Origin of the sequence: Streptomyces sp. GESEQ-35, from assembly GCF_017948485.1 — a bacterium.
GTDB lineage: Bacteria > Actinomycetota > Actinomycetes > Streptomycetales > Streptomycetaceae > Streptomyces.
On record NZ_JAFFSX010000011.1, the window covers coordinates 57,672 to 173,014 of the forward strand.

Below are 115,343 nucleotides of genomic sequence, written 5' to 3' on the forward strand. Positions count from 1 at the left end.
CGCCGGAGAGGTTGCGGGCCTGGGCGTCGATGGCGGAGTCGAGGGCGTCGGGCAGGGCCTGCACGATGTCGTCGGCCACGGCGGCGTGCACTGCACGGGCGATGTCCTCGTCGTCGGGGGTGCCGCGGCCGCTGACCGACTCGCGCAGGGTTCCGGCGAACAGGTCTGCCTCGTGCTCGGCGACCAGGATGCGCTCCCGGATCTGCGGCAGCGGGATATCGGTCAGCGGGATCCCGCCCCAGGTCGCCGTCGACGGCACATAGCGGCCGAGCCGGTCGATCACGTCCGTGGCGTCGGCGGGGCGGGCGGCGGCCAGCGCGGTCAGCCGGCCCGGCCGTACCCGTACCCCCGACTCGGGATCGTGCAGTACGGCGGGCTCCGAGGGCGCCGGACGCGTCCCGTTGTCCGGCACCGGCTCCAGCCGCAGGAACCGTACGACTCGCCGCGCCGCCACCACGCCCCGGCTGATCTGATAGCCGCACTCGACGAGGAACCCGACCGGCGCCACCAGGACCGCGACATAGCCGTACACCGACACCAACTCGCCGACGGTGATGTCCCCTTGGGCGGCGAGCCGGGCCGCGAGCCAGGTCACCACGCCGAGGAACAGCGTCGGCAGCCCGGTGCCGAACGCCTGGATCCAGCTGCTCACCGCCCCGACCCGGTACCCCTGCGCCAGCAGCCGCCGCGAGCCCCGGTGGAAGGCGTCGGCGAACAGCCCTTTCCCGCCGAGGCCGTTGAGGACGCGCAGTCCGCCGGCGAGGTCGCCGATCCGCGCGGTCAGTACCCCCTGCCGCTCGCGGTACTCGGTCTCCGTGCCCTGGAGCCGGGCCAGCAGCGGTACGACGAGGGCGGCGACCAGCGGCATCCCGAGCAGCACCACCACCGCGATGGGCACCGACACCGACAGCAGCAGCGCGGCGACCACGAGATACGCGACGACGGACCCGAGGCCGGGCCCGATGATCGTCAGGGCCTGGCTGATCGTCAGCACGTCGCCGACGCCGATCGTCACGACCTCCCCGGCGCCGGCCCGCCGCGGCAGCGCCGCCCCCAGCCGGATCGCCTGTCCGACGACGACCTTGACCGTGCGGAAGTTGGCGTCCATCCGCACCCGGGTCATCGTGCGGTGCCGCATGATGCTCAGCCAGGCGTTGAAGGCCCCCACGGCGAACAGGGCGCCCGTCCAGCCGGCCAGTGCGGCGAAGTCGCCCGGTTCGAGCCCCTCGTCGATCGCCCGGGACAGCAGATGCGGCGCCGCCGCCAGCAGCACCATCCACGTACTGCCGAGCAGCGCCCCGGCGAGCGACCGTCCCGGCTGCCTGGTCACCAGCCACCACAGGTACCGGCCGCCGCCGCGACAGTCGGGCTTCCCGGGATCCTCATACGCGTCGATCATGCGTCCCTCGAAGAAAGATCTCGTCCAAGACATTGTCAACAATTTGGTTGGCCATTACCTTGGCCGAGGTCTTCCCGCTGGTCTCGTATTCGCTGCTCCCGTCTCCGCTGCTCCCGTTTCCGTCGCTCCGAACAGGATCGCCATGATCATCGACTGTCATGGTCACTACACCACTGCCCCGCCCGCGCTGGAAGCGTGGCGCAACCGGCAGATCGCCTCGCTCACAGACCCCTCGGTCGCCCCCGCCCGCGCCGACCTGCGCATCAGTGACGACGAGCTGCGCCACAGCATCGAGCCGAACCAGCTGCGGCTGATGGACGAGCGAGGCATCGACGTGACGGTATTCTCGCCGCGCGCGTCCTTCATGGCCCACCACGTGGGGGACTTCAGGACGTCCGCCGAATGGGCCGCCCTCTGCAACGAGCTCTGTTTCCGCGTCAGCACCCTGTACCCGGAGCGCTTCGTGCCCGCCGCGATGCTCCCGCAGTCGCCCGGCACCGACCCCGCCACCTGCATCCCCGAACTCACCCGTTGCGTCGAGGAGTACGGAGCCGTCGCCCTCAACCTCAACCCCGACCCCTCGGGCGGCCACTGGACCGCACCACCGCTCACCGACCGGTCCTGGTACCCGGTCTACGAGAAGATGACCGAGTACGACATCCCGGCCATGGTGCATGTCAGCACGAGCGTCAACCCCGCTTTCCACACCACCGGGGCGCACTACCTCAACGCCGACACCACGGCCTTCATGCAGCTCGTTCAGGGCGATCTGTTCCGGGACTTCCCCACCCTGCGCCTGATCATCCCGCACGGCGGCGGCGCCGTCCCCTACCACTGGGGCCGGTTCCGGGGCCTCGCGATGGCACTGGGCAAGCCTGAGCTGGAGGAACACGTCCTGGGCAACGTCTACTTCGACACCTGCGTGTACCACCAGCCAGGACTGGACCTGCTCTGTGACGTCATCCCGGTCCGGAACATCCTCTTCGCCTCGGAGATGATCGGCGCCGTCCGCTCCGTCGACCCGTGCACCGGCCACCACTTCGACGACACACGCCGCTACGTCGAAGCGGCCGTCGGCCTCTCCACGGACGACCTCCCCGCGATCCAGGAGCACAACGCCCGCGCCGTGTACCCCCGCCTGGACGCGCTGCTCAAACGCCAGGGCCGCTGACACTGCGCCTGCTGGGCGTTGCCGACGGCGCCCAACAGCACTACGACAGCGGCGCGTTCAAGGCCATCTGCCACTTCCTGATCGACTGGTCGGCCCAGAACGGCGTGCGCCGGCTCGACTTCCAGGCACCGAACCCTTCCTCAGCAAGGGGACGTACCAGTGGAAGCGACGGTTCGGCACCCGGGTGATCCAGCCGCCCAACCACTTCGGTGCCAAACGGCTCTGGTGCCACGTACGGCGGGACACACCCGCGGTGCCGGACTTCCTGGCCGCCAACCCGCTGCTCGCCGAGACCCCGCACAGGACCGTCTGTACCGGCCCGGTCGCCGCCGGCTATGATTCCCTCGGTTTCCGGAATCCCCCTCTCCCACGGTCGGCTCCTCGTCGGCCGCTTCCAGGGACAGGGTCAGCGGTCATCGGACCGGCAGGTTCCGTCTCGAGAAACCGGCTTCCCGCTTCACTCCACACCTTCGCGTATCGCTCAACACCCTTCGTGTGTCGTGCGGTACGCACATTTGGCATGCCCCCATGTGAAAGGACGCGCCCAACCCCATGACCTCCCTCCCCCAGAAGGGCGTCGACGACCCGACACCCGAGGCGCCGCAGATCCCGCTGCGCCGTGTCCCCGGTTTTCGCCGGTTCTGGCTGTCGCGCGCGATCTCCGGGCTGGGATCCGCGATCACCGCGGTGGCCCTGCCGGTGCTGACCTTCCAGGAGACCGGCTCACCGCTGATGGTCTCCCTGGTGGCGGCCGCCGCGACCCTGCCCTATGTGGTCTTCGGGCTGATCGCCGGCACCGTCGCGGACCGGATGGACCGGCGCCGCCTGATGATCGTCACCGACTGGCTCAACGCCGTCTGCATCGCCACCGTCCCCCTCGCCTCCGCGCTGGGCGTCCTGACCGGCGGGCAGGTCCTCTTCGTGGCCCTCGCCTCGGCCAGCCTCACCCTCTTCTTCGAGGCGGGCGTGTACGGCTTCGTCCCCGACATCGTCGGCAAGGACAAGCTGACCGAGGCCAACAGCTCCATCTACGGCGCGCAGACGGTCGTACGCATCGCCGGGAACGCCGTGGCGGGCGGCCTGATCGTCGTCTTCCGCCCCGCCGGCACACTGGCGCTCGACGCCCTGTCCTTCGCCGTGTCCGCCCTGCTCCTCAGGGCCGTCGCACGCACCGTCACCTGGCCCGAGAGGCCGAAGGCGGCGAAGCGGCCGGGGTTCAAGGAGTCCATCCGGGAGGGTCTGCACTTCCTCTGCCACCACCCGACGCTGCGCCTCATGACCGTGGTCGGCACCCTCCAGTCGTTCTCCGGCGGCGCCATCATCGGGCAGCTCGTCGTCTTCGCCGACCGGGTGCTGGGCATCCATGGATCCGACGGACGGATAGGTCTGCTGTACATGGCGTGGAGCGCCGGAGGCATCGGCGGGTCGTTGCTGCTGCCCCGGCTGCGGCGCCGCTTCGAGGCCGTCCCCCTGCTTCTGGGGGTGCTCCCGCTCGGAGCGCTGCTGGGCCTGGTGGTCGTCCTCACCTCCGACTGGCGGATCACGCTGGTCGCGCTGACCGTGTGGGGATCGGCCTACCTCGTCGTCCTGGTGAACACGATGACGTACTCCCAGGAGGTGACGCCGTCCGAGCTACAGGGGCGGGTCAACACGACGCGTCGGATGCTCTCCTCGGGCCTGGGTGTCCCGCTCGGCGCTCTGGTGGCCAGCGCGCTCACGGTGCGGGTCGGCATCCAGGCCGGGATGTCCACGGCCGTGGTCTCGATCGCCCTGGCGGCCGTGCTGGTCTGGGGTGTTCAGGCGCGCCGGTGGCTGCGGCCGGCGGAAGGGGCGTAGCGGCTGTGGCAGCTCCGGGGCGCCGACGGTCAGGAGGGCGGGGTGGGCTGTGGGGCGGCCCCGACGAGGCCGGCCGGAGCGCCGCCGAGGCCGGGATATGGGAGGCCCAGGCCGATGCTTGGACGAACTTCCTGGCGATCCAGCCGAAGAAGGCGTCCGCGACCGCGGTCCGCTGGGGTTCGGGCAGCAGGGTCCGCTACGTGGCGTTGACCCGCTCGACCCAGCACCTCACCGTCCAGCGCGAGCGCGAGCGCGGCTCACGCCAGGCTGTCCCGCCAGGCCCGGTGCAGATCCGCGAACCGGCCGGTGCCCGCGATGAGTTCGTCCGGCGTCCCGTCCTCGACGATCCGCCCGTGCTCCATCACCAGCACCCGGTCGGCGATCTCGACCGTGGACAGCCGGTGCGCGATCACCACGGCCGTACGGCCGCGCAGCACCGTCGACATGGCCCGCTGCACGGCCCGTTCGCCCGGCACGTCCAGTGAGCTGGTCGCCTCGTCGAGGATCAGCACGGCCGGGTCGGCGAGCAACGCGCGGGCGAAGGCGACCAGTTGGCGCTGTCCGGCGGAGATACGGCCGCCCCGTTTCCGTACGTCGGTGTCGTAGCCGTCGGGCAGCGCGGCGATGAACTCGTGCGCGCCGATCGCCTTCGCGGCACCCTCGATGTCCTCCCGGGTGGCGTCCGGGCGGCCGATCGCGATGTTCTCGGCGACCGTGCCGGAGAACAGGAACGACTCCTGCGTCACCATCACCACCCCGCGCCGCAGTTCGGGCACGTCGAGGTCGCGCAGATCGACGCCGTCCAGCAGGACCCGCCCGGCGGAGGGGTCGTAGAACCGGGCGAGCAGCTTGGCCAGTGTCGACTTGCCCGCGCCGGTCGAGCCGACCACGGCGATCGTCTGCCCGGCGGGGACGGTGAGGTCGAAGCGGGGGAGGACCTCACCGCCGGTGCGGTAACCGAAGCTGACGGCGTCGAAGACGACCTGGCGGCCGGGGTGCTCCGTCTCAAGTGCGGGAAGCTGCTTGGGAGTCGACGGCTCGGGCACGGACGGCGTCTGGGCGAGCAGCCCGGCGATCTTCTCCAGCGAGGCGGCCGCCGACTGGTACGAGTTGAGGAACATGCCGAGCCGGTCGATGGGGTCGTACAGCCGCCGCAGATAGAGCACGGCGGCGGCGAGAACACCGAGCGCCAGGGAGCCGCCCGCCACCCGGTAGGCACCCCACAGCACGATGCCCGCGACGGCGGTGTTGGCGACCAGCCGCGATCCGATGACATAGCGGGCCATCTCCAGCAGCGCGTCCCCGTTGATGCGCTCGTGCCGCGTGTTGAGGACGCGGAAGTCGGCGTCGTTGGCGGTCTCACGGCGGAAGGCGCGCACCGGGCGGATGCCGTTCATCGTCTCGACGAACTTCACGATGACGGCGGCGATGGCGGTGGACCGGATCCGGTACACGCGTACCGCGCGCCGCTGGTAGACCCGTACCAGGAGATAGAGCGGCACGAACGACGCCACCGCCACGGCCCCCAGCTCCAGATCAAGCCAGAGCAGCATCGCCGAGATGTAGGCGAAGGACAGGACCACGGTCACCAGCTCCTGAAGCCCCTCGTTGAGGAGCTCGCGCAGCGACTCGACGTCCGTCGTGGAGCGGGAGATGAGCCGGCCCGAGGTGTACCGCTCGTGGAAGTCGATGCTCAGCGCCTGCGCGTGCCGGAAGATACGGCCGCGCAGGTCGAGCAGCACGTCCTGATTGACGCGGGCCGCGGCGATGACGAACCAGTACTGGAGCCCGCCGGACGTCAGCGCGCACAGCAGATAGCCGACGGCCACCGCGATCAGCGGCCCGTTGTCGTGCGCACGGAACGCCGGTACGGCGCTGTCGATGGCGTACGCCACCAGCAGCGGGCCCGCCTGCACGGCCGCCTGCTGGAGCAGCAGCAGGAAGGTCGTGAGGGCGACCCGGGACTTCATCGGGGCGAGCAGCGAGCGCAGAAGAGCAGCCGTCGCGCCCGGGGGAGTGGGCAGGACGTCGCGGTCGAAGGGGTCGTTCGCGCCGGGCGGGCGCGGGGCGTCCTGTTCGTCGCCTGCGGCGGGGGCGGAGGTCGTGGGCGCGGTCATCGGTCGTCCTCCTCGTCCCCGGACATCAGATGGGCGTACTCGGCGTTCGTGCGCAGCAGTTCGGGGTGGGTGCCCACGGCGGTGATACGGCCGCCGGAGAGCAGGGCGACCCGGTCGGCGAGCAGCACGGTGGACGGGCGGTGGGCGACGATCAGGGCGGTGGTGTCCGCGAGCACCCGCCGCAGGGCGGCCTCCACCGCGGCCTCCGTATGCACGTCGAGGGCGGACAGCGGATCGTCCAGCACCAGGAACCGCGGCCGGCCCACGACCGCCCGCGCGAGCGCGAGGCGCTGCCGCTGGCCGCCGGAGAGACTGAGGCCCTGCTCGCCGACCTGGGTGTCCGTGCCCTGGGGGAGCGCGTACGCGAAGTCGGCCTGGGCGACGGCGAGTGCACGGCGCAGCTCCTCGGCGCCGGCCTCGTCGTCGGCGCCCATCAGGACGTTGTCCCCGACGCCGGCGGAGAACAGGGTGGGCTCCTCGAAGGCGACCGCGACGAGCTCGCGCAGCGTTTCTCTGGGGAGGTCGGCTATGTCCTGTCCGTCGAGGGTGATCCGGCCCGAAGTCACCTCATGGAGCCGGGGGATGAGCGCGGTGAGGGTCGTCTTGCCGCTTCCGGTTGCGCCGACGAGGGCCATGGACTCGCCGGGGCGTATGTGGAGGTCTATGCGGTCGAGGGTGGGAGGGGAGTCTTCGGTGGCGTCGGGATAGCGGAATCGGACGTTGTGGAAGCGGATGCCTTCGTTGTCGGGTGCGGGTGCGTGGGGGCTTGTCGCGCCCACGCGGCGGAGCCGCATATGTGACAGCCCCGCGCCCCTATGGGGCGCTGCTGCCTCCGGGATTTCATCCATTACCTCGAAGTATCGTTCCGTCGCTGTTGCCGCCTCCTGGCTCATCGCCAGCAGAAAGCCGATCGAATCCACCGGCCACCGAAGAGCCAGCGCCGTCGACAAAAACGCCACCAACGTCCCCGCCGACAAAGCCCCGTCAGCCACCTGCACCGTCCCCAGCACCAGCGCCGCCCCGATCGCCACCTCCGGCAGCGTCACGATGACGCCCCAGATCGTGGCCAGCAGACGAGCCTTCCGCAGCTCCGTCCCCCGCAGGGTCCTGGACAGCTCGCGGAAGGCATGTGCCTGACTGCGATGGCGTCCGAAGCCCTTGATGATCCGGATGCCGAGCACGCTCTCCTCGACGACGGTCGTCAGATCCCCGACCTGGTCCTGCGCCCGCCGCGCGACCTCGGCATAGCGCCGCTCGAAGATGACGCAGGTGATCAGCACGGGTATGGCAGGACCGAGGATGACCAGTCCCAGCGTCCAGTCCTGGACCAGCATGATGACCACGCCGATGAGGATCGTCACTCCGTTGACCAGCAGGAACGTCAGCGGAAAGGCCAGGAACATACGCAGCAGCATCAGGTCGGTCGTGCCCCGGGACAGCAACTGCCCCGACGCCCACCGGTCGTGGAACGCCACCGGCAACCGCTGGAGATGCCGGTACAGATCCGCCCGCATCTCCGCCTCGACATGCGACAGCGGCCGCGCCACCAGCCACCGGCGCAGCCCGAACAGCAACGCCTCCGCGACCCCGAGCAGCAGCAGATACAGCGCCCCGAGCCACACCCCCGCCGGATCCCGCTCGGCGACCGGCCCGTCCACCATCCACTTCAGGACGAGCGGAATCACCAGCCCCGCACACGAGGCGAGCACCGCGACGAACGCGGCGGTGAACAGCCGCACCCGCACCGGCCGCACGTACGGCCACAGACGCAGGAGGGTTCTGACGGCGGAGCGTTCCTCGGTGGTTGCACGTGGCGTGGACATCATCAGCGAGCCTACGGATCGGCACTGACAACGCCCACCGAGTTTTGGCCGGACCCCAATCGGCCGCTGGTCCTACGACCTGCGTGTTCGAGGAGTCGTACGGACGTCATCGGTGGGGTCGTACGCCGCCATCAACCGATCGGTTGATGCGCCTTCGAGCGCGACGGCCGATGTGGCGGACCCCGCCCCGCCGGGACCCTCGGAGCATGCCATCCACACCCGTCATCGAAGTCAGCGGACTGCGCAAGTCCTACGGCGGCCGGGCCGTCGTCGACGGTGTCTCCTTCACCGTCGAGGAGGGCGAGATCTTCGGGATCCTCGGCCCGAACGGCGCCGGCAAGACCACCACCGTCGAGTGCGTCGAGGGCCTGCGCGTCCCCGACGCCGGCCGGGTCCGGGTCGCCGGGCTGGATCCGGTCGCCGACCACGACCGGGTCACCCGCGTCCTCGGCGCCCAGCTCCAGGAGAGCGAACTCCAGGCCAAGCTCACCGTGCGCGAGGCGCTGGAGCTGTACGCCGCGTTCTACGACGAGCCCGCCGACTGGCGGCCCCTCGCCGAGCGTCTCGGGCTTACCGCCAAGCTCACCTCACGGTTCGGCAAGCTCTCCGGCGGCCAGAAACAGCGCCTGTTCATCGCGCTCGCGCTGATCGGCAACCCCCGCATCGTCGTCCTCGACGAGCTGACCACCGGCCTCGACCCGCGCGCCCGCCGGGACACCTGGCAGCTCATCGAGGAGGTGCGGGACAGCGGGGTCACCGTCCTGCTCGTCACCCACTTCATGGAGGAGGCGCAGCGGCTCTGCGACCGGATCGCCGTGATCGACCAGGGGCAGGTCGCCGCCCTGGACACCCCGGCCGGGCTGATCCGCCGCTCCGCCGGCGCCACGGTGATCACCTTCACGCCGTCCGCGCCACTGGACGAACGGGAGCTGGGCGCCCTGCCCGCACTGGCCTCCGTCGAGCACAAGGACGACCGGATCACCCTCGCCGGCAGCGACGAGACGGTCAACGCCGTGATCACGCTGCTCGCCCGCCACCACATCACCGCCCACCAACTGCGCGTCAGCGACGCCACGCTGGACGACGCGTTCCTGGACCTCACGAAGACCACGACGGAGACCACGCCATGAACACCGCCGTACTGCGCACCGAGGCCCGTCTGCTCGCCCGCGAGCCCGGCAGCCTCTTCTGGATCGTGTTCTTCCCGCCCATGCTGGTGGCCATCCTGGGCGCCGTCCCGGCGTTCCGCGAGACCCAGGACGAGCTCGGCGGCCTGCGCGTCGTCGACATGTACGTTCCCGTGGCCGTGCTGGCCGGCATGATCGTCGCCGGGGTCCAGTCGATGCCGAACGGCCTCACCGGTTACCGGGAGCACGGCATCCTGCGCCGGATGTCCACCACGCCGGTCAAACCGTCGGCGCTGCTGTCGGCGCAGATGCTGGTGCACGCCCTGGCCGCCGTGCTCTCGGCGCTGCTCGCGCTCGCTGTCGGCCGGTTCGCCTATGACGTACGACTGCCCGAGCAGCCGTCCGGCTACCTGCTCGCGCTGGTCCTCGCCGTCCTCGTCTCGCTCGCCCTGGGGTCGGTGATCTCGGCGGTGTCCCGGACGGTGAAGATCGCGGGCGCCGTCGGGACGGTGGTGTTCTTCCCGATGCTGTTCTGCGCGGGCGTGTGGCTGCCGGTGCAGGCCATGCCCGACGTCATGGCCGACATCGTCGGGTTCACGCCGTTCGGCGCCGCCGCGCAGGCCCTGGGCGAGGCCATGGTGGGCGACTGGCCCAGCTGGTCCCACCTGGGTGTGATGGCGGCCTGGACGGTGGTTCTGTCGGTGTCGGCGGCGCGCTGGTTCCGGTGGGAGTAGGCGGCCCGCCGTGCAGACTGGAGGGATGACCGCGGTGGACACGGACATCGAGCGACGCTGGGAGCTGATCCGCAGCAAGGGTCCGTACGGGCTGCTCGCGGTCGCCACGCTGCTGTCGTTCGCCACCGCCGAGCTGATGCCGAGCACCGCGGAACGCAACGCGGTCGCGGTGCTGGTCGCCGCGGGTTTCGGGCTCCAGCTGTGGTGGGGCCGGGCGAGCCGCAGCCGTCCGGGCCCGTCCACCGCCGGCACGGTCTACTACACCGTGCGCTGGGCGATCGGCTTCGCGCTCACCTGGCTGAATCCGTTCTTCGCGTTCTACGCGGTCACCGGCTACTTCGACTCCGACGAGCTGATCCCGGGGCGGCGGCTTCGGTGGCTCGGCCCGTTCGCCTGCTCGATCGGTGTGTCGGGCGCGCAGGCCGGGGGGCTGCCGTTCGAGGAGCCCGTGCAGTGGGTCGTGTTCGCCGGGCTCCTGGTGGTCAACAACGTGATCCTGACGGTGGTCGGCCACCTCACGTCGCAGCAGGAGGAACGCTCCCGTGCCCGGGCCGAGACCATCGCCGAACTCGAACGCACCAACACCGCGTTGCAGCAGGCCCTCGACGAGAACGCCGCCCTTCACGCCCAACTCCTCGTCCAGGCACGGGAGGCCGGGGTCGCCGACGAGCGGCGCCGGCTCGCCGCCGAGATCCACGACACCCTCGCCCAGGGCCTGACAGGCATCATCGCCCAGCTCCAGGTCGTCGCGAACGCCCAGGACCTGGGGACCGCCCGCACCCACCTCGAACGCGCCTCGGACCTGGCCCGCCACAGCCTCGGCGAGGCCCGCCGCTCCGTGCACAACCTCGCCCCCATGGCGCTGGAGCACGACGGCCTGCCGCAAGCCCTGAAGAGCACGGTCGCCGAATGGGGTGAGCGGACCGGAATCCGCGCCGAGTTCACCGTCACCGGCACCGTGGAACAACTCCACGACGAGGTCTCGGCGACGCTGCTGAGGATCGCCCAGGAGGCCCTGTCCAACGCGTCCCGCCACGCACACGCCACCCGCCTCGGCGTCACCCTGAGCTTCATGGGCGACGAGGTGGTCCTCGACATCCGCGACGACGGCCGGGGCTTCGACCCGCTCGCGCTCCGGACACGCACCCACACCGGCGGCTTCGGCCTCGACGGCATGCGCGCGCGGGCGGAACGCATCGCCGGCGCGTTCACGGTCGAGTCCGAACCGGGCCACGGCACCGCTCTGTCGGCTCGCGTACCTTTGGTACGCCATGAGCGATGACGCGACCGTCTCCGTCCTGATCGTCGACGACCATCCCGTCGTACGGGACGGTCTGCGCGGCATGTTCGAGTCCGCACCCGGATTCACCGTCCTCGGCGAGGCGTCGGGCGGTGTCGAGGCGGTCGAGAAGGCCGCCGCCCTCGACCCCGACGTGATCCTGATGGACCTGCGGATGCCGGGCGGCGCGGGAGTCGACGCCATCCGCGAGCTGACGCGCCGGTCCGCCCGCGCCAAGGTGCTCGTCCTCACCACGTACGACACCGACTCCGACACCCTCCCCGCGATCGAGGCGGGCGCGACCGGCTACCTGCTGAAGGACGCCCCACGCGACGAACTCTTCACCGCGGTCCGCGCGGCGGCCGAGGGCCGCACGGTCCTCTCCCCGGCCGTCGCCTCCCGCCTGGTCTCCGCCGTCCGGGCCCCCGGCAACGAGCCCCTCTCCGCCCGCGAGCGCGAGGTCCTGACGCTGGTCGCCAAGGGCACGTCCAACCGCGAGATCGCCCGCGTCCTCTTCATCAGCGAGGCCACGGTCAAGACCCACCTCACCCACCTGTACGCCAAGTTGAGCGTCAAGGACCGGGCGGCGGCGGTGGCGGTGGCGTACGAACGGGGGATCCTCGGCTGATCAGGAGGCGGGCGGGTACGGCAGCAGACCGTCCGCGATCTTCTCCCAGGCAGCCTTCAGCTCGGCCAGCAACTCCGGTTCGTCCGGGGCGAGATCGGCCTGTTCGCGGGCGTCGGCGGCCAGGTTGTAGAAGTGGTCGGCCTTGGTGTCGTCCTGGTAGTACTTCCAGTCCCCGCGCCTGAGCGCCCGGTGCAGCGGCTGAACCGGGTTGGCGAGCCGGTTGCGGAGGTTCCTGGTGGGCGAGTTGGTTTTCTCGCCCCCGCCGCCCTTACCCTTCCCATCCCTGGGGGCTGCGCCCCCAGCCCCCCGCTATCGGCCTGAACGGCCTCGTCCTCAAACGCCGGACGGGCTGGAAAATCAGCCCCTCCGGCGTTTGAGGAGCGGGGGTCCAGGGGGCGGAGCCCCCTGAAGGACGGGACGGGTAGGGGCGGCGGGGGCGCAAGACTCCTCAGCCGACCACCCTCAGCAACAGCACAGCCCGCGCCGGCACCGTGATCGCCGCCCCCGCCCGGTGCTCCACGCCCGGCGCCTCGTCCTGGTCCTCACGCGAGGTGTCGACGACCACCTCGTACCGCTCCGCCCACGGCGGGCCCGGCAGGACGAAGCTCACCGGCCGGTCCCCGGCGTGGAGCACGGCCAGGAAACTGTCGTCGAGGATCGGCGCCCCCCGCTCGTCCCGGCCCGGGATGTCCCGCCCGGAGAGGTACATGCCCAGCGTGGCGGCGGGCGCGTACCAGTCGCGTTCCGTCATCTCCGTGCCCCGCGCGGTGAACCAGGCAAGGTCCCGCAGCCCGTCCGCCGAGTGCGCCCGCCCGGAGAAGAACGCCCGGCGGCGGAGCACCGGATGCCGGTGCCGCAGCTCGATCAGACGGGCGGTGAGGTCGAACAGCGCCCGCCACCCCGGCTCCTGAAGCAGCCCCCAGTCCAGCCAGCTGATCTCGTTGTCCTGGCAGTACGCGTTGTTGTTGCCCCGCTGCGTCCGCCCCAGCTCGTCGCCCGCGACCAGCATCGGCACCCCCGTGGACAGCAGCAGCGTCGTCAGCAGGTTCCGCAACTGACGCCGTCTGAGCGCCCGTACCCGTTCCTCGTCCGTCTCTCCCTCGGCCCCGCAGTTCCACGCGCGGTTGTCGTTCGTGCCGTCCCTGTTGCCCTCGCCGTTCGCCTCGTTGTGCTTGCGCTCGTACGACACCAGGTCGCGCAGCGTGAAACCGTCGTGCGCGGTGATGAAGTTGACCGAGGCGTACGGGCGCCGCCCGCCCCACGCGTACAGGTCGCTCGACCCCGACAGCCGGTACCCCAGATCCCGTACGTCCGGCAGCGCGCCCCGCCAGAAGTCCCGTACGGCGTTGCGGTACCGGTCGTTCCACTCCGTCCACAGCGGCGGAAAGGACCCCACCTGATAGCCGCCCGAACCGACGTCCCACGGCTCGGCGATCAGCTTCACCCGGCGCAATACCGGGTCCTGGGCGATGACGGCCAGGAACGGGGAGAGCATGTCGACGTCGTGCATGGAGCGGGCCAGCGCGGCCGCCAGGTCGAAGCGGAAGCCGTCCACGCCCATCTCGGTCACCCAGTAGCGCAGGGAGTCCGTGATCAGGCGCAGTACGTGCGGCTGGACGACGTGCAGGGTGTTGCCGCAGCCGGTGTAGTCCGCGTACCGGCGTGCGTCGCTCTGAAGGCGGTAGTAGCCGCGGTTGTCGATGCCTTTCAACGACAGCATCGGGCCCAGCTCGCCCGCCTCCGCCGTGTGGTTGTAGACCACGTCGAGGATGACCTCGATCCCGGCCGAGTGCAGCGCCCGCACCATGCGCTTGAACTCGCCGACCTGCTGGCCCGCCGTGCCCGTCGCCGCGTAGGCCGCGTGCGGGGCGAAGTAGCCGATGGAGTTGTAGCCCCAGTAGTTCTTCAGACCGCGGCGCAGCAGATGGTCCTCGTGCGCGTACTGGTGCACGGGCAGCAGCTCGACCGCCGTGACGCCGAGCCGCACCAGGTGCTCGATGGCCGCCGGGTGCGCCAGACCGGCGTAGGTGCCCCGCAGCTCCTCGGGGATCCCCGGGTGCAGCTTGGTGAATCCCCGTACGTGCAGTTCGTAGATGACCGAGTCCGCCCAGGGCGTCTTCGGCCGCCGGTCGTCCGCCCAGTCGTCGTCGTCCTGGACGACCACGCCCTTCGGGACGAACGGCGCCGAGTCCCGGTCGTCGCGCACGGTGTCCGCGACCTGCTGCTGGGGCCAGTCGCGGACATGGCCGTACACCTCGGGCGGCAGGCTGAAGTCGCCGTCCACCGCGCGGGCGTACGGGTCGAGGAGCAGCTTGGCGGGGTTCCAGCGGCCGCCGGTCCATGGGTCCCAGCGGCCCTGCACGCGATAGCCGTACCGCTGGCCGGGCATCACGCCGGGCACGAAGCCGTGCCAGATCTCGTGCGTCAGCTCGGCCAGCCGGACCCGCGTCTCCTTGCCCTCCGGTCCGAACAGGCACAGCTCGACCGCCTCGGCCCCGCCCGCCCACAGCGCGAAGTTGGTGCCCGCCACCCCGTCAGGGCCGACCCGGAAGCGGGCCCCCAGCGGCATCGGCGCCCCCGGCCACACCGGTGCACCCGGCGGCACCGCACGCCGCGCACCGTTCACGACGGCGCGCTCCTCGGTCACGGCTTCCTGTTCGGCAGCGCGCCCCTCGGCCACCGCCTCCTGCTCGGCTGCGCTGGACACGTGACAGCCTCCCACGGCTCGCGGAACGACCCGCAAGAAGAGCAAGCAGCGTCCCGGCCGCGGCTCCCCGTCTCGTCGTCCTCCCCACTCTTCTGCCCAGAGCTTGGGTCGCACTCACGTTTCCCAGGAGCAGGCCCGGTCGTTGGGGTCGTTGTGAGGCACGTACATGGGCGCGCACGGCGCGCGAGGGCCGCACTGGCCGCCGTACTGACATGGGCAGGACTGCTGGCCGGAGCCGCCGGATGCACTTCGGGCGGCTCGGACGGATCCGGTGTCGACGAGGTGTTCGGCAAGGCCCGGGCACCCGAGGACACCATCCGCGTCTGGCCCGACGACGGCAGCAAGGGCGTGGCACCCGACACGAGGCTCCGGGTACGGCTGCCCAGCGGGCGCCTGGAATCGGTCAGGGTCGTCAAGTCCCAGGACGCCCAGGAGACCCCGGTCTCCGGGCACATCTCCGAGGACGGCCTGCGCTGGGAGCCCGACGACGAGAGGCTCGCGCTGGCCGCCAAGTACACCATCGACGCGGTGGCCCTGGACGCCCGGGGACGACGTTCGGCGCGGCACACGACCTTCACCACGTACGTCCCCGAGGAGCGGTTCATCGGGTACGTCGCCCCGGAGAACCGCTCCGTCGTCGGCACCGGAATGATCGTCTCCCTGGAGTTCAACCGGGAGATCGTCAACCGCGCCGCCGTCGAACGCGCCGTCCACATCACCTCGAAGCCGGCCGTCGAGGTCCGCCCGCACTGGTTCGGCAGGGGCCGCCTCGACTTCCGCCCCGAGCAGTACTGGAAACCCGGCACCCAGGTCACCGTGTCCCTGCGCTGGCGCGACGTCGAAGCAGCGCCCGGCGTCTACGGACTCCAGTACAAGACGCTGTCCTTCACCGTCGGCCGCAGCCAGGTCTCCCTGGTCGACGCCCGCGCGCACACCATGGAGGTACGCCGCGACGGCGAACTGCTCACCACCGTGCCGATCACGGCCGGCGACCCCAAGAACACGACGTACAACGGCAAGATGGTCGTCACCGAGATGCTCGAACTGACCCGGATGAACGGCGCCACGGTCGGCTTCAAGAAGGCCAACGGCAAGAGCGAGTACGACATCAAGGACGTCCCGCACGCCATGCGCCTCACCGACTCCGGCACCTTCCTGCACGGCAACTACTGGGCGCCGGACACCGTCTTCGGCCGGACCAATGTCAGCCACGGCTGTGTGGGCCTGCGCGACTCGAAGGGCGGCAGCTCGGACACCCCGGCGGGCTGGTTCTTCGACCGCAGCCTGATCGGGGATGTCGTCGAGGTCGTCCGCAGCAATGACAAAAAGGTCTCTCCCGACAACGGCCTCGGAGGATGGAATATGGGTTGGAAGGAGTGGAAGGCGGGCAGTGCGGTGAAGTAACAGGAGTGGGGGGCGGGTTGACCGACATTCTGTTGATGTTCGGTACGGAACAGTGACAATCATGAAGCGTCGACGCCCCTGGCCTTGTGGTTAATATGCGCCGAGCGCGCGGGACGCGCCGGGGAACGGGCCCGACCAGGCCCGGCAAGGGTCCGCAGGACGGGCCCGGCGAGGGGAGCAGACTTGAACGTGCGGCCGATATCGGGGGCGTCGGTTGACGCGCGGGGGCGACGCAGGAAAGTGGCCGCGGTGATGTGCGGGCTGCTGCTGGCGGTCACCGCGTGCGGCGGAGGCGGTTCGGACTCGGGGTCCGGACCCGGCAAGGGCGAGGACTCCACCCAGGCCGAGAGCAAACAGTCGCAGGCGGTCGTGACGATAGCCCCGAAGGACGGCGCCAAGTCCGTCGACACCAACGGCGCCCTCAAGGTCAGCGCCGCGAAGGGCAAGCTGACCGAGGTCCAGGTCAAGGACGCCAAGGGCGACGAGATAGCCGGGGAGATCACCGGCAGTGGGACCGGCTGGACGCCGTCCACCCACCTCGCCGCGTCCACCAAGTACACGGTCCACGCGGTCGCCGAGGACTCCGAGGGACGCAAGGCCGCCGAGGACTCCAGCTTCACCACCCTGACGCCGCAGAACACGTTCATCGGTGAGTTCACCCCCGAGGACGGCTCCAAGGTCGGCGTGGGAATGCCGTTCTCGATCCGCTTCACCCGGGGCATCACCGCCCCGGCGGACGTCGAGAAGGCCATCAAGATCAAGACCGAGCCCTCCGTCGACGTCGAGGGCCACTGGTTCGGCAACGACCGGATCGACTTCCGCCCCGAGAAGTACTGGAAGACCGGCACCAAGGTCACCGTTGAACTCGACCTCGACGGTGTCGAGGGCCGCGACGGCGTCTACGGCAAGCAGGCCAAGACCGTCTCCTTCACCATCGGCCGCAGCCAGATCTCGGTCGTCGACGCCAAGAAGCACACCATGCAGGTGAAGCGGGACGGCAAGGTCGTCAAGACGATCCCCGTCACCACCGGCAAGCCCGGCTACGACACCTGGAACGGCCAGATGGTCATCACCGAGCAGCTCACGGTGACCCGTATGAACGGCGAGACGGTCGGCTACGGCGGCGAGTACGACATCAAGGACGTCCCGCACGCCCAGCGCCTCACCACCTCCGGCACCTTCATCCACGGCAACTACTGGGGCGGCGGCGCCTTCGGCAACTACAACGCCAGCCACGGCTGCATCGGCCTGCAAGACGTCCGCGGCGGCTACGACAGCGGCGTCCCGGCCGCCTGGTTCTTCAACAACTCGATGGTCGGCGACGTGGTGGTGGTGAAGAACTCCAACGACAGGGTGGTGGACCCGGACAACGGGTTGAACGGCTGGAACATGTCGTGGGAGAAGTGGATCTCTTGAGGGACGTGAGGTGAAGCGCCCCGAAAGGGGCGCGGGGAACTGCGCGACCAGCCACGACGAACCCGCACTATGACGACGGCATTAACCACCGTTAACCTGCGGAGCATGACCGTGAATCTCGAAGTCGCCGAAGGCATTGGCACCCTCCGCCTCGACCGTCCTCCGATGAACGCGCTGGACGTCGCCACCCAGGACCGCCTCAAGGAACTCGCCGAGGAGGCCACGCGCCGCGAGGACGTTCGCGCCGTGGTGATCTATGGCGGCGAGAAGGTCTTCGCGGCCGGCGCGGACATCAAGGAAATGCAGGCCATGGACCACACCGCGATGATCCTGCGCGCCCGCGCCCTGCAGGACTCCTTCACCGCCGTGGCCCGTATCCCCAAGCCGGTCGTCGCCGCCGTCACCGGCTACGCACTGGGCGGCGGCTGCGAGTTGGCGCTCTGCGCGGACTACCGCATCGCCGGTGAGAACGCCAAGCTCGGCCAGCCGGAGATCCTGCTCGGTCTGATCCCGGGCGCGGGCGGCACCCAGCGGCTGGCCCGTCTGGTCGGCCCGTCCAAGGCGAAGGACCTGATCTTCACGGGCCGCCAGGTCAAGGCCGACGAGGCGCTGGCGCTGGGCCTGGTGGACCGGGTGGTCCCGGCCGCCGAGGTGTACGAGGCGGCGCACACGTGGGCGGCGAAGCTGGCGCAGGGTCCCGCGATCGCCCTGCGCGCGGCGAAGGAGTCCATCGACACGGGACTGGAGACGGACATCGAGACCGGCCTCGCCGTGGAACGGAACTGGTTCGCGGGCCTGTTCGCCACGGAGGACCGCGAGCGCGGCATGCGCAGCTTCGTCGAGGAGGGGCCGGGGAAGGCGAAGTTCCTCTGAGATCTCCCTCTCAAACTCCGCTGAGAGCCTTGCAATTGACGCGATGTCTGATCCGGGTCCCTCGATGGGGCGGTTTATGGGAGCCTTAAGGCAACCTTAAGCCTGTCTTGTCGAGGGAGTCTGTCGATTGCCTCCAATCGAGCCTTCGCCGCAGGTCGGCGGGGCTGTAGTCGGCCCCGAACTGCCTATGGCATATGCCGATCAGTCTGTATGGAATGAAGGATTCCGGGGGGCGTATTCCGCGGAGACGGCCCCGGAGGGCGCTGAGGGCGGCCATGATGGGGGCATGGCGGGGCTGGAGGGTATCGAACAGCCGCGGGGACACGGCCGTGCGACCGCGGCGCGGTGGTCGCCTGCGGTAGAGGACGAACACGCTCTCAAGGCGCTGGAGTTGTTCGGCAACCCGACGGAGGCGGAGGTTCCGCTGCCGTCCCGCCCGGAGTCCGCGGCCACGGCACGCCGGCTCACCCAGGTCGTCGTACTGCGTCAGTGGGGGCTCACCCCGAAGATGACGGAGGACGCGGTCTTACTCGTGTCGGAACTCGTCGGCAACGCCGTACGGCACACCGGCGCCCGCGTCTTCGGACTGCGGCTGCGCCGTCGCCGGGGCTGGATCCGGGTCGAGGTCCGCGACCCCTCGCGGGGGCTGCCCTGTCTCATGCCGGTCCAGGAGATGGATGTGAGCGGGCGGGGGCTGTTCCTCGTCGACAAGCTGTCCGACCGGTGGGGCGTGGATCTGCTGCCGCGAGGGAAGACGACGTGGTTCGAGATGCGGGTCAGCGACAGGTAAAGGCGCCGTGACTACACCGCCAATCGGGGCAATCGCGAGTTTTCGGACATAACACCCCTTAAATGGTGCGGTGACCACCACCGACCGACGGGCGGCGCTACGTGCCGGAGCCGGCCTCGTTGCCGCGGGCGCGCTCGCCGCAGGGTGCACCGCAACCGGCGCAGTAACCCACCACACCCGCCCTCCCCGCCCGTCTGCCCAACCCCCCGCCCCCGGCCCCCGCCGCTTCCCCCGGCACCCCGCCCAGATCACCCACGGCCCCCGCGGCCACCCCCGCGTCGCCCTCACCTTCCACGGCGCCGGCGACCCCGCGACCGCCCGCTCCCTGCTGGACACGGCCGAACGGCACGGCGCCCATGTCACCGTGCTCGCCGTCGGCAGCTGGCTCGACGAACACCCGGAACTCGCCCGCCGCGTCCTCGACGGCGGCCACGACCTCGGCAACCACACCCAACGGCACCTGGACGTCAACGCGATGTCCGAGGCCGAGGCCTACGCCGAGATCACCGCCTGTGCCGAGCGGCTGAAGCGGCTCACCGGATCGATCGGCACCTGGTTCCGCCCCTCCCGCGCCGCGCGCGCCTCCCCGCTCGTCGAACGGCTGGCCCGCACCGCGGGCTACCCCCACGTCCTCTCCTACGACGTGGACTCCCTCGACTTCACCTCGCCCGGCCCCGACGCCGTCACCGGCAACGTCATGGGCGGAATCCGGGGCGGATCGGTCGTGAGCCTGCACTTCGGCTACACGGACACGGTCGCCGCGCTCCCCGCCGTACTGGAAGCACTCGACCGCCGCGGACTGCGCGCGGTCACCACCACGGAGCTGCTGAGCTGATGCACCGGAACCTCGTCAAACGCACCCTCATCGCGGGCGTCGCCCTCGCCGCGCTCGCCGCCTGCGGCACCCAGTCCAAGGACCCGGCGCCCCAGGCCCTGAACACCAATGCGGCCGTGCCCGCGCCGCCGAAGAAGACCGTCCAGGGCCTGCCCGGCATGCCGCCGGTCCTCGACCCGAAGGACGTCTACGCGGCGGACAGACCCAATCAACTCTCGCCCGTGGTCAAGGACTTCCCGTCCCGGGTCTACGTCCCCAACACCGAGTCCGACACCGTCTCGGTCATCGACCCGAAGACGTTCGAGATCATCGAGACGATCCCCGTCGGCCGCCAGCCCCAGCACGTCGTCCCGTCCTGGGACATGAAGACCCTCTGGGTCAACAACAACCGCGGCCACACCCTCACCCCCATCGACCCGAGGACCGGCAAGGCGGGCAAGGAGGTCGAGGTTCACGACCCGTACAACCTCTACTTCACGCCCAACGGCAAGTACGCCGTCGTCATGGCCTCCCTCGACCGCGAACTCGTCTTCCGCGACCCGCACACCATGGAGACGGTCAAGACCGAACCGGTCACCTGCTACGGCGTCAACCACGCCGACTTCTCCGCCGACGGCAAGTACTTCATCGTCTCCTGCGAGTTCAGCGGTGAGCTGCTGAAGGTCGACACGGAGAAGATGGAGGTCGTCGCACAGCAGAAGCTCCCCTTCGAGGGCGCCATGCCGCAGGACGTGAAGATCTCCCCGGACGGCAAGAAGTTCTACATCGCCGACATGATGGCCGACGGCATGTGGGTGCTGGACGGCGACAGCTTCACCGAGCCCACCCTCCTGCCCACCGGCAAGGGCTGCCACGGTCTGTACGTCAGCCGGGACTCCCGCGAGATGTACGTCTCCAACCGCGGCGAGGGCTCCGTCTCCGTCTTCGACTTCACGCAGAACAGGCTCACCAAGAAGTGGCACCTGCCCGACGGCGGCAGCCCCGACATGGGCGGCGTCTCGGCCGACGGCAAGGTCCTGTGGCTGTCCGGGCGGTACGACGCCGAGGTGTACGCCATCGACACCCGCACCGGCACCCAGCTCGCCCGCATCCCGGTCGGCGCCGGCCCGCACGGCCTCGCGGTCTATCCGCAGCCGGGGCGCTACTCGCTGGGGCACACGGGCATCTTCCGGTGATGCAGAGGCCCGTACGTAAAGGCACGTGAACGGACACGCCGCCGTACGAGTGAAGATCCACAGCCCGCCGCCGCAGACACGGAATCGTGCCCCGCATGATCACAACTCGTCTGCGGCGGCGTGCCGTTGCCGCCGTCCTGTCCCTCGCGGCCGTCCTCTCCACGGCGGCCGCCACGGTCCCGTCCACGACGCCCGCCGCGAAGGCCGCCGCCCCCGCCTGTCCCCAGGTCTACGACCCGATCCGGGCCGCCGCCGACCGCCGCGTCGACATCTCCCGCATCACACCCGACCCGGTCTGGCGCAAGACCTGCGGCACGCTGTACCGCGCCGACGGACGCGGCCCGTCGATCGTCTTCGAGGAGGGCTTCCTGCCGAAGGACGTCGTGGGCGGCCAGTACGACATCGAGCAGTACGTCCTCGTCAACCAGCCCTCGCCGTTCGTCTCCACCTCGTACGACCACGACCTCTACAAGACGTGGTGGAAGTCGGGCTACAACTACTACATCGACGCCCCCGGCGGCATCGACGTCAACAAGACCATCGGCGACACCCACAAGTGGGCCGACCAGGTCGAGGTCGCCTTCCCCGGCGGTATCGCCCGGAAGTACATCATCGGCGTCTGCCCGGTGAACAAGACGACCAAGGTCGAGATCATGAGCGGCTGCGAGAGCAATCCGCACTACGAGGCCTGGCACTGAGCAGGGGCGCCACTTGAGTCTCCACCCACTGGAAGGCCCAGACTCGCGGACATGAGCGAAGACGGCACCGCACTGTTCACCATCGGCGAGCTGGCCAGGGTCACCGGGCTGACGGTGCGCACCATCCGCTACTGGTCGGACGAGGGCGCCCTGCCTCCGGTGACCCGGTCGACGGGCGGCTACCGCCTGTACGACGCCGAGTCCGTCGCCCGCCTGGAGCTGATCCGCACGTTGCGAGAACTGGGCCTCGGTCTGGGCGACGTACGCAAGGTCGTCAGCGGAGAGCAGGATGTCGCGTCCGTCGCGGCCACACATGTGGCTGCTCTGGACGCACAGATCCGGGCGCTGAAGGTGACCCGTGCGGTGCTGTCGACCGTGGCGCGACGCGGCTCGACCGCGGAGGAGATGACCCTGATGAACGAACTGGCAAGGCTGTCGGCAGCCGAGCGGAGGCGGATCATGGAGGAGTTCGTGGAGGAGGTGTTCCACGGACTCGACACGGTCGACCCGGACATCAAACGCCGGATGAGGCACATCACCGTCGACCTGCCGGACGAGCCGACCCCGCAGCAGGTCGACGCCTGGGTGGAGCTGGCGGAAATGGTCCAGGACCCGGGCTTCCGGGCCCGGATGCGCGAGATGGTGGAATTCAACGCCGTGGGCCGCAGCCCCGACACCCCTGACGGCGCCTCGATGTGGTTCTTCAAGCGGCTGGTGGAGCTGGCGGAGCGGGCCCGCGAGCAGGGCATCGCGCCGGACGCGCCGGAGGCCGAGCCGGTTCTGGACGAACTGATCGGTCCCGACACCGACAAGGCCGCCGTCCTGGAGCGACTGGAGGCCGCGTTCCACGCCCAGGCCAACCGCTACCGCGAGCTGATCGCGCTGGTGAACGGCCGCGACCCCAAGCCGCGGCATGCCGAGGAGTTCGCCTGGGTGGTCGCCGCGCTGCGTCATTCGGTCGCCCGATAATCTGACCCCCGCACATACGGAGCATGCATGACGAAGGGGCGGATCGGTGGCGGACATCGACGAAGCACGCAAGCATTTTGAGCGGATCGATACGGACGGTGACGGCTTCATCACCGCTGCCGAGTTCAAGACCGCCCTGGCCCAGCAGGGCGACTGGAACGTCACCGAGGCGGTCGCCGAGGCGATCATCGGCAGCCGCGACCTCAACGGCGACAAGGTCCTGTCGTTCGACGAGTTCTGGTCCTACCTGAGCAAGTGAACCAGGCATGAGCGGGCGCCCTTCCGGCAGCGGAGGGGCGCCCCTTCGTCATGCGGTGTGTGCGGTACGGACCCACACCCCTCGATTCACCGCCGACAGCACCGCCTGGACCGACGCCGCGACGGGCGACGGGGCCTGGCCCGCGCCCCAGTGCGTCCTGCCGTCGACGCGGCACTCGGCGTACGCCGTCGTCTCGCCGTCGGTGGTGTGGTCGGCGAAGTCGAGGACCTCGACGGTGAGGCCCACTCCGGCCAGGGCGTCGACGAAGGCGGAGACAGGGCCGGTGCCGGTGCCCTCATGGTCGCCGGTGCGGTCGCCGGACTCCAGGGTGCAGACGAAACGGTGCACGCCGGGGACTTGTTGGTGCGTGGACCAGGCGTGGAGCCGCACCTCGCCGTCCGCCAGGTAGGTCGCCCGGAACAGATCGTGCAGCTCCTTCGGTGTGGCCTCCCGCCCGCTGTCGTCCGCCGCCCTCTGGACCACCCGGGAGAAGTCCGGCCGCATGCGCTCCGGCAGGTCAAGTCCCGCGTGCGTGCGCAGAACGTACGCCACCCCGCCCTTCCCGGACTGCGAGTTGACCCGGATCACCGCCTCGTAGGAGCGCCCCAGGTCGGCCGGATCGATCGGCAGATACGGCACCGACCACGGCGCCTGCCCCTCGGGCACCCCCAACTCGGCGGCCCGGCGCGCATGGTGGGCCAAGCCCTTGCTGATCGCGTCCTGATGCGTGCCGGAGAAGGCCGTGTGGACCAGCTCGCCGGCATACGGATGACGGGGGTGCACGGGCAGCCGGTTGCAGTGCTCGACCGTCTCCTTCACCGCGTCGATGTCGCTGAAGTCGACCATCGGATCGACCCCTTGGGCATGCAGGTTGAGCGCGAGGGTCACCAGGTCGACATTGCCGGTGCGCTCTCCATTGCCGAACAGACAGCCCTCTACCCGCTGGGCGCCGGCCAGTACGGCGAGTTCGGCGCAGGCGACGCCCGTGCCGCGGTCGTTGTGCGGGTGGACGGAGAGGATCACGGAGTCCCGGCGTGCGAGGTGCCGGTGGAAGTACTCGATCTGGTCGGCGTAGACGTTCGGCGTGGCGATCTCGACCGTGGCCGGGAGATTGTGCGTGACCGGGCGGTCGGGGCTCGCGTCCCACAACTCCGTCAGCCCGTCGCAGAGTTCGAGGACGAAGTCCGGCTCGGTCAGGTTGAAGGTCTCGGGGGAGAACTGGAAGCGGACGTACGATGCCCCGTCGGCCCGCCGCGCCATGTGCTCGGCCGCCTCCCGCACCGTCCGCCACACCTCCCCCCGGTCCCGCCCCAGCACCACCTCGCGCCACACCGGCGACGTCGCGATGTACAGGTGCACCACCGCCCGCGGCAGCCCCTCGATCGCCTCGAAGGTCCGGTCGATCAACTCCCGCCTCGCCGGGGTGAACACGACCGGCGTGACGTCGTCCGGCACGGCACCGGTGTCCGCCAGGTGCCGCACGAAGTCGAAGTCCGTCCGGCTCGCGGACGGATAGCCCACCTCGATCTCCTTGTAGCCCATCGACACCAGCAGGTCGAAGAAGCGGCGCTTGCGCGGGGTGTCCATCGGCTCGGCGAGCGCCTGGTTGCCGTCGCGCAGGTCGACGGGCACCCAGAGTGGAGCGCGCTCGATGCGGGCGGAGGGCCAACTCCGGTCGGCGACGGGGACATTCACGCGGTCATCGAAGGGGCGGTAGCGGTGGTGCGGCATAGGGCTCGGCTGTTGCGGATTCCACAGCTCGTACGAGGTGATGGTCATCGTCTGCTGCTGCCTTCGGCTCGGCTCGGTTCGGTCGGCTTCGGTCGGGAAGTGACCGGCAGCACGGCATCCCGCGGCGGGGTGCCGGTCGCGTCAGGCCCCGCCGCGGCAGCCGAGGAGAAGGAGACCGCAGAGCGTCATGCCGGTAGGCTAGTCACTGCTCAGGTCCTCGGACAAGTCGAATTCTCTAACTCCTCAGACAAGTAGGTCGCCTCATGCCGCTCGGTGCCGTACGGCCCAGCCCGCTGGTCGAACAGGCCGCGGAGCGGCTGCGTGAGCAGATCGCCGGGGGCCACTGGCCGGTCGGCACCAAGCTGCCCGGCGAGACCACGCTCGCGAAGGAGCTGGGTGTGGGCCGCTCGACCGTGCGGGAAGCGCTCCGCGCGCTCGCCGGGTCCGGGCTGGTCCAGCCCCGACAGGGTGCCGGAGTCTTCGTCATCGCCACCGAGCCCGTCGAGGACTGGCCCACCCGGTTGCGCCGGGCCGCGGTGACCGACGTGTACGAGGTCCGCATGGCGGTCGAGGTCCAGGCCGCCCGCCTCGCCGCGCGTCGCCGCACCCCCGAGGACCTCACCGTGATCGAGGCCGCGCTGGAACACCGCCGCGCGGCCGCCGAGGCTGACGACGTCGCCTTCGTCGACGCCGACATCGCCTTCCATGCGGCCGTGGTCGCGGCCGCCCACAACCCCGTACTCACCGACCTGTTCACCGAGTTCACCCCCGTCCTGCGCACCGGCCTCGTCGAGCTGCTGACCCTGACCGGCCTGCGTACCCACGATCCGAACACCGCCGACGCCGCCCATGAGGAGATCGCCCGAGCGGTCGCGGAAGGGGACGAGGAAGCGATCGTGGAGGTGGTGCGGCGGGAGCTGGAGGACCCGTTCGGGCCGCAGGCCCAGTAGCGCGGACCTCGTACGCCCCCGGGCACCCCGCGTGCCGTAGCTGCGGAATAGCCCACCCGCCCCCGGGGTTGTTGATCCCTGCCACACGCACTGTCAGGACCACCAACCCCAGAGGGGCCTGTCATGAAGATCGGGATCATCGGCGCGGGCAACATCGGCGGCAATCTCACCCGGCGGCTCACCGCCCTCGGTCACGACGTCTCCGTCGCCAACTCCCGCGGACCGCACACGCTCACCGAACTGGCGGAGGAGACGGGAGCCACGCCCGTCACGGTGCAGGAGGCGGCCCGGGGCGCGGAGCTCGTCGTGATCACGGTCCCCACGCGAGCGGTCGCCGACCTGCCGGCGGGGCTGCTGGACGGGGCGGCGGACGGGTTGGTCGTCCTCGACACCAACAACTACTACCCCCAGCGGGACGGCAGGATCGCGGCGATCGAGGACGAGGGCCTCACCGAGAGCCGCTGGACGGAACGGAACATCGGCCACCCCGTGATCAAGGCCTTCAACGGCACCTACGCCCAGGACATCCTTCAGCGCCCACGCCCCGCCGGCGACCCCGACCGCCTGGCCCTCCCCGTCGCGGGCGACGACGAGGCGGCCAAGCGGAAGGTACGCGCCCTGATCGACGACCTCGGCTTCGACACGGTCGACGCCGGCGGCATCGACGACTCCTGGCGACAGCAGCCCGACTCCCCGGTGTACGGCCTGCGCGCGGGCGTGGACGGGGTGACGAAGGCACTGGCGGAGGCGTCACCTGACCGCCCGGCAGCCTTCCGCGCCTGACACCTCGACGTTCAGGCGTCCAGCGCCCATTCGCGCATTGCCGCTTTGCTTGCGAAGTCGCCGACGTTCTTGTCGATCGGGTCGGAGGTGTACTGGTGGAAGCGCCACTTCGCCTGGATGCGGGGCTTGCCGGCGGTGACGTAGTCGGCGATCCAGAGGCCGTCGCCCGCGTACGACGTCGTGTCGATGTTGAGCCAGAAGTTCCGGTTGCAGTAGAGGATGACCCGGTGGCTCGGCCGAAGCTCCTTCACCTTGCGGATGAAGCGGTCCTTCTCCGCGTTGCTCGCGTGCGCGCCGTCGCCGGTGGTCTCCCAGTCGACGGCGAGGATGTCGCTGCCCTTCTCCGGGGCGTGGCTCACGAAGTACTCCGCCTGGGCGGTGAGGTTGCCGGGCCAGAGGAAGTGGTAGAAGCCGAGGACCAGGCCGGCGTCGCGGCCGGTCTTGGTCTGGGCGGCGAGCTTCGGGTTGACGTATGAGCGGCCTTCCGTCGCCTTGATGAAGACGAAGGAGAGGCCGTCCGTGTCGTAGGCGGAGGACTGGTAGGCGCTCACGTCGATGCCGCGCAGCATGGGGACTCCCGGAAGTGCTGGTGGGGGGACCGGAGTTGTTGTGGGTATGCCCCACGATGGCATGGGTGATCCATGGGTGCTGGCCCTCGGCGGAATTTCACCCTTGGCTGTCGTGCAGAAGCTGTCGGCGCCACCACGCACTGGTCGTCCCGTCGGCGCCTACGGTGGCGAGGAGCTGGGTGTCGGAGCTGAAGGCCAGCGTGATGACGCGCTCGCCGCTGTCGGTGAGTGGCGTCCCGAGGTAGCGGGGTTTCCAGGCATCGGTCACGTCCCACAACCGGACGGTACGGTCGTCCCCCACCGCGGCGAGCAGTCGGCCGTCCGGGCTGAAGGCGAGCGCCGTGGCCCCGCCGCTGGGCATCTTGAACGGCTCCCCCTTGCTCCGGGGGTGTTCGGGGTCGGACAGGTCCCACAGATGCGCGCGTCCCTCGGTGTCGGCAACGGCCAGAGTGCGTCCGTCCGGGGTGAACTGCGCGGAACGGGCGCCGACGGCGCGGCTGATCCCGCCCTGGACGGTGGTCAGACCGTCAGTCAGGCGGACGTCCCTCACCTGCGTGCTGCCGTCTGTGGCGACCGTCAGCCTGACACTGCGCTCAAGTGCCAGCACGGCCTTGACGTCGCCGCCGAGGTCCCTCACGGTCCAACGGGACTTTCCGGTAGTCAGGCTCTGTCGGCGCAGTCCGCTCGGACCGGCCGTCACCAGGGTCTCGCCGTCGGGGGTGATGCCGACCGCCGAGACGCCGTCCAGGCCTTCCGGGAAGGGGAGACCGACCCTCTCGGGGTGCTCGGGGTCGGTGAGGTCCCATTCATCCACCGTATGACCCGAGACGGTCACCAGCGTCCGACCGTCGGACGGCGAGAACAACACCACGTCCGCCCGCCCTTGGTCGGCCAGTCGCCCATTGCTGACGAGGCGCCATTCCTCAGGCTGCGGCGAGTCCCGGTGCTGTGGCGTGACGTGCTGCCACGGCGGGGGCAGGGCGCCTTGCACCGTGAGCGCCGCCAGGGAGGTCACCATGACGACGCAGGCCGCACCAAGTCCAGGAAGCCAGCCGGCTCTTCTCGGCCGCGGGCGCCCGGAGTTGCCGTTGAGGTGCGGTGTACGGCGTGCTGCTGGATGAGGTGCGAGGTCTTTCCGGGGGAGTGGCCGGGCGGCCAGCGCGGTCACGAGCCGCGCTCCGAAGCGCTCGTGCGGCTGGGCGGGCGCGTGCGGTGGCAGTGCGGCGAGTGCGGTGACGAGACGACCGAGGCGACTTTCAGCGCGCAGCATCGGCACCCCCGCCACCGCCGGTCTCCGACATGCTTGCCTCCAGGCCCTCGGCCGGGCCCCGAGCGGCGGGCAGGGATGTCTCCGAGTGCTGCCGGGGCCCGGGTTCGCCGACCGGGATCGACTGGAAGAATCTGGCCACGATGAACGGCGTCGCCACTCCGGTGCCAAGTGCCATCGTTTCGTTGTCCAGTTGGCCCGAGGCGCCCAGCGCCGCAGTGAGGGCGAACCCGGCGAACAGTCGCAGCGAGATGGCGACGAGCACCACAGGGCGGTCGGCGCGGTTGCTCCACGGCCAGCGCCATCGGCGGCGCCGCCAGTCACCGCACAGAGAGTAGCGGAGTGTGGGGAGTTGAGTGCGTTCAGTAGTCAACTCGGCTTTTGTCGGGCCTTCCTTGGGGCGGCGTCAGCCCTGGTTAGACGGCACGCCATCCAGTTGCTTCGCGACTACGTGCCCGCTCGTCGGCCATGGCACCCGGCCCATCAGTGTGTTGGAGGGGGTGAGCTGCATCTCGTCCCAGAGGAGCTGTGTGTACTGGTCGACTTGTCTGCGGGCCTCCACGACGTTGCCTTCGGTCAGATGGACTTCGACCAAGGCGGCGCGGGCGGATTCCAGCAGTGGCTCCGCAGCGATTGCCGTGTAGGCGGCATCGAGGGCTGGTACGAACCGATCGAGCCGACGCAGCCGGTGGGACAGAGCGACGAGGGCGTGGATCCGCACTTGACGGATGCGCTCCCGTTCCACGATCAGCCACTCCTCCTCCCAGCTCGGCAGAAGGTCTGCGATCAGGCCTGTGGTCGTGGTGTCGCCCGGGTCGAGATCGCCGTCCTCGTTGAGCAGCCGTCCGGCCTGGCTCAGACTGTGCTCGACGTCGACTTCGACGAGTGCGCTGAGGGACACGTGCGTGCGGTCGGCGTGCACGAGCCGGTCGTCGGCCTGTCGGATCCGCCAGATCGCCGTGCGCAGGCTCGCGTGGGCGCGTGGACGCGGACCGTCGCACCAGAGCTGCTCGGCCATCGCCGTGCGGTGCTGCGTCATGCCGGACGGGCGTGACAGTGCCAGGAACGCCACCACCCGCTGGGCATGGGCCGGTAACACGACTTCGTGCTGCCCGATGTCGAGACGGAAGCCGTTGAGGAGGTGCACCAGCATGGGAGCGGAGCACATCGCGGAATCGGGCCAAGGAGGGTGCGCCATGTGCACCTCCTCCGCGTAAGTTCGCGGACTCTATCTTCGCACCGTGTGCGGGGGCGTCAATCCATCGTCACGTCCTACACGTTGATGGAAGAGAGACGGGCCGTCCGGATACTCGCGGCCATGGAATCCCAGCCGTGGCGTGTCGTCGTCGTACGGGCTTGGCTGCATGACGGCCAGGTGGTCGCCGTACTGCTGGTGGGGGCCGAGCCGGGTTCGCCTGTGCCCGTGCGGCGCATCGCGGCAGGCTCGGCGGAGGAGGCCTGTGGCGTCCTCGCCACCGTTCTCGGGGAATTGACGGAGGGTCCTACGGATCCGGAGACGACCGATTGACGCGACGCGCTACGGACATCCCGCACCCTGTTGCCCACCCCCGCATCGGAGGGCAAGGAGGCAGGGCGATGGACGTGTTGGCCACGAGCCCGACCGCACCCGAGCTGCAGTCCCCGTTCGCGGGCTTCGCCGGTTTGTCGGCGGACCCTGTCGATGCGGGCGAACGTCCACAGCCGACGACCGGGGTGGTGCTCGACTCGCCGTTCGGCTCGGGACTGCACGCCGAGGAGCCTGAAGCGGGCGAAGACGCGCTCACCGAACTCCTCGGCGAGCTTGCCGACGACGAGTTCGAAGACGCCGTGGCTCAGCTCGTGGATGACGCCGCCGCAGCGCACTTGCAGGGTGAGACCGCGTGGTCGGCCAAGGAGGGCTCCCAGGCCGGATTGCAGAGCTGGGCCGAGTCGCTGGCCGAGCAGTCCGATCGGCTGCTCGACGGCATCACCGCCCGCCTGGAGCACGAGGACCTCACCGCCATGCCGGCGCGCGACCTCGACGCCCTGCTGGAGTCGCTGGCCCCGGCTCTGGAACCGGTCGGGGCGCGCGAGGTCGTGTTCGAGCAGTTCCTGGGAGGTCTGCTGAAGAAGGCGGGCAGCCTGGTGAAGGGCGTCGTCAAGATTGCGAAGAAAGGGATCAGCGCAGTCTCGAAGATCCTTCCGATCGGGATATTGCTCAAGAAGCTCGGTGGTCTTGTCCGGCCGCTGCTCGCGCGTGTGATCAAGTCGGCGATGAACCGTCTGCCCGCAGCCGTGCGGCCCATCGCGGAACAGATCGCCAAGAAGCTGGGCGTCGCCGGTGCTGCGGCTACGGCCAACGCCCCCGCCGGTGCGACCGGTACCAGTGATGCGGAGCCGTCGGCTGCCTCCCAACTCGCCGGCGAGTTCGACCGCAATGTGGTCGGTCTGCTGCTGGCCCCCGACGAGATCGCGGCGGACGGCGTGCTCGCGGAAGCGGCAGCCGACGCCGAGGCCGACACGCCCGACCCGATCGGTGAACTCGACGCGGCCCGCCGCGAACTGGGCCGACGGCTCACCGAACTCCCCGCGGGCTCCTACCCGAAGCCGGAGATCCAGCAGTTCCTCCCCGTCGTGGCGGCGGCACTGCCGTTGATCAAGCTCGGCGTCAAGATCATTGGTAGGCAGCGGGTGGTCGACTTCATCGCCGAGCGCATCGCCGACCTGCTGCGCACCATGGTCGGACCCGGCCCGGCCAAGCAGATCGCCCGCCCGATCGTCGACGTCGGAATGAAACTCATCGGCCTCGAAGTCCCGCCGGAGACCGAGACCGACGTCGCCGGGGAAGCGCTGGCCGCCACCGTGGAAACGACGGCACGCCGAGCGCTCGCGCTGCCCGCCGCGGTGCAGGACGACCGGCTGCTGCTCGACGCCGCCGTGCAGCAGTTCTTCGCCGAAGGCGCCGCCGCCCACCTCCCCGGCCGGCTGCTGCGCGCCGACCTGCCCGAGCGGGAATCGGAACACGAGAGCGGGGTGTGGGTGCTGATGCCGCGGACGGCCGCCCCCCGCTACCGCTTCCTCAAATACACGCGGCCCTTCGAGATCCAGGTCAGCAGGCCCGTGGCGCGCGCGGTGCCGTGGTCCGACGGCGGGACGCTGGAGTCGCACCTGCTCGACCGCGGCGTACGGCAGTGGCCCACGATCGCCGAAGCCCACCTCTACGAGATGCTCCCCGGTGGCCATCTCGGGCACCTCCGCTACGACGACACCCTCCGTGGAGTCGCCGGAGAAGAGGAAGGCATCGCCGACGAAGTGGCACCCCTGACGCCGGAGATCGCCGGGCTGCTGCTTGGCGAGCCGGGCCTGGGCCGGTCTGCTCCAGGGCGTGGCGGAGCGGCCCGCCCGGGCGCTGCTCCCGGCCGCCGGTTCGTCCGGCTGCGGCCCAAGGGGCACGCGGCAGGCCGTAGGGCAGGCCGTGCTGCCGGGCCACGCGCACGGGTCGGCGTGCACCTGGACTCCGCCGCCACTCCGCCGCGGCTCAGGGTCGCCCTGCGGCTGAGCGAACGGCAGGCCCAGGAGATGCTGGACCTGCTGACCAGGGCCGAGGGCCCGGACCTGCCCGGGGCACTGCGCAAGGTCCAGCAGGTGCACCAGCGTTCTCTCGTATCCCGGCTGACCGACCAACTGGTGAAACGGTCCGTGCTGACGGACGCCACGGCCGCGCGGGCAGCCGCGGAGCAGCTGTCGACGGCCGTCGACACCGGGCTCTCCGCGATGCTGCAAGGCCAGACGGCACAGCTCACCGAAGCGGTCCGCGATCCGGCCCAGGGCCTCACGATCAAGCTGGTGTTCGAAGGCGTCACGCGGGAGAGCCTCCAGGGCACGCCGCCCGAGCCGACCGTCACGGTGACTCCCGGCTGGCGCTCCGGTGGCTGAGCCAGGGGGCGACGTCCTCGCCACACAGCTCGCGGCGGAGTTACGGCACTGGCGACGAGCCGCCCACGAACTGACCGACCTCGACATGGTCGCCGCACCACAGGCCTGGGCCGGACTCGAGTCCTACCTCGGCACCGGCGTCCGCGCCGGGCTGATCAGGTCGGCCAGGGGGGTGGCCACTCGCGCGGACCAGCTCGCGGCGCAGTTGCCCGGCACGACGGCGCGGGACGATCTGGCCCGGTTCCGGGACCGGGTGCTGTCGCTGCGCCAGTCCTATGTCCGCGCCGAGACGGTGATCGACTTCTTCGGTGACGCTGTCGGCATGCGTACCAATCCACGCCTGGCGGAGCTCTTGCGTGGCCTGGATCTGCTGGCCGTCGATGCCATGGACCGCATCCTCGGGCCACTCGGCATCCCGGTTCCTCCGGTGCTGGTCTACCTCGACAAGGGTCTTGGAGCATCGATCCTGCGCGCCGGGATACGGCTGTGGGACGCGTCGCTCTCACCAGCCGCCGCGATCAAGATCACTCGGCACAACCTGCTGCGGCCCACATCCCTGATCCATGAAGACGGCCATCAGGTCGCGCACCTGACCAACTGGACCGACGAACTCGCCACCGCCCTGCACGACGTGCTCGCGCCCGCGTCGCCGATCGCCGCGGAGGCCTGGCGCGGGTGGGCGAGCGAAGTCGCTGCCGACGTCGTCGCGTTCGTCCTGACCGGCTACGCGCCCGTGCCGGCGCTGGCCGACGTCGTGGACGGCACCACCGCCGCCGTGTACCGGATGCCGCCGGGCGATCCGCACCCGATGGGCCTGCTGCGGGTCGCCTTCAACGCCGCGCTCTGCCGGTACTGGTACGGCGCCGGGGCGTGGGACGACCTCGTGCGCATCTGGCTGTACCGCCATCCCGTGCATGCCGCGCCGCCGGAGTCCGCGCTCGTCGCGCGGGCGACGTTGCCTCTCCTCCCGAAGATCGTCCGGGTGTGCACGGAGCGGCCGATGCGGGCCTTCGGTGGTCGGCCGCTCTCGGCGCTGGTCGACCCGCGCCGGGTGGCGCCCAACGAGTTGCGCAGGCTCGCCGACGGGGCTGGGGCGGCGCTGTACACCTCGAGCTATCTGCAACGGCTCGAACCGATGCGGATCCTGGCGTGGACCGTACTCCGGTCGCAGCGCGCCGATGACAACGCCGACCGCGACCTGGAGACATGGCTGCGCCGCCTCGGCGCGGACCATGCGACCGCCGCAGCCTGACCAGGGAGACAGCCATGCCGGAATCCCCGACCCCGCCAACGGCCCCGGACCGACCGGACCCGGCCCCGACAGCGGCCCAAGGCCCAGACCCGAAATCGGACCCGGCGTCCCCGCCTGGCAAGGCCCCGCCGCGCAAGGCCCGTGCACGCAAGGCCTCGGTCCCCGAAGCATCGGACCCGGCCTCGACAGCGGTCCAAGGCCCAGACCCGAAATCGGACCCGGCATCCCGGCCTGGCAAGGCCCCGCCGCGCAAGGCCCGTGCACGCAAGGCCTCGGTCCCCGAAGCACCGGACCCGGCCCCGACACCGGCCCAAGGCCCAGACCCGAAGTCGGACCCGGCATCCCGGCCTGGCAAGGCCCCGCCGCGCAAGGCCCGTGCACGCAAGGCTTCGGTCCCCGAAGCATCGGACCCGGCCCTGACAGCGGCCCAAGGCCCAGACCCGAAGTCGGACCCGGCATCCCGGCCTGGCAAGGCCCCGCCGCGCAAGGCCCGTGCACGCAAGGCTTCGGTCCCCGAAGCATCGGCCCCGGCCCCGACGGCGGCCCAAGGCCCAGACCCGAAGTCGGACCCGGCGTCCCCGCCTGGCAAGGCCCCGCCGCGCAAGGCCCGTGCACGCAAGGCCTCGGTCCCCGAAGCATCGGACCCGGCCTCGACAGCGGCCCAAGGCCCAGACCCGAAGTCGGACCCGGCATCCCGGCCTGGCAAGGCCCCGCAGCGCAAGGCCTCGGCTCCCAATGCACCGGACCCGGACCCGGACCCGGCCCCAGGTCCAGGCCCGGCCCAAGGCCCAGACCCGAAATCGGACCCGGCGTCCCTGCCTGGTGCACCGCCGCCTCAGGGGGCCTTGTCGCCCGACATCGTCGACGCGATCACGGCACTGACGACGTTCCTGCGCAACGGCTCCCAGACACGTGACCCGCAGGCGTTCAGCCCCGGGCAACTGAATATCGAGCGAGACTTCCGAGACCTGTTGGCCGGGCTCGGGCGCGGCAGTTCGGATGCACCCGGCCGGATCGCGCGCCCAGTGCTGTCGGACGGACTCCTGGAACTCGGTGCGCCGCTCCCCGACGAGGCGGTCAGCATCGGCGGCTTCAACCGCATCGGCACCGAGTTCCGCCAGGTCTGGCGCGTGACGGTGGCCCTGGCCGCCAAGTACCCCGGTGATCCGACCCACCTCCGCCACAAAGACATCGTGGTCGACCGCGTCGTACGGCTGCGCGTGTTCGACGAAAACGGGCGGCGGATCCTGACGGGTGTCCCGAAGATCGTCAACACCCCGTCCCGGCCCACCCTCTGAGGAGACGACCATGTTCCGCACGCTCGCGCGCCTGCTGGCCGACTCCGGATTCGACACCAACGAATTCTTCAGGATCCATCCGCTACAGCTCAGCCGCTGGCTGGAGGAGGCGTGGGCCGAGGGCGGCCAGGCCGACTGGCCCGGGTTCGAGACCTCCCCGACGGGCGTCACCCCAGAAGTCGTGGCCCGCCTCCAACTGCCCGGCGAGGTGAGCGGCGGGCTGCTCGACGCCCTGCGTTCCGGAATCGCGATTCCCGGTCAGTTCTCCCCGCCGCCCGCCACGGGCATCGACACCGGCGCCGCACTGCCCTGGGACCACCTGATCTACGCCTTCCTGGTCGAGAGCACCGGTGTCGCGGAGATCCTGCGGGAGGTCGTCCGCCGCTATGTGGTCGGCGAGACGCTCGAAGCCGCCAACGACACGACCTACAGCTGGGTCCGGGCCACCGAGGAGCTGTTCTTCCGCGATCCCCCGCTGTTCTCCATCACCGGTACCACCAGCGCCTTACGGCCGGACCCGCTGGTCAACCGCCGTAACGCCTACTGGCGGATGTTCGGGATGGACCTGCCGCACAAGCCGTACGGGATCCCGGGCCAGCCGTGGAAGTCCGACGTCGGAGCGTCCGCCAACCGCCGGTTCGGCGAGGTGTGGATCGAACTGCTGCGCCAGGTCTGGGTCGCGTACGTGAACGACAGCAACTCGGTCGGCGCCAACCCCACCGACGCCTCGTACATCGCATACCTGTGCCAGACGCTCTCGGAGATGATGGGGATGCGTCGCCGGGCCGGGATGCTCGCCCGTGAGGAGTTCGGCCATGTTGTCACCATGAGTTGGTTCCACCTGCTGTTGGAGAGCGAGAACGACGTTGTGCGGGACCTTCAGGCGGGTGCGGGTGCCGGCGGAAACGCCGCGGACCGCCTCGCCCGGATCGCGCAGCGCGTGGGCATCACACCCCCACGCCGAGCCCGTGAGCTGTTCGAGCTCGCCGAACTGGTCTCGCCGGTGCTGATGTTCATCGAAGCCGGCCGGTTCAACGAGCCCAACGATGCCGAGTTGCTGTTCCGCAGCGGCTCCCCGCAACCGGTGGTGCGCGACACGATGAACCGCATCATCGACCTCTGGCAGTCCGCCACCGGGGAGTCGATCAAGGAACCGGGGGTCCGGTTGGTCAACGGCCCGCCCCCGTCGTCCGCACAGCCCGTACGGCTGCCGAGCGCCCATCTGCCTGCGGCACCCGACCCCGCCAAAAGCAGCACGAACGGCTCCGCACCCGTGCGGCTTTGAGCCGACCGACACCCCCTGAGACCGGGAGGCGACGATGACCCGCCCGCAGACCTGGGACTGGACCGAGTCCCTCAGCGCCGACCCACCGCCCTCCGCGCAGCAGACCCCGAACTGGGTCGCCCAGGACGTGTTCCGGCCGGCCGAACAGGGGACCGGAGATGGGGAGTCGGGTCCCGAGATGACCCTGGCCGAGTTCGCCGCCGAAGCGCGCGACTCCACCTTCACCTCGGAGGTCTACGACGAGGCCGAGTCCGGGGAAGTGGAACTGGCCGAATGGGAACTGGCCGGAAACCCGGTCCAGGACGAGGCATTCCCGTCCGGGCTGACCCTGATTCCGACCACGGGCGCCACCGCCAAGGAAGCAGAACACTGGGATCCGTACGCAACCGGACTTCCGCTCTACGTCACCGGACCCACCGTACGGTCGCAGAAGCTCTCCCCCAACTTCACCGTCGGCGAACTCATCAGCAGCGGTGGAACGGCCGTCGACATCGCCAGGATCTCCCCGGCGCTGGTGCGCTGCCTACAGGCGCTGCGCGACCGGCTGGGCAAACCCGTCACCATCAGCTCCGGGTACCGGTCCTGGGCGCGCAACGTGGCCGTGTACCGTGCCCGGGGCGCCACCCCGACCCTCAGCCGCCACTGCAGCGGACAGGCCGCCGACATCAGCGTCGCGGGCATGTCCGGACTCGACCTCGCCAAGGCCGCGCTGGACGCGTGTGGCCGGGACATCGCGGTCGGGATCGGCGCCACCTACGCCCACATCGACGTCCGCGGCAGCTGGGCCCGCTGGTCCTACGCCTCAGGCGACGCGGCGAAAGGCGACCTCGCCGCGATCGACGCTCACCGTAGCGGGCTGGGCACCACCCCGCCCTCAACGGGCGGCTCGGCCTACGTCCCCGGCGGCGTTCCTGGTGGCGGACTCACGAGCGCCGTCCCGAGGGCCGACTCGTTGCGGGCCCGGATCGCGCAGTTCGCCGAACAGGAGCGGAAGCGGTGGAGTGACGGGGCCCGCGTCGAAACCGAGTCGGCGATGACGGCGACGCTCCAGGACTACTACCGCACCGGCGTCGGGATCACGGTGACCGCGTCGGACCTGCAGAGCAGTTCGTGGCAGGGCGGCCATCCATGGAGCGCGGTCTTCATCAGCTGGGTGATGCGCCAAGCCGGCGCGGGCAGCGCCTTCGCCTACAGCACGGCACATCGCGAGTACGTCAGCGCCGCCAAACGCAACGCCGAGACCGGCAACACCGCCAACCCCTTCTGGGCCTACCCGACCGAGAAGATCGTCCCCGAGGTGGGCGACCTGGTCTGCGCCGATCGGGACGGTGGCGGCGGGTGCGGCGGTGCCACCTACGCGACGATCGACAACGGCACGGCGTGGTCGACGCACTGCGACGTCGTCACTGCCGTGGACCGGACCGGACGCAGGCTCACCGCCGTCGGCGGCAATGTCAGCCAATCGGTGAAGGCCAAGACGATCGCGATCGATGCGCAGGGCTTCGTGGTTCCCCAGCAATCAGGGCAGACCTGCCGGTACTTCGCCATCCTCAAGGTCCGCGACGGCACACCCTCCCCGCCCCAACAGGAGTCGGGACCGGCTGCATCGGTTACCGTGCTCGACCCCGACGCCACAGCCCGGGCGGTCCGCCTGAACACCTCCTACGCCACGGCTATGCGCTGGGGCGAGCACCTCGACGCGATCACCCGGCTGATCGCATCACCTGGATCGACCCCGGCCGACGTCACCTTCGCCCATGCCGTGGCGCGATGGCAGCGAGGCCGAGGACTGACACCCGACGGGGCTATCGGACCTGACTCCTGGATCGAAATGGTGAAGGTGATCAACCGCTGACAACGGCCGGAGGCGATGTCGCCATTGGCGTCGCACTTGAAGGCGGCAGGCGGCAGGCGGCAGGCGGCAGGCGGGAGGCCACGGCCGGTGAGCGCAGCCGCCGGCTTCACGACGGCCGCGTGGTGACGGCTGCGGATGGCTATCGAGGCGACGCGCACTCGCTGACCGAGGTGTTCCTGACTGTGCTGGAGTACGCGACCGCGCAGTTGATCGTCGCGCGGCCATGATCTCGTCTGTGGACCGGCTGTTGTGGCAAGCCAGGTTGCGCAGATCGTTGTCGGAGTTCGCTGACCCCGTTGCGACCCCCGCGCGGCACGGCCAGCAGATCTACGTGCGCGGTCTCCGGGGCGTCTGCTCGCCGGTAGACCCCACGGGACAGTTCGTCTTCCAGATGATGGGGACTTTCCGCCGCGTAGGCAGGGAAGGCCCCGACAGCGTCGAAAGACACGAACGCTCTGCTCAGGGCCCATCCCCTCAGCACTCGATGATGTTCACCGCCAGCCCGCCCCGCGCCGTCTCCTTGTACTTCACGCTCATGTCCGCGCCCGTGTCCTTCATGGTCTTGATGACCTTGTCGAGGGACACCTTGTGCGAGCCGTCGCCGCGCATGGCCATGCGGGCCGCGGTGACGGCCTTCACGGCGGCCATGCCGTTGCGCTCGATGCACGGGATCTGGACCAGGCCGCCGACCGGGTCGCAGGTGAGGCCGAGGTTGTGTTCCATGCCGATCTCGGCGGCGTTCTCGACCTGCTCCGGGGAGCAGCCGAGCACCTCCGCGAGTGCGCCCGCGGCCATCGAGCAGGCCGAGCCGACCTCGCCCTGGCAGCCGACCTCGGCGCCGGAGATGGAGGCGTTCTCCTTGAAGAGCATGCCGATCGCGCCGGCGGCCAGCAGGAAGCGGACCACCCCGTCCTCGTCGGCGCCGGGCACGAAGTTGATGTAGTAGTGCAGGACCGCGGGGATGATGCCCGCCGCGCCGTTCGTCGGGGCGGTGACCACTCGGCCGCCGGCCGCGTTCTCCTCGTTCACCGCCATCGCGTAGAGCGTGATCCACTCCATCGCGTGCGCCAACGGGTCGCCCTCCGCGCGGAGTTGGCGTGCGGTGACGGCGGCCCGGCGGCGTACCTTCAGGCCACCGGGCAGGATGCCCTCCCGTGACATCCCCCGGGACACGCATGCCTGCATCACCCGCCAGATCTCCAGCAGGCCCTCGCGGATCTCCTCCTCGGTCCGCCAGGCCCGCTCGTTCTCCAGCATCAGGGACGAGATCGACAGGCCGGTCTCCTTCGTCAGGCGCAGCAGCTCGTCGCCCGTGCGGAAGGGGTACTTGAGGACCGCGTCGTCGAGTTTGATGCGGTCGGCGCCCACCGCGTCCTCGTCGACGACGAAGCCGCCGCCCACGGAGTAGTAGGTCTTCGAGAGGAGTTCGGTGCCGGAGGCGTCGTGCGCCCAGAGGGTCATGCCGTTCGCGTGGTACGGCAGTGCCTTACGGCGGTGCAGGACCAGGTCCTTGTCGAAGTCGAAGGCGATCTCCCGCTCGTCGAGCAGCCGGAGCCGGCCCGCCGACCTGATGTCCTCCACCCGCTGGTCGGCACCCTCCACGTCCACCGTCCGCGGCGACGCGCCCTCCAGCCCGAGCAGGACCGCCTTGGGGGTGCCGTGGCCGTGTCCGGTCGCGCCCAGGGAGCCGTACAGCTCGGCCCGTACGGACGCGGCGGAGTCCAGGAGACCTTCGCCCCGCAGCCGGCGGGCGAACATGCGGGCCGCGCGCATCGGGCCCACGGTGTGGGAGCTGGACGGGCCTATGCCGATCGAGAACAGGTCGAAGACCGAGATGGCCACGGTGACTCCTCAAAGCGGGGGTGGTGGGGCACCCGGCTCCCGGTACCGGCAGTCGGGGCCGGGCGCGGGTGCCCCACCAAGGGGCTTACTTTTTCAGGCCGGGGTACAGCGGGTGCTTGTCCGCGAGTGCGGCGACCCTGGCCTTGAGCGCCTGGGCGTCGTACGACTGCTTGAGCACCTCGGCGATGACGTCCGCGACCTCGGCGAAGTCCTCGGCGGTGAAGCCGCGGGTGGCGAGGGCGGGGGTGCCGATACGGAGACCAGAGGTCACCATCGGCGGACGCGGGTCGTTCGGGATGGCGTTGCGGTTGACCGTGATGCCGACCTCGTGCAGGCGGTCCTCGGCCTGCTGACCGTCGAGTTCGGAGTTGCGCAGGTCGACCAGGACCAGGTGCACGTCCGTGCCGCCGGAGAGCACGTCCACGCCCACCGCCTTCACGTCGTCCTGCACCAGACGCTCGGCGAGGATGCGGGCACCGTCCAGGGTACGGCGCTGCCGCTCCTTGAAGTCCTCCGAGGCGGCGACCTTGAAGGAGACCGCCTTCGCCGCGATCACGTGCTCCAGCGGGCCGCCCTGCTGACCGGGGAAGACCGCGGAGTTGATCTTCTTCGCCAGCTCGGCGGTGGAGAGGATCACGCCGCCGCGGGGGCCGCCCAGCGTCTTGTGGGTGGTCGTGGTGACCACGTGCGCGTGCGGGACCGGGTTCGGGTGGAGGCCCGCCGCGACGAGACCGGCGAAGTGCGCCATGTCGACCATGAGGTACGCGCCGACCTCGTCCGCGATCCGGCGGAACGCGGCGAAGTCCAGCTGCCGGGGGTAGGCCGACCAGCCGGCCACGATCAGCTTCGGCTTGGACTCCTTGGCCAGCCGCTCGACCTCGGCCATGTCGACGACTCCGGTGTCGTCCACGTGGTAGGCGACGACGTTGTACAGCTTGCCGGAGAAGTTGATCTTCATGCCGTGGGTCAGGTGCCCGCCGTGCGCGAGGTTCAGGCCCATGATCGTGTCACCGGGCTTGAGCAGCGCGAACATCGCGGCCGCGTTGGCCTGCGCGCCCGAGTGCGGCTGCACGTTGGCGTGCTCGGCGCCGAACAGCTCCTTGACGCGGTCGATGGCGATCTGCTCGACCACGTCGACGTGCTCGCAGCCGCCGTAGTAGCGGCGTCCCGGGTAGCCCTCGGCGTACTTGTTGGTCAGGACCGAGCCCTGCGCCTCCATGACCGCGACCGGCGCGAAGTTCTCCGAGGCGATCATCTCCAGCGTGGACTGCTGGCGGTGCAGCTCGGCGTCGACGGCGGCGGCGACGTCCGGGTCGAGCTCGTGCAGGGGGGTGTTCAGGACAGACATGCTCTGCGACTCCTCAGCCGGCGGAAAAGGCGGTGTACTCGTCGGCGGAGAGCAGGTCGGACGGCTCTTCCGCGACACGAACCTTGAACAGCCAACCGCCTTCGAAGGGCGCGGAGTTCACCAGTGACGGGTCGTTCACCACGTCCTCGTTCGCCTCGGTGACCTCGCCGCTGACCGGGGAGTACAGGTCGCTGACGGACTTGGTCGACTCCAGCTCGCCGCAGGTCTCGCCCGCGGTCACGGTGTCACCGACCGCCGGAAGGTCGACGAAGACGACATCGCCGAGCGCGTTGGCCGCATGCTCCGTGATGCCGACCGTCGCGACGCCGTCCTCGGCGGCCGACAGCCACTCGTGCTCCTTGCTGTAGCGCAGCTGCTGGGGGTTGCTCATGACCTGAATTCTCCTGTACGCGGGGGAGTGCTGGTGAATGGGGGACTACGGAAGAGGGGTGTGAGCAGGGCGAATGTGCCCGGCGTCACAACTCAGTGTCTACTTCTGGCGCTTGTAGAACGGCAGCGCCACGACCTCGTACGGCTCGTGGCTGCCTCGGATGTCCACCGCGACCCCGGCGGTACCCGGCGCCGCATGCGCCGCGTCGACGTACGCCATCGCGATCGGCTTGCCCAGTGTGGGCGAGGGGGCGCCGGAGGTGACCTCGCCGATCACCTCGCCGCCGGCGACGACGGCGTACCCGGCGCGCGGGACGCGGCGGCCCTCGGCGACGAGCCCGACAAGGACGCGCGGCGGGTTCTCCTCAGCGCGGGAAGCGGCCTCCTGAAGCGCCGCGCGCCCCACGAAGTCACCGTCCTTCTCGAACTTCACCACCCGGCCGAGCCCGGCGTCGAAGGGCGTCAGCGAGGTCGACAGCTCATGCCCGTACAGCGGCATGCCCGCCTCCAGACGCAGGGTGTCCCGGCAGGACAGGCCGCACGGGACCAGCCCCGCGCCCTCGCCCGCCTTGGTCAGCGCCTGCCACAGCTCGACCGCGTGCTCCGGCCGCACGAACAGCTCGAAGCCGTCCTCGCCGGTGTAGCCGGTGCGGGCGATGAGGGCCGGGACGCCGGCGACGGTGCCGGGCAGACCGGCGTAGTACTTCAGGCCGTCGAGGTCGGCGTCGGTGAGTGAGGCGAGGATGCCGGGGGACTCGGGGCCCTGGACGGCGATGAGGGCGTAGGCGTCGCGGTCGTCGCGCACCTCGGCGTCGTACCCCTCGGAACGCTCGATCAGGGCGTCCAGAACGATCTGTGCGTTACCGGCATTCGCCACGACCAGGTATTCAGAAGAAGCGGCCTCGGTCTCGGCCAGCCGGTAGACGATCAGGTCGTCGAGGATGCCGCCGTCCTCGCGGCAGATCATGGTGTAGCGGGCGCGGCCGGCCTTGACCCCGCCGATGTTGCCGACGAGCGCGTGGTCCAGCAGGGCGGCGGCCTGGGGGCCGGTCACCGCGATCTCGCCCATGTGCGAGAGGTCGAAGAGCCCGGCCCGGGTGCGCACGGCGAGGTGTTCCTCGCGCTCGGAGCCGTACCGCAACGGCATGTCCCAGCCGGCGAAGTCGGTCATCGTCGCGCCGAGGAGACGATGCAGGGCATCGAGCGCGGTAAGACGGAGGGGGCTACTGCTCATCGGTTCTGCTCCCAGGGCATGACAGGCGAGGTCGTTCCTCCCCATCTGTCATCGGAACCTGAGAGGTTCGTCACGACCACACGTAGTGATGGTCACGACTTGCACCTTGGGTGGAGCCACTGCGACAGCGGCCCGCTTTTCAGATGTGCCTCGCCCGCGCGGTAACGGGGCCTGAGAGATTCAAGGGAGGGACTTGCTCCTTCGGCGCCCCGACAGCAGTGCTGCCAGGGACTCTCCCGCGCGGATTCAAGCGGCCGGTATGCAGTTGGCGCGCACATCATTGCACGCATCGGTCCGCTCCGGCAGGGGTACCTTTCAGGGCCGACCACCCACAGCGACCGCACAGGGTTCACAGACCGGCACAGCGGCCTGTAGCAGGCTTGTTGCGGGAAGCGGACGGAAATGGGAGACGCCGCGTATTACCTTCTCTTTACACTCGACGGGGATGGGAACTCCCGACCCCATGGGGAGGACGATCACGGTGAACAGGATCACGGCGTACGCCACCAGCTCGGCCCTCGCGCTGCCCGAGCAGCACTCGGCCCCGGCCAGGGAGGCCTGCGGCCCGCACTCGGCGCCCGTCGTCCGGGACCTGCGCGACCGCGCCGGCCGCAGCCCGCACGCACTGCTCTTCGGTCCCAGGGACCTCGTCGTGATCACCGGCCTGCCCGGAAGCGGAAAGTCCACGCTGATGCAGCGCGCGGTGAAGGCCGTCCGGATCGACTCCCAGGACACCCGCGACCGCTGGGACGCGCGCGTGTCCCGCTTCCTGCCGTACGGGTTCTACCGCCCCCTGGTCCGGCTCGCGCACTACACCGGACTGCGCCGCGCCCTGCGCACCGGCAAGGGAGTCGTCGTGCACGACTGCGGTACGCAGTCCTGGGTGCGCCGCTGGCTGTCCCGCGAGGCCCGTCGCCGGGGCGGCACACTGCATCTGCTGCTGCTCGACGTCGCGCCCGGCACCGCCCTGGAGGGTCAGCGCGAGCGCGGCCGCGGCGTCTCGCGCTACGCCTTCCTGCGCCACCGCTCGGCGGCCGCCCGGCTGGTGCGCTCCGTCGAGCGCGGCGATCTGCCCGACGGCTGCGGCTCGGCGGTGCTGCTCGACCGTGACGCGGCGGACGTGCTGCGCCGGATCGGCTTCACGGGCTGACCTCGGTGCCGCACCCGCTAGCCTTTGAGCCACGGCAGTGATCTCGGCAGGCGGTTAGGCAGATGGACTTCCCAGGGAACTTCCCGGACTTCCCGGCACAGGCACACCCCCACCCGCACGGCGGCTGGCCCGGCAACGAGCTGGAGGAGGTGCTCTCCGCCTCCCTCAACATCCCGTCGGCCGGCGGCCGACTCATCGAGGTCCTCGGCCGCAGCTTCGTCTGGGTCCCGCTCCCGAGCGGCGGCGGCCCGGGCAGCGTCCCGCTCGACCTGCCCACGCTGGAGCTCGACGGCCAGGCCTACGTCCCGGTGTTCAGCTCCGAGGAACAGTTCCGCCAGGTCGCCGGCTCCCACATGTCGTACACGATCGCCCCGGCCGTGGAGTTCGCCCGCGGCCTGCCCCCGCAGGTCGGCATCGCCGTGAACCCGGACGGCGTGGTCGGCGTACCGCTCCCGCCGCCCGCGGTCGCCGAACTCTGCCGGGTGGGCCGCACCCCCCTGGACGGCACCACGACCGGCGGCCGGGTCAAGCTCTACGAACCCGACTGGCAGGAAGACCCGGTCGACTTCCTCACCGCGGCCTCGGCCGAGTTCGAGCACATCGGCGTGGTGACGACGGCCCGCCGCTGCCTGGCGGCGATCGAGACGGCGGATCCCGTGATGTTCATCGGCGTCGAACTCTCCCAGTGGGAGGGCGACATCAGGGCCCTCCCACTGGACGCACTGGGCCGGGCCCTGGCCAAGGTCCCCGTGAAGTGGCCGGTAAACCTGGTTCTCCTGGACGTAACACAAGACCCGGTGGCCGAGTGGATGCGCAACAGGGCCCGCCCTTTCTACCAACGGTGACGGCACCCACCCAGGGGCGCGGGGAACTGCGCGACAAGCCACATAGAACCCGCACCCGCCGACGGGCACCAGGTCCCGAGCTCTTGGGCGCTTAAGGTGGTTTCATATCCGGGCAACCTCAAGTGAAGGGGCGGTACAAGGTGAGCGCCAGCGGCATCGCGGCCGGCCAGGTCGAGCACATGCTGCGCCAGGTGACGCCCGGGCGCTACGACGCCTACGAGGCACTGCTGCGCGCCCTCGCAACCCCGTCCGCCGGCCAGGTCTGGATGCTCCTGTGGCACGGCCAGGCCGGCTCGCCGGACGCGCAGTACGGAAACATGGAGGTCGACGGCCACGGCTACGCCCCCTGTGTCACCTCCGCGCAGGAGCTCTCGGCCAGCGGCTGGAACCGCTCCTACGAGGTCGTCGACGGAGTCGACGTCGCCCGCACGCTCTACCCCGACCAGTTCGGCCTCTGGCTGAACCCGCACGCCCCCGGCGGCGGTGTCGGCATCCCCTGGCTCGACCTGCGCCGTATCGCCACCGGCCTGGAGCGCCAGCCCGCAGGGCCCCTGCGGCTGTCGGAGCCGGGGATCGAGATCCCGCAGTTCTACGCCCTGCTCGCGCAGAACGCCCACCGCACCCCGGCCGTCCGCACCTTGCGCCGCGCCTGGGTGCAGCCGGCGCTCGGAGCGCCGTACCTCGCCGTCGGTCTCGATGTGTACGACACCAGCCCGGTCGCCGTGGACTCGGTACGGGCGATGATGCAGCAGTCCATCGGCGCGGTGCCGGACGGTCTGCCGGTGTCGACGGTCGCCATGTCCGACGAGTACGACCCGGTCGCGATGTGGATGCGGGCCCAGGCCCGCCCCTTCTACGACCGCGAGGCCCACGCGGCCCCGGCCCAGGCCCCCGCGCTCGGATACGGATACCCGCCGGCGCACGGCGGATACTGAGACGCGGCCCGCACCCTCCGTCGCAGCGGTGGAGCCCCTTCTGCGCGCGTAGACCGCGGCGGAAAGCCCTGACCTGCTCCGGATGCACCGACTTGTCCTCGTCCGGCCGCCGTTACCCACTGTCCGGATAACGGAACCCTCGACGCAGCATCACGGTTACGCATCCTTTCACCGTCAAGTCTGGTAACGCGTCGCCAAAGCGTTGAAGACTCCCCCACCAGGGGTGTTCGAACCCCCAGTACTACGGACTGATCACGCCGCCACAGCGGCAAGTGCGGGCCGGTCACCGCCGGTTGAGAGGGGTCCCTGCCAGATGACGGCACCATTGCACGAGCCGACCGCCGAGGCGGCCCCCAGCGCGGCCGAGGAGGCGGCGGTTGCAGGCACCGACGCGAAGGCCGTACAGGGTCGTTCCCTGGGCCGGATCGCCTGGGAGCGCCTGAAGCGGGACAAGCTCGCTCTGACCGGCGGCGTCGTGGTGCTCCTCCTCGTGGTGGTCGCCCTGCTCGCGCCGGTCATCACCAGCCTGCTCGGGCAGGATCCGGACGCGTATCACGAGGAGCTGATCGACCCGCTGTTCGGCACCCCCACGGGTTCGCTGGGCGGCATCAGCGGCGACCACCTGCTGGGCGTCGAGCCGGTCAACGGCCGCGACATCCTCGCCCGGATCCTCTACGGCGCCCGGATCTCGCTGCTGGTCGGCTTCCTGTCGGCCGTCGTCGCCGTGGTCCTGGGCACCGTTCTCGGCATCCTCGCCGGTTTCTTCGGCGGCTGGGTCGACTCCGTCATCAGCCGGGTGATGGACGGTCTGCTGGCCTTCCCGCAGCTGCTCTTCATCATCGCGCTGGTCTCCGTCATGCCGAACGAGATGCTGGGCCTGACCGGGTCCAGCGTGCGTGTCTTCGTGATGATCCTGGTCATCGGCTTCTTCGGGTGGCCGTACATCGGACGTGTGGTGCGCGGCCAGACGCTCTCGTTGCGCGAGCGCGAGTACGTCGAGGCCGCCCGCTCCCTGGGCGCCGGGCGGCTGTACATCCTGTTCAAGGAGCTGCTGCCCAACCTCGTCGCGCCGATCGTCGTGTACACGACGATGATGATCCCCACCAACATCCTCACCGAGGCGGCACTCAGCTTCCTGGGCGTGGGCGTCAAGCCGCCCACGGCCTCCTGGGGGCAGATGCTTTCGAGCGCGATCGACTACTACGAATCGGACCCCATGTACATGGTGGTCCCCGGCGTGGCGATCTTCATCACTGTCCTCGCCTTCAACCTCTTCGGCGACGGCGTGCGTGACGCGCTGGACCCGAAGGGCTCCCGCTGAACTGCCGTACCTAAAGCGTCCCGTGGCACTGACACGGGGTCTCTCATCAAAACCGGAGGATCCGAGATCGTGACTACCAAACGCACCTCAGGGCGGCGTAAGCAGGCATTTGCCGCTGTCGCCGCGGTCGCCGCGCTGCTGACCACGGCGGCGTGCGGCGGTGGCGACAGCGATGACGGGGGTTCGAAGAACGGCGCGGCCGGCTTCGACGCCGCCAACAACAAGGTCGCCCAGGCCGACCTGGCGAAGAAGGGCGGCACGCTGAAGTTCGGTGGCGCCCAGGACGCCGACTCGTGGGACACCACGCGTGGCTACTACGGCTTCATGTGGAACTTCGCGCGCTACTACAGCCGCCAGCTCGTCACGGGCAAGACGGAGCCCGGCAAGGCCGGCGCCGAGCTCACTCCGGACCTCGCCACCGACACCGGCAAGGTCTCGGACGACGGCAAGACCTACACGTTCACCCTGCGTGACGGCATCACCTGGGAGGACGGCAAGCCGATCACCTCGAAGGACGTCAAGTACGGCATCGAGCGGGTCTGGGCACAGGACGTGCTGTCCGGCGGTCCGGTCTACCTGAAGGACATGCTCGACCCCAAGGGCGAGTACAAGGGCCCGTACAAGGACACCTCCAAGGACAAGCTGGGTCTGAAGGCGATCGAGACGCCGGACGACAAGACCATCGTCTTCAAGCTGCCGCAGGCCAACTCGGACTTCGCGGAGGTGCTGGCCCTGATCTCGGCGTCGCCGGTCCGTCAGGACAAGGACACCAAGTCGAAGTACGGCCTGAAGCCGTTCTCCTCCGGCCCGTACAAGTTCGAGTCGTACAGCCCGGGCAAGGACATCACGCTGGTCCGCAACACCAACTGGAAGCAGGCCTCGGACCCGATCCGCAAGGCGTACCCGGACAAGATCACTGTCCAGTTCTTCTCGGACGCCAACCAGCTGGACGAGCGCCTGCTCAACGGTGACCTGGACCTCGACATCAACCAGACCGGCATGTCGCCGCAGGGCCGCACCACCGCCCTGAAGGAGCACAAGGCCAACCTGGACAACCCGGTCTCCGGCTACATCCGCTACGCGACCTTCCCGCAGAGCGTGAAGCCGTTCGACAACATCGAGTGCCGCAAGGCCGTGATCTACGGTGCCGACCACGTGTCGCTGCAGACCGCGCGCGGTGGCCCCATCGCCGGTGGTGACATCGGCACCAACATGCTGCCGCCGTCCGTCCCGGGCTCCGAGGGTCAGAAGTACGACCCGTACGAGATGGCGGGCGCCAACAAGAAGGGCAACGAGGCCAAGGCCAAGGAAGCGCTGAAGGCCTGCGGTCAGCCGAACGGCTTCAAGACCACCATCGCCGTCCGCAACAACAAGCCGGTCGAGGTGGCCACCGCCCAGTCCCTCCAGGCGTCGCTGAAGAAGATCGGCATCACCGCCGAGATCGACCAGTTCGACGGCTCGCAGACCTCCGGCATCATCGGCAGCCCCTCCAACGTGGTGAAGAAGGGCTACGGCATCATCATCATGGGCTGGGGCCCGGACTTCCCGACCGTCCAGGGCTACGGCATGCCGCTGTGGGACAGCAAGTACATCCTGGAGAGCGGTAACAACAACTTCGCGCTGATCAAGGACAAGACGATCGACGGGCTGTTCGACGACTACGTCAGCGAGCTGGACGACGCGAAGAAGACCGAGATCTCCACGGAGATCAACCACAAGGTGATGGAGGGCGGTTACTACCTGCCCTTCGTCTACGAGAAGTTCATCAACTGGCGCTCCGACCGACTGGCGAACGTCTACACCACCGACGGCTTCAGCGGTATGTACGACTTCGTCAACCTCGGTCTGAAGTCCGCAAGCTGACACCCGGCACACCCGCCATACGGCACGAAAGGCAGGTGAAGGCCGGCGCAGCGTGATCGCGGGCCACCGGAAGACCTCCGGTGGCCCGCGGTCCGCGGCGGGCCGAGAGCTGTGCTCGCTTACCTCATCAGGCGGTTGTTCGCCGCCGCAGTGATGCTCGTGGTCATCATCATGGTGGTCTTCGGCATCTTCTTCCTCGTCCCCAAGTGGGCGGGCGTCGACATCGCCGCGAGCTTCGTGGGCAAGCAGGCCGACCCCGCCTCGGTGGAGGCGGTGCGGCAGAAGCTGGGTCTCAGTGACCCGATCTATGCCCAGGTCTGGGAGTTCTTCAAGGGCATCTTCGTCGGCCGCACTTACTCGGGCGGCGGTGACGTCACCGAGTGCGCCGCGCCGTGCTTCGGCTACTCCTTCCGCAGTGAGCAGGCCATCTGGCCGGTGCTCACCGACCGCTTCCCGGTGACCCTGGGTCTCGCGCTCGGTGCCGCCGTACTGTGGCTGATCTTCGGTGTTGCGGCCGGTGTGCTCTCCGCGCTCAAGCGGGGCACCCTGTGGGACCGCGGCGCCATGGTCATCGCCCTCGCCGGTGTCTCCCTGCCGATCTACTTCACCGGCCTGCTCAGCCTGGCGATCTTCGCCTTCGGTCTGAACTGGATCGACGCGTCGTACGTGCCCCTCGAAGACAGCTTCGGTGGCTGGCTCGGCGGCATGATCCTGCCCTGGATCACCCTCGCGTTCCTGTACGCGGCGATGTACGCCCGGATCACCCGCGCCACCATGCTGGAGATCCTCGGCGAGGACTACATCCGCACCGCGCGCGCCAAGGGCCTCAAGGAGCAGACCGTCATCGGCAAGCACGCCATGCGCTCGACGATGACGCCCATCCTGACCATGCTCGGCATGGACCTCGGCGCCCTCATCGGCGGTGCGATCCTGACCGAGACGACGTTCAATCTGCCCGGCCTCGGCCAGGCCGTGCTCCAGGCGATCAGAAACCAGGACCTGCCCGTCATCCTGGGCGTCACCTTGATCACATCTCTCGCGGTGCTCGTCGCCAACCTCGTGGTGGACATCCTGTACGCCGTGATCGACCCCCGAGTGAGGCTCGCATGACCGAACTCAGCAAAACGGGCGCGGCCGTGGGTGAGCCCACCGGTACCTCGCCCGCCCCGACCGCCTTCCTCGAAGTGCGCGACCTGAAGGTGCACTTCCCGACCGACGACGGCCTGGTCAAGTCCGTCGACGGGCTCAGCTTCCAGCTGGAGAAGGGCAAGACCCTCGGCATCGTGGGCGAGTCGGGCTCCGGCAAGTCGGTGACCTCGCTCGGCATCATGGGCCTGCACACCGCCGGCCAGTACGGCAAGCGCAAGGCGCAGATCTCCGGGGAGATCTGGCTGGACGGCACCGAGCTGCTGTCGGCCGACCTCGACTACGTGCGCAAGCTGCGCGGCCGCGAGATGGCGATGATCTTCCAGGATCCGCTGTCCGCGCTGCACCCGTACTACACGATCGGCCAGCAGATCGTGGAGGCGTACCGCATCCACAACAACGTCGACAAGAAGACCGCCAAGCGGCGCGCGGTCGAGATGCTCGACCGGGTGGGCATCCCGCAGCCGGACAAGCGGGTCGACAGCTACGCGCACGAGTTCTCCGGCGGTATGCGCCAGCGGGCGATGATCGCGATGTCGCTGGTCAACAACCCGGACCTGCTCATCGCGGACGAGCCGACGACCGCCCTCGACGTGACCGTCCAGGCGCAGATCCTCGACCTGATCCGCGATCTTCAGACGGAGTTCGGCTCCGCGGTCGTCATCATCACCCATGACCTGGGCGTCGTCGCCGAGCTCTCCGACGACATCCTGGTGATGTACGGCGGCCGCTGTGTGGAGCGTGGCCCGGCCGAGAAGGTGTTCTACGAGCCCCGCCACCCCTACACCTGGGGCCTGCTCGGATCGATGCCGCGTCTGGACCGTGACCAGCAGGAGCGGCTCATCCCGGTCAAGGGCTCCCCGCCGTCCCTGATCAACATCCCGTCCGGCTGTGCCTTCAACCCGCGCTGCCCGTACGCCGACATCCCCAAGGACGACCTCACCCGCACGGTCCGCCCCGAACTGGCCGAGGTCGGCAGCCAGCACTGGGCCGCCTGCCATATGACCAGGGAGCAGCGGGAGCGGATCTGGACCGAAGAGATTGCGCCGAAGCTGTGAGCGAGGACAAAGTGAGCATCCCTGCGCAGAGCCAAGGCACGGTGATCACCAAGCGCGACGCCGCCCACGGCGAGACCCTGCTGAAGGTGACCGGGCTCCAGAAACACTTCCCGATCCGCAAAGGCCTGCTCCAGCGGCAGGTCGGTGCGGTACGCGCGGTCGACGGCATCGACTTCGAGGTCAGGTCCGGCGAAACCCTCGGTGTGGTCGGCGAGTCGGGCTGCGGCAAGTCGACGATGGGCCGCCTGATCACCCGGCTGCTCGAACCGACCGCCGGCAGGGTCGAGTTCGAGGGCACGGACATCACACACCTCGGCGTCAGCGGGATGCGCCCGCTGCGCCGCGATGTGCAGATGATCTTCCAGGACCCGTACTCGTCGCTGAACCCGCGCCACACCATCGGCACCATCATCGGCGCCCCCTTCAAGCTCCAGGGCGTCACGCCCGAGGGCGGCATCAAGAAGGAGGTGCAGCGGCTGCTGTCGGTGGTCGGCCTCAACCCCGAGCACTACAACCGCTATCCGCACGAATTCTCCGGCGGCCAGCGCCAGCGCATCGGTATCGCGCGGGCCCTCGCTCTGAACCCGAAGCTGGTCGTCGCGGACGAGCCGGTCTCGGCGCTCGACGTGTCGATCCAGGCGCAGGTGGTGAACCTGCTCGACGACCTCCAGCAGGAGCTGGGCCTGACGTACGTGATCATCGCGCACGACCTCTCGGTCGTCCGGCACGTCTCGGACCGGATCGCGGTGATGTACCTCGGCAAGATCGTCGAACTCGCCGACCGCGAGTCGCTGTACAAGGCGCCGATGCACCCGTACACCAAGGCGCTGATGTCGGCGGTGCCGATCCCGGACCCGCGGCGCAAGAACGCCAAGAGCGACCGCATCCTGCTCAAGGGCGATGTGCCCTCGCCGATCGCCCCGCCGAGCGGCTGCCGCTTCCACACCCGGTGCTGGAAGGCGACGCAGATCTGCACGACCGCCGAGCCGCAGCTGGTGGAGTTGAAGCCCGGCCAGCAGGTCGCCTGCCACCACCCGGAGAACTTCGAGGACCAGGCACCGCAGGACACCGTTCTGCTCACCGCGGCCAAGGAGGCGGCGGAGCTGGTGTCGGACGAGGTGCTCGCGGAGTCGGCGGAGACGAGCGCGGCGGTGGCGAAGGCGGTGTCGGCCGAGTCGGCCGAGCCCACGAAGTCACCGGAGGCGCCGGAGTCGACGGACTCGCCTGAGGCCTCGGACTCGCCGGAGCAGTCGGACAAGTAGCACCCCGAGCAGCACCTGGAGGGGCGTGGACCTTTGTTTGTAAGGTCCACGCCCCTCGACGCGTCAGAATGTTCGGGTGCTCCAGCAACTCTTCAGCCCGTCCGTCCAGCACACGCTCGACCTGATCGGCATCTTCGTCTTCGCCATCTCCGGCGCGCTGCTGGCCGTCCGCAAGAACTTCGACGTCTTCGGCATCGCCGTCCTCGCCGAGGTCACCGCGCTCGGCGGCGGGCTCTTCCGCGACCTGGTCATCGGTGCCGTACCGCCCGCGGCCTTCACGGACCTGGGGTACTTCCTCACCCCGTTGGTCGCCGCCCTGCTGGTCTTCTTCCTGCACCCGCAGGTGGAGCGTATCCAGGCCGGCGTGAACGTCTTCGACGCGGCGGGCCTCGGCCTGTTCTGCGTCTCGGGGACGACGAAAGCGTACGAGTACGGGCTCAACCTGACCGCCTCGGCGACGCTGGGCCTGGCGACCGCCGTCGGCGGCGGTGTGCTGCGGGACGTCCTCGCCAACGAGGTGCCGTCACTGCTGCGCTGGGACCGCGATCTGTACGCCGTCCCCGCGATAGTCGGTGCCACGATGGTCGTCCTGTGCATCCGCTACGACGCTCTGACCCCGCTCGCCAGCGGGTTCGCGGCCCTCACCGCCTTCGTGCTGCGGCTACTGGCGATGCGGTTCCACTGGCGAGCGCCGCGCGCCTGGAACCGACGGTCGACGGTACGGGAGGAGTAGTCCCCGGCAGCCGGCTGAGCCATTCGAACGCCGGGACCACCTGCGGCTCCCACAGCGCCATCGTGTGGCCGCCCGCACTGCGCGGCAGGAACACCACCTGCACGGAGGTGGGCGCCTGCGCGGCCCGCTGGAGGGCCAGGGCCGCCTCGTACCCGTCGCGCGGCTGGCCGGAGAGGTAGAGCGCGACCGGGGGCGGGGTGCGGGCCTTGCGCAGCAGGAGATACGGGTCGTTCTCCGCGCGCAGTTCCGGGGACTTCGAGGTCAGCGAAGCGTGCTCGGCCTTCGGGTCGTTGTAGCCGGACAGGCTGACGGCGGCCCGGTAGCGGTCGGGGTGGGCGACGGCGAGCTTCGTGGCACAGTGCCCGCCCGCCGAGTACCCGGCCACCGCCCAGCCCCTGGGCGCGGGCTGGGCCCGGAAGTTGGCCATGACCATCCGCGGCACATCGACGCTCAGCCAGCTGTCGGCGTTCACCTTGCCCGGGATGTTCGCGCAGCCGGTGTCCACCCCGGGCAGCAGGGTGGTGCGCGGCGCCACCAGGATGAACGGCGCGACCCGGCCACTGCGCATCAGCGGCAGCAGCTGCTCATGCGCGCGCATCGCCTTGAACCACGCCCTCGCCGAGCCGGGATAGCCCGGCAGCAGCTCCACCACCGGGAACTTGTGATTCCGGTAGGCGGGCTCGTCGTACTGCGGCGGCAGCCAGACGTAGACCTCGGCGCGCACGCCCGAGACCTGGCCCGTCAGACGGGTGACCCGCACGCCGCCTGCGGCGCTCATGCCCGGCCCGAGAGCGGGTGAGAACGTCTGCCGGACAGGGGGCAGCTCGCCCAGCGCGATGCCGCCGGTGCCGTCCGGGCCGAGGTCGGCCGCCTGCTGCACATGGTTGCCCGTGCCGAGCAGGTCGCCCCAGTCGTCGTACAGCAGGTTCTGGTTGTTGACCAGCACGAAGACGAGCGCGACGGCCGTGCCCTGGGCGAACATCAGCATCAGCATGCGGGCGAGGGCGCGCAGGGGCCGGGGGCCGCGGATCCGCGACCACAGGACGAGCGGCAGCGCGAGGGCGACGAGGGACAGCACGATCAGGGTGCAGAGGAACGGGGTCCCGGTAAGGCTCATGTCCCTACAGAGGGGTGGAGACGGCCTCGGGTTTACGGACGAGTGCGGACACTTACCGAGAAATTGTGCGCGCCTCACCCTCGGGAGACTGTGGGCGCTTTGGGAAAAGCTACCGCTTAGTAGTTACCTGTTGTACCGTTCACCCATGCCAGAAGCAGCCTCCGCCCCGGCCACGCGGGCCACGATCGGCGACAGCGAGTTCGACCGGGACACCGCGCTCACCCCGCGCGAACCCGGCGTCTACGACATCGACCTCTCCGCCGGCTGGACGATCATCAACGCCGTCAACGGCGGCTATCTGCTGGCCGTCCTGGGCCGCGCCCTCGCGGACGCCCTGCCGCACGGCGACCCCTTCACGATCTCCGCGCACTACCTCACCGCCTCCCGGCCCGGCCCGGCGATCGTCCGCACGGACGTCGTCCGCACCGGCCGCACGCTCTCCACCGGTCAGGCCTCGCTCTTCCAGTACGACGACGAAGGCCGCGAAGTCGAACGCATCCGCGTCCTCGCCTCCTATGGCGACCTCGGCTCCCTGCCGGACGACGTCCGTACGACGGCACAGCCGCCCGCGATCCCGCCGATGGACCAGTGCTTCGGTCCCGAGGACGGACCGGCCCCGGTCTCCGGCAGCTCCGCGATCGCCGACCGGCTGATGCTGAAGCTCGACCCGTCGACGCTGGGCTGGGCGCTCGGATCCCCGTCCGGCAGGGGCGAGATGCGGGCCTGGTTCGGGCTCGCCGACGGCCGGGAGCCCGACCCCTTCTCACTGCTCCTCGCGGTGGACGCGCTGCCCCCGACCGCCTTCGAGATCGGCCTCAGCGGCTGGGTCCCGACGGTCGAACTGACCGTCCACGTCCGCTGCCGCCCCGCCCCGGGCCCGCTGCGGGTGTCCATCACCACACGCAACCTCGCCGGCGGCTTCCTGGAGGAGGACGCCGAGGTCTGGGACAGCGCGGACCGACTGGTCGCGCAGTCGCGCCAGTTGGCGCGAGTGCGGCTTTGATGACGCTTCTGTCACGGGGCTGTACCAGCGAGTAAGTCGAGGATCGATGCGAAGTCGCAGGTCAGCGCGGTGTGTTGACACCTGCTTTGCCTGGTTGACAGGTCGCGTACAGGGCAGCCCCAAGGACTCCCTAAGCGCCGTTGATTGAGTGCCCGCCTCAGGACTCCCTCATCGTTCTTGGAGTTGTTTCTCATGAAGCGTGCGCGCCTCGTCCCCGCCGTGGCCCTGTTGGCTCTCTCGCCCCTGCTGCTCACGGCCTGCGGTGGTTCGGACGACTCGTCGTCCACCACGAACAGCGGCAACTCCGGCCAGCAGCAGGCCTGTCCGTCCGGCAACCCGTCGGGCAGGCCGAGCGGCAACCCCTCCGCCATGCCCAGCGGTGCGCCGTCGGGGGCGCCGACCGGCGCGGCCGCCTCCGGCGCACCCAGCGGCAATCCCTCCGGCATGCCGTCCGGTGCCCCCGGCGGCGGCCAGGGCGGCCAGGGTGGCCCCGGCGGTGGCCAGGGCGGCGGCTGCGGCGGTAGCCAGGGCGGCGGCATGCCCAGCGGTGCGCCGAGCGGCCAGCCGACCGCCCAGGCGACGAAGAGCTGACCACGGATCTCGTACGACGGAGGCGGCGCGCCCGGTGAACGGGCGCGCCGCCTCTTTGTCCCTGTGTGCCTGCCGGCGACCTCAGTCGAGCCAGTGCTGCCGGCCGATGCTGATGAGCCGCAGCTGCCGGGCCGCGACATGGGCGACGCGCTCGCGCTCCTCCTGCGGGGCGTCCAGCGCCTCCAGGAAGAGCGAGGCCGTGAACAGCATCTGGTCGACATAGAGGCTGGCGAGCATCGACAGGTCGTCGTCGGTCCACCCCTTGGCCTGGGGGTCCTTGACCAGCTCGGCCTTCACCTCCTCGGCGAACCGGGCCAGTTGGTCGCGGATGGCCTCCCGTACCGTCCGGACCCCGCCGCTGCGCTCACGCGCGATGAATCGGATGTGGGCGGGATGCGCCTCGACATGTCCGTCGATCAACTTGATGGCGCGGGCTATGCGTTCGTCGGGGTCGTTCGTCGCGGACACCACCAGCCGGATCATCTCGTGCAGACTGCCGAGCGCCTCCTCGACCAGTGCGACGCCCAGGTCTGCCGTTGAGCGGAAGTGCCGGTAGAAGGCGGTCGGGGCGACGCCGACCTCGCGGGTCACCTCACGCAGGCCCAGGCTGCTCAGGCTCTGCTCCTCCAGCAGTCCCAGGGCGGCGTCCAGGAGCGCCTGCCGGGTTTTCTGTTTCTGGGCCTGCCGGAGGCCGAGGGTGTGACTCATGCCATGCAGTTAACAACTGTTCTCCGTAATTGAAAAGCCGTGGGACGCGCTAGACTCGTCAGTCAGTGAACAGTTGTAACCACAAGCGTTCACTGAACCGTAACGCGAGGCACATCCACTGCCTCCCGGACGCACCTCGGAGGGGGATCCGATCCCATGCTGTTCCTCGTTGCCGCGCTCCTGCTGCTGGGCGTCGTCATGGGCGCCGTGGCCCACGCGCCGCTCGAACTCACCGTCGTCGCCGCCGTCGTGATCGCCGTCTGGCTCGGCATCTTCGCGCTCCGTGAGCGCCACGGCCGCCGGCGCCACACATCCACCAACTGACCGCTCGGCCAACGCCTTTCGGGAGCTGAATCACCATGCAACTCACCGCCCCTGCCACCCGCCGCACCACCGCCCGCGACGCCGACGGCATGGCCGTCGCCGCCTTCATCCTCGGCCTCGTAGGCATCCTCGTCCTCAACCTCTTCCTCGGCCCGATCGCCATCGCCCTGGCAACCACGGCCCTCTGGCGCGGAACGACTCGCAAGGGCCGCGCCTACCTGGGCCTGGGTCTCGGCATCGCCGACCTGCTGGTCCTGCTGGCGTTCATGCAGGCGGACAGCACGGTGTCGTGGAGTTTCTGAGGTACGGCTAGGCGTACTGACACCCGCACACGTGCCGTCGCAGTCGCCCCCCGCTGTACTGCCGCACCGCTGTGGGCAGTCGTTCCGCAGGGCGATGAGGGAGGGCGGGCACAGCCTGCAGCGCAGGGTCCGTCGCAACGGGGATCCAGGTGCGACCGGGCGGCCCAAGCCCAGCGCAGCGGACCCGTAGAATCGGCGTCACCATGGCATACCTCGACCACGCCGCGACCACCCCGATGCTCCCCGAGGCAGTCGAGGCACTCACCGCGCACCTCGGCGTCACCGGCAACGCGTCCTCCCTGCACGCATCGGGCCGCCAGGCAAGGCGAACCGTGGAGGAGGCCCGCGAAACGCTGGCCGAAGCCCTCGCCGCCCGCCCCAGCGAGGTCGTCTTCACCTCCGGCGGCACCGAGGCCGACAACCTCGCCGTCAAGGGCCTGTACTGGTCCCGCCGAGACGCCGACCCGGCCCGCACCCGGGTCCTCGCAAGCCCCGTGGAGCACCACGCGGTCCTCGACGCCGTCCACTGGCTCGGCGAACACGAGGGCGCCACGGTCGAGTACCTCCCGGTCGACACCTACGGCCGGGTCCACCCCGACGCCCTCCGCGAGGCCATCGCCCGCAACCCCGACGATGTGGCCCTCGCCACCGTGATGTGGGCGAACAACGAGATCGGCACGGTCCTGCCGATCCGCGAACTCGCCGAAACCGCCGCCGAGTTCGACGTCCCCCTGCACGCCGACGCCGTCCAGGCCTTCGGCCAGGTCCCCGTCGACTTCGCCGCTTCCGGCCTCGCCGCGATGACGGTCTCGGGCCACAAGATCGGCGGCCCGTACGGCATCGGCGCGCTGATCCTCGGCCGCGAGTACACGCCCGTACCCGTCCTGCACGGCGGCGGTCAGGAGCGCCACGTCCGCTCCGGCACCCTCGACGTCCCGGCCATCGCCTCCTTCGCGGTCGCCGGACGCCTCGCCGCCGAACAGCGCGAGTGGTTCGCCCGGGAGATCGGCAGTCTGCGTGACGACCTGGTCGCGGCGGTCCGTTCGACCGTTCCGGACGCGATCCTCGGGGGCGACCCTTCGACCGAGGGCCGCCTTCCGGCGAACGCCCACTTCACGTTCCCGGGCTGCGAAGGAGACTCGCTGCTCCTCCTCCTGGACGCCCAGGGCATCGAATGCTCCACCGGATCGGCCTGCACCGCCGGCGTCGCCCAGCCCAGCCACGTCCTCCTCGCCACCGGAACCGACCCGGACCTCGCCCGCGGCACCCTCCGCTTCTCCCTCGGCCACACCTCGACCGAAGCGGACGTGGAGGCGCTGGCCAAGGCGATCGGCCCGGCGGTGGAACGGGCCAGGGTGGCCGGACTCAGCTGACGCCGGTCACGCCTGGCCCGCCGGTTGCGTCCGGCCTGTCGCGCCGGCGCCCGCCTCCCGGACCAGCCGCATGTACCGCTCCCAGTCCCAGCCCTCACCCGGGTCGGTGTGGTCCGTGCCCGGCACCTCCACATGCCCGAGGATGTGCTCCCGGTCGACGGGGATGTCGTAGCGCGCGCAGATACGGGCCGTCAGGCGAGCGGATGCGGCGTACATCTCGTCCGTGAAGTCCTCGGGCCGGTCGACGAAGCCCTCGTGCTCGATGCCGACGCTCCGCTCGTTGTAGTCGCGGTTGCCCGCGTGGTACGCGACGTCCAGCTCGCGGATCATCTGCGTGATGTGGCCGTCCTTGCGGACGATGTAGTGCGCCGCCGCCCCGTGCCCCGGGTCCTGAAAGACCTTCACCGCGCTGTCGAAGCTGCCCTGGGTGACATGGATGATCACCATGTCTATGCCGAAGTCGTCGGGCCGGTCCGCGCGCCGCCAGTTCGCCGAGGACGCCGCCACCCACTTCGCACCCGTGTAGTCGACCGCGCCCGCCTTGCGCGGCTTCTCCACGCCCGGCACCCGCCACCACAGGCGCCCCAGCTCGTCGCGCGCCAGCACGGCCGTGCCCACCGCGGCGACGGCTGTGCCGGCCAGCAGGGCCCGCCGCCCGATGCGCCGGTCGGTGTCCTTGCCCCCCGGGTCCTTGGCCGCGCCCCCGGAGTCCTTGGCTGCTCTTCTCGCCCCCATGTGATCGTGAACGGATACTCGTGAGCCTTGGTTCCCGCGGGCCCTTACCCTGGAAGGGCTATGACTGAGACTCCGCAGCGCCCCCGCCCCCTCCGCGTACTCGCCGCCATGTCGGGCGGCGTGGACTCCGCCGTCGCCGCCGCCCGCGCGGCCGAAGCGGGCCACGACGTGACCGGCGTCCACCTCGCCCTCTCCGCGAACCCTCAATCCTTCCGCACGGGCGCGCGGGGCTGTTGCACCATCGAGGACTCCCGCGACGCCCGCCGCGCCGCCGACGTCATCGGCATCCCCTTCTACGTGTGGGATCTCGCCGACCGCTTCCGCGAGGACGTCGTCGAGGACTTCGTCGCCGAGTACGAGGCCGGCCGCACCCCGAACCCCTGTCTGCGCTGCAACGAGAAGATCAAGTTCGCCGCCCTGCTGGACAAGGCGCTCGCGCTCGGCTTCGACGCGGTGTGCACCGGCCACTACGCCAAGGTGATCGTGGACGAGCACGGCACCCGCGAGCTGCACCGCGCCTCCGACATGGCGAAGGACCAGTCGTACGTCCTCGGCGTCCTGGACGACCGGCAGCTCGCCCACGCGATGTTCCCGCTCGGCGACACCGTGACCACGAAGGACGAGATCCGCGCGGAGGCCGAGCGCCGCGCCCTCGCCGTCGCCAAGAAGCCCGACTCGCACGACGTCTGCTTCATCGCCGACGGCGACACACAGGGCTTTCTGGCGAACCGGCTGGGCAAGGCGGAGGGCGACATCGTCGACGAGTCGGGCGCGAAGCTCGGCACGCACGAGGGCGCGTACGGCTTCACCATCGGCCAGCGCAAGGGGCTGAGGATCGGCCACCCGGCGTCCGACGGCAAGCCGCGCTACGTCCTCGACATCTCCCCGGTCGACAACACGGTGACGGTCGGCCCGGCCGCCGCCCTCGACGTCACCGGGCTGACCGCGATCAAGCCCCGCTGGTGCGGCGCGGCCCCCTCCGGCCCCGGCACCTACACGGCCCAGCTCCGCGCCCACGGCGGCGAGACCGAGGTGACCGCCGAACTGATCGACGGCTCCCTGGAGGTGTCGTTCACCGAGCCGGTCCGCGGAGTGGCCCCCGGCCAGGCGATCGTCCTGTACGACGGCACGCGCGTGGTGGGGTCGGCGACGATCGCTTCGACGACGCGGGCGAGTGCCGTTCCCGCGTAGCTGTCAGGCCGCCTACTGCGTGAAGAACTCGGCGAGCACCGGCCCCAGAACCTGCGGATCCACCATGTGCGTCTGCCCCTCCAGGCTCCGGTACGTGCCGTTGGGTGCCGTCTCCGCGACCGCCTGCGTCGCCTCACGCAGCCATGCGGGGCTGGCGTCGCCCGCGACGGCCAGGACCGGGACGGTGATCGAGGCGAGCCGGTGCCGGGGGAGGAGTCCGTCGCCCATGACGGCGTCGTCGTAGGCCAGGCTCGGCGCGATGGACTCCATGGCGGACCACATGGGGGCTTGGCGGGCGCCCTGGATCATCTCCTCGGCCAGCCCCGTCAGCCTCAGGAACAGCTCGACAGCGTCCCCACGCCGGCCCTCCGCCAGTGCCGCCGTCAGCCGCTCGGTGTACTCGGCGCGCTCCTTCGCTCCGCCCTCGTACACGGCGAACGGCGTCTCGTAGACGGCGACCTTGCTGACCGGCAGCCCGCTCGCCGCCGCCTCGAGGACCAGTGCGCCGCCCGACGAGATGCCGTACAACGCAGCCTCCCCGCCCACCGCTTCGATGAGCGCCGCGAGGTCCTCGACCTCCCGCTCCACCGTGTACGGCGGCGTGTCACCGCTCTCGCCGCGCCCTCGGCGGTCGTACACGACGACACTGAAGCCGTCGGAGAGCGGCCCGGCCAGCGGCGCCACCGTGGCGCCGGTGGACATCGCGCCGCTGACCAGGACGACCGCCGGGCCCTGTCCGGTGCGTGCGTAGGCGAGCGGGGTGCCGTCGCGCGAAAGGGTCTTCTTGTCCATGCCGTGGAGACTCCCACCCGGCAGGGAACTAATCGCTCACGACACTTCCACTCACACCACTTCTACTTCGTAGAAGCAGAGATGGTCCTTGATCTGGGAGACGTCCGTCTTGGGGTCGGGGTACGACCAGACGAAATCGGCCGCGTCCGGCAGCGACCAGTAGGAGGCCGTTCCCTTGAAGGGGCAGTACGTGTGCGTCTCGGAGGGAGCCAGGAGGTCGAGGCGTACGTCCTCGGCGGGGAGGTAGTAGCGCACGGGACAGCCGGTCTCGCGCAGGACCAAGGGGCGCTCGCTCTCCGCCACTACCTGGTCGCCGCGGACCACCCGCACGCGCTGGGTGCCCTGCTCGATCGTGATCGTGTGTCCATCAGCCATACCGGAAAAGCACTCGCGGAGCGCCGGTTCTTCCCGCGTACGGTGACTTCATGCGAATCTGCGTCTTTCTCTCCGCCGCCGACCTCTCCGACCGCTACACGCGCCCCGCGCGGGAGTTCGCGAAGCTCATCGGCAAGGGCGGCCACACGCTGGTGTGGGGCGGCTCCGACGTAGGCCTGATGAAGGTGGTCGCCGACGGCGTGCAGGAGACCGGCGGGCGGCTGCTCGGGGTCTCGGTGGACTTCCTCGCCGCCAAGGCGCGCACAGGCGCCGACGAGATGGTCATCGCGCGGGACCTCGCCGAGCGCAAGAGGCTGCTGCTGGAGAAGGCCGACGCCGTGGTGATCATGGTGGGCGGCACCGGAACGCTGGACGAGGCGACCGAGATCCTTGAGCTGAAGAAGCACGGGCACACCGACAAGCCGGTCGTGCTGCTCAACACCGCGGGCTTCTACGACGGCCTCAAGGAGCAGTTCCGGCGCATGGAGGACGAGGGCTTCCTGCCCCGTCCGCTGACCGACCTGGTGTTCTTCGCCGAGGAGCCGGTGGGCGCGATGGCCTACCTGGAGGAGAGCCAGGGCGTGGCCTGATGCGAGCATGGCGCTCATGGCTACACATGTGATCACCGGTGCGGGCAGCGGCATCGGAGCGGCCGTCGCCCGCCGCCTCCACGCGCGCGGGGACGAACTCGTCCTGCACGCGCGCGACGCGGGCCGCGCGAAAGAACTGGCGTCGGAGTTCCCGGGCGTGCAGACGCTGGTGGGCGACCTCGCGGACCCGGACAAGCTGAGCTGGGCCTTCTCGCACCAGACGCTGCCCGACCGGGTGGACTCCCTGCTGCACATCGCGGGCGTCGTCGACCTCGGCCCGGTCGGCGACCTGACCCCCAGGTCCTGGCGTCACCAGCTCAACGTCAACCTCGTCGCCCCCGCCGAACTGACCCGCCACTTCCTGCCCCAACTCCGCACCACCCGCGGCCACGTGGTGTTCGTCAACTCGGGCGCGGGACTCCGGGCAAGCGCCGACTGGTCCGCGTACGCAGCCTCCAAGCACGGCCTGAAGGCCCTGGCGGATGCTCTGCGCAACGAGGAGCACGGCAACGGCGTCCGGGTCACCTCGGTCTACCCCGGCCGCACGGCGAGCCCCATGCAGGCCAAGGTCCATCAGCAGGAGGGCAAGGAGTACGACTCCTCGCAGTGGATCGACCCCGAGTCGGTGGCGACGACGATCCTCATGGCGATCGATCTCCCCGCGGACGCGGAGGTCAGCGACCTGACGGTACGGCCTGGGCGCTGACCTCAGCCGGGCGGTTCCGTAGGCTTCCGGCGTGAGTGAAAACAGCCAGTTCACCTTCGGTCCCGCCACCGGCGTGGGCTCCATGCCCGGCGGCGACAGCCGTGAGGCCGCCAAAACCGTCACCGGGAGCTTCGGTGACTTTCCGTTCCTCCCCGAGTTGCCCGCCCGCGGACCCGGCGCGGACATGATCGGCCGGACCGCCGGACTGCTCGTCGAGCTGTACGCGCGCGTGGAGCCCAGCGCCTGGCGGATCGGCGACCGCCCGGGCCGGGACACCAAGCGGGCCCGGTCATGGCTGGGCGAAGACCTCGACGCGTTGGAGGAGTTCACCCAGGGATACGAGGGCCCGCTCAAGGTGCAGGCCGTCGGACCCTGGACCCTGGCGGCCGCGCTGGAGCTGAAGAACGGCGAGGCCGCCCTCTCCGACACCGGAGCCTGCCGCGACCTCGCCGGATCGCTCGCCGAGGGGCTGCGGGAGCACCTCGCGGAGGTCCAGCGCCGCGTGCCCGGTGCCCAACTCGTCCTCCAGCTCGACGAACCCTCCCTCACCGCCGTACTGCGCGGCCACGTGAAGTCCGCCAGCGGATACCGCACCCACCGGGCCGTCGACCGCCAGGTCGTCGAGGCCACGCTCCGGGATGTCGCCGGGGTTCACGAGAGCGGCCCCGTCGTGGTGCACTCGTGCGCACCGGACGTCCCGTTCGCCCTGCTGCGCCGGGCGGGCGCGACGGCGATCTCCTTCGACTTCTCGCTCCTCACCGAGCGTGACGACGACACGATCGGCGAGGCGGTGGAAGCGGGGACCCGGCTCTTCGCCGGTGTCGTCCCCGGCACGGACGGCCCATTGTCAGACCCTGCCGGTAGCGTCATGGGTGTCAGGACGCTGTGGCGCAGGCTGGGGCTGTCTCCGGGGCTTCTCGCGGAGGCGGTCACGGTCACCCCGTCGTGCGGACTCGCGGGCGCTTCCCCCGAGTACGCGCGCCGGGCTCTCGCCCACTGCGTCCAGGCGGCGAGATCCCTCGCGGACAACCCTGAGTAACGGGAGGACAACACGGTGGCCGGCGACAAGCAAGCGGAGACGACGGTGCCCGCCGAGGCGCGGGAGAAGCACGCGCAGCTCGCTGAGCAGATCGAGGAGCACCGCTTCCGGTACTACGTGAAGGACGCTCCCGTCGTCAGCGACGCGGAGTTCGACAAGCTCCTGCGCTCGTTGGAGGCGCTGGAGGAGGAGTATCCGGAGCTGCGCACACCGGACTCGCCGACCCAGAAGGTCGCGGGGGCGTACGAGACGGAGTTCACGTCCGTCGAGCACCGCCAGCGCATGCTCTCCCTGGACAACGCCTTCAGCGACGAGGAGCTCGCCGCCTGGGCCGAGCGGGTCGCCAAGGACGTCGGCACCTCCGGCTACCACCTGCTCTGCGAGCTCAAGGTCGACGGCCTCGCCGTCAACCTCACCTACGAACACGGCCGCCTCACCCGCGCGGCGACCCGCGGCGACGGCCGCACGGGCGAGGACATCACGCCCAACGTCCGGACGATCGCCGAGATCCCGGACCGTCTCAAGGGCGACCGAGTCCCGGATCTGGTGGAGATCCGCGGCGAGGTCTACTTCCCGATGGAGAAGTTCGAGGAGCTCAACGCCCGCCTGGTGGAGGGGGGCCACAACCCCTTCGCCAACCCGCGCAACGCGGCGGCCGGTTCGCTGCGCCAGAAGGACCCGAGGATCACCGCCACCCGCCCGCTCCACATGGTCGTCCACGGCATCGGCGCCCTGGAGGGCTTCGACGGCCTCACCCGCCTCTCCCAGGCGTACGACCTGCTCAAGACCTGGGGTCTGCCCACGTCACGGCACAACAGGGTGGTCGACGACCTCGACGGCGTGCGGGAGTTCATCGCGTACTACGGCGAGAACCGCCACTCCGTGGAGCACGAGATCGACGGGGTCGTCGTCAAGCTCGACGAGATCCCGCTCCAGGGACGGCTCGGCTCCACCTCGCGCGCGCCGCGCTGGGCGATCGCGTACAAGTACGCGCCCGAAGAGGTCAACACCAAGCTGATCAACATCCGCGTGGGCGTGGGCCGTACGGGCCGGGTCACGCCGTACGCCCAGGTCGAGCCGGTGACGGTCGCGGGCTCCGAGGTCGAGTTCGCCACCCTGCACAACCAGGACGTGGTCAAGGCCAAGGGCGTCCTGATCGGGGACACGGTGGTGCTGCGGAAGGCCGGCGACGTCATCCCGGAGATCCTCGGTCCGGTCGCCGATCTGCGGGACGGCAGCGAGCGCGAGTTCGTGATGCCGGCCGAGTGCCCCGAGTGCGGCACGGCGCTGCGGCCGATGAAGGAGGGCGACGTCGACCTGCGCTGCCCGAACGCCCGCACCTGCCCGGCCCAGTTGCGTGAGCGCCTGTTCTACCTCGCCGGCCGCAAGGCGCTGGACATCGAGCACTTCGGCTATGTCGCCGCCGCCGCGCTCACCAAGCCGCTGGAGCCGGCCGAGCCGCCGCTCGTCGACGAGGGCGACCTGTTCGACCTCACCATCGAGCAGCTGCTGCCCATCAGGGCGTACGTCCTCGACCAGGACAGCGGCCTGCCCAAGCGCGACCCGAAGACCGGCGAGGAGAAGATCGCCACGGTCTTCGCCAATCAGCAGGGCGAGCCCAAGAAGAACGCGGTCGCCATGCTGGAGAACATCGCGGCGGCCAAGGAGCGCCCACTCGCCCGGATCATCACCGGCCTGTCGATCCGTCACGTCGGACCGGTCGCCGCCGTGGCGCTGGCCCGGGAGTTCCGCTCCATCGACCGGATCGAGCAGGCCACCGAGGAGGAGCTGGCGAACACCGACGGCGTCGGCGCGATCATCGCCGCCTCGCTCAAGGAATGGTTCGCCGAGGAGTGGCACCAGGAGATCATCCGAAAGTGGAAGGCGGCCGGCGTCCGCATGGAGGAGGAGGGCGCCGGAGAGGACGAGGGCCCGCGTCCGCTCGAAGGACACACCGTCGTCGTCACCGGCACGCTCGAACACTTCACGCGGGACGGGGCCAAGGAAGCGCTACAGGACCGGGGAGCGAAAGTGACCGGTTCTGTTTCGAAGAAGACGTCTTTCGTCGTTGTGGGTGACAATCCAGGTTCGAAGTACGACAAGGCGATGCAGTTGAAGGTGCCGGTACTGAACGAGGACGGTTTCAACGTCCTGCTGGAACAGGGGCCGGAGGCAGCCGCCGAAGTCGCCCTTCCGACAGAGGAGTAGCGGTTGAAGGCCACCCGTTCGGCGCATACCAGATGCATACGGGTGGCCGGGGCGCAATCGGGCAACCGTCGACGACCGCTGCCCGTAGAAGCCTTCTGCGGCCTACTGTTGAGGGGTGCGCCTGCCGTGCCCAGCTGCGGTTGGGGCATCCCCTTGCTCAGAGAGGGCCTTGAAGGGCAGGGGGAAGGGTCTTCCAGCGCGGCGCCGTCGAGGGATGTCTGGCAGCGGGCCGCGTGGCGTGGGCACCGCCGGCTGTGAGAGGGACGGGAATGGAACCGACCGAGAGCGCCGCCCCGTACTCGCGGCTGCGCCTGCGCCGGGTCGCCGACGCATGGCGGGGGAGCCGGTGGGGCGGGCGGTCCGCGGCGCGTCCGGGCACGGAGGAGCGTACCGCCGGACAGCGCCCCGCGGCCGACGGCCGGGGTACCGCACAACTCACCGCCGAACAAGCGCACAGCACACTGCCGGACCTCGACGCGGACCGGCACGCATCGTGGCCCGCACTGCCCGCCGCGGTCGTCGCGGGGGCCGGATTCGTCCTGGGCGGCGGCTTCTTCCGTGGGTTCACCGGTGACCACGCCCTCTTCCCGTCCGGCGCCGTGGGCTGGTCGCTCGCGGTGCTGACCGGCATCATCGTCGGCCACCTGGTCGCGCTCGGCCGCGCCCGCTGGTGGGGCGGCACCGGCTCCGGCGCCGCCCTCACCCTCGCCGTTCTGATGCTGTACGGCTGGGTGCCCGCCGGAATGGTCAGCCTCACCGTCGTCGTCCTGGTCGGCATAGCCCGCCGCAACCGCTGGCGGCAGGGCGTGCTGCACGGCGCGGTCGACATCCTCGGCATCGGCGCGGGTGCCCTGGTGCTGGCCGCGTTCGGCCGGGTGCCGTCCGTCGAGACCCCGTGGAACCCCGACACCTGGACGTTCTACACCGCCCCCGAAGTGGTCCTCGTCGCGGTCGCCTATCTCCTGGTGACCCGCACTCTGCTCTGGTATCTGCACGCCCCGCGCACCGGTGGTCTGCCCACGGTCGCCCGCACCGCCCTGGTCAGACAGGGCCTGGTCACGGTCGCGCTGCTCGGCATCGCACCGCTGGTGTGTGTCGTGGCCGTGGCCAAGCCGGTGCTGCTGCCGATGTTCTCGATCCCCCTGATCGCCCTCGACTTCACCCTGTGGATAGCCCGGGCCCGGGCCGAGGAGCAACTGCGCGACCCGCTCACCGGACTGCCCAACCGGCAGTGGCTGCTCGAACGCATATGGACCGCGCTGGACGACGCCGAGCGCATCGGCGCACGGTCCGCCCTGATGCTGATCGACCTCGACCGCTTCCGATCGGTCAATGACACGCTCGGTCATCTCGCCGGTGACCGGCTGCTGCTTCAGATAGCCGACCGGCTGCGGGTGGCGCTGCCGCGCGGGGCGGAGGCCGCGCGGCTCGGCGGGGACGAGTTCGCCGTCTTACTGCCGGTCGCCGACTCCACGACGTCCGCGACCCGTATCGCGCGCGGCCTGGTCGCCGCGCTCAGCTCCCCGCTCGACCTCGACGGACTCACCCTGGTCCTGGAGGCCAGCGCCGGAGTCGCCGTGTTCCCGGACCACGCCCTCGACGCGGAGGGCCTGCTGCGCCGGGCGGACGTGGCGATGTACCAGGCGAAGCGGGACCGCACGGGCGTCGAGGTCTACGAGTCCAAGCGGGACTCCAACACCCCCGACCGGCTCGGACTGCTGGGCGATCTGCGGCGCGCGCTCGACGCGCACGAGGTGGAGCTGCACTACCAGCCCAAGGTCCGCTTCGACGGACAGGTCGCCGGTCTCGAGGCGTTGGTCCGCTGGGTGCATCCCGAGCGCGGGAAGGTGCCGCCGGACGAGTTCATAGCGATCGCCGAGTCGTCCGGACTGATGCCGCATCTGACGGAGTACGTGCTGGACACCGCGCTCGCCCAGGTCGCCAAGTGGCGCGCACAGGGGCTGCACGTCCCGGTCGCGGTGAACGTGTCCCCGCGCGACGTCCACACCCCCGGGTTCGCGGGCTCCGTGGCCGCGCGGCTCGCCCGGCACGGCGTCCCGGCGGGGTCGCTCCAGCTGGAGATAACGGAACATGTGCTGCTGGAGGACCCGCAGCGAGCCGCCGACACCCTCGCCGGACTGACCGGGCACGGCGTGAAGATGTCGCTGGACGACTTCGGTACCGGGTACTCGTCGCTCGTGCATCTGCGGCGGCTGCCGGTGAGCGAGCTGAAGATCGACCGTTCCTTCGTCGCCCGGCTGGCAATCGACAACGAGGACGCGGAGATCGTGCGGTGCACGGTGGATCTCGCCCACTCGCTGGGTCTGCTCGTGGTGGCGGAAGGCGTCGAGGACGACGAGACGTGGGAGCGGTTGCGGGATCTGCGGTGTGACGCCGTACAGGGCTGGCTGGTCGCCGCGGCGATGCCGGCCGAGGAGGCGACGGCGTGGTTGCGGGCGCGGGGGTCGCGGGGGTGGCAGCGGCCGCGGGCTGCACTGCCTGCGGCTGACTAGGTTCTTTGGCGCCGGGCCGCCGTGGGGGTTTTCGCCGTGGCGGGTGCGGCGCCGTCGTGGCTTGTCGCGCAGTTCCCCGCGCCCCTTTGGGGCGCTGCCCCGCGGGGGCGCGGAAACCGTTTCACGGTCACGGGTCCCCGCCCCATAGGATTGGCCCCAAACCACACACTCTCACCCCAGAGGATCGCTGCATGCCTGGCATCACGCGCGAGGAGGTCGCCCACCTCGCACGGCTGGCGCGTCTGGAGCTGAAGCCCGAAGAGCTCGAACACTTCGCGGGACAGCTGGACGACATCATCGGCGCGGTCGCACGCGTCAGTGAGGTCGCCGACCAAGACGTACCGCCGACCTCGCACCCGCTCCCGCTGACGAACGTCATGCGGGCGGACGAGGTCCGTCCGTCGCTCACCCCCGAGCAGGCGCTCTCCGGCGCCCCGGCCCAGGAGCAGCAGCGTTTCAAGGTGCCGCAGATCCTGGGGGAGGACTAAAACCGCCATGACGGACAGCAACATCATCAAGCTCACCGCCGCCGAGACCGCCGCGAAGATCGCTTCCGGTGAACTCACCGCGGTACAGGTCACCGAGGCCCACCTGGCCCGTATCGAGGCCGTCGACGAGAAGGTCCACGCCTTCCTGCACATCAACCGCGAGGGGGCGTTGGCCCAGGCCCGCGCCGTCGACGAGAAGCGCGCCAAGGGCGAGAAGCTCGGCCCGCTCGCCGGCGTTCCCCTCGCGCTGAAGGACATCTTCACCACCGAGGGCATCCCGACCACCGTCGGTTCCAAGATCCTCGAGGGCTGGATCCCGCCGTACGACGCGACGCTCACCAAGCGGCTGAAGGCCGCCGACGTCGTCATCCTCGGCAAGACCAACATGGACGAGTTCGCCATGGGGTCCAGCACCGAGAACAGCGCCTACGGGCCCACCGGCAACCCCTGGGACCTCACGAGGATCCCCGGCGGCTCCGGCGGCGGTTCCTCCGCCGCGCTGGCCGCGCACATGGCCCCCCTCGCCATCGGCACCGACACCGGCGGTTCCATCCGCCAGCCGGCCTCGGTCACCGGCACGGTGGGCGTGAAGCCGACGTACGGAGCGGTCTCCCGCTACGGCATGGTCGCCTTCTCCAGCTCCCTCGACCAGGGCGGCCCCTGCGCCCGTACGGTCCTGGACGCGGCGCTTCTGCACGAGGTCATCGCCGGGCACGACCCGATGGACTCCACCTCCATCGACGCCCCGGTCCCGCCGGTCGTCGAGGCCGCCCGCAACGGCAGCGTCCAGGGCATGCGCGTCGGCGTCGTCAAGCAGTTCCGCGGCGAGGGCTACCAGGCCGGTGTCATCCAGCGCTTCGACGAGTCCGTCGCGCTGCTGAAGGAGCTGGGCGCCGAGATCGTCGAGCTGGACTGCCCGTCCTTCGACCTGGCCCTGTCGGCGTACTACCTGATCGCGCCCTCCGAGTGCTCCTCCAACCTCGCCCGCTTCGACGGCCTGCGCTACGGCCTGCGGACCGGCGACGACGGCACGCACTCCGCCGAGGAGGTCACCTCCCTCACCCGTGAGGCGGGCTTCGGCCCCGAGGTGAAGCGCCGCATCATGCTCGGTACGTATGCCCTCTCGAGTGGCTACTACGACGCGTACTACGGCAGCGCCCAGAAGGTCCGTACGCTCATCACCCGCGACTTCGAGAAGGCCTTCGAGCAGGTCGACGTCATCGTCTCCCCGACGACGCCGACCACCGCCTTCCCGATCGGCGAGCGCGCCGACGACCCGATGGCGATGTATCTCGCGGACCTGTGCACCATCCCGACCAACCTGGCCGGCAACGCGGCCATGTCGCTGCCCTGCGGTCTCGCGCCGGAGGACAACCTCCCAGTCGGGCTTCAGATCATCGCGCCGGCGCTGAAGGACGACCGTCTGTACAAGGTCGGGGCCGCCGTAGAGGCCGCCTTCGTGGAAAGGTGGGGGCACCCGTTGCTCGAGGAGGCTCCGTCGCTGTGAGTAAGGCACTGTCCAAGGCCAAGGGCTTCAAGAAGTCCAAGTCCGGTACGTACCTGTCCATGGCCACCACCGCGTTCGGCGCGGTCAGTGTCGCGAAGCAGGTCAAGAGGGCCCGCTCCGAGAACGACACGCTGCGCCTGATCGACGCGGCCGTGTCCGCCGCCGCCATCGTCACCGGCCTCGCCATCCTCTACCGCGAGCTCAAGCGGCTGGGCGACGACGACGTTCTGCTGGGCTGAGAGGGAAGTTTCACCGTGACCACCACGACCGACCTGGTGTCGTACGAGGACGCGCTGGCGTCGTACGACCCCGTCATGGGCCTTGAGGTCCATGTCGAACTCGGCACCAGGACCAAGATGTTCTGCGGCTGTTCGACCGAGCTCGGTGCCGAGCCCAACTCGCAGACCTGCCCGACCTGCCTCGGCATGCCGGGCGCGCTTCCCGTCGTCAACGCGACCGGCGTCGAGTCCGCGATCAAGATCGGTCTCGCGCTGAACTGCGAGATCGCCGAGTGGTGCCGCTTCGCCCGGAAGAACTACTTCTATCCGGACATGCCGAAGAACTTCCAGACCTCCCAGTACGACGAGCCGATCGCCTTCAACGGCTACCTCGACGTACAGCTGGAGGACGGCGAGACCTTCCGCGTGGAGATCGAGCGCGCCCACATGGAGGAGGACACCGGAAAGTCGCTGCACGTCGGCGGCGCCACCGGCCGGATCCACGGCGCGTCCCACTCGCTGCTCGACTACAACCGGGCCGGCATCCCCCTCATCGAGATCGTCACCAAGCCGATCGAGGGCGCGGGCGAGCGTGCTCCCGAGGTCGCGAAGGCGTACGTCGCCGAGCTGCGCGAGCTCATCAAGGCGCTCGGTGTGTCGGAAGCCCGCATGGAGCAGGGGCAGATGCGCTGCGACGTGAACCTGTCGCTGCGCCCGCACGGCCGCGAAAAGTTCGGTACGCGCTCCGAGACGAAGAACGTCAACTCGCTGCGTTCCGTGGAGCGTGCGGCCCGCTTCGAGATCCAGCGGCATGCCGCCGTACTCAACAGCGGCGGCACGATCATCCAGGAGACCCGGCACTTCCACGAGGACACCGGGTCGACGACCTCGGGCCGAGTGAAGGAAGAGGCCGAGGACTACCGGTACTTCCCCGAGCCGGACCTGGTTCCGGTGGCCCCCACGCGTGAGTGGGTCGAGGAGATCCGCGGCGTGCTGCCGGAGATGCCGCTGGCCCGCCGGAACAGGCTCCGCGCGGAGTGGGGCATCGCGGCGATCGACATGCAGGCGATCCTCAACGCCGGTGCGCTGGACCTGATCGTCGCCACGATCGACGCCGGTGCCGACGCGGCCTCCGCCCGCAAGTGGTGGATGGGCGAACTGGCGCGCAGTGCCAACGATTCGGGCACCTCGCTCGACCGGCTGGCGATCACTCCGGCGCAGGTCGCCCGGGTCGCCGAGCTCGTCTCGAAGGGTGACCTGAACGACAAGCTGGCCCGCCAGGTCATCGAGGGCGTCCTCGCGGGCGAAGGCACCCCGGACGAGGTCGTCGACAAGCGCGGTCTGAAGGTCGTCTCCGACGAGGGCGCGCTCGGTCAGGCCGTCGACGAGGCCATCGCCGGCAACCCCGGCATCGCGGACAAGATCCGCGGCGGCAAGGTGGCCGCGGCCGGCGCCCTGGTCGGTGCGGTCATGAAGGCCACGCGCGGACAGGCGGACGCGGCCCGCGTCAAGGAGCTGATCCTGGAGAGGCTGGGCGTCAGCGAGGGCTGATTCCGGGTTTCACACAGCCCTGGGGGGATGCATCGCAACCGATGCATCCCACCAGGTGCGTTCGCGAGAGACCGCAACCGCCTTCTACAGACGGCGTCCCACCAGCCGTACGAAGCCCAGCGCGCGCCCCTCGTCCACCCGCACCATCTCGCTGACCTGGCGGGCCATCGACCGATGGAACTCCTCGGGGCTCTCCGCGGCGACCACGTCGCACCACAGCAGCCAGTCCCGCCAGCCCTCGTCCAGCCAGTCGGCCGTCTCGACCTCGACGGCCCCGCTGCGCGTCCAGTGGCGCCGCCACCAGTCGGCGGAGTGGAAGCACCAGAAGTCGGGCTCCCAGTAGGGCTTGAGATGCTCCGGGGGCTCGGTGCCCGCCGGCTCCTCCCGCAGCGCGGGCACGACGACACCGATCCGCCCGCCCGGCTTCAACAGCCGGGTCAGCGTGGGCAGATAGAGGTCGTCGGTGCCGAAGTACTGGTACGCGTCGATGCTCACGATCGCGTCGAAGCTCGCCTCGGCGAACGGCAGGTCGTGCGCCTCGGTGTGCACGGCCTGCACACGGTCGGTGAACCCAGCCTCGGCGATACGCCGGGCGTTGTCATCGGGCTTGATCCACAGGTCGGCCGCGGTGACCTGGGCGTCGTACTCACGGGCCAGGAAGACCGAGGTCATCGCCCGGCCGCAGCCCATGTCGAGCACGGGTGCGCCGGGGCGGAGGGTGTCCAGGCCGAGTGCGGGGGCCAGCCACTCCAGCAGCCACAGCGCGTTCGGGCCCATCTGGTTCTCGATGACCCAGCTGACGTCGTAGCTGTTGCTGCGCGGGTAGCGGGCGTGGGTCAGCCGCTTGGTGAGGTCCTCATTCGAGGTCCTCCGGGTGATGTCTGGCATCGGTGAACGGGCTCCTTGAGTCCTGGGAAGCGGAGAGGGATACGGAGGAGCTCGGTCGGACGCTCAAACAATGCACCTGCTTCGGCCGGCGGCGAGATGCCGCGAGGGCGGCGGACGTTCGGAAGCTAACAGCCGGGGCCGGCGCCCCGCACCCGGATTCTCAGCCGGAGGCGCTACGCTCCCCCGCCATGAACGGACGCGGTGAATCCGAGATACCCGAGGACCCCGTGCAGGAGGTGCGGCGGGCCCGTTGGACAGCGGGCGGGGTCGGGGGACTGCTGGCCCTCGCGGGGCTGGCCGCGTCGGCCCTCCGCTTCACCGGCTCGGCGCCGACGGTTGTTCCGGCCGCGTACGCCTTCGGCGCGGTCGTGTGCGCGCTGGCGTCGGTCCTGGGGTCCCGGGGGCGAACCCGAAGGGCGTTGTGGCTGCTGATCATCGGGGTGATGGTGATGGCTCTGGGCGACCAGTTCGACTGATGTGACAGAGTGACCGTTACTGTCCTGTGATCTGCCTCCCACTCCTGTGAATAAGCCCACGAACGCGATAAACGATCACTTGCCCCTGCAAGAGTGGGCCGCGTATTGCTCATACGTTCTTTGCGGGCCGTTCACGTCATGAACGACTGTTCCCGGTCAAAGATCCACAAATCGTCACCCCTGGGAGCACGTTCGTGGCAGCTCTTGCGCGCTGGTGTGTTCAACGCCGCCTCGTGGCCGTTCTGCTGTGGCTCCTGGCCTTCGGCGGGGTGACCGCGGCCGCCGCCGTCGCCGGAGCCGCCTACTCGAACGACTACGAGGCCCCCGGCACCGAGTCCGGGCGCGCCGCCCAACTGCTGCGCGACGGCTTCCCCGGCCTCGGCGGCGACAGTGACACCGTTGTCTGGCACACCACGTCCGGCACCGTCCGCGCCGCCGACGTCGAACAGACCATGACCCGCACCCTGAACGAGATCGCGGAGCTGCCCTCGGTGGCCGCCGTCGTCAGCCCGTACGACGGCCAGGGCGCGGCGCAGATCAGCGGCAACGGACGTACGGCCTACGCGATCGTCACCTTCGACGACCCGGTCGAGAACATCGACAGGTCCGAGGCGCAGGCCGTCGTCGACACCGCCGACTCCGCCCGGTCCGAGGGGCTTCGAGTGGAGCTGGGCGGCCGTGCCATCGGGCTGACCGAGTCGTCCGGCGGGCACCTCGCGGAGATCGTCGGTGTGGCGGTCGCCGCGGTCGTGCTTTTCCTCGCCTTCGGGTCGCTCGCTGCCTCGCTACTGCCCATCGCCACCGCGCTGGTGAGCGTCGGCACGGCGTACGCCGGGATCGTGCTGCTCGGGCATGTCATGACCGTGGCCGACTTCGCGCCCATGCTCGGCATGTTGATCGGGCTGGGCGTCGGCATCGACTACGCGCTGTTCATCGTCACCCGGCATCGGCGCGGTCTGAAACGCGGATTGTCCGTCACCGAGTCGGTCACGGGCGCCGTCGCGACCACCGGACGTGCGGTGGTCTTCGCGGGGGCCACGGTGTGCATAGCCCTGCTGGGGATGCTGATCCTGCGGCTGAGCTTCCTCAATGGTGTCGCCATCGCCGCCTCGCTGACCGTCGTCCTCACCGTCGCCGCCTCGGTGACGCTGCTGCCGGCCCTGCTGTCCTCCATCGGCATGCGGGCGCTCAGCCGCCGTGAGCGCCGCAGGTTGGTCGAGCACGGCCCCGAGCCCGAACTGCCGACCGGGTTCGCGGCCCGCTGGTCGGCCTTCGTGGAACGGCACCCCAAGAAGCTCGGCGCCGTCGCCCTCGCCGTGATCACGCTGCTCGCCCTGCCCACGCTCGGGCTTCGCCTCGGTACCTCCGACCAGGGCAACAACCCCGAGACGACGACCACCAGGCAGGCGTACGACCTTCTGGCTGGGGGCACCTCCCGCGCGGAGCGTGGGGGAGGCTTCGGGCCCGGCGTCAACGGGCCGCTGACCCTCGTCACCGGCGTCGACGGAGCCGAGGACACGCTCGCCCTCGACAACCTCGACGCCACACTCCGTGCCACCGAAGGCGTCGCCTCCGTGACACCGGTGACCTTCAACTCCGGCGGCGACACCGCGTATCTGACCCTCGTCCCGCAGTCCTCGCCGCAGTCGCAGAAGACCAGCGACCTCGTCGACCGGCTGCGCACCGAGGTGCTGCCGCGTGCCGAGACGGGCACCTCGCTGGACGTGCACGTCGGCGGTGTGACGGCGAGCTACGACGACTTCGCCGAGGTCATCGTCGGCAAGCTGCCGCTGTTCGTGGGCGTTGTCGTGGGCCTCGGCTGTCTGCTGCTCCTGCTCGCCTTCCGGTCCGTCGGCATCCCGCTGAAGGCCGCCGCGATGAACATCGCCGCCGTCGCCGCCGCGTTCGGAGTCGTCGTCGCGATCTTCCAGTGGGGGTGGGGAAGCGAGCTGCTGGGGCTGGGTCGCGCCGGCCCGATCGAGCCGTTCCTGCCGGTCATCATGGTGTCGGTGCTGTTCGGCCTCTCCATGGACTACCAGGTCTTCCTGGTCAGCCGGATGTACGAGGAGTGGCTGGAGACCGGCGACAACCGACGGGCCGTCCGCATCGGTCTCGCCGAGACCAGCCGGGTGATCAACTCGGCCGCCGTCATCATGATCTCGGTCTTCCTCGCCTTCGTGCTCAGCGGCGACCGCGTGATCGCCATGTTCGGCATCGCACTGGCCGCCGCGGTCGCCCTCGACGCCTTCGTGCTGCGTACGTTGCTGGTACCGGCGCTCATGCACCTCCTCGGCGGCGCCAACTGGTGGCTGCCGCGCCCGCTGGAGAGGTATCTGCCGCGCATCAGCATCGAGCCGCCCGAGTGCCGGGCCGCCCATGAGAGGCTCGCCGACGTCGACGTCGTGGAGCAGCTGGAGAAGGAGCGGGAACAGGATGTACGCGATATCCCTGGGTGACGACGGTGCAGAACTGCGGCCGCTGGAGCCGTGGCACGCCGAGGAGTTCCTGGCTCACCTGGAGCGCGGACGGGAGTTCATCAACCAGTACATCCCCTTCGGCTCCAAGGCCACCGACACGGCGGGCGCCCGGGAGGCGCTCCAGCGGTACGCCGACATGCGCGCCGTCGACACCGGGTCCCTGCACGGCCTCTGGCTGGACGGCAAGCTCGTCGGCGGAGTGCTCTTCCTGAACTTCGACGCCGACGCCGGCAACTGCGAGGTCGGATGCTGGCTTGAGCCCGCCGGTACGGGGCAGGGGCTCGTCACGCGCGCGATGCGGGTGCTCATCGACTTCGCCGTCGAGCAGCGCGGCATCCACCGGATCGAATGGGTGGCGGCCTCGGCCAACACGGCCAGCCTGAACGTCGCCCGGCGCCTGGGCATGACCCGGGACGGAATACGCCGGGAGGCCCACCCCTATGGTGGCGTACGGCACGACCTGGAGGTGTGGTCGATCCTCGCCCCCGAATGGCGTGAAGCACGCGCGCGTGCCGCTCACAACGATCATTAAGAGACTTCTCAGACGGGATCCGTACGGTGCGCGACATGGGAACCAAGACTGCTGAAGAAACCGGTGCCGGGACGGGCGCCGAGGCCACGAACGACGAGGAGAAGGTGGACGTCACCAAGACCGACGAAGTGACGGAGACCGAGGTGGAGGACACGGCCGACACCGACACCGACACCGAGGCCGAGGTCATCGGGGACGCCGAGGACGTCAAGGACCAGGCGGCGGGCTCGTCCGACGTCGGCCAGGGCGCCGGCGCCATCGTGTCCGCCGCGCTGGGCCTCGTCTCGCTCACCGGCAGCTGGCTCGGCACCGTCGCATCCGCGCGCGAGAACCTCATCGGCCAGATGCAGAACTCTCAGAGCCAGGACCTCGCCACGCTGGTCAAGGAGGGCTACGGCGACGGCTGGAACGTCACCGCGGTGTACGGCGGCGTGTTCGCGCTCGTCGCCCTGCTCATCGGCGTCGTGGTGCTCGCCCGCCCCGCCTTCGGGGCCCCCGGCAAGCCGCAGGCGGCCTGGATCAAGTCGGTCTCCTGGGCGGGTGTCGCGCTCGGCGTCATCGGGCTGCTGCTCGCCGTCCTCAAGTACACCGACATCCTGGTCGGACTGCCCTCCACCAGCTGAATCACCGCAGGTCCTGAGGGGTCTTAGGGCATCCGTAAGCACCTTACGGAGCGCCTGAGGCCCCTCATGCGCGTCTAAGGCCCCGCCGGCGGCCGAAGATGCGGAACTCTCCCGATGTGGCGGACCCCCCTCGGAGACGAAGGTTGAGACATCGCAGCAAGCGATGGAGAGACCGACCTCTCACCAGGGAATTGGGGACACCATGTTCGAGTACGAGATGCACCAGCTCCGCTCCGCCGAACTCATCCGCCAGGCCGAGCAGGAGCGGCTCGCCCGCGACGTGGTCCGCGCTCGCCGCGCCGCCCGCAGCGAAGCCGCCAGGCGCTCCGCCGAGCCGGACAGCCATACCGACCGTCCACGCCGGCACCGGTTCGCCCGCGTCGCATGACGCCGGGGGAGGGCGGTGGTGCAAGGGCCGTACCGACCAGCGGTACGGCCCTTGCCCGCACTCCGGCGCATGCCGCCGCCCCGACGATCGCCCAGAAGAAAACCGGTGCCCCGTTGTCGGACCCCCGTGCGATGCTCGGGGCTGTGGAGACCAGGTCCGTCAGTCCCGTGTTCGTCGGCCGTGGCGACGAGTTGGAGGTACTCAACGACGCGCTCGCCGGCGCCGCCGCCGGAGAGCCCCAGGCATTGCTGATCGGCGGTGAGGCCGGGGTCGGCAAGACGCGGCTCGTCGAGGAGTTCGCCACCGCCGCCTGCCGACAGGGCGCGGTCGTCGCACTCGGCGGCTGCGTCGAGATCGGCGCCGACGGACTGCCCTTCGCCCCCTTCTCCGCCGCCCTGCGCGCCCTGCGCCGCGCCCTGCCCGGCGAACTGGCCGCCGCGACCGCCGGACAGGAGGAGGAACTGGCCCGGCTGCTGCCCGAGATGGGCGAGACGCCCACCGCCCGGACCACCGGCCGGGACGACGAGGAGGGCATGGCCCGCCTCTTCGAACTCACCGCCCGCCTCCTTGAGCGCGTCGCCGCCGACCACACGGTGGTCGTCGCGCTGGAGGACCTGCACTGGGCCGACGCCTCCACCCGCCATCTCCTCTCCTACCTCTTCCGCACGCTGCGCACCGGCCGCCTCGTCGTCCTGGCCACCTACCGCTCCGACGACATCCACCGCCGCCACCCGCTGCGCCCCCTGCTCGCCGAACTCGACCGGCTGCGTACGGTCCGCCGTGTCGAACTCGGCCGCTTCAGCCGCGATGAGGTGTGCCGCCAGATCGCCGGCATCCTCGCGGCCGAGCCCGACCCCGCCCAGGTCGACGAGATCTTCCAGCGCTCCGACGGCAACGCCTTCTTCGTCGAGGAACTCGCCGTCTCCGCCGCCGAGGGCTGCCGTACGGGCCTCACCGACTCGCTGCGCGACGTGCTCCTGGTCCGGGTCGAAGGGCTGCCGGAGAGCGCCCAGCGGGTCGCCCGGATCGTCGCCGAGGGCGGCTCCGCCGTCGAGTACCGGCTGCTCGCCGCCATCGCCTCACTCGCCGAGGACGACCTGATCGAGGCGCTGCGAGCCGCCGTGAACGCCAATATCCTCAGCGCCGCCCCCGACAAGGACGGCTACCGCTTCCGCCACTCCCTGGTCCGCGAGGCCGTCGGCGACGACCTGCTGCCCGGCGAGCGCTCCCGCCTCAACCGCCGCTACGCCGAAGCCCTGGAGGCCGACCCCACGCTCGTCCCCGCCGACGAGCGCGTCCTGCGCCTGGCCAGCTACTGGTACCACGCCCATGACCCCGCCAAGGCCCTGCCCGCCGTCCTCGCCGCCTCCGTCACGGCCCGCCGCCGGCACGCCCACTCCGAGCAACTGCGGCTCCTGGAACGGGCGATGGAGCTGTGGGACACCGCCCCCAAGGACATCCGGGCGACCCTGCGCCCCGTCGACTACACCGAGGTCTATCCCCCCTGCGGCTGCGACCCCGCCACCACCCCCCTACGCTCCCTCGACCTGATGGCCGAGGCGGCCGTCGCCGGACGGCTGTGCGGGGAGCGCGAACGCGCCCTGAAGATCACCAAGCGGGCCCTCGGTCTGCTGGAGGACGAGAGGGATCCGCTGCGCGCCGCCTGGTTCTGGAACCAGCGGGCCCGGCTGATCCAGGCGCTGTCCCGCGGCGACGGCTGGCAGGAACTGGCCACCGCCCAGGAACTGGTGCGCGGCCTGCCGCCCTCCGAGGTGCATGCCGAGGTCCTTTCCTCGGTCGCCAACTGGTCGATGCTGCACAATCCGGGCCCCGACGCGCTCATCGCCGCCGAACGCGCCGTGGAGTACGCGCGCATGGTCGGCGCCCGCGACATCGAGATGAACGCGCGGCTGACCCTCGGCGGGCTCATGGTCGACTCCGGCGACATCGAGGGCGGCCTCACCGAGGTGTACCGGGTCAAGGAGCAGGTGGCCACGCTCGGCGACGTCTCCGTGATGGGCCGCGCCCATGTGAACCTGCCCTCCCACCTGGAAGGCATAGGCCGCTCGCGGGAAGCCGTCGGTGTGCTCAGGGAAGGCGTCGAATTCGCCCGGCGACTGCGCCTGCCGGACACCGAGGCCTGGGTCTGGGGCAACCTCGCCGACTCCCTCCACTCCCTGGGCCACTGGGACGAGGCCGCAGAGGCCGCCGACACCTCGGAGCGCGTCGGCCAGAGCGCCAAGCCCCGCGGCTTCCGCGCCAAAATCCATGCTCTGCTCGCGCTCGCCCGCGGTGACCTGGCCGAGGCCGCCCGCCAACTGGCCGCTGCCCGCGGGCACTTCGGCACCCACGACCACGTGCCCCAGCACGAGCTGCCGCTGGCCCGCCTCACCATCGGCATCGCCGTCGGCGAGGGCCGCCTCCTCGACGCCCGCGCCGAACTCGGGCGCGTCCTGGACACCGGCTTCCCACCCGGCACCCAGCGCTACGCCTGGCCCATTCTGCTCACCGCCGCCTCCGCGGAGGCCGACGCACGCGGCCTGTCCACCGCCGACCCGGGCCGGGCGGAGATCATCGACCGCATCCGCGCCGCCGCCAAACGCCTGGCCACGAACGTCCCCGTCTGGCAGGCGCACGACCGCTGGGTCCGAGCCGAACTACTGCGGGCCGAGGCACGCAGCACCCCGGACGACTGGTCCGAGGTCGTCACCGCCTTCGAATGCCTCGACCGGCCCTACGATCTCGCTCGCGTCCGCCACCGCCTCGCCGAGGCCCTGCTGCCGTCCGGCGGAGACGACGAACGTGACCGGGCCGCCGAGCTGCTCCGCCTGGCCCATGCCGTCGCCGACCACCTCGGCGCCCGCCCGCTGGCCGACGCGACCGCCCTGCTCGCCCAGCGCGCCCGCCTCGCCCTGACCCACTCCCCGAAGGGGCCGCCGGCCCCCACCGACCCCGCCGAGGCCCTCGGCCTCACCGGGCGGGAACGCGACGTCCTGCGCCTGGTCTCCGCCGGCCGCACCAACCGCCAGATCGCCGAGGAACTCTTCATCTCCCCGAAGACGGCCAGCGTCCACGTCTCCAACATCCTCTCCAAACTCGGCGTCTCGGGCCGGGGAGAGGCGGCGGCGGTGGCACATCGGCTGGAGCTGTTCGCCCCCGACTCGACCGGTGCTCCGGCGGTGGGGTGAGGCGGTGCGGTGAGGCGCCAAGCCCGGCTGCCCACGCGACGAGCGCACGACCGGACGGCAGAGGCACCCCTCCTGCTCCTCGCCCTCGCCGGGGGCGATCGAGCCCGGTTCACGGCGGCAGGAAGCGGCTCTCACGCCCAGCCCTCCGGCGACCGGTGCGGCGTACGCTGAACGAGACCGGCAGGAGGCGCCGTGTTCAATATGTTCGAGGAGCTCTTCGCTCCGGGCCGCAAGCACACCCGCGACGAGCAGAAGCGGCTGGAACTGACCCGGGAGGACGTCGGAGACGCTGACCCCGGACGCGGTCCGATAGATCTTGCGTCCGGGAAGGTCGTCGTACGGCCGCCGAAGCCTGACGAGGTCGATCAGGACCAGACCGACTCCGCGGAGGAGTGAGCGCCGGTCCTACTTCACCTGTACCTCCAGGATCCGGTCGTCGCCGCCCGACGGGGAACCGCGCCCGTCCGTCTCGCTCGTCACCAGCCACAGCTTGTCGCCGCCCGCCGAGACCACTGTGCGCAGCCGGCCGTACTCGCCTTCGAGGAAGGCCTGGGGGTCTGCTGAGGCCTCCGTGCCGTTCAGCGGGATGCGCCACAAGCGCTGGCCCTTCAGCCCGGCCATCCAGATGGAGCCCTCGGCGTAGGCGATGCCGCTGGGGGAGGCGTCGTCCGTGGCCCACTGGGCTATCGGGTTCTGGTAGGCGTCGTCGTCGGACTTGCCCTCGACCTCCGGCCAGCCGTAGTTGCCGCCCGGCTTGATCGCGTTCAGTTCGTCCCAGGTGTCCTGGCCGAACTCCGAGGCGAACAGGCGCTGTTCGGGGTCCCAGGCGAGGCCCTGCACATTGCGGTGGCCGTACGAATACACGGGCGAGTTCGGGAACGGGTTGCCCGACGCCGGCTCGCCGTCCGGAGTCAGGCGCAGGATCTTGCCGCCCAGGGATTCCTTGTCCTGGGACAGGCCTTCCTCGCCGCTCTCGCCCGTGCCCGCGTACAGCATCTTGTCCGGGCCGAAGGCGATCCGGCCGCCGTTGTGGATGAAGCCCTTGGGGATGCCCCGGAAGATCGTGTCGGGTGCGCCCAGTTGCTCGCCGGACGGCTTGTCCTCCGCGTACAGCATGCGGACGATGCGGTTGTCCGAGGCCGAGGTGAAGTACGCGTAGATCATGTGGTCCGAGGCGTAGTCAGGGGAGAGCGCGAGGCCCATGAGGCCGCCCTCTCCGGCGGGGGACACCCCGGGCACCTCGCCCAGCTCGGTCTTCTTGCCCGTCTCGGTGTCGACCCGGGTGATCGTGGCCTCGTCGCGCGAGGAGACCAGCAGGTCGCCGTCGGGGAGCGGGGCCAGGCCCCAGGGGGTGTTCAGGTCCTCGGTGACCGTGCGCACGACCTTCACCGAGCCCTTCGCCGGCGGGGTGGACTCGGCGGCCTGTCCCGAGGGCGAGGACTCCTCGCCCGTACGACTCGGTGACGAGGTCGCCTCGCCGTCCGACGATCCCGATCCTCCGTCGTCGGAGGAGCAGCCGGCCGTCAGCAGGAGCGTGGCCGCGGCCAATACGGCCGTCACAGCTCGACGTTGCACGATCATGGTCCCTTCGACGCGGCAGGTTCTACTTGTCATACACCGCTCGCGCCCCACAGGTTCCCGATCAACGATTCCCGAATCACCTCCGGCCCGGCCGAGCTCCGCGTATCGGCCCGAGGGCACGGAGAAACGTCGGCAACGTCGGCAACGCGCCGGTTTCAGTCCCAGGACCCCTGTGCCCCCGGCAGCTGTGCCACCTCCGCCAAGTCCTGCACCGTGAGCCGCACCCCGGTCGCCGCGGCGTTCTCCGAGGCCCAGCGCTCCTGCTTCGCGCCGGGCACCGCGACCACGTGCCGTCCCTGGGCCAGCACCCAGGCCAGGGCCACCTGGGCGGGGGTGACGTCCTCGCCGTGGCGCTGTGCCACCCGGCGCAGACCGGCGACGATCGGCTGGTTGGCGGCCATCATCTCGGCCGTGAAGCGGGGGTGGCGGGCGCGGACGTCGTCCGGTTCGAAGCCCTCGCCGGGAGTGAGTGTGCCGGTCAGGAAGCCGTTGCCGAGCGGCATCGCCGTCAGGAAGCCGACGCCGCGCGCCTCGCACCACGGCAGCAGCGCCTCCAGCGCCTCCACCGACCACACCGACAGCTCCGCCTGCACCGCGCTCACCGGGAAGACCTGCTGCACCCGTTGCAACTGCCGGATCGTCGCGTCGTGCAGCCGGGCCCCCGGCCGCCGCCCGGCGCGCGCGCCCACCGCGCACAGCCCCAGTGCCCGCACCTTTCCGGTCTGGACGAGCTCCGCCATCGCGCCCCACGTCTCCTCGACCGGGACCTCCGGGTCCGCGCGGTGCAGCTGATAGAGGTCGATGTAGTCGGTCTGAAGTCGCCGCAGCGACGCGTCGCAGGCCCGCTTCACATAGCCCGGCCGCCCGTTGGCCACGACGTGCTGCTCGCCGACCAGCAGGCCCACCTTCGTCGACACGAAGGCGTCCTCGCGGCGCTCCTTGAGCACCCGCCCCACCAGCAGCTCATTGGTGAAGGGGCCGTACATGTCGGCCGTGTCGAGCAGGGTCGAGCCCAGATCGAGCGCCCGGTGCACGGCCCTGAGCGACTCGTCGCCCCGCTGCCGCGAGCCGCTGTATGCCCAGCTCATCGGCATGCACCCGAGTCCGACGGCCCCCACCGAGAGCGCCGCCGCGCCGATCGTCCTGCGCTCCACCTGCCCGTAACCCTCCCTATTCCGCGCCCCCCAACCTAACCTCTGCGCCTTCCCACCCCTGACATAGCCTCCTGGCATGACTGCTGACGTGTGGCTGCCCATCCCGCCGGAAGACATCGAGGGGCTCCCGGAAGGGCCGAACTACCGTTTCTGGGACGGTGGCGAGGACCTCCCCGCGGACCCTGCCGACTGCGTCTACTACGTGGTGCCCTATATGAAGGGGCCCGACATCGGTCAGCGCCCGCTGCCCGGGATGAGTTCTGTACAGGTGGTGCAGACCCTGTCGGCAGGAATCGATCACGTGGAGCCGGGACTCGGGTATCTGCGTCCGGGCGTACGGCTGTGCAACGCCCGCGGGGTGCACGAGGCGAGCACCGCCGAGCTCACGCTCACCCTGATCCTCGCCTCGCTGCGCGGCGTTCCCGACTTCGTGCGGGCCCAGGACCGGGGCGAGTGGCTCAGCGGGTTCCGGCCCGCGCTGGCGGACAAGAACGTCCTCATCGTGGGATACGGCTCGATCGGCGCCGCCATCGAGGACCGGCTCACACCCTTTGAGCTCGCGCGGGTGGCGCGCGTCGCGCGCTCTGAGCGCACCACGGAGCGCGGCCTGGTGCACCCGCTCACCGAACTGTCCGCCCTGCTGCCCGACGCGGACGTCGTCATCCTGTCCACGCCTCTGACCAAAAACACCCGCCACCTGGTCAACTCCGACTTCCTGGCCCGGATGAAGGACGGCGCGCTCCTCGTCAACGTCGCCCGCGGCGGGGTCGTGGACACTAAGGCACTCCTGGCCGAACTGGAAAGCGGCCGCATCACGGCCGCCCTCGACGTCACCGACCCCGAACCGCTGCCCCGCGAACACCCGCTGTGGCGTGCGCCCGGCGTGCTCATCAGCCCGCATGTCGGCGGGCCGACGTCCGCCTTCCTGCCCCGTGCCAAGCGGCTTCTGGTGGACCAGTTGAGCCGTTTCGTGAACCGGGAGCCGCTGCGGAACGTGATCCTTACGACAGGCGCGACGGGCAAACGTGCGACGGATGCCACGAGCGCACAGGAGTCGGACGAAACGGGCGTGTAATCCGCTTCGGGTACCCTCCGCAGTCCCCTGAACGCGGTACGTGCTTGCATCGCCGCTGGTCGTCACGGAGCGTAGAGAAGCTATGTCCCTGAGTGACGAGACTGGTGTATCGTCCCGACAGGGGATGCGCCGTCTACCGTTCGGCGCCGGGGATGGACATTTCAGACTGTGAGGGGGGCGACGGGCGATGCACGGCCTATGGACGAGCGATCCGACGCGGCGGGGCCGCCGACGGCGACCCTGGCGCACCGCCGCGCGCAGACGCGGCCACCACGTCAATCACGCCGGTCACCACAGCCATCACCACCGCAGGCACAGCAGCCGCCGGAGGCATGCGCACCCAGCGCGCCGGGACCCTCGGGACCGGGGAGCGGCGCGGACCGGGAGGGCCCGGTGAGCTCGCCGCTGCCCTCCACGACCACCCTCGACGGGGCGCTGCGGGCGCAGCGCTCGACCGGGGGACTGCTGCCCCGACCGCCCTCCATCAGCGGCGGGTCGAGCCTGGTCCACCATCTGACTCTGGCCCTGGTGTGCGCGGGATACGCCGTCGGTTCCGCGCTCGGCTGGGGCTCGCACCAAGTCGCGCTGATCATGGGTGACTTCGGCCTGAGCGCCGCGGCGGCTGCCGCGGCCGTGTCCTGTTTCCTCTACGCCCGAAGCCGGCGCATCCGGTTTCGGCCCGCCTGGCTGCTGTTCGCGCTCTCCTCGGCGATGGCAGCCCTCGGCAATCTGGTCTGGGGGTGGTACGAGGTGGTCCTCGGACAGCCCGTACCCAGTCCCAGCTACGCCGACCTGTTCTTCCTGTGCTTCGCGCCACCGGCGATCGTCGGACTCCTGGTCCTCGCCAAACGGCCGGTGACGAAGGCGGGTTGGGTCTGCCTGGGCCTCGACGCCTGGCTGATCGGCGGCTCCCTGCTGACGCTGTCGTGGAGCCTCGCCCTCGCCCAGGCGGCGAAGTCCGAGGGTTCGAGCGTGGCGCACACCGCGCTGTCGCTGGCGTACCCGCTGCTGGACATCGCCCTGGTCAGCATGGTGCTCGCGCTGCACTTCCGGCGCTCCTCGGTGAACCGCACCGCCGTGAACACCGCGATCGGCGCGCTCGCCCTGACTGTCATGTGCGACGCCCTGTTCACCTCACCGCTGCTGCACCACAGCTACCGCTCCGGCCAGCTGCTGGACGCCGGATGGTTCGCCGGCTCGCTTCTCCTGGCGTACGCCCCCTGGGCCGGGCCGCGGCAGGAGCAACCGGAGGACGAGGGGCACACGCGCGTGGTGCATGAGCATGTGCCCGGACAGCGCGGCGGCGGCCACCATCACGCCCCCGCGCAGGGAGGTGATCACAGCCGGTACCCGGCCGCCCGGCCCATAGCCGGTTCGCTGGCCGCCCTCACGCCGTATCTCGCCGCGGCGGTCTGCACCCTGGGGATCCTCTACAACGTCCTCAACGGCCGCAGCGTGGACCGCGTGGTGCTCCTCACCGGCGGCACGGTCGTGCTCGCCCTCGTGGTGCGCCAGGGCATCATGCTGCTCGACAACATCACCCTCACCCAGGAACTGGCGCAGAAGGAGAACCACTTCCGCTCCCTGGTGCAGGGCTCCAGCGACGTCATCATGATCGCCGCACCCAACGGCATCCTCCGGTATGTCTCCCCGGCCGCCGCCGGGGTCTACGGCAGCCCCGCCGAGGACCTCGTGGGCACGGAACTGGCCGATCTCATCCACCCGGAGGACCTGGGCTGCGTGGTGCACGAGGTGCGCCGCTTCCTCGCCGCCAGCCCACTCGACGAAGCCACTACGCGCATCGAGTGCCGCTTCAGGGCCGGCGGTGGGGGCACCTCCCGCTCTGGGGGCACCTCCCGGCCGGAGGCTGGGGGAGAAGCCGAGAGCGGGGGACGCTGGCTCAATGTCGAGTCCACCGTCAACCGCCACCACGGCGGCCTCATCTTCAACAGCCGGGACGTCACCGAAAGAGTGCGCCTACAGGCGCAGCTCCAGCACAACGCCGAGCACGACCCGCTCACCGACCTGCCCAACCGCGCCCTGTTCACCCGGCGCGTCCAGCAGGCACTGTCCGGCCGCCGCGCCTCCGACCGGGGCGCCGCGCTCGCCGGTACGGCGGTTCTCTTCATCGACCTGGACGGCTTCAAGGCGGTCAACGACACGATCGGGCACCAGGCCGGGGACGAACTGCTCGTCCAGGCCGCCCGCAGACTCCAGGACGGGGTCCGGCAGGGCGACACCGCGGCCCGCCTGGGCGGCGACGAGTTCGCGGCCCTGATCGTCGGCGACGGCAGCCGGGACCGCACCTCCCGTGAGCGCCACATACTGGAGCTCGCCGACCGCCTCAGGGTCACGCTCTCGCAGCCGTATCTCATCGACGGCAACGATGTCCGGGTCGCCGCGTCCATCGGCGTGGCCTTCGCCGAACCGGGCCTGGGCGCGGGCGAGATCCAGCGCAACGCCGACCTCGCCATGTACCGCGCCAAGGCGGCCGGCAAGGGCCGCGTGGAGCTGTACGCACCGCAGATGCAGCAGGACGTCGTACGAAAGGCGGAGCTGGCCACGCGCCTGCGGGCCGCACTGAACGACGGCGAGTTTGCGCTGCTGCACCAACCCGTCGTCTGCCTGGAGAACGGCCGGATCACATCGGTCGCCGCCCAGGCGCGCTGGCGCTCCTCGCAGGGGGTGCTGTTCACCCCGGCCGAGTTCCTGCGGGTGGCCGAGGACAGCGACAAGACGCAGGAACTGGGCCGCTGGATGCTCGAGGAGGCTGTCGAGCAGGCCGCCGAGCGGGCCACGACGGGGCTGGCCGTCCCGGCGACGGTACGGGTGAGTGCCCGGCGCCTGCTGGACCGGTCGATGCCGCTCGGCTCGATCGAGGCCCTGCTGACCCGGCACGGGCTGCCGTCCGGGTCGCTGGTGCTCGAGCTGGCGGACACCGATCCACGGGTCTGTCTGGACGAGCTGGAGCGACGTCTGGGGGCCCTGCGCAGGCTCGGGGTCCGGATCTCGCTCGACGGATTCGGCAGCGGATACGCGGCGATCACGGCGCTCAGACGGCTCCCGGTCGACGTACTGAAACTCGACCGCTCCCTGGTCGAGGGTGTCGTCGAGTCGGCTCGGCTGCACAAGATCACCAGTGGGCTGTTGCGGATCGCCGGTGATCTGGGGCTTCAGTCCGTGGCGGACGGCGTGGACCTTCCGGAGCAGGTCGTGGCGTTGCGCGCGATGGGCTGCACGCATGGCCAGGGCATGGCGTTCTCCGGTCCGCTCGATGAGTACCGGCTGCGCAGAGCGCTGGGTTCCGGCCACTATCCGGTGCCGCACGGTCCGGCCGAGCCCGCGTTCGCGGGGGGCGGGTCGGGGGTGTACACCAGTGGTGTCCCCGCTGTCTTCGGAGGCGGCAGTGCCCTTCGCTCACATAATGAGACTCCCGTCCCACCACCTTGACACCTGGTGCGTGCCGGGGGGAGGGTCAGTGCCATGCGCACCCGAATTCTCGTACTTGGAAAGCGCGTCGGCTGAAGCTGAGCCCTTGATCGCTCAGCGACCCCTCCCGGCGCGCTCCCCTCGCTTGCCTTATGGCACGAGGGGTTTTTTGTTGCACAGGCACCTGTCGTACAACAGCCGCACACCGCACGAACTTCGCAAAAACCCTCAGCATCGAGAAGAGAATGCCGATGACCGAGCAGGCCACCGGGGCCCATCACCCGCAGCCGCGGCCCCGATCCGGAGGACACCAGTCCGCCCCCGAGCACGTCACGGGTGCGCAGTCCCTCATCCGCTCTCTCGAGGAGGTCGGGGCCGACACGGTATTCGGCATTCCCGGCGGTGCGATCCTCCCGGCGTACGACCCGCTGATGGACTCCACCAGGGTCCGCCACGTCCTGGTCCGGCACGAGCAGGGCGCCGGACACGCCGCCACCGGTTACGCGCAGGCCACCGGCAGGGTCGGCGTCTGCATGGCGACCTCCGGGCCCGGCGCCACCAACCTGGTCACGCCGATCGCCGACGCCCACATGGACTCCGTGCCCATGGTCGCGATCACCGGCCAGGTCGCCTCCAAGGCGATCGGCACGGACGCCTTCCAGGAGGCGGACATCGTCGGCATCACGATGCCGATCACCAAGCACAACTTCCTGGTCACCAAGGCCGAGGACATCCCGCGCGTGATCGCGCAGGCGTTCCACATCGCCTCCACCGGCCGACCAGGACCGGTCCTGGTCGACATCGCCAAGGACGCCCTCCAGGCGCAGACCACCTTCTCCTGGCCGCCGGTCATGGACCTGCCCGGCTACCGGCCCGTCACCAAGCCGCACGCCAAGCAGATCCGTGAGGCCGCCAAGCTGATCACCGCCGCCAGGCGGCCGGTCCTGTACGTCGGCGGCGGCGTCATCAAGGCCAAGGCCACCGCCGAGCTGAAGGTCCTCGCAGAACTCACCGGAGCGCCCGTCACCACCACCCTGATGGCGCTCGGCGCATTCCCCGACAGTCACGAGCTGCACGTGGGAATGCCGGGCATGCACGGTGCGGTCACCGCCGTCACCGCGCTACAGAAGGCCGACCTGATCGTCGCCCTCGGAGCCCGCTTCGACGACCGCGTCACGGGCAAGCTGGACAGCTTCGCCCCGTACGCCAAGATCGTCCACGCCGATATCGACCCGGCCGAGATCGGCAAGAACCGCGCCGCCGACGTGCCGATCGTCGGTGACGCCCGCGAGGTCATCGCCGACCTGGTCCAGGCCGTGCAGAAGGAGCACAGCGAGGGCAACACCGGCGACTACACCGCCTGGTGGAAGGACCTCAGCCGCTGGCGCGAGACGTACCCGCTGGGCTACGAGCAGCCGGAGGACGGCTCGCTGTCCCCGCAGCAGGTCATCGAGCGGATCGGCCAACTCGCCCCGGAGGGCACGATCTTCGCGGCGGGCGTCGGGCAGCACCAGATGTGGGCCGCGCACTACGTCCAGTACGAGAAGCCCGCGACCTGGCTGAACTCCGGCGGTGCCGGAACGATGGGCTACGCGGTCCCGGCCGCGATGGGCGCCAAGGCCGGCGCGCCGGACCAGACGGTCTGGGCGATCGACGGCGACGGCTGCTTCCAGATGACCAATCAGGAACTCACCACCTGCGCCCTGAACAACATCCCGATCAAGGTCGCCATCATCAACAACGGCGCCCTCGGGATGGTCCGCCAGTGGCAGACCCTCTTCTACAACCAGCGGTACTCCAACACCGTGCTGCACAGCGGCCCCGAGGCCGACGGCAAGCAGCCCAGCGCCGGCACCCGCGTCCCCGACTTCGTGAAGCTGTCGGAGGCCATGGGCTGCTACGCCATCCGCTGCGAGTCCCCGGACGACCTCGACAAGGTCATCGAAGAGGCGAACTCGATCAACGACCGCCCCGTCGTGATCGACTTCATCGTCCACGAGGACGCCATGGTGTGGCCCATGGTCGCGGCCGGCACCTCCAACGACGAGGTCATGTTCGCCCGGGACGTCCGCCCCGACTTCGGCGACAACGAAGACGACTGAGCGAGAGAGACGTAAACAGATCATGTCCAAGCACACGCTCTCCGTCCTGGTCGAGAACAAGCCGGGCGTCCTCGCCCGGATCACCGCCCTGTTCTCCCGCCGCGGCTTCAACATCGACTCGCTCGCGGTGGGCGTCACCGAGCACCCCGACATCTCCCGCATCACCATCGTGGTGGGCGTCGAGGACCTGCCGCTCGAGCAGGTGACCAAGCAGCTCAACAAGCTCGTCAACGTGCTGAAGATCGTCGAGCTGGAACCCGGCTCGGCCGTTCAGCGCGAACTCGTTCTGGTGAAGGTGCGCGCCGACAACGAGACCCGCTCCCAGATCGTCGAGATCGTCCAGCTGTTCCGCGCCAAGACCGTCGACGTCTCCCCGGAGGCCGTCACCATCGAGGCCACCGGCAGCAGCGAGAAGCTGTCCGCCATGCTCAAGATGCTGGAGCCGTACGGCATCAAGGAGCTGGTCCAGTCCGGCACGATCGCCATCGGACGCGGTGCGCGGTCGATCACGGACCGGTCGCTGCGAGCCCTCGACCGGTCGGCATGACGACGTGACAGGGCGGCCGGGGACCACCGGCCGCCCGTATGTCGAGACCCGCGAACTTCCCCTCAGCCCGCCGTCATACGGTGGGACGCAACACCTGCACACAAGGAGAGAACCCAAAGTGGCCGAGCTGTTCTACGACGCCGACGCCGACCTGTCCATCATCCAGGGCCGCAAGGTCGCGGTCATCGGTTACGGCAGCCAGGGCCACGCCCACGCGCTGTCGCTCCGTGACTCGGGAGTCGACGTCCGGGTCGGACTGCACGAGGGCTCCAAGTCCAAGGCGAAGGCCGAGGAGCAGGGCCTGCGCGTGGTCACCCCGGCCGAGGCCGCCGCCGAGGCCGACGTCATCATGATCCTCGTCCCGGACCCGATCCAGGCCCAGGTCTACGAGGAGTCCATCAAGGACAACCTCAAGGACGGCGACGCCCTGTTCTTCGGCCACGGCCTGAACATCCGCTTCGACTTCATCAAGCCGCCGGCCAACGTCGACGTCTGCATGGTCGCGCCCAAGGGCCCGGGCCACCTGGTGCGTCGTCAGTACGAGGAGGGCCGCGGTGTTCCGTGCATCGTGGCCGTCGAGCAGGACCCGACGGGCAACGGCCTCAAGCTGGCCCTCTCGTACGCGAAGGGCATCGGTGGCACCCGCGCCGGCGTCATCAAGACGACCTTCACCGAGGAGACCGAGACCGACCTGTTCGGTGAGCAGGCCGTCCTCTGCGGTGGTACGGCCGCGCTGGTCAAGGCCGGTTTCGAGACGCTGACCGAGGCCGGCTACCAGCCGGAGATCGCGTACTTCGAGTGCCTGCACGAGCTGAAGCTGATCGTCGACCTCATGTACGAGGGTGGCCTGGAGAAGATGCGCTGGTCCGTCTCCGAGACCGCCGAGTGGGGCGACTACGTCACCGGTCCGCGGATCATCACGGACGCCACCAAGGCCGAGATGAAGAAGGTCCTCGCCGAGATCCAGGACGGCACCTTCGCCCGTGAGTGGATGGCCGAGTACCACGGCGGTCTGAAGAAGTACAACGAGTACAAGCAGGCCGACGCGGAGTCCCTGCTGGAGACCACCGGCAAGGACCTGCGCAAGCTGATGTCCTGGGTCGACGACGAGGCGTAAGTCTCGCGTTCCTCCGCGACGGTGCCGCCAGTGGGGGCGCCGTCGCGGGGCTCTGCCCCGGACCCCGCTCCTCAATCGCCGGAGGGGCTGAATTCGTCCGGGTGATCCTTCCGCAGAGGCGCAAGACTGTCTCCGCCGCCGCACTACACTGCCGTACTACATACGCGTCAGGCCCACAGCGTCGTGCGTCTTCCACGCGGTAGCCCCCTCCACCGCATGCGGCCGTCGGGACGGCCGTCCGCATTGGACATGTGAGGACTCACGTGAGCTCGAACCCCGTCGTACTCATTGCTGAAGAGCTGTCGCCCGCCACCGTCGACGCGTTGGGGCCGGACTTCGAGATCCGGCACTGCAACGGAGCAGATCGAGCCGAACTGCTTCCGGCCATCGCCGACGTCGATGCGATCCTGGTCCGCTCCGCCACCAAGGTGGACGCCGAAGCGATCGCCGCCGCGAGCAGACTGAAGGTCGTCGCACGAGCCGGCGTCGGCCTGGACAACGTCGACGTCTCCGCCGCCACCAAGGCCGGCGTGATGGTCGTCAACGCCCCCACCTCGAACATCGTGACCGCCGCCGAGCTGGCCTGCGGTCTGATCCTCGCCACCGCCCGTAACATTCCGCAGGCGAACGCCGCGCTGAAGAACGGCGAGTGGAAGCGCAGCAAGTACACCGGCGTCGAGCTGGCCGAGAAGACCCTCGGTGTCGTCGGGCTCGGCCGTATCGGTGCGCTGGTCGCCCAGCGCATGTCCGCCTTCGGTATGAAGGTCGTCGCCTACGACCCCTACGTCCAGCCTGCTCGGGCCGCGCAGATGGGCGTCAAGGTGCTGTCGCTGGACGAGCTGCTCGAGGTCTCCGACTTCATCACCGTGCACCTGCCGAAGACCCCCGAGACCGTCGGTCTGATCGGCGACGAGGCGCTGCGCAAGGTCAAGCCGAGCGTCCGTGTCGTCAACGCCGCGCGGGGCGGGATCGTCGACGAGGAGGCGCTGTACTCCGCTCTCAAGGAGGGCCGGGTCGCCGGCGCCGGTCTCGACGTATACGCGAAGGAGCCCTGCACGGACTCCCCGCTGTTCGAGTTCGACCAGGTCGTCTCCACCCCGCACCTCGGCGCCTCCACCGACGAGGCGCAGGAGAAGGCCGGTATCGCCGTCGCCCGCTCGGTGCGTCTCGCGCTCGCCGGTGAGCTGGTCCCGGACGCGGTGAACGTCCAGGGCGGCGTCATCGCCGAGGACGTCAAGCCGGGTCTGCCGCTCGCCGAGCGCCTCGGCCGTATCTTCACCGCGCTCGCCGGTGAGGTCGCCGTCCGTCTCGACGTCGAGGTGTACGGCGAGATCACCCAGCACGATGTGAAGGTGCTGGAGCTCAGCGCCCTCAAAGGTGTCTTCGAAGACGTCGTCGACGAGACCGTCTCCTACGTCAACGCCCCCCTGTTCGCCCAGGAGCGTGGCGTCGAGGTCCGCCTGACGACATCGAGTGAGTCTCCCGACCACCGCAACGTCGTCACCGTGCGCGGCACGCTCAGCAGCGGTGAGGAGGTCTCCGTCTCCGGCACGCTGGCCGGTCCGAAGCACCTCCAGAAGATCGTCGCGGTCGGCGAGTACGACGTCGATCTCGCGCTCGCCGACCACATGGTGGTGCTGCGCTACGAGGACCGTCCGGGTGTCGTCGGCACCGTCGGCCGTATCTTCGGCGAGGCGGGCATCAACATCGCCGGTATGCAGGTGTCCCGTGCCATCGCCGGTGGCGAGGCGCTGGCCGTCCTGACGGTCGATGACACGGTGTCGCAGACCGTGCTGACCGAGGTGGCCGAGGAGATCGGCGCGACGTCGGCGCGTTCGGTGAACCTGGTCTGAGGCTGCCGGGTCCGGGGGCTGCCGCCCCCGGACCCTCGCTTCGGCCCTGAACGGGACTCGTCCTCAGACGCCGGACGGGCTGAGCTTGCTCGGTTCGTCCGGCGTTTCGCATGCGCGCTCGTGCACCTCGACCCGCCGCAGCGTCACCGCGGCCAGCACCGCCGCCCCCGCCAGCAGTACCGCCCCGGCGATGGCAGCGCCCTGCATCCCGCTGGTGAACGCTTCCCGTGCGACCGTGGCCAGCCCCGGGACCTGGTCGGCGACCGCCAGCGCCCCGCCCAGCGTCTCCTGAGCCACGGCCGGCGCCGAGTCCGGGATCTCATGGCGGTAGACCGCCGTACCGATGGAGCCGAGGACCGCCATCCCCAGTGCGCCGCCGAACTCCGCCCCCGTCTCCATCAGAGAGGACGCGGAACCCGCCCGCTCCACCGGGGCGGTGCCCATCGCGAGGTCCATGATCTGGGACATCACCACGACGCAGCCGACGGCGAGGACCGCGCACGCGACCAGCACCAGCACCAGCGAGTCCGTACCGGCGAGGGCCATCAGCCCGAAGCCCGACGCTGCGATCACAAACCCCGCGGTGACCACGTGGGCGCGGTCAACGCCCTTCTGCACCAGCTGGGTCGCGATCGGTGCCGCCGCCCCGATCGGCACCGACGGCAGGAGCGCCCAAAGGGCCGCCTCCAGCGCGCTCTTGTCGAGCACCGACTGGATGTACTGCGTGGTGAAGTAGGCCGAACCCATCACCCCGAACGCGGAGACGAGGTTCAGGGCGACCGAGGGGGCGAAGCCGCGGCCGCGGAACAGTGCCGGGGAGATCATCGGCGAGACCGTGGTGCGCTGGCGGTGCACGAAGAGGGCCGCGAAGAGCAGGCCGACGGTGATCGAGACGACGTAGCGGACGTTCCAGCCCTCGGACGGGATCTCCTTCAGGCCGTAGACCACGGGGAGCACGGCCGCCATGGACAGCGGGACGCTCAGCCAGTCGAAGCGGCCCGGGGACGGGTTCCTCGACTCGGGAAGCAGCTTCGGGCCGAGGACCAGCAGCAGTGCCATCGCGGGCAGGTTGACCAGGAAGACCGAGCCCCACCAGAAGAAGTCGACCAGTACTCCGCTCATCACCGAGCCGAGTGCGATCCCGGCCGTCATCACGCCGGACCACATGCCGATCGCCTTCGCGCGCTGGGCGGGGTCGGTGAACATCGTGCGGAGCATGGCCATCGTCGACGGCATCAGGGTCGCGCCGCCGATGCCGAGGACCGCGCGTGCCGCGATCAGCATCTCGGCGCTGTTCGCGTACGCCGCGACCAGTGAGGCGGTGCCGAAGGCGGCGGCGCCGAGCAGCAGCAGCCGGCGGTGGCCGATGCGGTCGCCGATCGAGCCCATCGTCATCAGCAGGCCGGCCAGCGCGAACGCGTAGATGTCGAAGATCCACAGCTGTTGAGTGCCGCTCGGCTCCAGGTCCGCGCTGATCGCCGGGATCGCGAAGTAGAGGACTGAGACGTCCATGGAGACCAGCAGCAGCGGAAGCATCAGCACGCCGAGAGCGGTCCATTCGCGGCGGCCTGCGCGGGAGTTGGTCATCGGGTCCGTTGTCATGCCGGTGAATGTACACGCGTCTTAAACGCTTGTCTATGACGCTTGTATAGGACGAGCGTATGGATGCGGAGTAGTCTGAGCGTCATGGGACACCGTGAGGATCTGCTCGAGGGCGCCAAGCGCTGCCTGCTGGCGAAGGGGTTCGTGCGCACGACGGCGCGCGACATCGTCAAGGAGTCCGGGGCCAACCTGGCCTCGATCGGCTACCACTACGGCTCGAAGGACGCGTTGCTGGCGGAGGCCTACCTCGCTCTGGTCGGCGAGCTCTCCGACGCCTTCGACGGCGACGGGGCCGCCGAGAGCGCGACCGTGCCCGGCTCCGTCGAGCGCTTCCAGGAGGTTTGGTCGAACATCATCGGCACCATGCGGGGGCCCGGTTCGATGTGGCGGCTCAGCGTGGAGATCGTGGCCATGGGGGATCAACTGCCCGCGGTGCGCGACCATCTGGCGTCGCAGCAGCGGGACGCCGAGCGCGCTCTCGTGGCGCTCTTCATGGGGGTGCCGGAGGACGAGATCCCCGACAAGACCCTGGACACTCTCGGAAGGTTCTACACGACGCTGATGACGGGCCTCATCGCGCAGTGGACCTTCGACCCCGAGGGCGCGGCCGACGCCGACGCGCTCACCGAGGGACTGCGTCAGGTGATGGAGGCCGCCACTCGGAAGTGATGCTCCCGTCCCGCATCTCCACGACCCGGTCCGCGAAGTGCCGTACGACTGCTCGATCGTGACAGATGAACAGGTAGCCGAGTCCCAGGTCGTCCTGGAGGTCGGCAAGCAGGTTCAGCACACCGGCTCGGACGGACGGGTCCAGGGCCGACACCGGCTCGTCCAGGATCAGCAGACGCGGGTCCGAGGCCAACGCGCGGGCGATTCCGGCGCGTTGGCACTGGCCGCCGGAGAGTTCGTGCGGGTGGCGGTCGCCGTACGACGCGTCGAGGCCGACCCGGTCGAGGAGTTCGGCCACCCGGGCGGGGCCGGTGGCGGCGGTCCAGCGGCCGTGGATCTTCAGGGGCTCGGCGATCGCGTCGCGGATGCGGTGGCGGGGGCTCAGGGAGCCGTAGGGGTCCTGGAAGACCGGCTGCATCCGGGGGCGGAGGGGGCGGAGTTCGCGGTCCGTCATGCTCGTCAACTCCCGTCCCTCGAAGTGCACTTCACCGCTGTTCGGACGACGCAGCTGGAGCACGGCCAGGGCGGTGGACGACTTGCCGCAGCCGGAAGGGCCGTTCAGGGCGAGGGTCTCGCCGCCTCCCAGTGAGAAGGAGACATGGTCCACTGCCACGACCGTGCCGTAGCGGACGACCAGGTCACGGACATCAAGAAGTGGCACGCTGCGTCTCCTGGAACGGGTGAGGGACGTCGGCCCAGCGGTGGCAGGCGATCAGCCGCCCCTCCACCTGCTGGGGTTCCGGTTCCGTCTCGTGACACGCGTCCGCCGCGAGCGGGCAGCGCGGGGCGAAGGCGCAGCCGGGCGGGAGTGCGCCCGGCGCGGGCGGGGTGCCCGGGAGGGTGGGGAGGTGGCGACCGGCGGGCACATTGCCGGGGAGCGATGCCAGCAGGCCTGCCGTGTACGGGGCCCGAGGGCGTGCCAACACCTCGTCCGCCGGGCCGAGTTCGGTGACGCGTCCGGCATACATCACCAGCACACGGTCCGCGTGATCCCGTACGACGTCCATGTCGTGCGTGACCAGCACCAGCGCGGCCCCGACGGCCTCGCGCCGCTCGCCGAGCAGCCGCAGCACCAGGTCACGGTGCTCCTCGTCGAGGGCGGTGGTCGGCTCGTCGGCGACGACGACGTCCGGTTCGTTGACCGTGGCCATCGCGATCACCGCGCGCTGACGCATGCCGCCGGAGTACTCGTGCGGAAACGCCCGCGCCTTGCGTGCCGCATCCGGAATCCCCACCCGGTCGAGCGCGGCCACCGCCCGCGCCCTGGCCTCCTTGCGGGAGACGCCGGCCACCGACCGTACCGCGGCGGCGAGTTGGTCGCCCACCGGGTGCACGGGGGAGAGGGCGGAGAGGGCGTCCTGCGGGACGAGCGCGATACGGCGGCCGCGCTGGGCCGACAGGTCCGGCCGGATCGTGCCGCTCGCCGTCGCTCCCGAAGGCAGCATCCCCAGCAGCGCGCGAGCAGTGAGCGACTTGCCCGCTCCCGACTCGCCCACCACGGCGAACACCTCGCGCGGGCGCACGTCGAAGGACACGCCGCGCACGGCCTCCACCCCGTCGAAGGCGATCCGCAGATCACGCACCGACAACAGCACGTCCGACTTCACCGGGCGCCTCCTTCCTGGCACGGGTCACACGGGTCACGCGCTTTCCCTGCGCGTACGACGCTCCCGACACCGCAAGCCCCGCCAGCAGGGCCAGCGCCACGGCGGGCGCGAGGGCGGCCCACGGCGCGCGTTCCACATAGGCGCGCGACTCGTCGAGCAGCAGACCCCACTCGGGTGCCGGCGGCTGCGCCCCCAGGCCCAGGAAGCCCAGCGAGGCCAGGGCGAGGGCCATGCCGGGCAGCCGCAGCAGGGCGTGCCGGGCGACCGGCGCGGCCACGGACGGCAGCACATGCCGGGTCAGGATCCACGACGGCGGTGCGCCGATGGCCCGTTGGGCGGTGAGGAACGCCGACGCGCGTACCTCCTGCATCAGCGCCGCCGCATGGGCGGCCAACGGCGGCCAGGAGATCAGCGCGACCGCGAAGGCCGCACCGCCGGTGCCGGGCCCGGCGGTGGCCGCGACCAGGATGCCGACGATCACCGGCGGCAGCGCGTTCGCGATGTCCGACGCACCCGCCGCGACGCCGGGGAGGAAGCCGAGGGCCAGCGCGAGCACCAGGCTGACCAGGCATACGGCGGCCGCGGTGCCGACCGTCGGAGCGGCGCCGTGCCCGAGCCGGGCGAGCACGTCACGGCCGAGTCCGTCGGTACCGAGCGGGTACGTCCACGAGGGCGCGGCCAGTCGGGCGGCCGTGTTCACGGCGTACGGATCTCGCAACAGGCCCCAGCCGATGGCCACGGCAAGGACGGTGAACAGCGTCAACGGGATCGCCGGGTGGGTACGGACCGGCCGGACCGGCGGCAGCGAGAGTCCGGCGTCACGCAGAGCGGGCCCCAGCAGCCGGCGCCTCAGCAGCGCGGCCACGGCTCCCGTCACCAGACCCAGCGCCAACAGGGCGAGCACCGCCCCCTGGAGCAGCGGCAGGTCCTGCGACTTGGCCGCCCCCAGCGCCGTACGCCCGATGCCCGGCACCGCGAACACCGTCTCCACCGCCACCGCACCCCCGGTCAGACCGACGGCCGCCATCCCGAACTGCGGTACCAGCGGTGGCAGTACGCGCCGCAGAGCGGCCGCCGCGATACGCGCCCTGCCCACCCCGGCGCCCCGCCACATCTCCACCCACCGCTCGTCCAGCACGGCGGGCAGCGCGTCCGCGACCAGCCGGCCCAGGATGCCACCCGCCGGGACGCCGAGCGCGAGCGCGGGCAGGACCATGTACTCGGGCCCCTGCCAGCCCGACGTCGGCAGCCACCCCAGCCACACCCCGCACACCAGCAACGCGACCGTGGCCAGCAGGAATTCGGGCACGGCGGCCAGCATCGCGGCCCCCGCCCCGGCCGACCTGCGCCCCCGTACCAGCACGGGCGCGACCAGCACGCAGGCCAGCACCACCGCGAAGCCGAAGGCCGCGCCCATCAGCCCCAGCGACACCTGGAGCCCGGCGGCGACCGACGGCAGCACGTCGGTCCCCGACACCCACGACGTCCCGAGGTCCCCGCGCAGCAGGCCGGACGCCCACTTCCCCAACAGGGTCAACGGCCCCGCGTCCAGCCCGAGATCCCGTCGTACGGCGTCCAGGGCTTCCTTCGTCGGCTCCTGCTCGGCGGACCGGGCCCGCAGGACCGTCAGTGCGGGGTCCTTGCCGGAGAGCCAGGGCAGCAGGCCCACGGCGGCCAGGACCGCGACGAGACACAGGGCCCGGGTCGACCCGGCGGCGGTCGGCCTCACTTGATGTACGTGTCCGCCGTGACCAGCTCACGCTCGCGCGGGTCGTGCGCGGCGCCGACGACACCGGCGGCGTCGCCCTGGATGACCCGCTCGTGCAGCATCGGGACCGCCGCGTCGGTGCCCAGGACGGCGGCCTCGGCCTCGATGACGGCCTTGCGGCGCGCGTCGCCGACCGCGGTCTCGCCTGCCGTCTTCAGTGATGTGTCGACCGAGTCGTTGGCGAGCTGGGAGATGTTGAAGGAGCCGTCGGAGGCGAAGTCGCTGTAGAGGTAGGCGGTCGGGTCGCCCGAGTCGAGGATGGTGGCCCGGGACAGGATGAAGGCGTCGAACTCGCCCGCCAGTGCGTCGGATTCGATGTTGGCGTACTCGCGGACGTCCAGCTTCACCTTGAAGCCGGCCTTCTGGAGCTGCTGTTGCAGGGTGGCGGCGACCTCGGGCAGTTCGGCGCGGTCGGTGAACGTGCCGATGGTGATGGTCTGGCCGTTCGCCTTCTTCGCGGCCGTCCGCTGCACGTCGGTGCGCAGGTCGGCGGCCCACGGCAGCGCGGGCCCGAGCAGTCCCTCGGCGACGTCGGCGCGACCCTCGTACACGCCCTTCACGATCGACTCGGCGTCGATGGCCTCGCGGGCGGCGGCCCTGAGCGCCGCGTCCTTGAAGGGGCCGTCGGAGGTGTTGAGGTACAGCGTGTTCGTGCGCGGCATCGGCACCTCGGTGATCAGCTCCTCGTCGAGCAGCGCGGCCTGCGACACCGGCACGGCCTCGACGATGTCGGCCTCACCGCTGCGCAGGGCGGCGGCACGGGCAGTGCCGTCCGGCACGAACTTCACGTCGATTCCGGGGGCCTTGGCCTTCCCGCCCCAGTAGTCGTCGTAGCGGTCGAGGGCGGCGGAGGAGGTGCCGTTGACCTTCGCCAACTCGAAGGGGCCGGTGCCCGCGCCGACCGGGTCGACCGTCTTCCCCTGGTACGCCTTCGCGGCGAGGATCGACAGCTGCGGCGAGCTGAGCCGCTGCGGGACGAGGGGGTCCACGTCGGCGGTGGTGACGGTGACGGTCTCCCCGTGCGCCTTCGCGGTCAGTTCGACGCCGTCGAGGATGCGGGGCTTGGGAGAGGCCGTGGCCGCTTCCGTGAGGGAGTTGACGACAGCTTCGGCGGTGAGCTCCGTACCGTCGTGGAAGGTGACGTCGTCGCGGAGCGTGAACGTCCAAGTCCTCCCGGACTGCTTCCACTTGGTGGCCAGCGCGGGCTCGGCGTTGCCCTCCGCGTCCAGCTTCACCAGGGTCTCGGCGGTGGACCAGCGGGACAGTTTGAACGCGTCGTCGGAGAGCGGGGAGAGGCCCGAGCGGGGCGGCTGCATATGCGCGACGCGGATGCGCTTGCCCTCGCCGGAGGTGCCGGACGAATCGGCCGACGCAAAGCAGCCCGTCAGCAGGGCGGAGGCCGCGGCGACCGCGGTGAGGGGCAGGAAATGAGCGGGCAGGCGCACGGAACACTCCGTAAAGACAAGGTCAAAGGTTGAGCGTTCGACGACCGTAGCATGATGATAATCGTTTTCATAAGCAGGGCTTCGATCACACCGAGCGCCCTGCGCGACCGGTCAGAGCCGCGCGCCCTTGAGCGCCATGTGCAGCAGCAGCCGGTCCTCGCCGTCGTCCAGGTCCAGGCCCGTCAGCTTCTCGACGCGGGACAGGCGGTAGTAGAGCGTCTGCCGGTGGATGCCCAACTCGGCGGCCGTGCGGGCGGCCTGGCCCGCGCAGTCGAGGTACGTCTCGGCGGTGCGGGCGAGTTCACGGTGGGCGGGGGAGAGGAGCGGGGCGACCGCCGGGTCGTGGGCGACCTCCGGGGGCAGCGAGGTCAGCAGACGGTACGGGCCGATGTGCGCCCACTCGGCGACCGGGCCGAGCCGGGGCTCCGCGAGGGCGGCGCGGGCGGCGGACGAGGCTTCCTGCCACGCCGCGGCAAGATCGGTGAGGCCGGTGCGCGGCGTGCCCACACCGGCGGCCCGGGCGCCCTCCCCGAGCAGGCGCTGCGCGGCCGTGACTGCCGGTGTCCGCACCTCCGGCGACCGCAGCCGGACGAGGATCGCGAGGCTCTGGCCGGCTGTTCTCCACGGCACGGAGCACAGGGCCGTCGCATGCGGCACCGTACGGGCCGAAGGTGTGTCGTCAGGGTCGGTGGACGGCCACGGCGCGACGCACACCACGGAGTGCGGGCCGTCGCCGCGCGGGCCGAGGGCCGTGTGCAGCGCCGCCACCGCCATGTCTCCCTGCCAGCCGCGCTCGGCGGTCAGCACGGCCCGCAGCTCCCGGCTGAGGTCCGCCCCGTGCTGTGCCTCGTCGGCGAGCAGTGCGCCGATGCGGACGGTGACCTCCATGGCCGCGGCCAGTTGCGGGTCGGTGGGGCCCGGGGCGTAGTCCAGGAGCCAGACGTATCCAAGGACGACACCCCGATGGCGTACGGGGAGACAGATCCGTCCGCGATACACCCCCGCCTCCGGGGTGGGCGGAATCCGCACGGGGCCTGTCGCCCGTGTGATGCCGAAGCCCTCGAACCAGGTGCGGACCGCTGTCGTGGAGCGGCGCGTCAGGATCGAGCGGGTGCGGACGGGGTCCAGCGCCGACGGGTCGAGGTCGCCCTCACTGTCGTACGCACCGAAGGCGATCAGCTCGAAGTCCCGGTTCTCCAGGGTCGCGGGGGCGCCGAGGAGCTCGGAGATCTCGTCGACCAGTTCCTGGTAGTCACCCGCTCGGTGGGAAGATGCAGCATCGGCCGTCACCCGGGCATTCTCCCTCATTTCCGCGTCCCTTCATACATCTGTCTGAGATCTGCGGCACGGATGCGTGACAGCTGTCGATGGCCGACGATCGGAGGGATCCTTAGGTTTCACGGTGGTTCTATCTGCTGGTTTGTGGAGGTGCCCCGTGCTGGGTCCCGTGATTCTTGCCGCGTCGCGCAGCGACCGGATGCGACGCCTGATCTCGGCGGCCCCGGTGACCAGGCAGGTCGTCGACCGCTTCATCCCCGGCGAGACGGTGGACGAGATCGTCCCGATCATCCAGGACCTCACCTCCAAGGGCCTGGAACTGACCATGGACGTCGTCGGCGAGGACATCACCACCCCCCAGCAGGCCGAGGCCGCCCGCGACGCCTATCTGGCGCTGATCGACCGGCTCGAGGAACTGGAACTGGGCACGCGGGCCGAGATGTCCGTCAAGCTCTCCATGTTCGGCCAGGCGCTGGACGACGGTCATGACCTGGCCCTGAAGAACGTCCGCCCGGTCGTCGAGGCCGCCGCCGCCATCGGCACGACCGTCACCCTGGACGCCGAGGACCACACCACCCTCGACTCGATGTTCGCCATCCACGACGAGCTGCGGAAGGACTTCCCGCAGACCGGCTGCGTCATCCAGGCCTACCTCTTCCGCACCGAGGCCGACGCCCGCCGCCTCGCTGCGGGCGGCAGCCGCGTACGGCTGGTGAAGGGCGCGTACAAGGAGCCCGCGGAAGTCGCCTACCAGCAGAAACACGAGATCGACAAGGCGTACGTCAGGATTCTGAGGACTCTGATGGAGGGCACCGGGTACCCGATGATCGGGTCCCACGACCCGCGCCTGATCTCCGTCGCCCAGGAACTGGCCCGGCGCGCCGGACGCAAGCCCGACGAGTACGAGTTCCAGATGCTGTACGGCATCCGCAGCGACGAACACCTCCGGCTCGCCGCCGAGGGCCACCGCATGCGCGTCTACACCGCCTACGGCACCGACTGGTACGGCTACTTCATGCGCAGGCTCGCCGAGAAGCCGGCCAACCTGCGCTTTTTCGCCCGCAGCATGCTCACCCGAGGTTGATCAATGACGCACGCACTGAGTCTTTTCTGCCGGGGGTCCGGGGGTTGTCCCCCGGGAAAGCACAGTTTCGGCCGCTCGATCCTCACCAAGGGCTGACCCACCCGCTCAGTAAGGAGTTACGGAACTCATGGACGCTGTGACCCAGGTCCCCACCCCCGTCAATGAGCCGGTGCACGGCTACGCCCCCGGCTCGCCCGAGCGCGTCCGGCTGGAGGCCAGGCTCAAGGAGCTGGCCGAGAACCCGGTCGACCTGCCGATGACCATCGGCGGCGAGAAGCGGCTGGGCGGCGGCGAGGCCTTCCAGGTCGTGCAGCCGCACAACCACAAGGCCGTGCTCGGTACCTACCGCAACGCGACGCAGGCGGACGCCCAGGACGCGATCGACGCGGCCCTCGCCGCCGCGCCGGCCTGGCGTGCGATGTCCTTCGACGACCGTGCCGCGATCATCCTGCGCGCGGCCGAGCTGCTGTCCGGCCCGTGGCGCGAGACGCTGGCCGCCTCCACCATGCTCGGCCAGTCCAAGACCGCCCAGCAGGCCGAGATCGACTGTCCCTGCGAGCTGATCGACTTCTGGCGCTTCAATGTCGCCTACGCGCGCCAGATCCTGGCCGAGCAGCCGGTCGCCAACTCCACGGGCGTCTGGAACCGTCTGGACCACCGCCCGCTGGAGGGCTTCGTCTACGCGATCACGCCGTTCAACTTCAGCGCGATCGCGGGCAACCTGCCCACCGCGCCCGCGCTCATGGGCAACGTCGTCGTCTGGAAGCCGTCCCCGACGCAGACCCACGCCGCCGTGCTGCTGATGCAGCTGCTGGAGGAGGCCGGTCTGCCCAAGGGTGTCATCAACCTCGTCACCGGTGACGGCATCGAGGTCTCCAAGGTCGCCCTTGAGCACCGCGACCTCGCGGGCATCCACTTCACCGGCTCGACCAAGACCTTCCAGTACCTGTGGAAGACGGTCGGCGCCAACATCGAGAAGTACCGCTCCTACCCGCGCCTCGTCGGCGAGACCGGCGGCAAGGACTTCGTCGTCGCCCACCCGAGCGCCGACCCCGCGATCCTCAAGACCGCCCTCACCCGCGGTGCCTTCGAGTACCAGGGCCAGAAGTGCTCCGCGACCTCCCGGGCGTACATCCCGGCGTCGATCTGGAACTCCGGCTTCAAGGAGGAGTTCGCGGCCGAGGTCGACCACATCACCATGGGCGATGTCACCGACCTCTCCAACTTCATCGGCGCGGTGATCGACGAGCGGGCCTTCGCCAAGAACAAGGCCGCGATCGACCGGGCGAAGCAGGACCCGGCCTGCACGATCGTCGCGGGCGGCTCCTACGACGACTCGGTCGGCTACTTCGTGCGCCCGACGGTCGTCGAGTGCACGGACCCGGCCAACGAGGTCTTCACCACCGAGTACTTCGGCCCGTTCCTCGCCGTGCACGTCTACGAGGACGACCGGTACGAGGAGATGCTGACCCAGATGGAGTCGGTGTCCGACTACGCGCTCACCGGCTCGGTCGTCTCGGGCGACCGCGCGGCGGCGGCGTACACGATGGACAAGCTCCGCTACGCGGCCGGCAACTTCTACATCAACGACAAGTCGACCGGCGCCGTCGTCGGCCAGCAGCCCTTCGGCGGCGGCCGCGCCTCCGGCACCAACGACAAGGCGGGCGCCCCGCAGAACCTGATGCGCTGGACCCTGACCCGCGCCATCAAGGAGACGCTGGTTCCGCCGACCGACTACCCGTACCCGCACATGGGCTGACCGCCTTGCCGAACTCCGCCCCCGTTCCGGATCCCCCCTCCGGAGCGGGGGCGGTTTCCACAGGCGGACGGGGCACACTTGACCGCCATGGAGACCGTCACGACGGACGACGGCGTACGGCTGTGGGCGAGCCGGTCGGGCCGGGGCGAGCCGCTGGTGCTGTGCCACGGCGGGCCCGGGCTGTGGGACATGTTCGAGGACGTGGCCGCGACGCTCGCCGACACGGCCTCCGTCGTGCGCTGGGACCAGCGCGGCTGCGGGCGCTCGGAGCGGTGCGCGGGGCCTTGGACGACCGACCGTTTCGTGGCCGATCTGGACGCCGTACGACGGCACTTCGGGCTCGACCGGACGGCGCTGCTCGGCCATTCCTGGGGCGCGCAGCTGGCGTTGAGCTATGCGCTGGCCCACCCGGATCGGGTCAGCGCGCTCGTGTACGTCGCCGGTACGGGCATCGGCCCCGACTCGGACTGGCACGGCGCCTTCGAGGAGAACTTCCTGGCCCGGCTGGCCGAACAGCCCGAACGGCTCGCCCGCTGGCGGGAGTTGCCCGAGGGGGACCGGGAACGTGCGGTGCTCCAGTGGTCCGTCGAGTTCGAGGACCGCGCGCTGGCGCTGGAGCACGCCGGGCGGATGGCCGACCCCTGGTTCGGGGTCAACGCCGAGTGCAACAAGGCCCTCAACGGCGAGCGCAAGCGGATCTGGGGCACCCCCGAGCTGTACGCCGCCTGCCAGGCCCTGGACCTGCCCGTCCTCATCGTGGACGGCGAGCGCGACATCCGCCCGCGCTCGGCCGTCGACTCCCTGGAGCGTGCCCTGCCGGACGTCCGCCGAGTGATCCTGCCGGACGCCGGCCACCTGCCGTGGGTGGAGGATCCGAAGGGTTTCGGGGAGGCGGTGGCGACGGCGGTGCGGTACTGACCCATAACCCCAGGTCAGCGCCGGGTGACCCAATCCGCCGTCTCAGATAGTAGGAAGTCCGAGTAATTGTGGAGACAGACGCGCTGTCCTCCCTTAACTTTGTAGGAGCCGAACGTCTCGCTCGATCAAGCGAATGGCGGACGTGAGCCGGGCCCCGTGCAGGCAACCCCTGTGGCCATGGCTCCCCGCCCCACCCGGCGTCTCGTACCCCTTTCCGCACTCCCGGATGTATGAAGGAGTCGATTTCTCATGGCCGAGACGACCGTCCGCCGCCGAGTCCGCCACGTGTCCCGCACGAGCGAGTCCGACCGCAAGAACGCCGCCGCAGCCCTCCAGCGCGCCCTCGACCGCCGCGACAACGGCGGCGAGACCGGCCACTGAGCCGAAGCTTCACCCCCGTTACCGGGAGCCGCGCCCGCACGGGGTGCGGTGCGGGGCCTACGCTCCGCGCCGCACCTCGAAGTGGTCGATGCGCTCCCCGCTCTGCGCCAGCGCCGACACCCTCAGCCGGGGCGTGTCACCGCTCTCCGCCTCCACCGAGAGGAAGGAGAAGCCCCGGTAGCGCACCCGCGACCACTGGACCGTCTCCGCCTTGGCGAGCCGTGACCTGGTCCACTGGAAGGTCGCGACCGACTCGCTGTCGCGGACGTGCCCCTCGTAGCTCTCCTCTGCGCCCACCGGGAAGCCGTACAGATCCTTGCCGCCGCCGCCCGCGGTGACGTACACGATCCCGTCCCGCGTCGGGTCCGTCGACTCACCGATCGGCACCCGCTTGCCGACCTCGCCGTTCTTGATGGCGTCCGTCCGCTCGTACACATGGTTGTGCCCGTTGATCACCAGGTCCACCTGGTGCTCGGCGAACAGCGGCTGCCACTCGGCGCGCACTCCGCCGTCGGAGGCGTGGGACGAGGTGGAGTACGTGCAGTGGTGGAAGAAGACGACGACGAAGTCGACCGTTTTGTCCGACCGCAGCTCACGCAGCTTCTTCTCCAGCCACTTCGTCTGCTTGCCGTCCGTGTAGCCGAGGTTGGCCGGGATCTCGTACGACACGTCGTTCGCGTCCAGTGCCACCACACCGACGTTGCCGTAGGTGAACGCGTACACGCCCGGTGCCGAGCGCGGGTCGAAGCCGTTGTCCGGGAGGGAGAAACGGGCCGACTGGCCGCCGTAGCCGTCCGGCGAGTACCAGGCCTCCATGTCGTGGTTGCCGGTGGTCACCATCCACGGCACCGACTTGGCCACCGTCTCCGTCTGCTTGAGGAACAGGTCCCACTGCCCGGGGTCGAAGGAGTCCGACTCCTGGCCCCGGCCGTTGGTGTCGGCGTAGCAGATGTCGCCGGCGTGGAGATGGAAGGCCGGCTTCTGGCGGAGCAGCACATGGTCGTTGGCGGCCGCGTCCTTGCCCACGCCCTGGTCGCCGAAGGCGGTGAACACGAACGTCTCGGGGGTGGCCGGCGCCGTACGGAAGGAGCCGATGGTCGAGCGGCGGTCCGGGGAGGCCGGGTCGAAGCCGTCGTGGCCGACGCCGTAGTAGTACGTCGTGCCGGGGCGCAGACCGTCCAGGGCGGCGTGCACGTAGTACTGCTCGAACGCCGGGCGCACGCCCTGGAGTTCGGGGGTGTGCAGATCGCGCACCTCGGCGTCGATCTTCCGGCTCAGCTCCTCGGGCCGGCTGCCGATCCGGACGTACGGCTTCTTCACCGCGGCCGGCACCTGCCAGGAGATCCGCATCTGGGTCTTCGGGTCGGCGCCGAAGGCGAGATGGCGGCCGAAGGGGGTGACGACGGAGCCGGGGACCTTCGTGGTGGCTGATGCGGAAGGCTTCGCCGTAGTGCTCCCCGATCCCGAACATCCGGTGAGGAGTCCGCCCGCCACCGCGCCCGCCGTCACCAGCGTGCGGCGACGGGACAGCCTGGTGCGCAGGTACTCGTGCTGCTCGGCCATGCTCATCCGGCGCGCGAGCTGCTGCGGAATACCGAAGTCGGGAAGGTCCATGGATGTGAACTTCCCAGCGAAGCCCAACAGCCGCCATACGTCCGGGTGAACGGAAACCGACGCCATGGTGTTGCCGTCGGCAGGGTGTCCGCATCCCGGACGCCTTGTGTCATCCCATGGGACGAGCGGTAGGGTGCCGATATGTCTCGCAGCATCAATCTCGCAGTGATTCCCGGTGACGGCATCGGCCAGGAGGTCGTGGCCGAAGGCCTGAAGGTCCTCTCCGCCGTCCTTCCGCAGGATGTGAAGCTGGAGACGAAGGAGTACGACTTCGGCGCCCAGCGCTACCACGCCACGGGTGAGACCCTGACCGACGCCGACCTCGACGCCCTCAAGAAGCACGACGCCATCCTGCTCGGCGCCATCGGCGACCCGTCGGTCCCGTCCGGTGTCCTGGAGCGTGGCTTCCTGCTCAAGCTCCGCTTCGCCTTCGACCACCACGTCAACCTGCGTCCGTCGAAGCTCCTTCCGGGTGTCGCCACGCCGCTCGCCGGTGAGCCGCAGATCGACTTCGTCGTGGTCCGCGAGGGCACCGAAGGCCCGTACACCGGCAACGGCGGCACCATCCGCAAGGGCACCGAGCACGAGGTCGCCACCGAGGTCTCCGTGAACACGGCCTTCGGTGTGGAGCGCGTGGTGCGTGACGCGTTCGCCCGCGCCCAGGCCCGTCCGCGCAAGAAGCTCGCGCTGATCCACAAGAACAACGTGCTGACCTTCGCGGGTCACCTGTGGACGAACGTCTTCAACAAGGTGGCCGAGGAGTTCCCCGAGGTCACCACCGAGTACATGCACGTGGACGCGGCGACCATCTACCTGGTCACGCAGCCTGAGCGGTTCGACGTGATCGTCACCGACAACCTCTTCGGCGACATCATCACCGACCTCGCCGCGGCCGTCTCCGGCGGCATCGGCGTCGCCGCGAGCGGGAACATCAACCCGAGCGGTGACTTCCCGTCCATGTTCGAGCCCGTGCACGGCTCGGCCCCGGACATCGCCGGCCAGGGCAAGGCCGACCCCACCGCCACGGTCCTGTCCATCGCCCTGCTCCTGCGTCACCTCGGCCACGAAGCCGAGGCCGCCCGTATCGACGAGGCGGTCTCCGTCGACCTCGCCGAGCGCACCGGCAACCCCGCCCGCAGCACCGCCGAGATCGGCGACGCGCTGGCCGTACGAGTAGCCGGCTGACCCGCCGCGCTGCACGAAGCCGCCGGGTATCAAGTGCCCGGCGGCTTTTCTATGTCCCCGTCGGGTGCCACCATCATCCTCTGGGTCGTATTCACGCCGTTTTCTTCCCCGGCGTCCCGCGAGCGATAATCGAACGCGGAGCCGCAGATTGAGGGAATGCTCGGACGTCCTAGCACTGGCCACTGGCAGTACTGACGTGACCGCGGCCCGCCACAACCAAACCGGTGAAGGACATCTACTCATGACGACGCCCACGATCGAGCTCAAGCCCTCGGCCTCGCCACTCTCCGCAGCGGAGCGCGAGGCGATCCTGGCCAACCCAGGGTTCGGCCGCCACTTCACCGACCACATGGTGGTCATCAAGTGGACGGAGGGCCGCGGCTGGCACGACGGCCAGCTCGTCCCGTACGCGCCGCTCTCTTTGGACCCGGCCACCATGGTCCTGCACTACGCGCAGGAGATCTTCGAGGGCCTGAAGGCCTACCGCCAGTCCGACGGCTCCGTCGCCACCTTCCGCCCGGACAAGAACGCCAAGCGCTTCCAGGCGTCCGCCCGCCGCCTCGGCATGCCGGAGCTGCCGGTCGAGACTTTCATCGAGGCGTGCGACGCGCTGGTGAAGCAGGATCAGGCGTGGGTGCCGGCGCACGGCGGCGAGGAGTCCCTCTATCTACGTCCGTTCATGATCGCCACCGAGGTCGGCCTGGGTGTGAAGCCGGCCGGCGAGTACCTCTTCCTGGTCATCGCCTCGCCCGCGGGCGCCTACTTCCCGGGCGGCGTCAAGCCGGTCTCCATCTGGCTCTCCGAGGACCGCGTCCGCGCCGTCCCCGGCGGCATGGGCGACGCCAAGACGGGCGGCAACTACGCGGCCTCCCTCCTCGCTCAGGCCGAGGCCGCCGCCAAGGGCTGCGACCAGGTCTGCTACCTCGACGCGGTCGAGCACAAGTGGATCGAGGAACTCGGCGGCATGAACCTGTACTTCGTGTACGGCGACAAGATCGTCACCCCCGCTCTCACCGGCTCCATCCTGGAGGGCGTCACCCGCGACTCCCTGCTCACCGTCGCCCGTGACCTCGGCTACACCTCCGAGGAGGGCCGCGTCTCCATCGACCAGTGGCAGCGCGACGCCGAGAACGGCACCCTCACCGAGGTCTTCGCCTGCGGTACGGCGGCGGTGATCACGCCGGTCGGCACGGTCAAGCGCGAGGGCGTCGAGTGGCGGCAGTCGGGGGGCGAGCCGGGCGAGGTCACGCTGAAGCTCCGGCAGGCCCTCCTCGACATTCAGCGGGGTGTCACCGAGGACAAGCACGGCTGGATGCACCGGCTCGGCTAGGCGGTTCGTTCGTCCGCGTGCCGGTGGGGGCTGGTCGCGCAGTTCCCCGCGCCCCTAAAGGGGCGCTGACCGAACCGCAGCCGACTTCACCGACTCGCTTGGACCTCCGCCGTTCGGGCCGCCGCGGACTCCACGTCCGCGGCGGCCCCTTCGCGTGCGGTGAGCAGGTACGTCAGCCCGCCGACCACCCCCGACAGCAGGAAGCTGCAGTCCACCCCGCCGGTCAGCGACAGCAGCGGGCCCTCGTACGACGGCAGCGAGACCGCAAGCAGGCCGACCACGGCACCGAGCGCCCAGGAAAGCGTCGCCGGGATGTTCCAGCCACTCCGGTACCAGTAAATGCCGCCCCGCGCACGGCGGTTGAAGACCTGGAGGGCCTCCGCGTCGTACACCCCTCCGCAGCGGACGTACCCGATGAGCGTGATCACCGCCCATGGCGTGCCGATCGCCGTCAGCAGCAGGACGAAGGACGTCATCGCGTCCTGTGCCGTCGAGGCGTAGTGCCCGACGAACACGCAGACCGTGGCGACGACCGCCACCGCGCAGGTCGCCCGTGCGCGGGAGGCGCGCGGCAGGATCGCGTCCAGGTCGAGGCCCATCGAGTAGAGCATCAGGCCCGCGTTGCCGACCGATCCCGCGGCGGCGGCCAGCAGCAGGGGGACCAGGTACCAGGCGGGGGACGCGTCGACGAGCGGGCCCGCGTAGTCGAGGGCGGCGCGGGCGGCGTATGCCGTGAAGGTGCCGAAGAGCTGGGGGATCAGCAGGCCCGCCATGAGGCCCAGCCAGGTCGCGTGCAGGACCCGGCGCGAGGTGTGGCGGGCCGGGGAGATGTAGCGGGTGTAGTCGCCGAGGAGGGTGATGAAGGCGACCGGCCCGGACAGGCCCGCCGCCACCGTCGCCAGCAGCCACGTCGGCCAGAATTCGCCCAGCAGATAGCCGCCCGTCTCCGGCAGGGCGCCCGTCGTGAAGTCCGGGGCGTACGCGAACACACCGAGCGCCAGCAGGCCCGTCATGCCGATCGCGAGGACGCGGGACATGGCGAGGAGGACGCGGTAGCCGTAGACCGCGCCGGCCACGGTCGCCGCGGCAAGCAGCCCGTACACGATGCCGTACGACAGTCCGCTCGCCGGCAGCCCGAACAGCCGGCCCAGGACGCCCACCGTCACATCGCCGCCGATCCAGACGGTCAGCGCGGTGTAGCCGAGGGCGAGCAGGAGGCCGACGACCGAGCCGACCAGGCGGCCGCGCACGCCGAACTGGGCACCGGAGGAGGTGGAGAGGTTGGTGGCGGTGCGCAGGGAGACCAGCGCCAGCGGGGCCGTGAACAGCGTGCCGAGAACCGTGCCTGCGACGATCGAGCTCACCGACGCCCACCAGCCGAGGCCGAAGGACGGCGGCAGCCAGCCGAAGACGATCACGCCGAGGCAGAGATTCGAGCCGAGCAGGATCGAGACGAGGTCACGGGGGGAGCTGGTGCGTTCCTCGTCCGGGACGGTGTCGACTCCGCGCAGTTCCATCGGCATGGCTCGTCTCCTTCATGTTGCCCAGCATTTAGAACGGCACTCAATGTGGTTCACTCGATGGAGAACGTCAAGACTTCCGTTCATGGACGCGCGCATTTAGAGTGATGCTCTAAATGAAGGGAACGACGACATGCGGCTGACCCCCACCGAACGCGACCGGCTGCTGCTCTTCGGGGCCGCCGAGCTGGCCCGGGCGCGGCGCGCCCGAGGCCTCCGGCTCAATGTGCCGGAGGCCACCGCACTCATCGCGGACACCGTCTGCGAGGCCGCCCGGGACGGTGTCCGGCTCGCCGAGGCCATCGAGCGCGCCCGGTCGGTCCTGGGGCCGGACGACGTGCTGCCGGGCGTCGCCGACGTGGTCACCGAGGTGCATGTCGAGGCCGTCTTCGACGACGGTTCGCGGCTCGCGGTGGTCTCGGATCCCCTCGGGGGCGGGCTGGGGGCGGGTGCCCCTGGTGCACTGCTGCCAGGGCCCGAGCACGCCGAGGTCGAGGCGGCCGTACGGCTGAAGGTCACCAACACCGCGACGGTGCCGGTCTCCGTGACGTCCCACTTCCACTTCTTCGAGGCCAACCCGCGGCTCGACTTCGTACGCGAGCGGGCCTACGGGATGCGGCTCGCCGTGCCCGCCGGGTCGTCGGTGCGGTTCGGGCCGGGGGAGAGCGTCGAGGTCGGGCTCGTGCCGATCGGGGGTGACCGGATCGCGATCGGGTTCGCCGGTCTGGTCGACGGGGCGCTGGACGCGCCGGGGGTGAAGGAAGAGGCCCTGCGCAGGGCCGCCGCCTGCGGATATCTGGGAGCTGAGCTGTGAATCCGTACGAGTACGCCGCCACGCACGGCCCGCGGGCCGGCGACCGCGTCCGGCTCGGCGACTCCGGGCTGACCGTCCTCGTCGAGTCCGACGCGCAGAAGTACGGCGACGAGTTCCTCGCCGGGTTCGGCAAGACCGCGCGCGACGGGCTGCACCTCAAGGCCGCCGCCGTGCGCGAGACCTGTGACGTCGTCATCAGCAACGTGGTCGTGATCGACGCCGTGCAGGGGATCCGGAAGGTCTCCATCGGCATCCGCGAGGGGCGCATCTGCTCCGTCGGGCGGGCCGGGAACCCCGACACCCTCGACGGAGTCGACGTCGTCGTCGGCACCGGTACGTCGATCGTGTCCGGCGAGGGGCTCATCGCCACCGCCGGTGCCGTCGACACACACGTCCATCTGCTGTCGCCGCGGATCATGGAGGCGTCGCTGGCGTCCGGCGTGACGACGATCATCGGGCAGGAGTTCGGGCCGGTGTGGGGGGTCGGGGTCAACTCGCCCTGGGCGCTGAAGCACGCCTTCAACGCGTTCGACGCCTGGCCGGTCAACATCGGGTTCCTGGGCCGGGGTTCGTCGTCGCACGAGGCGCCCCTGGTGGAGGCCCTGGCCGAAGGGGGCGCCTCCGGTTTCAAGGTGCACGAGGACATGGGCGCCCATACGCGGGCGCTGGACACCGCGCTCAGGGTCGCCGAGGAGCATGACGTCCAAGTCGCCCTGCACAGCGACGGGTTGAACGAGTGCCTGTCGGTCGAGGACACCCTGCGCGTCCTGGAAGGCCGCACCATCCACGCCTTCCACATCGAGGGCTGCGGCGGCGGACATGTGCCGAACGTGCTGAAAATGGCGGGAGTTCCGAACGTCATCGGCTCCTCCACCAACCCCACCCTCCCCTTCGGCCGGGACGCGGTCGCCGAGCACTACGGCATGATCGTCTCCGTCCACGACCTGAAGACCGACCTGCCGGGCGACGCGGCGATGGCCCGTGACCGCATCCGCGCCGGGACGATGGGTGCCGAGGACGTGCTGCACGACCTGGGCGCGATCGGCATCACGTCGTCGGACGCGCAGGGCATGGGCCGCGCGGGCGAGACCGTTCGCCGTACCTTCGCGATGGCCGGGAAGATGAAGGCCGAGTTCGGCGCCCCGGACGACGGCCACGACAACGAACGCGTCCTGCGCTACCTGGCCAAGCTGACCATCAACCCGGCCATCGCGCACGGTCTGTCGCACGAGGTCGGGTCGATCGAGGCCGGCAAGCTCGCCGACATCGTGCTGTGGCGGCCGGAGTACTTCGGGGCCAAGCCGCAGCTCGTACTGAAGGCCGGCTTCCCGGCGTACGGCGTGGTCGGCGACCCCAACGCGGCCACCGACACCTGCGAACCCCTCGTCCTCGGACCGCAGTTCGGGGCGTACGGCGCGACGCCCGCCGACCTCTCGGTGGCCTTCGTCGCGCGGGCCGCCCTCGATCAGGGCAACGACTCGATGCCGACGCGCCGCCGCAGGGTCGCCGTGCGCGGCACACGCGGAATCGGACCGGCCGACCTGCGCCTCAACTCCCGTACCGGAACCGTCGACGTCGACCAGCGCACCGGCCTGGTCACCCTCGACGGCGACCCGCTCCGCTCCGAGCCGGCCGAGTCCGTCTCCCTCAACCGTCTGTACTTCCTGTGAGGACCACCCCGATGAACAAGGCCGCCGCCGACGGCTTCCGAATGCCCGCCGAATGGACCCCGCACGAGCGCACCTGGATGGCGTGGCCGGGCCCCAACCCGACCTTCGAGGACCTGGACGACCTCGCCGACGCACGCCTCGCCTGGGCGGCGGTCGCGCGCGCGATCCGCCGGTTCGAGCCGGTGACGGTGGTGTGCGGACCGGGACAGTCGGCGCACGCACGGACGCTGCTGGGCGACGGCATCGAGACGGTCGAACGCGACCTCGACGACGCCTGGATGCGGGACATCGGCCCGACCTTCCTGACCAACGGGCGTGAACTCGCCGCCGTCGACTGGACGTTCAACGGCTGGGGCGCCCAGAGCTGGGCCCGCTGGGAGCACGACGCGAAGATCGCCGCGTATGTGGCGGACCTGGCGGGTGCGGTGACGACGTACACCTCGAAGCTGGTCAACGAGGGCGGTGCGATCCACGTCGACGGCGAGGGCACGGTCCTGCTGACGGAGACGGTCCAGCTCGGCCCCGAGCGCAATCCGGGCTGGACGAAGGGACAGGCCGAAGCCGAGATCCACGACCGGCTCGGCACCCGCAAGGCGATCTGGCTGCCCCGGGGACTCACCGGCGACTATCCCCCGTACGGCTTCGGCACCCTCGGCCATGTCGACA

Annotated in this window: 99 protein-coding genes, 1 pseudogene and 1 riboswitch (2 of these 101 cut by a window edge); of the genes and pseudogenes, 70 read left to right on the top strand and 30 right to left on the bottom strand. The window is 70.2% G+C overall.

Features of this window, described 5'->3' with window-relative positions:
• A protein-coding gene (locus KCH87_RS22165; RefSeq protein ID WP_210587949.1) for an ABC transporter ATP-binding protein crosses the window boundary here: on the bottom strand, window positions 1-1,399 show its 5' portion. The gene continues 314 nt to the left of window position 1, outside the view; only the first 1,399 of its 1,713 coding nucleotides appear in the window; it begins with the start codon at window positions 1,397-1,399; its stop codon lies off the left edge, out of view.
• Window positions 1,400-1,541: 142 nt separating this feature from the next.
• Between KCH87_RS22165 and KCH87_RS22170 the strand changes: the two genes are divergently transcribed.
• Window positions 1,542-2,570 (top strand): amidohydrolase family protein, encoded by a 1,029-nt coding sequence (locus KCH87_RS22170; RefSeq protein ID WP_210587950.1) that lies wholly within the window; start codon window positions 1,542-1,544, stop codon window positions 2,568-2,570.
• Between the two features lie 552 nt (window positions 2,571-3,122).
• Window positions 3,123-4,406, top strand: a complete 1,284-nt coding sequence (locus tag KCH87_RS22175) for an MFS transporter (RefSeq protein ID WP_247196600.1) — start codon at window positions 3,123-3,125, stop codon at window positions 4,404-4,406.
• Between the two features lie 257 nt (window positions 4,407-4,663).
• Here KCH87_RS22175 and KCH87_RS22180 read toward each other — a convergent pair whose 3' ends face one another.
• On the bottom strand, window positions 4,664-6,523 hold the full coding sequence (locus KCH87_RS22180) for an ABC transporter ATP-binding protein (protein ID WP_210587951.1): 1,860 nt from the start codon (window positions 6,521-6,523) through the stop codon (window positions 4,664-4,666).
• Window positions 6,520-8,346 carry an ABC transporter ATP-binding protein gene (locus KCH87_RS22185; RefSeq protein ID WP_210587952.1) on the bottom strand — a complete coding sequence of 609 codons (1,827 nt, stop codon included), beginning with the start codon at window positions 8,344-8,346 and terminating at the stop codon, window positions 6,520-6,522. The genes KCH87_RS22180 and KCH87_RS22185 overlap by 4 nt, the downstream gene beginning before the upstream one ends.
• 206 nt (window positions 8,347-8,552) lie before the next feature.
• Here KCH87_RS22185 and KCH87_RS22190 point away from each other — a divergent pair, with 206 nt between their 5' ends.
• Genes KCH87_RS22190 through KCH87_RS22205 form a run of 4 tightly spaced genes read left to right on the top strand, consistent with a single transcriptional unit; the run spans window position 8,553 to window position 12,114 of the window.
• On the top strand, window positions 8,553-9,476 hold the full coding sequence (locus tag KCH87_RS22190) for an ABC transporter ATP-binding protein (RefSeq protein ID WP_210587953.1): 924 nt from the start codon (window positions 8,553-8,555) through the stop codon (window positions 9,474-9,476).
• Window positions 9,473-10,207, top strand: coding sequence for an ABC transporter permease (locus KCH87_RS22195; RefSeq protein WP_210587954.1), 735 nt, complete (start codon window positions 9,473-9,475; stop codon window positions 10,205-10,207). The genes KCH87_RS22190 and KCH87_RS22195 overlap by 4 nt, the downstream gene beginning before the upstream one ends.
• A gap of 25 nt (window positions 10,208-10,232) precedes the next feature.
• Window positions 10,233-11,489 (top strand): sensor histidine kinase, encoded by a 1,257-nt coding sequence (locus tag KCH87_RS22200; RefSeq protein ID WP_210587955.1) that lies wholly within the window; start codon window positions 10,233-10,235, stop codon window positions 11,487-11,489.
• Entirely contained in the window at window positions 11,479-12,114 is a 636-nt protein-coding gene (locus KCH87_RS22205) for a response regulator transcription factor (RefSeq protein WP_210587956.1), read from the top strand. Before KCH87_RS22200 ends, KCH87_RS22205 begins: the two co-directional genes overlap by 11 nt.
• Here the strand turns inward: KCH87_RS22205 and KCH87_RS49200 are convergent.
• Both KCH87_RS49200 and glgX read right to left on the bottom strand, forming a co-directional pair.
• A pseudogene (locus KCH87_RS49200) lies at window positions 12,115-12,306 on the bottom strand (twin-arginine translocation pathway signal protein); the annotation flags it as partial.
• Between the two features lie 256 nt (window positions 12,307-12,562).
• Entirely contained in the window at window positions 12,563-14,821 is a 2,259-nt protein-coding gene (gene glgX, locus KCH87_RS22210) for a glycogen debranching protein GlgX (protein WP_210587957.1), read from the bottom strand.
• A 153-nt stretch (window positions 14,822-14,974) separates the two neighbouring features.
• On the opposite strand from glgX, the gene KCH87_RS22215 reads away from it, so the two are divergent.
• The 9 genes from KCH87_RS22215 to KCH87_RS22255 all read left to right on the top strand — a co-directional run bounded on the left by KCH87_RS22215 (window position 14,975) and on the right by KCH87_RS22255 (window position 23,240).
• The gene (locus KCH87_RS22215) at window positions 14,975-16,225 is read left to right on the top strand and encodes an Ig-like domain-containing protein (RefSeq protein ID WP_210587958.1); all 1,251 of its coding nucleotides are present in this window, start codon (window positions 14,975-14,977) and stop codon (window positions 16,223-16,225) included.
• Between the two features lie 183 nt (window positions 16,226-16,408).
• Window positions 16,409-17,641 carry an Ig-like domain-containing protein gene (locus tag KCH87_RS22220; RefSeq protein WP_210587959.1) on the top strand — a complete coding sequence of 411 codons (1,233 nt, stop codon included), beginning with the start codon at window positions 16,409-16,411 and terminating at the stop codon, window positions 17,639-17,641.
• Window positions 17,642-17,746: 105 nt separating this feature from the next.
• A complete protein-coding gene (locus KCH87_RS22225; protein WP_210587960.1) occupies window positions 17,747-18,514 on the top strand; it encodes an enoyl-CoA hydratase/isomerase family protein in 768 nt (255 codons plus the stop codon).
• A gap of 286 nt (window positions 18,515-18,800) precedes the next feature.
• Window positions 18,801-19,304 (top strand): ATP-binding protein, encoded by a 504-nt coding sequence (locus tag KCH87_RS22230; protein ID WP_210587961.1) that lies wholly within the window; start codon window positions 18,801-18,803, stop codon window positions 19,302-19,304.
• A 70-nt stretch (window positions 19,305-19,374) separates the two neighbouring features.
• On the top strand, window positions 19,375-20,139 hold the full coding sequence (locus KCH87_RS22235) for a polysaccharide deacetylase family protein (RefSeq protein WP_210587962.1): 765 nt from the start codon (window positions 19,375-19,377) through the stop codon (window positions 20,137-20,139).
• Window positions 20,139-21,314 (top strand): YncE family protein, encoded by a 1,176-nt coding sequence (locus tag KCH87_RS22240; RefSeq protein ID WP_210587963.1) that lies wholly within the window; start codon window positions 20,139-20,141, stop codon window positions 21,312-21,314. The genes KCH87_RS22235 and KCH87_RS22240 overlap by 1 nt, the downstream gene beginning before the upstream one ends.
• Before the next feature lie 95 nt (window positions 21,315-21,409).
• Window positions 21,410-22,012 (top strand): ADP-ribosyltransferase, encoded by a 603-nt coding sequence (locus KCH87_RS22245; protein ID WP_210587964.1) that lies wholly within the window; start codon window positions 21,410-21,412, stop codon window positions 22,010-22,012.
• Between the two features lie 51 nt (window positions 22,013-22,063).
• Window positions 22,064-22,981, top strand: coding sequence for a MerR family transcriptional regulator (locus KCH87_RS22250; protein ID WP_210587965.1), 918 nt, complete (start codon window positions 22,064-22,066; stop codon window positions 22,979-22,981).
• Window positions 22,982-23,027: 46 nt separating this feature from the next.
• Complete coding sequence (locus KCH87_RS22255; RefSeq protein ID WP_210587966.1) at window positions 23,028-23,240, top strand: EF-hand domain-containing protein; 213 nt, start codon at window positions 23,028-23,030, stop codon at window positions 23,238-23,240.
• A 48-nt stretch (window positions 23,241-23,288) separates the two neighbouring features.
• Here KCH87_RS22255 and leuA read toward each other — a convergent pair whose 3' ends face one another.
• Entirely contained in the window at window positions 23,289-25,019 is a 1,731-nt protein-coding gene (gene leuA, locus KCH87_RS22260) for a 2-isopropylmalate synthase (protein WP_210587967.1), read from the bottom strand.
• 215 nt (window positions 25,020-25,234) lie between these two features.
• Here leuA and KCH87_RS22265 point away from each other — a divergent pair, with 215 nt between their 5' ends.
• Both KCH87_RS22265 and KCH87_RS22270 read left to right on the top strand, forming a co-directional pair.
• Entirely contained in the window at window positions 25,235-25,921 is a 687-nt protein-coding gene (locus tag KCH87_RS22265; RefSeq protein ID WP_210587968.1) for a FadR/GntR family transcriptional regulator, read from the top strand.
• Window positions 25,922-26,044: 123 nt separating this feature from the next.
• The gene (locus KCH87_RS22270; RefSeq protein WP_210587969.1) at window positions 26,045-26,704 is read left to right on the top strand and encodes an NADPH-dependent F420 reductase; all 660 of its coding nucleotides are present in this window, start codon (window positions 26,045-26,047) and stop codon (window positions 26,702-26,704) included.
• Between the two features lie 11 nt (window positions 26,705-26,715).
• Here KCH87_RS22270 and KCH87_RS22275 read toward each other — a convergent pair whose 3' ends face one another.
• The 4 genes from KCH87_RS22275 to KCH87_RS22290 all read right to left on the bottom strand — a co-directional run bounded on the left by KCH87_RS22275 (window position 26,716) and on the right by KCH87_RS22290 (window position 29,738).
• Window positions 26,716-27,273 (bottom strand): glycoside hydrolase family 25 protein, encoded by a 558-nt coding sequence (locus tag KCH87_RS22275; RefSeq protein ID WP_210587970.1) that lies wholly within the window; start codon window positions 27,271-27,273, stop codon window positions 26,716-26,718.
• 97 nt (window positions 27,274-27,370) lie between these two features.
• Window positions 27,371-28,543, bottom strand: coding sequence for a WD40 repeat domain-containing protein (locus KCH87_RS22280; protein ID WP_210587971.1), 1,173 nt, complete (start codon window positions 28,541-28,543; stop codon window positions 27,371-27,373).
• Window positions 28,530-28,913 carry a hypothetical protein gene (locus KCH87_RS22285; protein ID WP_210587972.1) on the bottom strand — a complete coding sequence of 128 codons (384 nt, stop codon included), beginning with the start codon at window positions 28,911-28,913 and terminating at the stop codon, window positions 28,530-28,532. Before KCH87_RS22285 ends, KCH87_RS22280 begins: the two co-directional genes overlap by 14 nt.
• A 33-nt stretch (window positions 28,914-28,946) precedes the next feature.
• Window positions 28,947-29,738 (bottom strand): BTAD domain-containing putative transcriptional regulator, encoded by a 792-nt coding sequence (locus KCH87_RS22290; RefSeq protein ID WP_210587973.1) that lies wholly within the window; start codon window positions 29,736-29,738, stop codon window positions 28,947-28,949.
• Window positions 29,739-29,858: 120 nt separating this feature from the next.
• Here KCH87_RS22290 and KCH87_RS22295 point away from each other — a divergent pair, with 120 nt between their 5' ends.
• The 6 genes from KCH87_RS22295 to KCH87_RS22320 all read left to right on the top strand — a co-directional run bounded on the left by KCH87_RS22295 (window position 29,859) and on the right by KCH87_RS22320 (window position 38,145).
• Entirely contained in the window at window positions 29,859-30,068 is a 210-nt protein-coding gene (locus tag KCH87_RS22295; protein WP_210587974.1) for a hypothetical protein, read from the top strand.
• Between the two features lie 68 nt (window positions 30,069-30,136).
• Complete coding sequence (locus tag KCH87_RS22300) at window positions 30,137-32,455, top strand: hypothetical protein (protein WP_210587975.1); 2,319 nt, start codon at window positions 30,137-30,139, stop codon at window positions 32,453-32,455.
• On the top strand, window positions 32,448-33,707 hold the full coding sequence (locus tag KCH87_RS22305; RefSeq protein WP_210587976.1) for a hypothetical protein: 1,260 nt from the start codon (window positions 32,448-32,450) through the stop codon (window positions 33,705-33,707). Before KCH87_RS22300 ends, KCH87_RS22305 begins: the two co-directional genes overlap by 8 nt.
• Window positions 33,708-34,552: 845 nt before the next feature.
• Complete coding sequence (locus KCH87_RS22310; RefSeq protein ID WP_210587977.1) at window positions 34,553-35,005, top strand: hypothetical protein; 453 nt, start codon at window positions 34,553-34,555, stop codon at window positions 35,003-35,005.
• 10 nt (window positions 35,006-35,015) lie between these two features.
• Window positions 35,016-36,290 (top strand): hypothetical protein, encoded by a 1,275-nt coding sequence (locus KCH87_RS22315; RefSeq protein ID WP_210587978.1) that lies wholly within the window; start codon window positions 35,016-35,018, stop codon window positions 36,288-36,290.
• Window positions 36,291-36,324: 34 nt separating this feature from the next.
• The gene (locus KCH87_RS22320; protein WP_210587979.1) at window positions 36,325-38,145 is read left to right on the top strand and encodes a DUF2272 domain-containing protein; all 1,821 of its coding nucleotides are present in this window, start codon (window positions 36,325-36,327) and stop codon (window positions 38,143-38,145) included.
• Window positions 38,146-38,619: 474 nt separating this feature from the next.
• Here KCH87_RS22320 and KCH87_RS22325 read toward each other — a convergent pair whose 3' ends face one another.
• The 4 genes from KCH87_RS22325 to gcvT form a co-directional block, all read right to left on the bottom strand.
• Window positions 38,620-39,987: an L-serine ammonia-lyase gene (locus tag KCH87_RS22325; protein WP_210587980.1), complete on the bottom strand. Its 1,368-nt coding sequence runs from the start codon at window positions 39,985-39,987 to the stop codon at window positions 38,620-38,622.
• 85 nt (window positions 39,988-40,072) lie between these two features.
• Window positions 40,073-41,335 carry a serine hydroxymethyltransferase gene (glyA, locus tag KCH87_RS22330; protein ID WP_210587981.1) on the bottom strand — a complete coding sequence of 421 codons (1,263 nt, stop codon included), beginning with the start codon at window positions 41,333-41,335 and terminating at the stop codon, window positions 40,073-40,075.
• Window positions 41,336-41,348: 13 nt separating this feature from the next.
• A complete protein-coding gene (gene gcvH, locus KCH87_RS22335; RefSeq protein WP_210587982.1) occupies window positions 41,349-41,726 on the bottom strand; it encodes a glycine cleavage system protein GcvH in 378 nt (125 codons plus the stop codon).
• Between the two features lie 99 nt (window positions 41,727-41,825).
• Entirely contained in the window at window positions 41,826-42,959 is a 1,134-nt protein-coding gene (gene gcvT / locus KCH87_RS22340) for a glycine cleavage system aminomethyltransferase GcvT (protein WP_210587983.1), read from the bottom strand.
• A gap of 149 nt (window positions 42,960-43,108) precedes the next feature.
• Window positions 43,109-43,208: riboswitch (glycine riboswitch) on the bottom strand.
• A 196-nt stretch (window positions 43,209-43,404) separates the two neighbouring features.
• Between gcvT and KCH87_RS22345 the strand changes: the two genes are divergently transcribed.
• The 9 genes from KCH87_RS22345 (at window position 43,405) to KCH87_RS22385 (ending at window position 53,272) form a co-directional block, all read left to right on the top strand.
• Window positions 43,405-44,109 carry an AAA family ATPase gene (locus tag KCH87_RS22345; RefSeq protein ID WP_247196601.1) on the top strand — a complete coding sequence of 235 codons (705 nt, stop codon included), beginning with the start codon at window positions 43,405-43,407 and terminating at the stop codon, window positions 44,107-44,109.
• 62 nt (window positions 44,110-44,171) lie between these two features.
• Entirely contained in the window at window positions 44,172-44,954 is a 783-nt protein-coding gene (locus tag KCH87_RS22350; RefSeq protein WP_210587984.1) for an enhanced serine sensitivity protein SseB, read from the top strand.
• A gap of 140 nt (window positions 44,955-45,094) precedes the next feature.
• Complete coding sequence (locus KCH87_RS22355; RefSeq protein WP_210587985.1) at window positions 45,095-45,889, top strand: enhanced serine sensitivity protein SseB C-terminal domain-containing protein; 795 nt, start codon at window positions 45,095-45,097, stop codon at window positions 45,887-45,889.
• Between the two features lie 313 nt (window positions 45,890-46,202).
• Window positions 46,203-47,210, top strand: a complete 1,008-nt coding sequence (locus tag KCH87_RS22360) for an ABC transporter permease (protein WP_210587986.1) — start codon at window positions 46,203-46,205, stop codon at window positions 47,208-47,210.
• Between the two features lie 69 nt (window positions 47,211-47,279).
• A complete protein-coding gene (locus KCH87_RS22365) occupies window positions 47,280-49,073 on the top strand; it encodes an ABC transporter substrate-binding protein (RefSeq protein WP_210587987.1) in 1,794 nt (597 codons plus the stop codon).
• A 111-nt stretch (window positions 49,074-49,184) separates the two neighbouring features.
• Entirely contained in the window at window positions 49,185-50,183 is a 999-nt protein-coding gene (locus KCH87_RS22370) for an ABC transporter permease (RefSeq protein ID WP_210587988.1), read from the top strand.
• A complete protein-coding gene (locus KCH87_RS22375; protein ID WP_210587989.1) occupies window positions 50,180-51,277 on the top strand; it encodes an ABC transporter ATP-binding protein in 1,098 nt (365 codons plus the stop codon). Before KCH87_RS22370 ends, KCH87_RS22375 begins: the two co-directional genes overlap by 4 nt.
• 11 nt (window positions 51,278-51,288) lie before the next feature.
• On the top strand, window positions 51,289-52,539 hold the full coding sequence (locus KCH87_RS22380) for an ABC transporter ATP-binding protein (RefSeq protein WP_210587990.1): 1,251 nt from the start codon (window positions 51,289-51,291) through the stop codon (window positions 52,537-52,539).
• Window positions 52,540-52,615: 76 nt separating this feature from the next.
• Window positions 52,616-53,272 (top strand): trimeric intracellular cation channel family protein, encoded by a 657-nt coding sequence (locus KCH87_RS22385; RefSeq protein WP_210587991.1) that lies wholly within the window; start codon window positions 52,616-52,618, stop codon window positions 53,270-53,272.
• On the opposite strand, the gene KCH87_RS22390 is transcribed toward KCH87_RS22385, so the two are convergent.
• Window positions 53,181-54,389 carry an esterase family protein gene (locus KCH87_RS22390; protein ID WP_210587992.1) on the bottom strand — a complete coding sequence of 403 codons (1,209 nt, stop codon included), beginning with the start codon at window positions 54,387-54,389 and terminating at the stop codon, window positions 53,181-53,183. The genes KCH87_RS22385 and KCH87_RS22390 overlap by 92 nt on opposite strands.
• Window positions 54,390-54,534: 145 nt before the next feature.
• On the opposite strand from KCH87_RS22390, the gene KCH87_RS22395 reads away from it, so the two are divergent.
• Together KCH87_RS22395 and KCH87_RS22400 are read left to right on the top strand one after the other, a co-directional pair.
• Window positions 54,535-55,392: a thioesterase family protein gene (locus tag KCH87_RS22395; protein ID WP_210587993.1), complete on the top strand. Its 858-nt coding sequence runs from the start codon at window positions 54,535-54,537 to the stop codon at window positions 55,390-55,392.
• A 192-nt stretch (window positions 55,393-55,584) separates the two neighbouring features.
• A complete protein-coding gene (locus KCH87_RS22400) occupies window positions 55,585-55,983 on the top strand; it encodes a hypothetical protein (protein WP_210587994.1) in 399 nt (132 codons plus the stop codon).
• Window positions 55,984-56,064: 81 nt separating this feature from the next.
• Here KCH87_RS22400 and KCH87_RS22405 read toward each other — a convergent pair whose 3' ends face one another.
• Window positions 56,065-56,691, bottom strand: coding sequence for a TetR family transcriptional regulator (locus KCH87_RS22405; protein ID WP_210587995.1), 627 nt, complete (start codon window positions 56,689-56,691; stop codon window positions 56,065-56,067).
• Between the two features lie 156 nt (window positions 56,692-56,847).
• Here KCH87_RS22405 and KCH87_RS22410 point away from each other — a divergent pair, with 156 nt between their 5' ends.
• From KCH87_RS22410 to KCH87_RS22420, 3 genes are all read left to right on the top strand, one after another.
• Window positions 56,848-57,015: a hypothetical protein gene (locus tag KCH87_RS22410; protein WP_210587996.1), complete on the top strand. Its 168-nt coding sequence runs from the start codon at window positions 56,848-56,850 to the stop codon at window positions 57,013-57,015.
• Window positions 57,016-57,050: 35 nt separating this feature from the next.
• Window positions 57,051-57,317: a DUF4190 domain-containing protein gene (locus KCH87_RS22415; RefSeq protein WP_210587997.1), complete on the top strand. Its 267-nt coding sequence runs from the start codon at window positions 57,051-57,053 to the stop codon at window positions 57,315-57,317.
• 203 nt (window positions 57,318-57,520) lie between these two features.
• On the top strand, window positions 57,521-58,690 hold the full coding sequence (locus KCH87_RS22420; RefSeq protein ID WP_210587998.1) for a cysteine desulfurase family protein: 1,170 nt from the start codon (window positions 57,521-57,523) through the stop codon (window positions 58,688-58,690).
• Between the two features lie 6 nt (window positions 58,691-58,696).
• Here the strand turns inward: KCH87_RS22420 and KCH87_RS22425 are convergent, their stop codons facing one another.
• Window positions 58,697-59,425: an N-acetylmuramoyl-L-alanine amidase gene (locus KCH87_RS22425; RefSeq protein ID WP_210587999.1), complete on the bottom strand. Its 729-nt coding sequence runs from the start codon at window positions 59,423-59,425 to the stop codon at window positions 58,697-58,699.
• Window positions 59,426-59,485: 60 nt separating this feature from the next.
• On the opposite strand from KCH87_RS22425, the gene mnmA reads away from it, so the two are divergent.
• On the top strand, window positions 59,486-60,616 hold the full coding sequence (gene mnmA / locus KCH87_RS22430) for a tRNA 2-thiouridine(34) synthase MnmA (RefSeq protein ID WP_210588000.1): 1,131 nt from the start codon (window positions 59,486-59,488) through the stop codon (window positions 60,614-60,616).
• 12 nt (window positions 60,617-60,628) lie between these two features.
• On the opposite strand, the gene KCH87_RS22435 is transcribed toward mnmA, so the two are convergent.
• Window positions 60,629-61,408, bottom strand: a complete 780-nt coding sequence (locus KCH87_RS22435; RefSeq protein WP_210588001.1) for an alpha/beta fold hydrolase — start codon at window positions 61,406-61,408, stop codon at window positions 60,629-60,631.
• 51 nt (window positions 61,409-61,459) lie between these two features.
• Window positions 61,460-61,783, bottom strand: coding sequence for a DUF427 domain-containing protein (locus tag KCH87_RS22440; protein WP_210588002.1), 324 nt, complete (start codon window positions 61,781-61,783; stop codon window positions 61,460-61,462).
• A gap of 50 nt (window positions 61,784-61,833) precedes the next feature.
• Between KCH87_RS22440 and KCH87_RS22445 the strand changes: the two genes are divergently transcribed.
• From KCH87_RS22445 to gatB, 9 genes are all read left to right on the top strand, one after another.
• Window positions 61,834-62,373 (top strand): TIGR00730 family Rossman fold protein, encoded by a 540-nt coding sequence (locus KCH87_RS22445; protein ID WP_210588003.1) that lies wholly within the window; start codon window positions 61,834-61,836, stop codon window positions 62,371-62,373.
• A 7-nt stretch (window positions 62,374-62,380) separates the two neighbouring features.
• Window positions 62,381-63,079, top strand: a complete 699-nt coding sequence (locus tag KCH87_RS22450; RefSeq protein WP_210588004.1) for an SDR family oxidoreductase — start codon at window positions 62,381-62,383, stop codon at window positions 63,077-63,079.
• A gap of 31 nt (window positions 63,080-63,110) precedes the next feature.
• Window positions 63,111-64,118 (top strand): methionine synthase, encoded by a 1,008-nt coding sequence (locus tag KCH87_RS22455; protein WP_210588005.1) that lies wholly within the window; start codon window positions 63,111-63,113, stop codon window positions 64,116-64,118.
• Window positions 64,119-64,133: 15 nt separating this feature from the next.
• Entirely contained in the window at window positions 64,134-66,326 is a 2,193-nt protein-coding gene (gene ligA, locus KCH87_RS22460; RefSeq protein ID WP_210588006.1) for an NAD-dependent DNA ligase LigA, read from the top strand.
• A gap of 269 nt (window positions 66,327-66,595) precedes the next feature.
• Window positions 66,596-68,839 carry a bifunctional diguanylate cyclase/phosphodiesterase gene (locus tag KCH87_RS22465; protein WP_210588007.1) on the top strand — a complete coding sequence of 748 codons (2,244 nt, stop codon included), beginning with the start codon at window positions 66,596-66,598 and terminating at the stop codon, window positions 68,837-68,839.
• Window positions 68,840-69,030: 191 nt separating this feature from the next.
• Entirely contained in the window at window positions 69,031-69,327 is a 297-nt protein-coding gene (gene gatC / locus KCH87_RS22470; RefSeq protein ID WP_007384860.1) for an Asp-tRNA(Asn)/Glu-tRNA(Gln) amidotransferase subunit GatC, read from the top strand.
• Window positions 69,328-69,334: 7 nt separating this feature from the next.
• Complete coding sequence (gatA, locus tag KCH87_RS22475; protein ID WP_210588008.1) at window positions 69,335-70,834, top strand: Asp-tRNA(Asn)/Glu-tRNA(Gln) amidotransferase subunit GatA; 1,500 nt, start codon at window positions 69,335-69,337, stop codon at window positions 70,832-70,834.
• Entirely contained in the window at window positions 70,831-71,073 is a 243-nt protein-coding gene (locus KCH87_RS22480; RefSeq protein WP_210588009.1) for a hypothetical protein, read from the top strand. The genes gatA and KCH87_RS22480 overlap by 4 nt, the downstream gene beginning before the upstream one ends.
• 15 nt (window positions 71,074-71,088) lie before the next feature.
• Window positions 71,089-72,603, top strand: coding sequence for an Asp-tRNA(Asn)/Glu-tRNA(Gln) amidotransferase subunit GatB (gene gatB, locus KCH87_RS22485; protein ID WP_210588010.1), 1,515 nt, complete (start codon window positions 71,089-71,091; stop codon window positions 72,601-72,603).
• An 84-nt stretch (window positions 72,604-72,687) separates the two neighbouring features.
• Here gatB and KCH87_RS22490 read toward each other — a convergent pair whose 3' ends face one another.
• Window positions 72,688-73,491, bottom strand: a complete 804-nt coding sequence (locus KCH87_RS22490) for a cyclopropane-fatty-acyl-phospholipid synthase family protein (protein ID WP_210588011.1) — start codon at window positions 73,489-73,491, stop codon at window positions 72,688-72,690.
• A 188-nt stretch (window positions 73,492-73,679) separates the two neighbouring features.
• On the opposite strand from KCH87_RS22490, the gene KCH87_RS22495 reads away from it, so the two are divergent.
• The 7 genes from KCH87_RS22495 (at window position 73,680) to KCH87_RS22525 (ending at window position 81,571) form a co-directional block, all read left to right on the top strand.
• Window positions 73,680-73,967 (top strand): hypothetical protein, encoded by a 288-nt coding sequence (locus KCH87_RS22495; RefSeq protein ID WP_210588012.1) that lies wholly within the window; start codon window positions 73,680-73,682, stop codon window positions 73,965-73,967.
• Window positions 73,968-74,161: 194 nt separating this feature from the next.
• On the top strand, window positions 74,162-76,423 hold the full coding sequence (locus KCH87_RS22500; protein ID WP_210588013.1) for an MMPL family transporter: 2,262 nt from the start codon (window positions 74,162-74,164) through the stop codon (window positions 76,421-76,423).
• The gene (locus KCH87_RS22505) at window positions 76,401-76,976 is read left to right on the top strand and encodes a GNAT family N-acetyltransferase (protein ID WP_210588014.1); all 576 of its coding nucleotides are present in this window, start codon (window positions 76,401-76,403) and stop codon (window positions 76,974-76,976) included. Before KCH87_RS22500 ends, KCH87_RS22505 begins: the two co-directional genes overlap by 23 nt.
• 35 nt (window positions 76,977-77,011) lie before the next feature.
• The gene (locus tag KCH87_RS22510; protein WP_210588015.1) at window positions 77,012-77,599 is read left to right on the top strand and encodes a hypothetical protein; all 588 of its coding nucleotides are present in this window, start codon (window positions 77,012-77,014) and stop codon (window positions 77,597-77,599) included.
• Between the two features lie 202 nt (window positions 77,600-77,801).
• Entirely contained in the window at window positions 77,802-77,987 is a 186-nt protein-coding gene (locus tag KCH87_RS22515) for a hypothetical protein (RefSeq protein WP_210588016.1), read from the top strand.
• 131 nt (window positions 77,988-78,118) lie between these two features.
• Window positions 78,119-81,175, top strand: coding sequence for a helix-turn-helix transcriptional regulator (locus KCH87_RS22520; RefSeq protein ID WP_210588151.1), 3,057 nt, complete (start codon window positions 78,119-78,121; stop codon window positions 81,173-81,175).
• A gap of 192 nt (window positions 81,176-81,367) precedes the next feature.
• Window positions 81,368-81,571, top strand: coding sequence for a DUF6191 domain-containing protein (locus tag KCH87_RS22525; protein ID WP_210588017.1), 204 nt, complete (start codon window positions 81,368-81,370; stop codon window positions 81,569-81,571).
• A gap of 9 nt (window positions 81,572-81,580) precedes the next feature.
• Here KCH87_RS22525 and KCH87_RS22530 read toward each other — a convergent pair whose 3' ends face one another.
• Both KCH87_RS22530 and KCH87_RS22535 read right to left on the bottom strand, forming a co-directional pair.
• Window positions 81,581-82,789, bottom strand: coding sequence for a sorbosone dehydrogenase family protein (locus tag KCH87_RS22530; RefSeq protein WP_210588018.1), 1,209 nt, complete (start codon window positions 82,787-82,789; stop codon window positions 81,581-81,583).
• A gap of 122 nt (window positions 82,790-82,911) precedes the next feature.
• Window positions 82,912-83,910, bottom strand: coding sequence for an aldo/keto reductase (locus tag KCH87_RS22535; protein WP_210588019.1), 999 nt, complete (start codon window positions 83,908-83,910; stop codon window positions 82,912-82,914).
• Between the two features lie 76 nt (window positions 83,911-83,986).
• Here KCH87_RS22535 and KCH87_RS22540 point away from each other — a divergent pair, with 76 nt between their 5' ends.
• From KCH87_RS22540 to serA, 6 genes are all read left to right on the top strand, one after another.
• Entirely contained in the window at window positions 83,987-84,985 is a 999-nt protein-coding gene (locus KCH87_RS22540; protein WP_210588020.1) for a 2-hydroxyacid dehydrogenase, read from the top strand.
• Between the two features lie 393 nt (window positions 84,986-85,378).
• Window positions 85,379-88,435: a bifunctional diguanylate cyclase/phosphodiesterase gene (locus tag KCH87_RS22545; RefSeq protein WP_210588021.1), complete on the top strand. Its 3,057-nt coding sequence runs from the start codon at window positions 85,379-85,381 to the stop codon at window positions 88,433-88,435.
• Between the two features lie 224 nt (window positions 88,436-88,659).
• Window positions 88,660-90,516, top strand: coding sequence for an acetolactate synthase large subunit (locus KCH87_RS22550; protein WP_210588022.1), 1,857 nt, complete (start codon window positions 88,660-88,662; stop codon window positions 90,514-90,516).
• 22 nt (window positions 90,517-90,538) lie between these two features.
• On the top strand, window positions 90,539-91,063 hold the full coding sequence (ilvN, locus tag KCH87_RS22555) for an acetolactate synthase small subunit (RefSeq protein WP_210588023.1): 525 nt from the start codon (window positions 90,539-90,541) through the stop codon (window positions 91,061-91,063).
• Window positions 91,064-91,181: 118 nt separating this feature from the next.
• Window positions 91,182-92,180: a ketol-acid reductoisomerase gene (gene ilvC, locus KCH87_RS22560; protein ID WP_210588024.1), complete on the top strand. Its 999-nt coding sequence runs from the start codon at window positions 91,182-91,184 to the stop codon at window positions 92,178-92,180.
• 263 nt (window positions 92,181-92,443) lie between these two features.
• Window positions 92,444-94,033 (top strand): phosphoglycerate dehydrogenase, encoded by a 1,590-nt coding sequence (gene serA, locus KCH87_RS22565; RefSeq protein ID WP_210588025.1) that lies wholly within the window; start codon window positions 92,444-92,446, stop codon window positions 94,031-94,033.
• Window positions 94,034-94,096: 63 nt separating this feature from the next.
• Here the strand turns inward: serA and KCH87_RS22570 are convergent, their stop codons facing one another.
• On the bottom strand, window positions 94,097-95,635 hold the full coding sequence (locus KCH87_RS22570) for an MFS transporter (RefSeq protein WP_210588026.1): 1,539 nt from the start codon (window positions 95,633-95,635) through the stop codon (window positions 94,097-94,099).
• A gap of 84 nt (window positions 95,636-95,719) precedes the next feature.
• On the opposite strand from KCH87_RS22570, the gene KCH87_RS22575 reads away from it, so the two are divergent.
• Window positions 95,720-96,304 carry a TetR/AcrR family transcriptional regulator gene (locus tag KCH87_RS22575; RefSeq protein WP_210588027.1) on the top strand — a complete coding sequence of 195 codons (585 nt, stop codon included), beginning with the start codon at window positions 95,720-95,722 and terminating at the stop codon, window positions 96,302-96,304.
• Here the strand turns inward: KCH87_RS22575 and KCH87_RS22580 are convergent.
• From KCH87_RS22580 to KCH87_RS22600, 5 genes are all read right to left on the bottom strand, one after another.
• Window positions 96,258-96,965 (bottom strand): dipeptide/oligopeptide/nickel ABC transporter ATP-binding protein, encoded by a 708-nt coding sequence (locus KCH87_RS22580; RefSeq protein WP_210588028.1) that lies wholly within the window; start codon window positions 96,963-96,965, stop codon window positions 96,258-96,260. The two genes, KCH87_RS22575 and KCH87_RS22580, sit on opposite strands and share 47 nt — an antisense overlap.
• On the bottom strand, window positions 96,952-97,911 hold the full coding sequence (locus KCH87_RS22585; protein WP_210588029.1) for an ABC transporter ATP-binding protein: 960 nt from the start codon (window positions 97,909-97,911) through the stop codon (window positions 96,952-96,954). Before KCH87_RS22585 ends, KCH87_RS22580 begins: the two co-directional genes overlap by 14 nt.
• Window positions 97,880-99,640, bottom strand: coding sequence for an ABC transporter permease subunit (locus KCH87_RS22590; protein ID WP_210588030.1), 1,761 nt, complete (start codon window positions 99,638-99,640; stop codon window positions 97,880-97,882). Before KCH87_RS22590 ends, KCH87_RS22585 begins: the two co-directional genes overlap by 32 nt.
• Complete coding sequence (locus KCH87_RS22595; protein WP_210588031.1) at window positions 99,637-101,124, bottom strand: ABC transporter substrate-binding protein; 1,488 nt, start codon at window positions 101,122-101,124, stop codon at window positions 99,637-99,639. The genes KCH87_RS22590 and KCH87_RS22595 overlap by 4 nt, the downstream gene beginning before the upstream one ends.
• A gap of 111 nt (window positions 101,125-101,235) precedes the next feature.
• The gene (locus KCH87_RS22600) at window positions 101,236-102,432 is read right to left on the bottom strand and encodes a CdaR family transcriptional regulator (protein ID WP_210588032.1); all 1,197 of its coding nucleotides are present in this window, start codon (window positions 102,430-102,432) and stop codon (window positions 101,236-101,238) included.
• Between the two features lie 127 nt (window positions 102,433-102,559).
• Here KCH87_RS22600 and KCH87_RS22605 point away from each other — a divergent pair, with 127 nt between their 5' ends.
• From KCH87_RS22605 to KCH87_RS50105, 4 genes are all read left to right on the top strand, one after another.
• The gene (locus KCH87_RS22605; protein ID WP_210588033.1) at window positions 102,560-103,486 is read left to right on the top strand and encodes a proline dehydrogenase family protein; all 927 of its coding nucleotides are present in this window, start codon (window positions 102,560-102,562) and stop codon (window positions 103,484-103,486) included.
• Window positions 103,487-103,613: 127 nt separating this feature from the next.
• On the top strand, window positions 103,614-105,245 hold the full coding sequence (gene pruA / locus KCH87_RS22610; RefSeq protein WP_210588034.1) for an L-glutamate gamma-semialdehyde dehydrogenase: 1,632 nt from the start codon (window positions 103,614-103,616) through the stop codon (window positions 105,243-105,245).
• An 87-nt stretch (window positions 105,246-105,332) separates the two neighbouring features.
• Window positions 105,333-106,163 (top strand): alpha/beta fold hydrolase, encoded by an 831-nt coding sequence (locus KCH87_RS22615; protein ID WP_210588035.1) that lies wholly within the window; start codon window positions 105,333-105,335, stop codon window positions 106,161-106,163.
• Between the two features lie 249 nt (window positions 106,164-106,412).
• Window positions 106,413-106,544 (top strand): hypothetical protein, encoded by a 132-nt coding sequence (locus KCH87_RS50105; protein ID WP_015493350.1) that lies wholly within the window; start codon window positions 106,413-106,415, stop codon window positions 106,542-106,544.
• A 57-nt stretch (window positions 106,545-106,601) separates the two neighbouring features.
• Here the strand turns inward: KCH87_RS50105 and KCH87_RS22620 are convergent, their stop codons facing one another.
• Window positions 106,602-108,158 (bottom strand): metallophosphoesterase family protein, encoded by a 1,557-nt coding sequence (locus KCH87_RS22620; protein ID WP_210588036.1) that lies wholly within the window; start codon window positions 108,156-108,158, stop codon window positions 106,602-106,604.
• A 141-nt stretch (window positions 108,159-108,299) separates the two neighbouring features.
• Between KCH87_RS22620 and KCH87_RS22625 the strand changes: the two genes are divergently transcribed.
• Both KCH87_RS22625 and KCH87_RS22630 read left to right on the top strand, forming a co-directional pair.
• Window positions 108,300-109,343 carry a 3-isopropylmalate dehydrogenase gene (locus KCH87_RS22625; protein WP_210588037.1) on the top strand — a complete coding sequence of 348 codons (1,044 nt, stop codon included), beginning with the start codon at window positions 108,300-108,302 and terminating at the stop codon, window positions 109,341-109,343.
• A gap of 241 nt (window positions 109,344-109,584) precedes the next feature.
• Entirely contained in the window at window positions 109,585-110,673 is a 1,089-nt protein-coding gene (locus KCH87_RS22630; RefSeq protein ID WP_210588038.1) for a branched-chain amino acid aminotransferase, read from the top strand.
• Window positions 110,674-110,759: 86 nt separating this feature from the next.
• On the opposite strand, the gene KCH87_RS22635 is transcribed toward KCH87_RS22630, so the two are convergent.
• Complete coding sequence (locus KCH87_RS22635) at window positions 110,760-112,196, bottom strand: cytosine permease (RefSeq protein WP_210588039.1); 1,437 nt, start codon at window positions 112,194-112,196, stop codon at window positions 110,760-110,762.
• Window positions 112,197-112,326: 130 nt separating this feature from the next.
• Here KCH87_RS22635 and ureA point away from each other — a divergent pair, with 130 nt between their 5' ends.
• The 3 genes in view from ureA to KCH87_RS22650 are tightly spaced (at most 11 nt apart) and all read left to right on the top strand, a layout consistent with a single transcriptional unit that may run on beyond the window.
• Window positions 112,327-113,007, top strand: a complete 681-nt coding sequence (gene ureA, locus KCH87_RS22640; RefSeq protein WP_210588040.1) for an urease subunit gamma — start codon at window positions 112,327-112,329, stop codon at window positions 113,005-113,007.
• A complete protein-coding gene (locus KCH87_RS22645; RefSeq protein ID WP_210588041.1) occupies window positions 113,004-114,677 on the top strand; it encodes an urease subunit alpha in 1,674 nt (557 codons plus the stop codon). The genes ureA and KCH87_RS22645 overlap by 4 nt, the downstream gene beginning before the upstream one ends.
• A gap of 11 nt (window positions 114,678-114,688) precedes the next feature.
• Window positions 114,689-115,343, top strand: the 5' portion of a protein-coding gene (locus tag KCH87_RS22650) for an agmatine/peptidylarginine deiminase (RefSeq protein ID WP_210588042.1). The gene runs 386 nt beyond the window's last position; the window shows 655 of its 1,041 coding nt (coding positions 1-655); it begins with the start codon at window positions 114,689-114,691; the stop codon falls past the right edge of the window.

Bases quoted from the DNA above. Each gene is read 5' to 3' on its own strand.
- KCH87_RS22520 (WP_210588151.1), top strand. From the start codon at position 78,119: ATGCTCGGGGCTGTGGAGACCAGGTCCGTCAGTCCCGTGTTCGTCGGC.
- KCH87_RS22250 (WP_210587965.1), top strand. From the start codon at position 22,064: ATGAGCGAAGACGGCACCGCACTGTTCACCATCGGCGAGCTGGCCAGG.
- KCH87_RS22450 (WP_210588004.1), top strand. From the start codon at position 62,381: ATGGCGCTCATGGCTACACATGTGATCACCGGTGCGGGCAGCGGCATC.
- KCH87_RS22245 (WP_210587964.1), top strand. From the start codon at position 21,410: ATGATCACAACTCGTCTGCGGCGGCGTGCCGTTGCCGCCGTCCTGTCC.
- KCH87_RS22575 (WP_210588027.1), top strand. From the start codon at position 95,720: ATGGGACACCGTGAGGATCTGCTCGAGGGCGCCAAGCGCTGCCTGCTG.
- KCH87_RS22540 (WP_210588020.1), top strand. From the start codon at position 83,987: ATGACTGCTGACGTGTGGCTGCCCATCCCGCCGGAAGACATCGAGGGG.
- KCH87_RS22400 (WP_210587994.1), top strand. From the start codon at position 55,585: ATGAAGCGTGCGCGCCTCGTCCCCGCCGTGGCCCTGTTGGCTCTCTCG.
- gcvT (WP_210587983.1), bottom strand. From the start codon at position 42,959: ATGAGCAGTAGCCCCCTCCGTCTTACCGCGCTCGATGCCCTGCATCGT.
- KCH87_RS22570 (WP_210588026.1), bottom strand. From the start codon at position 95,635: ATGACAACGGACCCGATGACCAACTCCCGCGCAGGCCGCCGCGAATGG.
- KCH87_RS22435 (WP_210588001.1), bottom strand. From the start codon at position 61,408: ATGGACAAGAAGACCCTTTCGCGCGACGGCACCCCGCTCGCCTACGCA.
- KCH87_RS22375 (WP_210587989.1), top strand. From the start codon at position 50,180: ATGACCGAACTCAGCAAAACGGGCGCGGCCGTGGGTGAGCCCACCGGT.
- KCH87_RS22195 (WP_210587954.1), top strand. From the start codon at position 9,473: ATGAACACCGCCGTACTGCGCACCGAGGCCCGTCTGCTCGCCCGCGAG.
- KCH87_RS22615 (WP_210588035.1), top strand. From the start codon at position 105,333: ATGGAGACCGTCACGACGGACGACGGCGTACGGCTGTGGGCGAGCCGG.
- mnmA (WP_210588000.1), top strand. From the start codon at position 59,486: ATGACTGAGACTCCGCAGCGCCCCCGCCCCCTCCGCGTACTCGCCGCC.
- KCH87_RS22635 (WP_210588039.1), bottom strand. From the start codon at position 112,196: ATGCCGATGGAACTGCGCGGAGTCGACACCGTCCCGGACGAGGAACGC.
- KCH87_RS22280 (WP_210587971.1), bottom strand. From the start codon at position 28,543: ATGCTGCGCGCTGAAAGTCGCCTCGGTCGTCTCGTCACCGCACTCGCC.
- KCH87_RS22515 (WP_210588016.1), top strand. From the start codon at position 77,802: ATGTTCGAGTACGAGATGCACCAGCTCCGCTCCGCCGAACTCATCCGC.
- KCH87_RS22200 (WP_210587955.1), top strand. From the start codon at position 10,233: ATGACCGCGGTGGACACGGACATCGAGCGACGCTGGGAGCTGATCCGC.
- KCH87_RS22315 (WP_210587978.1), top strand. From the start codon at position 35,016: ATGTTCCGCACGCTCGCGCGCCTGCTGGCCGACTCCGGATTCGACACC.
- KCH87_RS22270 (WP_210587969.1), top strand. From the start codon at position 26,045: ATGAAGATCGGGATCATCGGCGCGGGCAACATCGGCGGCAATCTCACC.
- KCH87_RS50105 (WP_015493350.1), top strand. From the start codon at position 106,413: ATGGCCGAGACGACCGTCCGCCGCCGAGTCCGCCACGTGTCCCGCACG.
- KCH87_RS22300 (WP_210587975.1), top strand. From the start codon at position 30,137: ATGGACGTGTTGGCCACGAGCCCGACCGCACCCGAGCTGCAGTCCCCG.
- KCH87_RS22620 (WP_210588036.1), bottom strand. From the start codon at position 108,158: ATGGACCTTCCCGACTTCGGTATTCCGCAGCAGCTCGCGCGCCGGATG.
- KCH87_RS22345 (WP_247196601.1), top strand. From the start codon at position 43,405: ATGGGAACTCCCGACCCCATGGGGAGGACGATCACGGTGAACAGGATC.
- KCH87_RS22320 (WP_210587979.1), top strand. From the start codon at position 36,325: ATGACCCGCCCGCAGACCTGGGACTGGACCGAGTCCCTCAGCGCCGAC.
- KCH87_RS22230 (WP_210587961.1), top strand. From the start codon at position 18,801: ATGGCGGGGCTGGAGGGTATCGAACAGCCGCGGGGACACGGCCGTGCG.
- gcvH (WP_210587982.1), bottom strand. From the start codon at position 41,726: ATGAGCAACCCCCAGCAGCTGCGCTACAGCAAGGAGCACGAGTGGCTG.
- KCH87_RS22425 (WP_210587999.1), bottom strand. From the start codon at position 59,425: ATGGGGGCGAGAAGAGCAGCCAAGGACTCCGGGGGCGCGGCCAAGGAC.
- KCH87_RS22505 (WP_210588014.1), top strand. From the start codon at position 76,401: ATGTACGCGATATCCCTGGGTGACGACGGTGCAGAACTGCGGCCGCTG.
- KCH87_RS22600 (WP_210588032.1), bottom strand. From the start codon at position 102,432: ATGAGGGAGAATGCCCGGGTGACGGCCGATGCTGCATCTTCCCACCGA.
- KCH87_RS22395 (WP_210587993.1), top strand. From the start codon at position 54,535: ATGCCAGAAGCAGCCTCCGCCCCGGCCACGCGGGCCACGATCGGCGAC.
- KCH87_RS22265 (WP_210587968.1), top strand. From the start codon at position 25,235: ATGCCGCTCGGTGCCGTACGGCCCAGCCCGCTGGTCGAACAGGCCGCG.
- ureA (WP_210588040.1), top strand. From the start codon at position 112,327: ATGCGGCTGACCCCCACCGAACGCGACCGGCTGCTGCTCTTCGGGGCC.
- KCH87_RS22240 (WP_210587963.1), top strand. From the start codon at position 20,139: ATGCACCGGAACCTCGTCAAACGCACCCTCATCGCGGGCGTCGCCCTC.
- KCH87_RS22530 (WP_210588018.1), bottom strand. From the start codon at position 82,789: ATGACAAGTAGAACCTGCCGCGTCGAAGGGACCATGATCGTGCAACGT.
- KCH87_RS22465 (WP_210588007.1), top strand. From the start codon at position 66,596: ATGGAACCGACCGAGAGCGCCGCCCCGTACTCGCGGCTGCGCCTGCGC.
- gatC (WP_007384860.1), top strand. From the start codon at position 69,031: ATGCCTGGCATCACGCGCGAGGAGGTCGCCCACCTCGCACGGCTGGCG.
- KCH87_RS22360 (WP_210587986.1), top strand. From the start codon at position 46,203: ATGACGGCACCATTGCACGAGCCGACCGCCGAGGCGGCCCCCAGCGCG.
- KCH87_RS22205 (WP_210587956.1), top strand. From the start codon at position 11,479: ATGAGCGATGACGCGACCGTCTCCGTCCTGATCGTCGACGACCATCCC.
- leuA (WP_210587967.1), bottom strand. From the start codon at position 25,019: ATGACCATCACCTCGTACGAGCTGTGGAATCCGCAACAGCCGAGCCCT.
- KCH87_RS22630 (WP_210588038.1), top strand. From the start codon at position 109,585: ATGACGACGCCCACGATCGAGCTCAAGCCCTCGGCCTCGCCACTCTCC.
- KCH87_RS22290 (WP_210587973.1), bottom strand. From the start codon at position 29,738: ATGGCGCACCCTCCTTGGCCCGATTCCGCGATGTGCTCCGCTCCCATG.
- KCH87_RS22185 (WP_210587952.1), bottom strand. From the start codon at position 8,346: ATGTCCACGCCACGTGCAACCACCGAGGAACGCTCCGCCGTCAGAACC.
- gatA (WP_210588008.1), top strand. From the start codon at position 69,335: ATGACGGACAGCAACATCATCAAGCTCACCGCCGCCGAGACCGCCGCG.
- KCH87_RS22225 (WP_210587960.1), top strand. From the start codon at position 17,747: ATGACCGTGAATCTCGAAGTCGCCGAAGGCATTGGCACCCTCCGCCTC.
- KCH87_RS22275 (WP_210587970.1), bottom strand. From the start codon at position 27,273: ATGCTGCGCGGCATCGACGTGAGCGCCTACCAGTCCTCCGCCTACGAC.
- KCH87_RS22405 (WP_210587995.1), bottom strand. From the start codon at position 56,691: ATGAGTCACACCCTCGGCCTCCGGCAGGCCCAGAAACAGAAAACCCGG.
- KCH87_RS22390 (WP_210587992.1), bottom strand. From the start codon at position 54,389: ATGAGCCTTACCGGGACCCCGTTCCTCTGCACCCTGATCGTGCTGTCC.
- KCH87_RS22410 (WP_210587996.1), top strand. From the start codon at position 56,848: ATGCTGTTCCTCGTTGCCGCGCTCCTGCTGCTGGGCGTCGTCATGGGC.
- pruA (WP_210588034.1), top strand. From the start codon at position 103,614: ATGGACGCTGTGACCCAGGTCCCCACCCCCGTCAATGAGCCGGTGCAC.
- KCH87_RS22170 (WP_210587950.1), top strand. From the start codon at position 1,542: ATGATCATCGACTGTCATGGTCACTACACCACTGCCCCGCCCGCGCTG.
- KCH87_RS22175 (WP_247196600.1), top strand. From the start codon at position 3,123: ATGACCTCCCTCCCCCAGAAGGGCGTCGACGACCCGACACCCGAGGCG.
- KCH87_RS22415 (WP_210587997.1), top strand. From the start codon at position 57,051: ATGCAACTCACCGCCCCTGCCACCCGCCGCACCACCGCCCGCGACGCC.
- glyA (WP_210587981.1), bottom strand. From the start codon at position 41,335: ATGTCTGTCCTGAACACCCCCCTGCACGAGCTCGACCCGGACGTCGCC.
- KCH87_RS22550 (WP_210588022.1), top strand. From the start codon at position 88,660: ATGCCGATGACCGAGCAGGCCACCGGGGCCCATCACCCGCAGCCGCGG.
- ilvN (WP_210588023.1), top strand. From the start codon at position 90,539: ATGTCCAAGCACACGCTCTCCGTCCTGGTCGAGAACAAGCCGGGCGTC.
- KCH87_RS22180 (WP_210587951.1), bottom strand. From the start codon at position 6,523: ATGACCGCGCCCACGACCTCCGCCCCCGCCGCAGGCGACGAACAGGAC.
- KCH87_RS22350 (WP_210587984.1), top strand. From the start codon at position 44,172: ATGGACTTCCCAGGGAACTTCCCGGACTTCCCGGCACAGGCACACCCC.
- KCH87_RS22625 (WP_210588037.1), top strand. From the start codon at position 108,300: ATGTCTCGCAGCATCAATCTCGCAGTGATTCCCGGTGACGGCATCGGC.
- KCH87_RS22440 (WP_210588002.1), bottom strand. From the start codon at position 61,783: ATGGCTGATGGACACACGATCACGATCGAGCAGGGCACCCAGCGCGTG.
- KCH87_RS22445 (WP_210588003.1), top strand. From the start codon at position 61,834: ATGCGAATCTGCGTCTTTCTCTCCGCCGCCGACCTCTCCGACCGCTAC.
- KCH87_RS22495 (WP_210588012.1), top strand. From the start codon at position 73,680: ATGAACGGACGCGGTGAATCCGAGATACCCGAGGACCCCGTGCAGGAG.
- KCH87_RS22420 (WP_210587998.1), top strand. From the start codon at position 57,521: ATGGCATACCTCGACCACGCCGCGACCACCCCGATGCTCCCCGAGGCA.
- KCH87_RS22190 (WP_210587953.1), top strand. From the start codon at position 8,553: ATGCCATCCACACCCGTCATCGAAGTCAGCGGACTGCGCAAGTCCTAC.
- KCH87_RS22490 (WP_210588011.1), bottom strand. From the start codon at position 73,491: ATGCCAGACATCACCCGGAGGACCTCGAATGAGGACCTCACCAAGCGG.
- KCH87_RS22510 (WP_210588015.1), top strand. From the start codon at position 77,012: ATGGGAACCAAGACTGCTGAAGAAACCGGTGCCGGGACGGGCGCCGAG.
- KCH87_RS22295 (WP_210587974.1), top strand. From the start codon at position 29,859: ATGGAATCCCAGCCGTGGCGTGTCGTCGTCGTACGGGCTTGGCTGCAT.